100 protein-coding genes, 2 tRNA genes and 1 pseudogene (2 of these 103 only partly in view) are annotated in these 115,343 nt (G+C 63.0%); 61 read left to right on the top strand and 42 right to left on the bottom strand.

The window, feature by feature from the left end; translation table 11 throughout:
- From hutH to BQ8794_RS01485, 7 genes are all read left to right on the top strand, one after another.
- Positions 1-729, top strand: the 3' end of a protein-coding gene (gene hutH, locus BQ8794_RS01520; RefSeq protein ID WP_077372068.1) for a histidine ammonia-lyase. Its footprint begins 807 nt before the window's first position; only the last 729 of its 1,536 coding nucleotides appear in the window; the start codon falls outside the window, past its left edge; the stop codon is at positions 727-729.
- A 220-nt stretch (positions 730-949) separates the two neighbouring features.
- Entirely contained in the window at positions 950-1,768 is an 819-nt protein-coding gene (gene hutG / locus BQ8794_RS01510) for an N-formylglutamate deformylase (RefSeq protein WP_077372062.1), read from the top strand.
- A gap of 40 nt (positions 1,769-1,808) precedes the next feature.
- Positions 1,809-3,479 carry a urocanate hydratase gene (gene hutU, locus BQ8794_RS01505; protein ID WP_077372059.1) on the top strand — a complete coding sequence of 557 codons (1,671 nt, stop codon included), beginning with the start codon at positions 1,809-1,811 and terminating at the stop codon, positions 3,477-3,479.
- A gap of 8 nt (positions 3,480-3,487) precedes the next feature.
- Positions 3,488-4,075, top strand: coding sequence for a HutD/Ves family protein (locus BQ8794_RS01500; RefSeq protein WP_077372056.1), 588 nt, complete (start codon positions 3,488-3,490; stop codon positions 4,073-4,075).
- Between the two features lie 245 nt (positions 4,076-4,320).
- On the top strand, positions 4,321-12,879 hold the full coding sequence (locus tag BQ8794_RS01495) for a glycoside hydrolase family 94 protein (RefSeq protein WP_077372053.1): 8,559 nt from the start codon (positions 4,321-4,323) through the stop codon (positions 12,877-12,879).
- Between the two features lie 360 nt (positions 12,880-13,239).
- Entirely contained in the window at positions 13,240-15,012 is a 1,773-nt protein-coding gene (locus BQ8794_RS01490; RefSeq protein ID WP_077372051.1) for a glucan ABC transporter ATP-binding protein/ permease, read from the top strand.
- A 268-nt stretch (positions 15,013-15,280) separates the two neighbouring features.
- Positions 15,281-16,033 (top strand): heme ABC transporter permease, encoded by a 753-nt coding sequence (locus BQ8794_RS01485; RefSeq protein ID WP_077372049.1) that lies wholly within the window; start codon positions 15,281-15,283, stop codon positions 16,031-16,033.
- 40 nt (positions 16,034-16,073) lie between these two features.
- Here the strand turns inward: BQ8794_RS01485 and BQ8794_RS01480 are convergent, their stop codons facing one another.
- Entirely contained in the window at positions 16,074-17,132 is a 1,059-nt protein-coding gene (locus BQ8794_RS01480) for a D-TA family PLP-dependent enzyme (RefSeq protein WP_077372046.1), read from the bottom strand.
- 146 nt (positions 17,133-17,278) lie between these two features.
- On the opposite strand from BQ8794_RS01480, the gene BQ8794_RS01475 reads away from it, so the two are divergent.
- On the top strand, positions 17,279-17,965 hold the full coding sequence (locus BQ8794_RS01475; protein ID WP_077372043.1) for a D-lyxose/D-mannose family sugar isomerase: 687 nt from the start codon (positions 17,279-17,281) through the stop codon (positions 17,963-17,965).
- 15 nt (positions 17,966-17,980) lie between these two features.
- On the opposite strand, the gene BQ8794_RS01470 is transcribed toward BQ8794_RS01475, so the two are convergent.
- Genes BQ8794_RS01470 through BQ8794_RS01445 form a run of 6 tightly spaced genes read right to left on the bottom strand, consistent with a single transcriptional unit; the run spans position 17,981 to position 23,940 of the window.
- The gene (locus BQ8794_RS01470) at positions 17,981-18,847 is read right to left on the bottom strand and encodes an RDD family protein (RefSeq protein ID WP_077372040.1); all 867 of its coding nucleotides are present in this window, start codon (positions 18,845-18,847) and stop codon (positions 17,981-17,983) included.
- Positions 18,834-19,865, bottom strand: a complete 1,032-nt coding sequence (locus tag BQ8794_RS01465) for a stage II sporulation protein M (protein WP_077372038.1) — start codon at positions 19,863-19,865, stop codon at positions 18,834-18,836. Before BQ8794_RS01465 ends, BQ8794_RS01470 begins: the two co-directional genes overlap by 14 nt.
- Positions 19,862-21,172: a DUF58 domain-containing protein gene (locus tag BQ8794_RS01460; RefSeq protein WP_077372035.1), complete on the bottom strand. Its 1,311-nt coding sequence runs from the start codon at positions 21,170-21,172 to the stop codon at positions 19,862-19,864. Before BQ8794_RS01460 ends, BQ8794_RS01465 begins: the two co-directional genes overlap by 4 nt.
- Complete coding sequence (locus BQ8794_RS01455; protein WP_077372032.1) at positions 21,169-22,125, bottom strand: AAA family ATPase; 957 nt, start codon at positions 22,123-22,125, stop codon at positions 21,169-21,171. The genes BQ8794_RS01460 and BQ8794_RS01455 overlap by 4 nt, the downstream gene beginning before the upstream one ends.
- Positions 22,112-23,317, bottom strand: coding sequence for a DUF4350 domain-containing protein (locus BQ8794_RS01450; RefSeq protein WP_077372029.1), 1,206 nt, complete (start codon positions 23,315-23,317; stop codon positions 22,112-22,114). The genes BQ8794_RS01455 and BQ8794_RS01450 overlap by 14 nt, the downstream gene beginning before the upstream one ends.
- Positions 23,314-23,940: a DUF4129 domain-containing protein gene (locus BQ8794_RS01445; RefSeq protein ID WP_244554819.1), complete on the bottom strand. Its 627-nt coding sequence runs from the start codon at positions 23,938-23,940 to the stop codon at positions 23,314-23,316. Before BQ8794_RS01445 ends, BQ8794_RS01450 begins: the two co-directional genes overlap by 4 nt.
- A gap of 154 nt (positions 23,941-24,094) precedes the next feature.
- Here BQ8794_RS01445 and BQ8794_RS01440 point away from each other — a divergent pair, with 154 nt between their 5' ends.
- From BQ8794_RS01440 to BQ8794_RS01410, 7 genes and pseudogenes are all read left to right on the top strand, one after another.
- A complete protein-coding gene (locus tag BQ8794_RS01440) occupies positions 24,095-24,859 on the top strand; it encodes a glycerophosphoryl diester phosphodiesterase membrane domain-containing protein (RefSeq protein ID WP_077372026.1) in 765 nt (254 codons plus the stop codon).
- Complete coding sequence (locus BQ8794_RS01435; protein ID WP_244554826.1) at positions 24,751-25,188, top strand: Rossmann-fold NAD(P)-binding domain-containing protein; 438 nt, start codon at positions 24,751-24,753, stop codon at positions 25,186-25,188. The genes BQ8794_RS01440 and BQ8794_RS01435 overlap by 109 nt, the downstream gene beginning before the upstream one ends.
- Positions 25,189-25,513: 325 nt before the next feature.
- Positions 25,514-29,323, top strand: a complete 3,810-nt coding sequence (gene metH / locus BQ8794_RS01430; RefSeq protein ID WP_077372023.1) for a methionine synthase — start codon at positions 25,514-25,516, stop codon at positions 29,321-29,323.
- A 100-nt stretch (positions 29,324-29,423) separates the two neighbouring features.
- Complete coding sequence (locus tag BQ8794_RS01425) at positions 29,424-29,861, top strand: YybH family protein (RefSeq protein WP_167378584.1); 438 nt, start codon at positions 29,424-29,426, stop codon at positions 29,859-29,861.
- Between the two features lie 379 nt (positions 29,862-30,240).
- Positions 30,241-31,014: a class I SAM-dependent methyltransferase gene (locus BQ8794_RS01420; RefSeq protein ID WP_244554825.1), complete on the top strand. Its 774-nt coding sequence runs from the start codon at positions 30,241-30,243 to the stop codon at positions 31,012-31,014.
- Between the two features lie 365 nt (positions 31,015-31,379).
- Positions 31,380-33,992, top strand: a complete 2,613-nt coding sequence (locus tag BQ8794_RS01415; protein WP_077372465.1) for a bifunctional diguanylate cyclase/phosphodiesterase — start codon at positions 31,380-31,382, stop codon at positions 33,990-33,992.
- Between the two features lie 76 nt (positions 33,993-34,068).
- A pseudogene (locus BQ8794_RS01410) lies at positions 34,069-34,446 on the top strand (vitamin B12 dependent-methionine synthase activation domain-containing protein); the annotation flags it as partial.
- A gap of 213 nt (positions 34,447-34,659) precedes the next feature.
- On the opposite strand, the gene BQ8794_RS01405 reads toward BQ8794_RS01410, so the two are convergent.
- From BQ8794_RS01405 to BQ8794_RS01395, 3 genes are all read right to left on the bottom strand, one after another.
- Positions 34,660-34,974, bottom strand: coding sequence for a GYD domain-containing protein (locus BQ8794_RS01405; protein ID WP_077372017.1), 315 nt, complete (start codon positions 34,972-34,974; stop codon positions 34,660-34,662).
- A gap of 385 nt (positions 34,975-35,359) precedes the next feature.
- Positions 35,360-35,433, bottom strand: a tRNA-Gln gene (locus BQ8794_RS01400).
- A 98-nt stretch (positions 35,434-35,531) separates the two neighbouring features.
- Positions 35,532-36,464 carry a lysylphosphatidylglycerol synthase domain-containing protein gene (locus tag BQ8794_RS01395; protein WP_077372014.1) on the bottom strand — a complete coding sequence of 311 codons (933 nt, stop codon included), beginning with the start codon at positions 36,462-36,464 and terminating at the stop codon, positions 35,532-35,534.
- Between the two features lie 517 nt (positions 36,465-36,981).
- Between BQ8794_RS01395 and BQ8794_RS01390 the strand changes: the two genes are divergently transcribed.
- A complete protein-coding gene (locus tag BQ8794_RS01390; RefSeq protein ID WP_077372010.1) occupies positions 36,982-38,355 on the top strand; it encodes a Ppx/GppA phosphatase family protein in 1,374 nt (457 codons plus the stop codon).
- Between the two features lie 85 nt (positions 38,356-38,440).
- Positions 38,441-39,136, top strand: a complete 696-nt coding sequence (locus tag BQ8794_RS01385; RefSeq protein ID WP_077372007.1) for an RlmE family RNA methyltransferase — start codon at positions 38,441-38,443, stop codon at positions 39,134-39,136.
- A 116-nt stretch (positions 39,137-39,252) separates the two neighbouring features.
- On the opposite strand, the gene BQ8794_RS01380 is transcribed toward BQ8794_RS01385, so the two are convergent.
- Positions 39,253-40,674 carry an MFS transporter gene (locus tag BQ8794_RS01380; RefSeq protein ID WP_077372004.1) on the bottom strand — a complete coding sequence of 474 codons (1,422 nt, stop codon included), beginning with the start codon at positions 40,672-40,674 and terminating at the stop codon, positions 39,253-39,255.
- Positions 40,675-41,181: 507 nt separating this feature from the next.
- Here BQ8794_RS01380 and guaB point away from each other — a divergent pair.
- Positions 41,182-42,684, top strand: a complete 1,503-nt coding sequence (gene guaB, locus BQ8794_RS01370) for an IMP dehydrogenase (RefSeq protein ID WP_077372001.1) — start codon at positions 41,182-41,184, stop codon at positions 42,682-42,684.
- 25 nt (positions 42,685-42,709) lie between these two features.
- Entirely contained in the window at positions 42,710-43,252 is a 543-nt protein-coding gene (locus BQ8794_RS01365; RefSeq protein ID WP_167378583.1) for a hypothetical protein, read from the top strand.
- Between the two features lie 280 nt (positions 43,253-43,532).
- Here BQ8794_RS01365 and rnd read toward each other — a convergent pair whose 3' ends face one another.
- The 3 genes from rnd to BQ8794_RS01350 form a co-directional block, all read right to left on the bottom strand.
- The gene (gene rnd, locus BQ8794_RS01360; protein ID WP_077371994.1) at positions 43,533-44,684 is read right to left on the bottom strand and encodes a ribonuclease D; all 1,152 of its coding nucleotides are present in this window, start codon (positions 44,682-44,684) and stop codon (positions 43,533-43,535) included.
- A 97-nt stretch (positions 44,685-44,781) separates the two neighbouring features.
- The gene (locus tag BQ8794_RS01355) at positions 44,782-46,026 is read right to left on the bottom strand and encodes an MFS transporter (protein WP_077372462.1); all 1,245 of its coding nucleotides are present in this window, start codon (positions 46,024-46,026) and stop codon (positions 44,782-44,784) included.
- A 160-nt stretch (positions 46,027-46,186) separates the two neighbouring features.
- Positions 46,187-46,690: a DUF3280 domain-containing protein gene (locus BQ8794_RS01350; RefSeq protein WP_077372459.1), complete on the bottom strand. Its 504-nt coding sequence runs from the start codon at positions 46,688-46,690 to the stop codon at positions 46,187-46,189.
- Between the two features lie 250 nt (positions 46,691-46,940).
- On the opposite strand from BQ8794_RS01350, the gene BQ8794_RS01345 reads away from it, so the two are divergent.
- Both BQ8794_RS01345 and aspS read left to right on the top strand, forming a co-directional pair.
- Positions 46,941-47,735, top strand: a complete 795-nt coding sequence (locus tag BQ8794_RS01345) for a GNAT family N-acetyltransferase (protein ID WP_077371991.1) — start codon at positions 46,941-46,943, stop codon at positions 47,733-47,735.
- A 198-nt stretch (positions 47,736-47,933) separates the two neighbouring features.
- Positions 47,934-49,724 (top strand): aspartate--tRNA ligase, encoded by a 1,791-nt coding sequence (gene aspS, locus BQ8794_RS01340; protein ID WP_167378590.1) that lies wholly within the window; start codon positions 47,934-47,936, stop codon positions 49,722-49,724.
- A 241-nt stretch (positions 49,725-49,965) separates the two neighbouring features.
- On the opposite strand, the gene BQ8794_RS01330 is transcribed toward aspS, so the two are convergent.
- Positions 49,966-51,156 carry a hypothetical protein gene (locus BQ8794_RS01330; RefSeq protein WP_077371982.1) on the bottom strand — a complete coding sequence of 397 codons (1,191 nt, stop codon included), beginning with the start codon at positions 51,154-51,156 and terminating at the stop codon, positions 49,966-49,968.
- 257 nt (positions 51,157-51,413) lie between these two features.
- Between BQ8794_RS01330 and parC the strand changes: the two genes are divergently transcribed.
- Together parC and BQ8794_RS01320 are read left to right on the top strand one after the other, a co-directional pair.
- The gene (gene parC / locus BQ8794_RS01325; protein WP_077371979.1) at positions 51,414-53,666 is read left to right on the top strand and encodes a DNA topoisomerase IV subunit A; all 2,253 of its coding nucleotides are present in this window, start codon (positions 51,414-51,416) and stop codon (positions 53,664-53,666) included.
- A 288-nt stretch (positions 53,667-53,954) separates the two neighbouring features.
- The gene (locus BQ8794_RS01320) at positions 53,955-55,166 is read left to right on the top strand and encodes an AI-2E family transporter (RefSeq protein WP_077371976.1); all 1,212 of its coding nucleotides are present in this window, start codon (positions 53,955-53,957) and stop codon (positions 55,164-55,166) included.
- On the opposite strand, the gene BQ8794_RS01315 is transcribed toward BQ8794_RS01320, so the two are convergent.
- From BQ8794_RS01315 to BQ8794_RS01305, 3 genes are all read right to left on the bottom strand, one after another.
- Positions 55,154-56,050, bottom strand: a complete 897-nt coding sequence (locus BQ8794_RS01315) for a DMT family transporter (protein ID WP_077371973.1) — start codon at positions 56,048-56,050, stop codon at positions 55,154-55,156. The genes BQ8794_RS01320 and BQ8794_RS01315 overlap by 13 nt on opposite strands.
- A 123-nt stretch (positions 56,051-56,173) precedes the next feature.
- A complete protein-coding gene (locus tag BQ8794_RS01310) occupies positions 56,174-56,938 on the bottom strand; it encodes an arginyltransferase (protein WP_027154654.1) in 765 nt (254 codons plus the stop codon).
- A 137-nt stretch (positions 56,939-57,075) separates the two neighbouring features.
- Positions 57,076-57,546 carry an RDD family protein gene (locus tag BQ8794_RS01305; protein ID WP_077371970.1) on the bottom strand — a complete coding sequence of 157 codons (471 nt, stop codon included), beginning with the start codon at positions 57,544-57,546 and terminating at the stop codon, positions 57,076-57,078.
- Positions 57,547-57,765: 219 nt separating this feature from the next.
- On the opposite strand from BQ8794_RS01305, the gene sthA reads away from it, so the two are divergent.
- Positions 57,766-59,154, top strand: coding sequence for a Si-specific NAD(P)(+) transhydrogenase (gene sthA, locus BQ8794_RS01300; protein ID WP_077371967.1), 1,389 nt, complete (start codon positions 57,766-57,768; stop codon positions 59,152-59,154).
- A gap of 3 nt (positions 59,155-59,157) precedes the next feature.
- Here sthA and BQ8794_RS01295 read toward each other — a convergent pair whose 3' ends face one another.
- The 5 genes from BQ8794_RS01295 to BQ8794_RS01275 all read right to left on the bottom strand — a co-directional run bounded on the left by BQ8794_RS01295 (position 59,158) and on the right by BQ8794_RS01275 (position 64,376).
- Positions 59,158-60,264 carry a type 2 periplasmic-binding domain-containing protein gene (locus BQ8794_RS01295; protein WP_077371964.1) on the bottom strand — a complete coding sequence of 369 codons (1,107 nt, stop codon included), beginning with the start codon at positions 60,262-60,264 and terminating at the stop codon, positions 59,158-59,160.
- Positions 60,264-60,881, bottom strand: coding sequence for a 5-bromo-4-chloroindolyl phosphate hydrolysis family protein (locus tag BQ8794_RS01290; RefSeq protein ID WP_077371961.1), 618 nt, complete (start codon positions 60,879-60,881; stop codon positions 60,264-60,266). Before BQ8794_RS01290 ends, BQ8794_RS01295 begins: the two co-directional genes overlap by 1 nt.
- Before the next feature lie 8 nt (positions 60,882-60,889).
- The gene (locus BQ8794_RS01285; protein WP_077371958.1) at positions 60,890-62,461 is read right to left on the bottom strand and encodes a VWA domain-containing protein; all 1,572 of its coding nucleotides are present in this window, start codon (positions 62,459-62,461) and stop codon (positions 60,890-60,892) included.
- An 8-nt stretch (positions 62,462-62,469) separates the two neighbouring features.
- Positions 62,470-63,549 (bottom strand): toxic anion resistance protein, encoded by a 1,080-nt coding sequence (locus tag BQ8794_RS01280; RefSeq protein WP_077371955.1) that lies wholly within the window; start codon positions 63,547-63,549, stop codon positions 62,470-62,472.
- Positions 63,550-63,710: 161 nt separating this feature from the next.
- A complete protein-coding gene (locus BQ8794_RS01275) occupies positions 63,711-64,376 on the bottom strand; it encodes an alpha/beta hydrolase (protein ID WP_077372456.1) in 666 nt (221 codons plus the stop codon).
- A gap of 203 nt (positions 64,377-64,579) precedes the next feature.
- Here BQ8794_RS01275 and BQ8794_RS01270 point away from each other — a divergent pair, with 203 nt between their 5' ends.
- Complete coding sequence (locus BQ8794_RS01270; protein WP_077371952.1) at positions 64,580-65,788, top strand: OpgC family protein; 1,209 nt, start codon at positions 64,580-64,582, stop codon at positions 65,786-65,788.
- Positions 65,789-65,803: 15 nt separating this feature from the next.
- On the opposite strand, the gene BQ8794_RS01265 is transcribed toward BQ8794_RS01270, so the two are convergent.
- The gene (locus BQ8794_RS01265; RefSeq protein WP_077371948.1) at positions 65,804-66,886 is read right to left on the bottom strand and encodes a LacI family DNA-binding transcriptional regulator; all 1,083 of its coding nucleotides are present in this window, start codon (positions 66,884-66,886) and stop codon (positions 65,804-65,806) included.
- Between the two features lie 139 nt (positions 66,887-67,025).
- Here BQ8794_RS01265 and BQ8794_RS35400 point away from each other — a divergent pair, with 139 nt between their 5' ends.
- Positions 67,026-67,169, top strand: coding sequence for a hypothetical protein (locus BQ8794_RS35400; protein WP_077372453.1), 144 nt, complete (start codon positions 67,026-67,028; stop codon positions 67,167-67,169).
- 69 nt (positions 67,170-67,238) lie between these two features.
- On the top strand, positions 67,239-67,403 hold the full coding sequence (locus BQ8794_RS35395; protein WP_077371945.1) for a hypothetical protein: 165 nt from the start codon (positions 67,239-67,241) through the stop codon (positions 67,401-67,403).
- Between the two features lie 32 nt (positions 67,404-67,435).
- Here the strand turns inward: BQ8794_RS35395 and BQ8794_RS01250 are convergent, their stop codons facing one another.
- Positions 67,436-67,810, bottom strand: coding sequence for a DUF423 domain-containing protein (locus BQ8794_RS01250; RefSeq protein WP_077371942.1), 375 nt, complete (start codon positions 67,808-67,810; stop codon positions 67,436-67,438).
- Between the two features lie 34 nt (positions 67,811-67,844).
- Positions 67,845-69,104 carry a multidrug efflux MFS transporter gene (locus BQ8794_RS01245; RefSeq protein ID WP_077371940.1) on the bottom strand — a complete coding sequence of 420 codons (1,260 nt, stop codon included), beginning with the start codon at positions 69,102-69,104 and terminating at the stop codon, positions 67,845-67,847.
- Between the two features lie 149 nt (positions 69,105-69,253).
- Here BQ8794_RS01245 and BQ8794_RS01240 point away from each other — a divergent pair, with 149 nt between their 5' ends.
- Entirely contained in the window at positions 69,254-69,511 is a 258-nt protein-coding gene (locus BQ8794_RS01240) for a DUF982 domain-containing protein (protein WP_077371938.1), read from the top strand.
- Between the two features lie 231 nt (positions 69,512-69,742).
- Here BQ8794_RS01240 and BQ8794_RS01235 read toward each other — a convergent pair whose 3' ends face one another.
- Positions 69,743-69,901, bottom strand: coding sequence for a hypothetical protein (locus BQ8794_RS01235; protein WP_023798419.1), 159 nt, complete (start codon positions 69,899-69,901; stop codon positions 69,743-69,745).
- Between the two features lie 157 nt (positions 69,902-70,058).
- Positions 70,059-71,102, bottom strand: a complete 1,044-nt coding sequence (locus tag BQ8794_RS01230; RefSeq protein ID WP_077371935.1) for an aldo/keto reductase — start codon at positions 71,100-71,102, stop codon at positions 70,059-70,061.
- A 257-nt stretch (positions 71,103-71,359) separates the two neighbouring features.
- Here BQ8794_RS01230 and ppk2 point away from each other — a divergent pair, with 257 nt between their 5' ends.
- Entirely contained in the window at positions 71,360-72,280 is a 921-nt protein-coding gene (gene ppk2 / locus BQ8794_RS01225; protein WP_077371932.1) for a polyphosphate kinase 2, read from the top strand.
- A 266-nt stretch (positions 72,281-72,546) separates the two neighbouring features.
- Here ppk2 and BQ8794_RS01220 read toward each other — a convergent pair whose 3' ends face one another.
- On the bottom strand, positions 72,547-73,191 hold the full coding sequence (locus BQ8794_RS01220) for a dihydrofolate reductase family protein (RefSeq protein WP_077371929.1): 645 nt from the start codon (positions 73,189-73,191) through the stop codon (positions 72,547-72,549).
- 370 nt (positions 73,192-73,561) lie between these two features.
- Entirely contained in the window at positions 73,562-74,593 is a 1,032-nt protein-coding gene (gene hemB / locus BQ8794_RS01215) for a porphobilinogen synthase (RefSeq protein WP_077371927.1), read from the bottom strand.
- Between the two features lie 207 nt (positions 74,594-74,800).
- Between hemB and BQ8794_RS01210 the strand changes: the two genes are divergently transcribed.
- The 19 genes from BQ8794_RS01210 (at position 74,801) to BQ8794_RS01120 (ending at position 92,705) form a co-directional block, all read left to right on the top strand.
- Positions 74,801-75,844 carry an enoyl-CoA hydratase/isomerase family protein gene (locus BQ8794_RS01210; RefSeq protein WP_077371924.1) on the top strand — a complete coding sequence of 348 codons (1,044 nt, stop codon included), beginning with the start codon at positions 74,801-74,803 and terminating at the stop codon, positions 75,842-75,844.
- Positions 75,841-76,263, top strand: a complete 423-nt coding sequence (locus BQ8794_RS01205; RefSeq protein WP_077371921.1) for a DUF6163 family protein — start codon at positions 75,841-75,843, stop codon at positions 76,261-76,263. The genes BQ8794_RS01210 and BQ8794_RS01205 overlap by 4 nt, the downstream gene beginning before the upstream one ends.
- Positions 76,264-76,518: 255 nt before the next feature.
- The gene (gene ldtR / locus BQ8794_RS01200; protein ID WP_027154640.1) at positions 76,519-77,034 is read left to right on the top strand and encodes a transcriptional regulator LdtR; all 516 of its coding nucleotides are present in this window, start codon (positions 76,519-76,521) and stop codon (positions 77,032-77,034) included.
- A gap of 364 nt (positions 77,035-77,398) precedes the next feature.
- Positions 77,399-78,652: a L,D-transpeptidase family protein gene (locus tag BQ8794_RS01195; RefSeq protein ID WP_077371917.1), complete on the top strand. Its 1,254-nt coding sequence runs from the start codon at positions 77,399-77,401 to the stop codon at positions 78,650-78,652.
- 309 nt (positions 78,653-78,961) lie between these two features.
- Positions 78,962-80,275: a serine hydroxymethyltransferase gene (gene glyA / locus BQ8794_RS01190; protein WP_077371914.1), complete on the top strand. Its 1,314-nt coding sequence runs from the start codon at positions 78,962-78,964 to the stop codon at positions 80,273-80,275.
- Positions 80,276-80,360: 85 nt separating this feature from the next.
- Positions 80,361-80,945, top strand: a complete 585-nt coding sequence (locus BQ8794_RS01185; protein ID WP_077372450.1) for an invasion associated locus B family protein — start codon at positions 80,361-80,363, stop codon at positions 80,943-80,945.
- Positions 80,946-81,092: 147 nt separating this feature from the next.
- Positions 81,093-81,569 (top strand): transcriptional regulator NrdR, encoded by a 477-nt coding sequence (nrdR, locus tag BQ8794_RS01180; RefSeq protein ID WP_023798407.1) that lies wholly within the window; start codon positions 81,093-81,095, stop codon positions 81,567-81,569.
- A gap of 2 nt (positions 81,570-81,571) precedes the next feature.
- Positions 81,572-82,693 (top strand): bifunctional diaminohydroxyphosphoribosylaminopyrimidine deaminase/5-amino-6-(5-phosphoribosylamino)uracil reductase RibD, encoded by a 1,122-nt coding sequence (gene ribD, locus BQ8794_RS01175; RefSeq protein WP_077371911.1) that lies wholly within the window; start codon positions 81,572-81,574, stop codon positions 82,691-82,693.
- A gap of 117 nt (positions 82,694-82,810) precedes the next feature.
- The gene (locus BQ8794_RS01170) at positions 82,811-83,428 is read left to right on the top strand and encodes a riboflavin synthase (protein ID WP_077371909.1); all 618 of its coding nucleotides are present in this window, start codon (positions 82,811-82,813) and stop codon (positions 83,426-83,428) included.
- Positions 83,429-83,509: 81 nt separating this feature from the next.
- Complete coding sequence (locus BQ8794_RS01165; protein WP_077371906.1) at positions 83,510-83,770, top strand: CopG family ribbon-helix-helix protein; 261 nt, start codon at positions 83,510-83,512, stop codon at positions 83,768-83,770.
- Positions 83,770-84,045: a type II toxin-antitoxin system RelE/ParE family toxin gene (locus tag BQ8794_RS01160; protein WP_077371903.1), complete on the top strand. Its 276-nt coding sequence runs from the start codon at positions 83,770-83,772 to the stop codon at positions 84,043-84,045. The genes BQ8794_RS01165 and BQ8794_RS01160 overlap by 1 nt, the downstream gene beginning before the upstream one ends.
- 82 nt (positions 84,046-84,127) lie before the next feature.
- A complete protein-coding gene (gene ribH / locus BQ8794_RS01155; protein WP_077371900.1) occupies positions 84,128-84,622 on the top strand; it encodes a 6,7-dimethyl-8-ribityllumazine synthase in 495 nt (164 codons plus the stop codon).
- Positions 84,619-85,119 (top strand): transcription antitermination factor NusB, encoded by a 501-nt coding sequence (gene nusB, locus BQ8794_RS01150; protein ID WP_077371897.1) that lies wholly within the window; start codon positions 84,619-84,621, stop codon positions 85,117-85,119. Before ribH ends, nusB begins: the two co-directional genes overlap by 4 nt.
- A complete protein-coding gene (locus BQ8794_RS01145; protein ID WP_077371894.1) occupies positions 85,116-86,330 on the top strand; it encodes an MFS transporter in 1,215 nt (404 codons plus the stop codon). The genes nusB and BQ8794_RS01145 overlap by 4 nt, the downstream gene beginning before the upstream one ends.
- A gap of 145 nt (positions 86,331-86,475) precedes the next feature.
- Entirely contained in the window at positions 86,476-87,387 is a 912-nt protein-coding gene (gene osmF, locus BQ8794_RS01140) for a glycine betaine ABC transporter substrate-binding protein OsmF (protein WP_077371891.1), read from the top strand.
- 38 nt (positions 87,388-87,425) lie between these two features.
- A complete protein-coding gene (locus tag BQ8794_RS01135) occupies positions 87,426-88,592 on the top strand; it encodes an ABC transporter permease (protein ID WP_077371888.1) in 1,167 nt (388 codons plus the stop codon).
- Positions 88,589-89,527, top strand: a complete 939-nt coding sequence (locus BQ8794_RS01130) for an ABC transporter ATP-binding protein (protein ID WP_077371886.1) — start codon at positions 88,589-88,591, stop codon at positions 89,525-89,527. Before BQ8794_RS01135 ends, BQ8794_RS01130 begins: the two co-directional genes overlap by 4 nt.
- Positions 89,524-90,288 (top strand): ABC transporter permease, encoded by a 765-nt coding sequence (locus tag BQ8794_RS01125; protein WP_077371883.1) that lies wholly within the window; start codon positions 89,524-89,526, stop codon positions 90,286-90,288. The genes BQ8794_RS01130 and BQ8794_RS01125 overlap by 4 nt, the downstream gene beginning before the upstream one ends.
- Positions 90,289-90,563: 275 nt before the next feature.
- Positions 90,564-92,705, top strand: coding sequence for a sodium-translocating pyrophosphatase (locus tag BQ8794_RS01120; RefSeq protein WP_077371880.1), 2,142 nt, complete (start codon positions 90,564-90,566; stop codon positions 92,703-92,705).
- A 251-nt stretch (positions 92,706-92,956) separates the two neighbouring features.
- Here BQ8794_RS01120 and BQ8794_RS01115 read toward each other — a convergent pair whose 3' ends face one another.
- Positions 92,957-93,502 (bottom strand): outer membrane protein assembly factor BamE, encoded by a 546-nt coding sequence (locus BQ8794_RS01115; RefSeq protein ID WP_077371877.1) that lies wholly within the window; start codon positions 93,500-93,502, stop codon positions 92,957-92,959.
- Between the two features lie 115 nt (positions 93,503-93,617).
- On the opposite strand from BQ8794_RS01115, the gene BQ8794_RS01110 reads away from it, so the two are divergent.
- The 7 genes from BQ8794_RS01110 (at position 93,618) to BQ8794_RS01080 (ending at position 98,679) form a co-directional block, all read left to right on the top strand.
- Positions 93,618-94,160, top strand: coding sequence for a ubiquinol-cytochrome C chaperone family protein (locus tag BQ8794_RS01110; protein WP_077371874.1), 543 nt, complete (start codon positions 93,618-93,620; stop codon positions 94,158-94,160).
- A 43-nt stretch (positions 94,161-94,203) separates the two neighbouring features.
- Entirely contained in the window at positions 94,204-94,767 is a 564-nt protein-coding gene (locus BQ8794_RS01105) for a YceD family protein (protein WP_077371871.1), read from the top strand.
- A 131-nt stretch (positions 94,768-94,898) separates the two neighbouring features.
- On the top strand, positions 94,899-95,969 hold the full coding sequence (gene plsX, locus BQ8794_RS01100) for a phosphate acyltransferase PlsX (RefSeq protein WP_077371868.1): 1,071 nt from the start codon (positions 94,899-94,901) through the stop codon (positions 95,967-95,969).
- 9 nt (positions 95,970-95,978) lie between these two features.
- The gene (locus tag BQ8794_RS01095; RefSeq protein WP_077371865.1) at positions 95,979-96,950 is read left to right on the top strand and encodes a beta-ketoacyl-ACP synthase III; all 972 of its coding nucleotides are present in this window, start codon (positions 95,979-95,981) and stop codon (positions 96,948-96,950) included.
- Positions 96,951-97,056: 106 nt separating this feature from the next.
- Complete coding sequence (locus tag BQ8794_RS01090) at positions 97,057-97,380, top strand: integration host factor subunit alpha (protein ID WP_077371863.1); 324 nt, start codon at positions 97,057-97,059, stop codon at positions 97,378-97,380.
- 195 nt (positions 97,381-97,575) lie between these two features.
- Complete coding sequence (locus BQ8794_RS01085; protein ID WP_077371860.1) at positions 97,576-98,118, top strand: MerR family transcriptional regulator; 543 nt, start codon at positions 97,576-97,578, stop codon at positions 98,116-98,118.
- Positions 98,119-98,340: 222 nt separating this feature from the next.
- The gene (locus tag BQ8794_RS01080) at positions 98,341-98,679 is read left to right on the top strand and encodes a hypothetical protein (protein ID WP_077371857.1); all 339 of its coding nucleotides are present in this window, start codon (positions 98,341-98,343) and stop codon (positions 98,677-98,679) included.
- Between the two features lie 52 nt (positions 98,680-98,731).
- Here BQ8794_RS01080 and BQ8794_RS01075 read toward each other — a convergent pair whose 3' ends face one another.
- Positions 98,732-99,007: a hypothetical protein gene (locus BQ8794_RS01075; RefSeq protein ID WP_077371854.1), complete on the bottom strand. Its 276-nt coding sequence runs from the start codon at positions 99,005-99,007 to the stop codon at positions 98,732-98,734.
- 459 nt (positions 99,008-99,466) lie between these two features.
- Here BQ8794_RS01075 and BQ8794_RS01070 point away from each other — a divergent pair, with 459 nt between their 5' ends.
- Positions 99,467-99,754 (top strand): helix-turn-helix domain-containing protein, encoded by a 288-nt coding sequence (locus BQ8794_RS01070; protein ID WP_077371851.1) that lies wholly within the window; start codon positions 99,467-99,469, stop codon positions 99,752-99,754.
- Positions 99,755-99,931: 177 nt separating this feature from the next.
- A tRNA-Pro gene (locus BQ8794_RS01065) sits at positions 99,932-100,008 on the top strand.
- A 53-nt stretch (positions 100,009-100,061) separates the two neighbouring features.
- Here the strand turns inward: BQ8794_RS01065 and BQ8794_RS01060 are convergent.
- The 4 genes from BQ8794_RS01060 to BQ8794_RS01045 all read right to left on the bottom strand — a co-directional run bounded on the left by BQ8794_RS01060 (position 100,062) and on the right by BQ8794_RS01045 (position 104,648).
- A complete protein-coding gene (locus BQ8794_RS01060; RefSeq protein ID WP_077371848.1) occupies positions 100,062-101,315 on the bottom strand; it encodes an O-antigen ligase family protein in 1,254 nt (417 codons plus the stop codon).
- Positions 101,312-102,847, bottom strand: coding sequence for an undecaprenyl-phosphate glucose phosphotransferase (locus BQ8794_RS01055; RefSeq protein WP_077371846.1), 1,536 nt, complete (start codon positions 102,845-102,847; stop codon positions 101,312-101,314). The genes BQ8794_RS01060 and BQ8794_RS01055 overlap by 4 nt, the downstream gene beginning before the upstream one ends.
- Positions 102,848-102,948: 101 nt before the next feature.
- On the bottom strand, positions 102,949-104,079 hold the full coding sequence (locus tag BQ8794_RS01050) for a glycosyltransferase family 4 protein (protein ID WP_077371843.1): 1,131 nt from the start codon (positions 104,077-104,079) through the stop codon (positions 102,949-102,951).
- Between the two features lie 5 nt (positions 104,080-104,084).
- A complete protein-coding gene (locus tag BQ8794_RS01045) occupies positions 104,085-104,648 on the bottom strand; it encodes a polysaccharide biosynthesis/export family protein (protein ID WP_077371840.1) in 564 nt (187 codons plus the stop codon).
- Between the two features lie 251 nt (positions 104,649-104,899).
- Between BQ8794_RS01045 and BQ8794_RS01040 the strand changes: the two genes are divergently transcribed.
- The gene (locus BQ8794_RS01040; RefSeq protein WP_077371837.1) at positions 104,900-107,143 is read left to right on the top strand and encodes a GumC family protein; all 2,244 of its coding nucleotides are present in this window, start codon (positions 104,900-104,902) and stop codon (positions 107,141-107,143) included.
- Positions 107,144-107,231: 88 nt separating this feature from the next.
- Positions 107,232-107,489, top strand: coding sequence for a type II toxin-antitoxin system Phd/YefM family antitoxin (locus BQ8794_RS01035; protein ID WP_077371833.1), 258 nt, complete (start codon positions 107,232-107,234; stop codon positions 107,487-107,489).
- Positions 107,490-107,611: 122 nt separating this feature from the next.
- Here the strand turns inward: BQ8794_RS01035 and BQ8794_RS01030 are convergent, their stop codons facing one another.
- Positions 107,612-108,835, bottom strand: coding sequence for a GNAT family N-acetyltransferase (locus BQ8794_RS01030; RefSeq protein WP_077371830.1), 1,224 nt, complete (start codon positions 108,833-108,835; stop codon positions 107,612-107,614).
- A gap of 91 nt (positions 108,836-108,926) precedes the next feature.
- Between BQ8794_RS01030 and BQ8794_RS01025 the strand changes: the two genes are divergently transcribed.
- Positions 108,927-109,982 carry a polysaccharide deacetylase family protein gene (locus BQ8794_RS01025; RefSeq protein ID WP_077371826.1) on the top strand — a complete coding sequence of 352 codons (1,056 nt, stop codon included), beginning with the start codon at positions 108,927-108,929 and terminating at the stop codon, positions 109,980-109,982.
- Positions 109,983-110,686: 704 nt separating this feature from the next.
- Positions 110,687-111,109: a VOC family protein gene (locus tag BQ8794_RS01015; RefSeq protein WP_077371820.1), complete on the top strand. Its 423-nt coding sequence runs from the start codon at positions 110,687-110,689 to the stop codon at positions 111,107-111,109.
- Positions 111,110-111,386: 277 nt separating this feature from the next.
- Here BQ8794_RS01015 and BQ8794_RS01010 read toward each other — a convergent pair whose 3' ends face one another.
- The 5 genes from BQ8794_RS01010 to BQ8794_RS00990 all read right to left on the bottom strand — a co-directional run.
- Positions 111,387-111,776 (bottom strand): hypothetical protein, encoded by a 390-nt coding sequence (locus BQ8794_RS01010; RefSeq protein WP_077371817.1) that lies wholly within the window; start codon positions 111,774-111,776, stop codon positions 111,387-111,389.
- Positions 111,777-111,878: 102 nt separating this feature from the next.
- Entirely contained in the window at positions 111,879-112,505 is a 627-nt protein-coding gene (locus BQ8794_RS01005) for a class I SAM-dependent DNA methyltransferase (protein ID WP_077371814.1), read from the bottom strand.
- 429 nt (positions 112,506-112,934) lie between these two features.
- A complete protein-coding gene (locus tag BQ8794_RS01000) occupies positions 112,935-114,179 on the bottom strand; it encodes an adenylate/guanylate cyclase domain-containing protein (protein ID WP_244554817.1) in 1,245 nt (414 codons plus the stop codon).
- Positions 114,097-114,462, bottom strand: coding sequence for a response regulator (locus BQ8794_RS00995; protein ID WP_077371808.1), 366 nt, complete (start codon positions 114,460-114,462; stop codon positions 114,097-114,099). The genes BQ8794_RS01000 and BQ8794_RS00995 overlap by 83 nt, the downstream gene beginning before the upstream one ends.
- On the bottom strand, positions 114,459-115,343 hold the end of the coding sequence (locus tag BQ8794_RS00990; RefSeq protein ID WP_077371805.1) for a HAMP domain-containing histidine kinase. It continues 1,770 nt past the right edge of the window; the window shows 885 of its 2,655 coding nt (coding positions 1,771-2,655); its start codon lies beyond the right edge, outside the window; it ends in the stop codon at positions 114,459-114,461. The genes BQ8794_RS00995 and BQ8794_RS00990 overlap by 4 nt, the downstream gene beginning before the upstream one ends.

Raw genomic sequence — 115,343 nt, 5'->3', positions numbered from 1 at the left:
CGGGTCGGAGACGAACGCGTGCAGGACCCGTACTGCTTGCGCTGCCAGCCGCAGGTGATGGGTGCAGCGCTCAGCGTGCTGCGCCAGGCCGCCGACACGCTGGGCACCGAGGCCAACGGCGTCACCGACAATCCGCTGATCTTCGCCGAGGACGACACAGCACTTTCCGGCGGCAATTTTCACGCCGAGCCAGTGGCCTTCGCCGCCGACATGATCGCGCTCGCCGTCTGCGAGATCGGCTCGCTGTCGGAACGGCGCATCGCCATGCTTGTCGATCCGGCGCTGTCGGGCATGCCGGCCTTCCTGACGCCGAAGCCAGGCTTGAATTCCGGCTTCATGATCCCGCAAGTGACGGCGGCGGCACTCGTCTCGGAAAACAAGCAAAGGGCCTATCCGGCCAGCGTCGATTCGATCCCGACCTCGGCCAATCAGGAAGACCACGTCTCGATGGCGGCACATGGCGCGCGCCGGCTGATCGGCATGATCGAGAATGCGACGGCCGTCATCGGCATCGAATTGCTGGCCGCCGCGCAAGGCTGCGATTTCCATGCGCCGCTGGCATCGAGCGCGTCGCTCGAAGCGGTGCGCAGGCTGGTCAGGGCCGAAGTGCCGCATCTCGACAATGACCGGCATTTCCACCCCGACATGGAAAAGGCCATCGCCATGGTGCGCAGCGGCGCTGCCGTGAAGGCAGCGGGCGCTGTGGCGCTGCCGGGAATCGCGTCGTGAGGGCCCACACTTCGATAGGTCGCGATCCTTCGCGCCCCCCTCTGTCCTGCCGGACATCTCCCCCACGAGGAGGGAGATCGGCGGTCATCGAGGCTTTCGCCAATCTCCAACGCTGCAGGATTGAGCGAAGCGGTGAAGCTGCCGATCTCCCCCCTCGTGGGGGAGATGCCCGGCAGGGCAGAGGGGGGCGCCGTAGAGCGCCGGCGCAGGGAGACCATTCATGAACGCGCCCTCCTGGCTCACTATAACGCCCGGCACCGCCCCGCTGCTGGTCTCGATCCCGCATACCGGCATCGATCTCGCCGGTCTTGAGAACCGGCTGGTGTCGCCTTGGCTCGGCCGCCGCGACGCCGACTGGTGGATCGACAAGCTCTATGACTTTGCCGAAGACCTCGGCGCGACGGTGGTGCATACCGCGATCTCGCGCACCGTCATCGACGTCAATCGCGATCCGTCCGGCGCCTCGCTCTATCCCGGCCAGGCGACGACGGGCCTGTGCCCGACCGAGACCTTCGATGGCGATCCGCTCTATCGCGAGGGTGAGGAGCCTGGACCGTCAGAGGTCGATGAACGCCGCGAAAAATACTTTGTGCCTTACCATGCCGCCACGCAGGCCGAGATCGACAGGCTGCGCGCCTTGCACCCGAAGATCGTCCTCTATGACTGCCATTCGATCCGCTCGGTGCTGCCGCGGCTGTTCGAAGGCACTCTGCCGGTGTTCAACCTCGGCACCAATGACGGCAAAAGCGCCGATCCGGGCTTGCAGGCAATAGTCGGCCAGATCCTCGTCGAAACCGGCGAGAGTTTTGTCGTCAATGGCCGCTTCAAAGGCGGCTGGATCACGCGCCATTTCGGCCAGCCGCAAAACGGCGTTCATGCGCTGCAAATGGAACTGTCCAACCGCGGCTATATGCGCGAGCCCAAAAGCAAGGGTGCGCCGGACAATTGGCCAGTGCCTTACGACCCCGCATTCGCCGCGCCGATCCGCGCCACGCTGAAGCGCATCCTGGAAAGCGCGATTGCCTGGGCCGGGCGCTGACGCTTCGCCGCGCAGCTCATTCGAAAGGAAAAGTGACGCCATGACCGATCCTCGCCACAACATCCGCGAAGTCCGCAGCCCGCGCGGCAGCGAGCTCAACGCCCGCACATGGCTGACTGAAGCGCCGTTGCGCATGCTTATGAACAATCTCGATCCCGACGTCGCCGAAAACCCCAACGAACTGGTCGTCTATGGCGGCATCGGCCGGGCGGCGCGCACCTGGAACGACTTTGATCGCATCGTCGCCTCTCTGAAGACGCTTGGAGACGACGAGACGCTGCTGGTGCAGTCCGGCAAGCCGGTCGGCGTGTTCCGGACGCATACCGATGCGCCGCGCGTGCTGATCGCCAATTCCAACCTCGTGCCGCACTGGGCGACATGGGAGAAATTCAACGAGCTCGATAAGAAGGGCCTGATGATGTACGGCCAGATGACGGCCGGCTCGTGGATCTACATCGGCACCCAAGGCATCGTACAGGGCACCTACGAAACCTTCGTCGAGGCCGGCCGCCAGCATTACGGCGGCAACCTCAGGGGCAAATGGATCCTGACCGGCGGCCTCGGCGGCATGGGCGGCGCCCAGCCGCTGGCCGCGGTCATGGCCGGCGCCTGCTGCCTGGCGGTCGAATGCGATCCCGATCGCATCGATTTCAGGCTGCGCACCCGCTATGTCGACGAACGCGCCGACACGCTCGAGGAGGCGCTGGAAAGGATCGAGCGCTGGACCAGGGCCGGCGAGGCGAAATCGGTCGGCCTGGTCGGCAACACCGCCGACATCGTCCCGGAACTGGTGCGGCGTGGCGCGCGCCCCGACTTGGTCACCGACCAGACGTCGGCGCATGATCCGCTCAACGGCTATCTGCCCAAGGGCTGGTCGCTCGCCGAATGGCGCGAGAAGCGCACCAGCGACCCGAAGGCGGTCGAAAAGGCGGCGCGCGCGTCGATGCGCGAACATGTCGAGGCGATGGTGGCGTTCTGGAACGCCGGCGTGCCGACGCTCGACTATGGTAACAACATCCGCCAGGTGGCGAAGGAGGAAGGATTCGACAATGCCTTTGCCTTCCCGGGTTTCGTGCCGGCCTACATCCGGCCGCTGTTTTGTCGCGGGGTCGGTCCGTTTCGCTGGGCAGCCCTCTCAGGCGATCCCGAGGACATCTACAAGACCGACGCCAAGGTGCGCGAGCTGACGCCCGGCAACACCCATCTGCACAACTGGCTCGACATGGCGCGTGAGCGCATCGCCTTCCAGGGTCTTCCGGCGCGCATCTGCTGGGTTGGTCTCGGCGACCGCCACAGGCTCGGCCTCGCCTTCAACGAGATGGTGGCGAAAGGCGAGCTCAAGGCGCCGGTGGTCATCGGCCGCGATCATCTCGATTCAGGGTCGGTTGCCTCGCCGAACCGCGAGACGGAATCGATGAAGGACGGTTCGGATGCCGTGTCCGACTGGCCGCTGCTCAATGCGCTGCTCAACACCGCGTCCGGCGCAACCTGGGTATCGCTGCATCATGGCGGCGGCGTCGGCATGGGCTTTTCGCAACATGCCGGCATGGTCATCGTCGCCGACGGCACAAGCGAAGCGGCCAAACGCCTGGAGCGGGTGCTGTGGAACGACCCCGCAACCGGCGTCATGCGCCACGCCGATGCCGGCTATGACATCGCCATCGACTGCGCCAGGGAGCACCAGCTCAACCTGCCAGGCATCCTCGGCTGAACCGCGCCTTGCGCATTCTGCGGGCAGCCGAATACCGGTCTATGCCGTGGAAGAACGGCAGCGGGGTGACGACGGAAATCGCCGTCTCGCCCGCAGGTGCTGCGCTCGACGATTTCGACTGGCGCGTCTCCATGGCGCGGGTCGAAAGCGGTGGACCATTCTCCGAGTTTGCCGGAGTGGACCGAAGCTTGGCCGTGCTGGAAGGCGAGGGGATCATCCTTGATATGGCCGGCCGCCCGGCGGCTACGCTGACCAAAACTTCCGCCCCGCTTTCCTTTCCGGCCGATGTGCCGACGCAAGCGGCGCTGATCGCCGGTCCGATCACCGATCTCAACGTCATGACGCGGCGTGGACGGATGACCCATGCCGTCGATCGCTTGGTGATTTCAGCCCCAACGGACATCCAGTCGGCCGCTCATGCGACCCTCATCCTGTGTTTTGACGGCGAGATCACGGTGACCGGCGCGGCGCCTGTCCGCATCGGACCAAGCGACACGCTGTTGCTCGGACCGGACGCCCTGAAACGGCGCGTTGAGCCTGCGCGACCGGCGACGCTGTTCGTGATCCGCATCGATCGCGTTGCTGCAAACGATTAACGCCTGTTTCGAAACATGATCACAACGCCGGCCAAATATGCCGTAAGCTCAAGCCCAGATCACGAAAAAGCCTGAATCCTTCCGTCGATCAAGTCCCGGCGGGAGGGAGGTGGTTCGTCTGCAGGTCTTGGTGCGAAAATAAACTTTCGGCCCTTGTTTCGATGCAACCAATTCCATTTCAATCGGTTCTAGGGACATTGCCGTGGCGGTGACGCCGCTAACGCGTCCCCCATGCGGAATTTTCAATGAATATACAGACAGACCCCACCCAAATGGAAAAGACGAGCGCGAGCTTTCCGGCCATCACGGAAGAGCCGATACGCTCCAATTTCCTGCCGGAAGAGCGCCTGCGAACGCTGGGTGCAAGCCTCGCCAACGGTGACGTCAAGGATCTGTTCGGCCTGGAGCCGTTCGATTTCCAGCCACGCGTCCGCGACAGCGCCAGAAAGATCCTCGAAGTCTACCGTTCGACCAATGCCGCGCAGGCGAGAGGCGAGACGATCACGCCGGCGGCGCAATGGCTGCTCGACAACAATTATCTGGTCGAGGAAACCATCTTCCAGGTCAAGCGCGACCTGCCACGCCGCTTCTATCGTCAATTGCCGACCCTGAAACTGTCCGACGGCGGCAGCGTCCCGCGCGCCCTTGCGCTGGCCTGGACCTATGTCGCGCATTCGGACAGTTCGGTTTCGGCGGCCATGTTCAAGGCGATCGTCGAAGGCTTTCAGGCTGTCGAGCCGCTGAAGATCGGCGAGCTCTGGGCGCTGCCATCGCTGTTGCGCTTCGTTCTGATCGAAAATCTTCGCCGGATCGCGGTCCGGGTCAGTCGTACCCGGCAGATGCGCCAGATTGCCAACGAGGTTGCCGACGGCGTGCTGGCGATCGACGACAGCGCCGACCGCCAGGCGATCCTGTCGAACTACGTCGCCCATGCACAAGACACCACCTTTGCCACCCAATTGCTCTACCGCCTGCGCGACGGGTCGCAAAATGCCGGCAGGGCGCTGGAATGGCTGGAGGGCGAGCTTGAAAAGTCCGGCTCCGATGCCGAGGAAATCATCATCAGCGAGCATCGCACGCTGTCCGGTGGCAATGTAACTACCGGTAACATCATCCGCGGCCTCAGGCTCATCAACGATATCGACTGGACGGTTTGGTTCGAAGGTGTCAGCCGCATCGACACCTTGCTGCGCGAGCGCACCGATTTCGCCGCGCTCGATTTCTTCTCGCGCGACCAGTACCGGACCGCGATCGAGGAAATGGCGCGCCGCTCCGATCGTTCCGAATTCCGCGTTGCTGAAAAGGCGATCGAACTCGCCGGCCATGCCGCTGTCGCCGATACCACCGTCACCGGTCCAATCGCTCACACCGACGTCGGGTTCTTTCTGGTCGGCCCGCGCCGGCTGGAACTGGAGAAGGCGATCGGCTATCGGCCGACCGTCAGCGTCACGATCAAACGGGCGTTCGGCAAGACCGGATGGCTGGGCATCGTCGTGCCGGTGTTCGCGCTGACGGTCCTGCTTCTTGTCCTCTCCCGCGATGCCCTTGCCAGTCTCGGCCTGTCCATACCGTCGATCGTCCTGATGCTGGCGCTGTTTGCCGTGCCGGCCAGCGAAGGCGCGCTTGCCTTCTTCAACACCGTCGTATCGTTGTTCCTGAAGCCGACGCGCCTCGTCGGCTACGACTATAAGCGCGGCGTGCCGCCCGAGGCGCGCACGCTGGTGGTGGTGCCGTCGCTGATCGGCTCGCGCGACGACGTCGAGGAGAACATCCGCAACATCGAAGTGCACCACCTGGCCAACACGGCGGACGAAATCCATTTCGCTCTGCTTTCGGACTGGCCCGACAGCAAAACCGAAATCGATGCGGCCGATATCGAGATCCTCCAATATGCTCGCGACGAGATCGCACGGCTGAACGCCCGCTATCCCAGCGAAGGCGCGCCGCGTTTCTACGTCCTGCACCGCCGGCGGCTCTACAATGAATCCCAGGGCGCCTGGATGGGCTGGGAACGCAAGCGCGGCAAGCTCCACGAACTGAATCTTCTGCTGCGTGGTGACAGCGACACCACCTTTCTGCCGCTGGACGTGCCGTTGCCGGAAAACGTTATCCATGTGATGACGCTGGATGCCGACACGCGCACCACCCGCGATGCCGTCGCCAGTTTGGTTGGCAAGCTTTGCCATCCGCTCAACCGCCCGCATTACGATGCGGCAAAGCGCGTCGTCAGCGCCGGCTACACCATCCTGCAGCCGCGCATCACCGCTTCGCTGACCAGCGGCGACGACGCATCCTTCTTCCAGCGGGTCTTTTCTGCCAATCGCGGCCTCGATCCCTACGTATTTGCCGTCTCCGACATCTACCAGGACGTCTTCGGCGACGGCTCCTTCACCGGCAAGGGGCTCTATCACGTCGACGCCTTCGAGGCGGCGCTGAAGGGCCGCATCGAAGAAAACACCGTCCTCAGCCACGATCTGCTCGAAGGCGCGTTGGCGCGCGCGGCACTGGTCACCGACGTCGAACTGGTCGAGGACTATCCGACCCGCTATTCGGTCGACGCGTCGCGCCACCATCGCTGGGCGCGCGGCGACTGGCAGCTTCTGGGCTTCATTCTCAGTCCGCGCTCCGGCGTGCCGGCGCTGTCGCGCTGGAAGATGGTTGACAATCTGCGCCGGTCGCTGACGCCGATCTTCTGGGTGATGGCCGCGATCGCTGGCTGGACGCTGCTGCCCTTCACCCAGGCCGCGCAATGGCAGGCGCTGCTGATCCTCACACTTTTCATGGCGCCGACATTCGACATCGTCCACGCCATCCTGCCGAAAAGCGGCGACCAGACGCCGCGCGGTCATTTCTCGGCGCTGGCGCGCGACGTCGCCTTCGGCACCGCCCTGGTGGCTCTGAAGATCGTGCTGATGGCGCATCTGGCCTGGATGATGGGCGATGCCATCATTCGCACGCTCTACCGCCTGTTCGTCAGCCGGAAGAACCTGCTCGAATGGCGCACTGCCTCGCAGGCTCACAAGAACGGCGACAACGATCTCGGCTCCTATTACGGCATGATGTACGGCGCGGTGATCGTCGGCGTCGTCGGCCTCGCCATCCCTGTCGTGGCCGATTCCACCGGAGCTTTCGTCGCCTTCTTCTTCGCGCTGTTCTGGATTGGCTCGCCGGCCTTCGCCTTCTTTATCAGCCGCTCTGCCGAAACCGAGGACCGTCTGCGCATATCGGCGGCCGACATCCATGCGCTGCGCACGATTGCGCGGCGCACATGGCATTATTTCGAGACCTTCGTGACGGCCGAGCATCACAATCTGCCGCCTGACAATTTCCAGGAAAGTCCGGCGCCCGTCGTGGCGCCCCGCACCTCGCCGACCAATATCGGCGTCTATCTCCTGTCAGTGGTTTCGGCCCGCGATTTCGGCTGGATCAGCCTGTCCGACGCCACCACCCGCATCGACGCGACGATGTCGACTATCGAGAGCATGCCGCGTGAGCGCGGCCATCTCTTCAACTGGTATGACACGACGACGCTGAAGCCGCTCTATCCGCTGTACATTTCCGCCGTCGATAGCGGCAATCTCGCCGGCCATCTGGTGGCGGTGGCGGCAGCCTGTGCCGAATGGGCGGAAGCGCCTGCAGTCCACCTTCAGGGCGACTTCGAGGGTATCCTCGATACGGTGACGATCCTCGACGAAAGCCTGGCGGAGTTGCCTGACGACCGCCGCCAGTTGCGGCCGTTGCGCCAGCGACTTGCCGATCGCCTCGATGGCATGCGACGCGCGGTCGAATCGATCAAGGCACAACCCGAGATGGCGTCGATCCGCACCATCAACCTGGCCGTTCTGGCCGGCGAGATCCGCAAGCTCGCCATCGCGATCCATACTGAGGCCGCCTCGACGCAGAGCGACACCATCGCCGACTGGGCGGCGAGACTGGAAGCCACCTGCGAAGCGCATGTCCATGACGCGCATAGCGACGACAATGCCGTCGAGGCGCTGCGGGCCAAGCTTCTGTCGTTGCGCGAGCGCACGCGCCGCTTTGCCTTCGAAATGGATTTCTCCTTCCTCATGCGCAAGGAACGCAAGCTTCTGTCGATAGGCTACCGGGTCGAGGAGCATCAGCTCGACGAAAGCTGTTACGATCTGCTGGCTTCCGAGGCGCGGCTGACCAGCCTGTTCGCCATAGCCAAGGGCGATCTGCCGACGGAGCACTGGTTCCACCTCGGCCGGCCGATCGTCGAGATCGGGTTCAAGGGCGCTCTGATGTCCTGGTCCGGCTCGATGTTCGAGTATTTGATGCCGCCGCTGGTGATGAAGGAGCCGCAAGGCAGCATCCTCAACCAGACCAGCAAGCTCATCATCAAGCGCCAGATCCAGTACGGCCGCTCGAAGAACGTGCCCTGGGGCATTTCGGAAGCGGCCTACAACGCCCGCGATCGCGAACTGACCTACCAGTACACCAATTTCGGCGTGCCTGGGCTGGGCCTGAAGCGAGGTCTTGGCCAGAACACGGTGATTGCGCCTTATGCGACCGTGCTGGCGGCGCAGTTCACCCCGCGTGAATCGGTGCAGAACCTGGCCAGGCTGAGGCGGCTCGGCGCCCTTGGCCGGCACGGCTTCTACGATGCGGTCGATTTTACGCCGCAACGCGTGCCGGAGGGCACCGACCATGTCGTCGTGCTGAACTACATGGCCCACCATTCCGGTATGTCGATCGCCGCCGTCGCCGACGCCATCTTCGAAGGACGCCTGCGCGACCGCTTCCACAGCGATCCGGTGATCGAGTCGGCCGAGTTGCTGCTGCAGGAAAGAGCGCCGCGCGACATCCCGACCGCCACCGTCAGGACCGAGGCCGACGAACGGTCGAAGGACGAAACGGAAGCCGAGAGCCCCGATACGCGCATCGTGCTCAACCCGCTCAAGGCGCTGCGTTCGACCAGCGTCATGTCCAATGGCCGCTACTCGGTCATGGTTACCGCGACCGGCTCCGGCTATAGTCGCTGGGGCGAGCTTGCCGTCACGCGCTGGCAGCCGGATCCGACCGAGGATCGGCTTGGCTCCTACATCTTCCTGCGCGACTCCGGCACCGGCGACTGGTGGTCGGCCACCGCCGAGCCGAAGCGTGCCACCCACGAAGAGGTGCGGACGCTGTTTTCCGACGACAAGGCGAGCTTCGTCAAGTCAGTGGGATCACTGCGTTCGGAGGTCGAATGCATCGTCATTTCGGAGGGAAATGGCGAAGGCCGGCGGGTGACGCTCTACAATGACGGGCCGGTCGACCGGCATATCGAAGTGACCTCGTTCGCTGAACTGGTGCTGGGCTCCGAAGCATCCGACAACGCGCATCCGGCCTTCTCGAAAATGTTCGTGGAAACCGAAATCGCTGCGAATAACGCAGCGATCTTCGCCACCAGACGTAAGCGGGAAACGGACGAGCCTGATGTCGCCATGGTGCATTTCGTCACCGACCCGTCTGGGTCGACGCGCGACGCCGAGGCCGAAACCGACCGGCGCGCCTTCATAGGCCGCGGCCGCACCATTACCGAGGCCGCCGCCTTCGATCCCGGCGCCAAGCTTGGCGGCCATTCCGGCTTCACGCTGGATCCGGTCGCGGCGCTTCGCCGGCAGGTGCGGGTGCCGGCCAACAAGAAGATATCGCTGACCTTCTGGACTGCCGTCGGCGCCAACCGTGCCGAACTCGAAGATGCCATTGCGCGGCTTGATCATCCGGAAGCCTTCGCGCGCCAGGCGATGCTCGCCTGGACCCGCTCGCAGGTGCAGACCCGGCATCTCGGTCTCAGCCTTGCCGATGCCGCCAATGTGCAGAATCTGGCGCGCTATCTGATCTATCCGGATCCGTTCCTGCGGCTTCCGGCCGAATCGATCGCTTCCGGGCTCGGTAGGCAATCGGGCCTATGGCCGACCAGCATATCCGGCGACTTTCCGATTTTTCTGGTCAGGATCGGCGATGTCGCCGATCTCGAAATCGTGGCCCAGGCGCTCCGCTTCCAGGAATACATGCGCGCCCGCGGCATGATGATCGACTTTGTCGTCGTCAACGAGCAGGCTTCGTCCTACGTGCAGGACCTGCAACGGGCGGTCGAGACGCTGTGCGAAAACAGCCGCCTGCGCGGCAAGGAGCTAGGACCCCGCCAGCACATCTTCGCGGTGCGCCGCGACCTCATGGACGAGGCGACCTACAAGACGCTGCTGGCCACCGCCCGCGTCGTTCTGCACACGCGCAACGGCACCATCATCGATCAGATCGAGCGCGCCGAGGCCGCTGCGCTGCAAGCGCGGGACGCGTTGCAGCCGGCGGGTGCAGCAGCGCTTCGTGAACCGTCTCCGCCGGCGCCACAGACGTGGGCCCAACCCGCGTTCGACGGCAGTGCCGATGGCAGCGGGCTCAACCAGTGGAACGGTTTTGGCGGCTTCGAGGGCGACGGACGCCACTATGTCGTGCGCCTTGCTGGCCGGCGCACGACGCCGCAGCCCTGGATCAACGTCGTCTCCAACGCCTCGTTCGGTTTCCACGTTTCGGCTGAAGGCGCTGCCTTCACCTGGAGCCGAAACAGCCGCGATTATCAACTGACGCCGTGGGCGAACGACCCGGTCACCAACCGGCCAGGCGAGGGCATCTATATCTACGATCATGCCAGCGGCCGGGCGTTCTCGCCGCTGGCCGCCGTCGTCCGCGATCCCGCCATGACCTACGAAACATGGCACGGGCAGGGGTTTTCGACCTTCCGTTCGAAGCGCGGGCCGCTGTCGATGGACCTTACCCATGTGGTGGATTCCATCGATCCGGTGAAAATCTCCCGGTTGCGCATCCAGAATTCCGGTTCGGCGCCGGCGCGACTGCGCGTCTATGCCTATGCGGAATGGGTTCTTGGCAGCCATCGTTCGCGCACGGCGGCGACCATCGTTCCGTCCAGGGATGCCGCGACGGGCGCGTTGCTGGCGCAAAATCCCTACGGGCTCGACTTCGGCGAGCGGGTCGCCTTCCTGGCCGCCGACGGCGCGGCACACTCGGTGACGGCCGACCGCGGCGAGTTCATCGGACGAAACGGCACCAGCGAACTCCCGCAAGCCGTGCTCAGCGGCGCAGGCCTGTCGGGCCGCGTCGAGGCGGGCGACGATCCTTGTGCGGCAATTGCACGCGACGTCGACATCCCTGCCGGCGGCGACGTGACGCTGCTCTGGCTGCTCGGCGATGCGGCCTCTGCCGAGGAAGCCAGCGCGCTGGCACGGCATCATCGCAGCAAGGATTTCGATCAGCGGCTGACTGACAATGAACGCACCTGGCGAGGGTTTCTCGACACCATCCAGGTCGAGACGCCGGACAAGGCGCTCAACGCGATGGTCAACCACTGGCTGCCCTATCAGAGCCTTGCCTGCCGCATCCGCGCCCGCTCGGCGTTTTACCAGGCGAGCGGCGCCTTTGGCTTCCGCGACCAGTTGCAGGACACGCTGGCCCTGCTTGTCCATGATCCGCAACTGGCGCGCGCCCAAATCCTCAACGCGGCGCGGCGGCAATTCCCCGAAGGCGACGTGCAGCATTGGTGGCTGCCGCGAACCGAGGCAGGCGTCCGCACCATGATTTCCGACGACGTGGTCTGGCTCGCCCATGCCACGGCACACTACTTGCTGGTAACCGGCGATACCGCGATCCTCAGGGAACAACTGCCCTTCATCGAAGGGCCGCCGCTGGAAGAAGGCGAGCACGACGCCTTTTTCACCCCGGAAATATCGAAGAAGACCGCTTCACTCTACGATCATTGCGCGCGCGCACTTGACCTTGCCATCAAGCGCAGCAGCCCCGCCGGGCTGCCGCTGATCCTCGGCGGTGACTGGAACGACGGCATGAACCGTGTCGGCGAGCACGGTAAGGGCGAGAGCGTCTGGCTGGGTTGGTTCCTGCTGAAGACGCTGGGCGACTTTGCAGCTGTCGCCAAGGCGGAAGGCGACGCCAAGCGCGCGCAAGCCTGGACAAAACACGCCAGCGTGCTGAAGCGGGCGCTGGAAAGCACGGCCTGGGACGGTGAATGGTATCGTCGCGGCAGCTTCGACGACGGCACGCCGCTGGGGTCGCGCAGCTCGCAGGAATGCAAGATCGACTCGATTGCCCAGTCGTGGAGCGTGCTGTCGGGCGAGGGCGATCCGGCGCGATCGACGACGGCGATGCAGCAGGCGATGAAAATGCTCGTCGACGACGAGCTCAACATCGTCAAGCTTTTCACCCCGCCCTTTTCCAAGACGGAACAGAACCCAGGCTACATCAAGAGCTACCCGCCGGGTGTCCGTGAAAACGGCGGCCAGTATACCCACGCAGCGACATGGTTCGTCATTGCGCTCGCCGAAATGGGGCGCGTCGACGACGCCTACCGCTGCTTCTCGATGCTCAACCCGGTCAACCATGCGCTCGACGAGGCCACTGCCGAGCACTACCGCGTCGAGCCTTATGTCGTCGCGGCAGACGTCTACGCCGGGCAAGGCAAGGGCGGCCGCGGCGGCTGGACCTGGTATACCGGCTCGGCCGGCTGGCTTTATCGCGCGGCGGTCGAAGGCATCCTCGGCATCGAGCGCAGGGGCGAGCGCATCCAGTTCAGGCCGAAACTGCCCAGCCATTGGGATGGCTATGCGGCAATGCTCAAGGTGCTTGGGGCCGAACTCAGGGTTCAGGTTGTCCGCGACAAGAAGGCCAAAGCCGTCTCGCTCGAGGTAAATGGTAAAAAGACGAAGGCTGCGTCTTTCGAACCGAAAGCCGGCGACAAGGCCGATCTGGTCGTAAGGATACCGGCGTAGCTTCAAGGATTTGGAGCGTCTTGGTACATCTTGAGGATGTGCGTTATCTAAAGTTGCTTGAGCAATTCTATTGCGCATGAGATTTCCCAAAAGCCGATGCAGGCTTTTTGGATTCGTACATGGCCAGTTGCTGATTAAAATTTCGGCAGTGCTTCCAGACTGCCACGATTTTGCCGCAAGGCTGACATTTTACCTTTCTTCTCAAACCGTTAGGTGATCACGACAGATTTCGCAGCGTCGCCATCTTTTGTTCGCGAATTGGGAACTGAAGGGGTACGAGGGCATTGTTTCGCGACACGTCAACGAGTACGAGTCAGAAAATGATGCAGTGCACAATAACAATTTGCTGGAGTAGCTGAAGTGTCCCTTCTGCAAATCTACTGGAGAGCGCTCGGTTATCTCGCTGCCGACAGAAAACGCGTCGCGTTTATCTGTGGGGCGAATGTCGCGCTTGCGATTATCGCCATCCTTGAGCCGATCATGTTCGGACGGGTGATCGATGCCATTTCGGACGGCGGCTCGGTCTTTTCGACGCTCGGCCTGTGGGCTGGTATCGGCGTCTTCAACGTCGTCGCCTTCGTCCTGGTGGCGCGCGGCGCGGATCGTTTTGCCCACGCCAGGCGCAGCGAGGTCCTTTGCCAGTCGTTCGAGCGCGTGATCACCATGCCGCTTGCCTGGCATCATCAGCGCGGCACCTCCAATTCCCTGCATACGCTGCTGCGCGCGGTCGAGACCTTGTTCAGCCTCTGGCTCGAGTTCATGAGGCAGCATTTGTCGACGGTTGTCGCACTGGTTCTGCTGGTGCCGACGGCGCTCAGCATGGACATTCGCATGTCGATGGTCCTGCTGGCACTGGGCGCGCTCTACGTCGGAATCGGCCGGCTGGTGATGCGTCGTACCAAAGAAGGCCAGGCGTCCGTGGAGCGGCACTTTCACCAGGTGTTCGCGCATGTGAGCGACTCGGTCAGCAATGTCGCCGTGCTGCAGAGCTACAATCGCATCGGCCACGAGACCGACGCCTTGAAGCGCTATGTCAAGAATCTGCTTGATGCCCAGTATCCGGTGCTCGACTGGTGGGCATTGGCCAACGCTCTGCACCGTCTGTCGTCGACCATTTCGATGATGGTCGTGCTGTTGATCGGCTCCTATCTGGTCATGCATGGCCAATTGCGTATCGGTGACGTGATCGCGTTTACCGGCTTTGCCACGCTGCTGATCGCCCGGCTCGACCAGATGTCGGCCTTCGCCAACCAGATTTCGGAAGCCAGGGCCAAGCTCGAGGAATTTTATCGCCTTGAGGACTCCGCGGCCGACGCCGCCGAGCCGGACGGTTTGCGTGACCTGGTCAACGTCACTGGTCATGTGCGTTTCGAAAACGTCAACTTCGAATTCGCCAATTCGGGGCAGGGCGTGAACGATGTCTCGTTCGAGGTCCACGCCGGCCAGACCGTGGCCATCGTCGGTCCGACGGGCGCTGGCAAGACCACGCTGATCAATCTTTTGCAGCGGGTCTTTGCACCGTCCAGCGGCCGCATCCTGATCGATGGCATCGATACCCGCACGGTGACCCGCAAGTCGCTGCGCCACTCGATTGCCACCGTGTTCCAGGATGCGGGCCTGCTCAACCGCTCGATCGAGGACAACATCCGCGTCGGGCGCGCCGAGGCGACCTATGATGAGGTCCACGCCGCCGCCAATGCCGCTGCCGCGCAGGATTTCATCCTGTCGAAGAGCAACGGCTACGATACGGTCGTCGGCGAACGCGGCGGACAGCTTTCGGGCGGCGAGCGCCAGCGTATCGCAATCGCGCGCGCCGTGCTGAAGGATTCACCCATCCTGGTGCTCGACGAAGCGACCAGCGCGCTCGACGTCGAGACGGAAGACCGCGTCAAGGAAGCGATCGACGAATTGCGGCGCGGCCGCACCACCTTCATCATCGCGCACCGCCTGACCACTGTTCGCGATGCCGATCTGGTCGTCTTCATGGACAATGGCAAGGTGGTCGAAATGGGTGGCTTCGCCGAATTGTCGATGCGCAATGGCCGCTTCGCCAGCCTGCTGCGCGCCGGCGGCCTGCTCAACGACGAGGAAGTCCGCCGCCTCAGCCGCACCATCACGGACGCGGCCGCCTGAGTTGCCAGGCTCGCCCCTTGTGGGAGAAGGTGGCCGAGCGAAGCTCGGTCGGATGAGGGGTGTTCCAGCTTGGCGCAACCCTCCATCCAGAATCGAAATTCTGGCGCACGGCAGATAGGATCATCCACGCCTCACTCCTTCCAGCACCCCTCATCCGGCTCGGCGCTAACGCGCCGATCCACCTTCTCCCACAGGGGAGAAGGGAACGCGCACCTGCGACACCGCCACTCGATTGCCCCAGACGCGTCGCCGGTTTATGTAAAGCTGCATGAGTGACCTGACTTCACGCCTCAGCGGCTGGATGGATTTCGCCAACCCGACGCGGTTTGTCGGGTTGGCCGACAAGGTGGTGCCGTGGCTGGCAACCATCGCCACACTCCTCCTGGCCGCCGGGCTCTACATGAGCTTCACGGCGCCGGAGGATTTCCAGCAAGGCATCACCGTACGTATCATGTACATCCATGTGCCCTTCGCTTGGCTGGCCATGATGTGTTTCACGCTGATGGCGGTTTCCGCATTGGGCACGCTGGTATGGCGCCATCCGCTGGCCGACGTCGCGCTGAAATCGGCGGCACCCATCGGCGCCGTCTTTACAGCGCTCGCGCTGATCACCGGTTCGATCTGGGGCAAGCCGATGTGGGGCACCTGGTGGGTGTGGGATGCGCGGCTGACCTCGGTGTTCGTGCTGTTCCTGATGTATCTCGGCATCATCGCGCTGACGAGGGCCCTCGACGATGCGGCGCGCGCCGCCTGGGCCGCCGCAATCATCACCCTGGTCGGCTTCATCAACATCCCGATCATCAAATTCTCGGTCGACTGGTGGAACACGCTGCATCAGCCGGCTTCGGTGTTCCGGCTCGGCGGGCCGACCATCGATCCCAGCCTGTTGCGGCCGTTGCTGGTGATGGCTCTGGGTTTTACCGTGCTGTTCTTCGCGCTGCACCTGATGGCGATGCGCACGGAAATCCTGCGTCGCCGGGTGATTGCCATGCGGCGGGTTGCGGCACGGCAGGCTAGCTGAGTTCCGTCGCTGTCCCGCCAGCGTTCGAGAAATTGAGGCGCTACCCCATGCGGCCGCGCGCCGCCACCGGCAGCGTCTCGAGCACCCGTTCTCCGGTGATCAGATGCACCTCGTCGAAAAGATTGGTGACGACGCAGCAATGGTCGGGCACGATGCGCACGCGCTCGCCGATATGCAGCCTGGCGTCGCCGGAAAGCGTCACGTTGCCGTGCTCCTCGCTGAGGCTGGTGACGGTGGCGCCCGCAATGCCTAGCAACTCGCCGAAATCGGGCAGCCCCAGCGTGTCGCTGGACAACGCCTTGCTGCCAGCATCGAGAATGGCCCGTGTCGGCGTCGGATGGCTGACCACCGTCGACAGCACCGTCAGCGCGCAATCGTCGAGGCTTCCGACGCCCTTGGCGACCTGGTAGCGGTCGAGATAGATGTAGGTGCCGGGGCGGTACTCGGTGACGACGGAAGCCTCGCTCGAGCGCCACATATCCGGCGTGCCGCCGCTGGAGATGCGTCGGCAGGCAAGGCCGGATGCGGCGAGCGCGTTGCGCGCATCGGCGAGCCAAGTCTCGGCCTCGGCAGCGCGGCCTGCCGCCGGATAGGTCATCAGCCCGCCGAAGGCGAGCCCCTTGGCCTTGTCGATCCGTCTGGCCAGTGCGACAGCCTCGCTGGCCGACTGGACGCCGCAGCGGCCCATGCCGGTATCGCATTCCACCAGCACCTGTAGCGGCTGGCCTGGATCGTTGAAGGTGGCGGCGAGCCCGTTAAACGTCTCCATGCTGTCTGCCGTCACCGACAGCGTCACACGGCCGTGCAGTGCCTTGAGGCGCTCCAGCTTGGCGCGGCCAACAATGTTGTAAGGCAGAAAAATGTCGGTGAGCCCGGCATCGGCCATCACCTCGGCTTCACCGATCTTCTGGCAGGTGATGCCGACGGCACCGGCTGCGATCTGCTTCTTGGCCCAGTAGGGCAATTTGTGGGTCTTGATGTGCGGCCTGAGCTTCAGCCCGTGGCGGTCGGCGTGGGCCTGCGCCCGCGCGATGTTGGCTTCGGCGCGGTCGACATCGATCAGGATCGCCGGTGTATCGAGGTCGTCTACGCTCAGCATGGAATTTCACCTTGGGATTTGCCTGGACTTATGGCCTTGATCGGCCCGGATGTCATGAGGCCAGCACGCGGTTTACGTCGACACCGGATCGGTGTTCGGCTATTCGGTTTGGGGATCACCCAAGCCGACGGGAAGGAACCACAACCATGAAACGCTCCGCTATCAACGACATCATCCGCGACGCCGATGCCTTCATCCGTTCGTTCGGCTACATCATGCCGCCCTTCGCCTATTGGAGCCCGGAACAGATGAAGGCGCGCCGGCAGGATTCGTCGGCCATCTTCTCCTCGCGGCTCGGCTGGGACATCACCGATTACGGCCAGGGCAAGTTCGACGAGCTCGGCCTCTTCCTGTTCACCGTTCGCAACGGTCGCTACGAGGACATGAAGAAGGGCATGGGCATGCTCTATGCCGAGAAGATCATGATCTCGCGCAAGGATCAGCTGTCGCCGATGCATCGCCACAACATCAAGGCCGAAGACATCATCAACCGCGGCGGCGGCAAGCTGGTGCTGGAGCTGTTCATGCACGATCGCGACGGCGGCATCGATCCGAAGGCGGAAGTATCGGTGCCGGTCGACGGGACCATCCACCGGCTGCCGGCGGGCGGGCTCTTGAAGCTCGATCCGGGCGAGAGCGTCACGCTGCTGCCGGGCGTCTGGCACGCCTTCTGGGCCGAGGGCAAGGACGTGCTGATCGGCGAGGTTTCGACCGTCAACGACGATCTCACCGACAATGTCTTCCGCGAGCCGATCGGCCGCTTCGCGGACATCGACGAGGACGTCGCGCCGCTGCACCTCTTGGTGTCGGACTACGAGAAGTGGGTGGGGTAAGACGGCCTTTCGTTCCTAACGCTGATGCTTGTCTTCCTTTCGCTTGCCCAGCAGCAGCTTTCGCTCGAGATGGGCTCGCAGGTCGCCGTAATACGCGGTCAGGAACGGGCGGGCGTCATGCGCCTGCGGCGTTGAGCCGATCTTGCGTCCGATCGTCTCAGCCACCGCCCGCAGCGCGAAATAGTCGTCGCGGCGCAGCACCTCCTCCAGCTTGTGCAGTTCGGCGATGCCATAGGCATCGAGCTGGGCATGGCTGAACTGAAAAGTCCTGGCAACCGGATCTTTTCGTGCCGACAGATCCTCCATCAGCGTGCGCTTAGGCGCCTCGACGACCCAGGTTCCCGCCAGGAGGTCGCCAATCCGCAACCGGTCGCGATTGAACAGCGGGAACAAGGCGAACAGTAGCGCCCATACCAGCCCAAAAACTGTCGTCAGCGTATCGGCGACGCCCATCCCACTGCGTCCGGCGATAATCGACAGCGGCAGAAAGACCTCGATCTCGCGCATCAGATTGCGGGCGATGACCTGATCGACCGACAGGCCGGCTCCGTTGCGTGACGCCACCCTGACGCCGATGATCCGCTTTCCGGGGGTCGACGCGCGCCGGCCCGCCTCGAAGGCGATGAAGTAGACGTTTCGCAGAAAAAAGATCGCGATGATCCAGACGATGAAAAGCGGCTGCAATTTGTCGGTGCCGAAACCTGTTACCCCGAACAGCGCAACAATCGTGACCGTGATTGCAGCCGTGGCGATAAACACGACATCGAGCAGGAAAGCGGCAGCCCGTGTGCCGGCGTCGGCCAGCTTGATCTGGAGGTCGACACCTTCAGGCGTGATCAGCGAGCGCATTGTCGCCAGCGCGGCGCGTCTAGCGATCGCCATTGCGCACCACCTGGAACAGGTAGAAGTAGCCGATCCACAGTGCGAGCATGCCGCTGCCAATGGCATAGCGGGTGACGTCGCTGGTGATCGTCTGCCTGCCGATGCCCTCGAGCAGTCCGGCAAACAGCAGCATGATCGAAACGCCGACCATCGCGGTCGCCGCGATGCGTCCGGCATGGGCCGCTGCCGTCATGCGGGTCAATTCGCCGGGAAAGGCGATGCGCGTGCCGATCCGCATGCCGGCAGCGCCGGCCACTGCGATGGCGAACAATTCGGTGGTGCCGTGAATGGCCAGCCAGCCGCCAAGTTCCATGCCAAGCCCCTTTGCCCAATAGACCTGGAACAGCGCACCCAGCATGCAGCCGTTGAACAGCATCAGCAGCACCGTCGGCACGGCGAAAGCAAATCCAAGCGCGAAGGCGAGGATTGCGACCTGGACGTTGTGGGTGAAAAGATAAGCAGCAAAGCCCGAGAGAAAGCCGTTATCGCCGTCATAAAGCATGCTGCGCAGCAACTCGGCCGAAGCGTCGGGGCCACGGCCGGCAGCCAGGCCTGACGGGATGATCGCGTCGAACCAGCCCTTGTCGGACGCTACCAGCCAGGCGCCGGCGCCGATGCCGACAAACATCAGCGCCACTGACACCAGCGTCTCGCGCCACAATTCGCGGATGGCACCGGGCCAGTCATGCAGGAAGAAATCGCCAACACGCTGCCGTAGTCCGCGGCGTGCCCCATAGAGATAAAAATATCCCCGCAGCGACAGGGATTCGAGATAGGCGATCAGCGCACTGTCGAGGGATGTCGCTCTCGCCACCGAAAGCGAAGACAATGCCGACCGGTAGAGCAACGGAAGCGACAGCAGCTCTTCTTCCGACAGTGTTCGCGGGGCGCGTTTCTCGACGCGGGCGAGTAGCGCCTCGAACGCCTTCCAGTCGGCCTCGCGCTCCCGACGGAAGCTGGCCAACGACTGGCGTACGGCATCGCCGCGTCGAACATCGCCGGGTACTGGCGCAGTCACAACAAATCCTCGTGCTTGAACTGCAGGTAGCGCTCGACCAGCGCCGGCCCCAGCCTTTGATGGTCGGCTTCGATCACATGCGCGCCAAGCAGCCGCAACCGGCCGATGACGACCTGCCTTTCGCGCAAAAGCCCGCCGGCGACAACGGCGCGGGCGACATCCTCGCCGGATGAAGGCGGCATGTCGGCCAAGCTCTCCAATTCGACATCCCTGATCATCATGAACAGCACCAGATGCCGCTCGGTGAGCCGGCCGACGGTGCGCAGCATCAATTCCGCGCTGATCGGATCGACGAAGTCGGTGAAGATGATGACCAGAGAGCGCCGGTCGAGCCTCGCCGCAAGCGTGGTCAGCGCCAGGGTGAAATTGGTCTCCTCGTTGGAATAGTCGATCTCAACCGCCCGCTTCTGGATCATCGCGAAGCTGGCCGAGCCGCGCACCGCGCCGCTGGCGACGCGCGGCCGCGCATCGAAGCTGAACAGGCTGACCATGTCGCCGCCCTTGAGCGCAATGAACGCCGACAGCAAGGCTGCCGCCACCGCCCGGTCCACCTTCGGCAGGCCGTCGACCGGCTCGCACATCAGGCGTCCGCTGTCGATGGCCAGCACGATGTTGTTGTTCTCCTCGATACGGAACTCGCGCGCCAGAAGCCTGCCGTGGCGGGCGCTGCGCTTCCAGTCGATCATCCTCCGGCCCATGCCGGGCTGATAATCCTTGAGCGCCTCGAATTCCCGGCCCTGGCCGGCCCGGCGCTGCGCATGCCCGTCGGGCAGGGCGTTGCGCTGCAGCAGCGTGATCGCCTGGTCGCGGGCGCTGCGGACGTCGGGCAACACTGCCACCTTGCTTTCCATAGGCAGGACGATCTGGTTCCAGACCAGTCCGAACGGCCCGCGCCAGCGCAGCCACAGACGATCGAAGCTGGCGATGCCGCGCCGCAACGCCTGGAACCGCAGGTCGAGCGATCCGCCATCCTTTGTGGCAGCCAGGGGACCGCCGGTTCCGCCGATCGGCGCCAGGCGCTCATCATGACCGACGCGCGCCTCCAGGGTCCGCGTCCGGCCTGAAAAACGGGCGGCGACATGGACGGTGAACTGGCCGCCGACACCGACCTGCGGCGGCGCGTGGAGGCTGGCGGCCAGCGATTTCCGCGCGCGTCCCGCCGCGGCGTCCACCGCCAGGAAGGCGAGCAGCAGGCAGATCCACAGCAATCCGAGATACCACAGCGACGGCAGCGCCAGCGCGACCAGGAAGGCCGGCACCGCGCCCGCCGCTGCCGCCCACACCGCTCGGCCGCTGGGATAGATCAACGCGGCACTTCCGTCTGGTCGACCAAGTCGGAGACGATCTGCTCGACCAGCCGGCCATCGATCTGCGCGGCCGGCGACAAGATGACGCGATGGCGCAGCGCCGGCACCGCCAGCGCCTTGACGTCGTCGGGGATCACATAGGCGCGCCCGTCGAGCGCTGCCCGCGCCCGCGCCGCCCTGGCCAGCATGGCGCCCGCGCGTGGACTGGCGCCAACCTCCAAATCGGCGGTGTCGCGTGTGGCGCGCACCAGCGCCGCGATGTAGCCGACGACGTCGTCGACGAGGGTGACGGAGCCGACGGTTTCGAGTGCCTTCTCCAGCGTCTTGCGATCCGTTTGAGCCTTGATGCCGTATTGCGCGATGTCGTGCGAGGCGGAGCCGCCGCCGTGATGGATGATGATGGCCCGTTCCTCCTCGGGACCGGGATAGCTGACCCGATGCTTGAACAGGAAGCGGTCGAGCTGTGCTTCGGGCAGGGGATAGACACCCTGATGCTCGATCGGATTCTGGGTCGCGACCACCATGAAGTTGCGGCCTAGCGAATGCGTGGTGCCGTCGAAGGTGACCGCATGCTCCTGCATCGCCTCCAGAAGTGCTGCCTGTGTCTTGGGCGGCGTGCGGTTGATCTCGTCGGCAAGCAAGAGATCGCAGAAGATCGGACCGCGCGTCAGCGTGAACTGTCCAGTCTGGAAATTGTAGATGTTCGATCCGACGATATCGCCCGGCATCAGGTCCGGCGTGAACTGGATGCGCCCGTAGGCGACACCCAGAGCCTGCGCGAAGCAGCGCGCGGTCATTGTCTTGGCCGTGCCCGGAGGGCCTTCCAGCAGGATATGCCCGCCGGCGAACAGGGCGGTCAGCATCAGGTCGACCGTATCGTGCTGTCCGGTGATCGCCTTGGCCACTTCTTCCCTGATCCGTGTCGCCAGGGCCTTCACATCATCGACGTTCACCGAGCCTCCTTGCCGTCCAATCGTGCAGCCGCTCGGCTGCCTCGTGCATTTGCGTCAGGTTTTTCGCCTCGCCGGCGGCTTGCGCCCGCGCGGTGAATCCGCTGACTTCGTCCTTATCGCGAGAATCGAGCCAGTGGTCGAGCGCTTCGCCTTGCAGCCCCTGCGGCGCTCCCAGCAGTGCGCCGGCGCGCACCCGCATCAAGGCCGCGTAACGGCCTCCCAATTCCTCGAGCCGCCCGGCGCGCCGCAACAGCATCGCCGTCGTATCCACCAGCGCACCCTTGCCGAAGGCAATGGCGCGCTGGTCGGCGCGCGGCGGGCCGAAACGGCCAATGCCGTGCAGGAAAGCCAGCGCCGCCGCTGCCAGGATCGTCAGTGTCAGCGCCAGAAACGGCGGTTCGACCAGTAGCTTGGCAAGGTCGTATTTTCGCCCCGCGCCATGCAGCGTGAGATCGAACATGACCCGGCCCTTTTCGGGTTGCAGCAATGCAATCAGGTCGAGCGCGGCTGCCGCCTGGGCGGAATCCGCAAGCGCGGCGTTGTTGATCAGGTCGGGGTCGGTCAGGATATAAAAAGGCTTGTCGTCGAGTTCGGTGAGCACAGCCTTGTCGTTGCCGGCTGCTATGATTGGATGCTCGTCCGCCACCCACTGCAATTCGTCGGGGGCGGCAACGAGCCGGCCTTCGACGTTGAGTTGCCGCACCTTGCTTTGGCCGACGCCGATCTTTGTTTTGGCGATCCGGCCGAGCCATTGGTTCACCACGGGATCGGGCAATCGCCCGAATTTCATCTTCCATCCTTCGTGCTCCTCCAGCGGCAGGGTTTGCCATTTGGGCAGCACGAAAAGGGTATTCAGGACCTGCCGAAGTTCGAGGATGTGGTCGAGCGCGGCGGGATCGCTCTCGGGCGAAATGGTGACGATCAGCAGCATGTCGGTGCCGAGATCCTGATCGGTCCGCGCCATGGCCGGCGTCTCGCCGGTGAGCCGCAACCATTCCGCCAGGCCAGCATAGCCGACGCCGCTTTTCGACAGCGGCGTGGCGCCGCCATTGCCGGGTTGCCGGAAGTCGGGCGCATAGGTGGACAGCAGGAAGAAACCCGCTGCCGCAAGCAGGCTGGCGAAAATGCCCCAAAACAGCGTTCTTCGATTGAACGGTTCCTGTGCCGCTGGTTCGACCGTCGCAGCACTCATATCCAGGCATCCCGGAAGACGAACCGCTCATAGGCGCCGCGTGCTTGCCGCCAGCCTTCGGCGCCGACCGGCCTGCGCGCGAACAATGCGGCTTCGACGATGCGTGCGATCTCGGTAAACGCCGCGCGGGCCTTGGCGGGAACCGAAGCAGCAGCGGCGATGTCGCGCGCCGTGAGCGACGGGCGCAAAAAATCCGGCAGCCGGCCGGCAATATCGGCGACGCTGCGCCGAAGCAGGAGATGAACCGCTTCGTCATAGTCGCCTCGCGCGGCCAGCGCGTCGGCTTCCGACAGCAGGATCTGCGCGGCGCCGGCGTCGGGACGCCATGCTTCCTCCGCCTCGGTTTCGCGCCGCGCGCGCTGCCAGGGTAGGCGCCAGGCGATACCTTTCATCTCGAGGAAGACCAGGAGCAGGATGATCGCCGCACCTGATAGCACCGCCCCCCAGAACAGGTAGATCATGTAGGGACCGAGCGACGACAACAGGTCCAGCAGCGGCTTCAGCCAGTCAGGCGGCTGGGGCGGCACATAGGCCGGCAGGTCGAACTGGATCGACTTATCCGAGATCAACTGCTCATGCGCTCTTGCCAGCCATTCGGCTTCCGCTGTGCCTGGCTGTGCCACTGCCAACCGCTTCCCCTGCAACCTGTGGTTCCCAGTCGACACTGGCAATGCACAACGGCAATTGCAAGTGGGGCTAGACGTCGATCTCCAATGTTGGCACATTTGATGCGGGGATCACCAGCCGATATGCGGCGATTGAGCGAGGGGACGCATCATGGTTTCAACGACACTGGAACGACCGGACAAGTTTCGCATCGGCAGGGTTTTCAACGACAGCTTTGCTGTCATCAGCCGCAATATCGTTCTTTGCCTCGGGCTGGCAGTGCTGTTTTCAGGCTTGCCAACGTTGCTCTACCAGCTTTGGGTCTGGAATTGGGCGACCGGCACCGAGACAGGCGCTCCGGAGTTCTCGGTCCAACGAGCTATCGTTACAATCGTCGTCATGCTGGTTTCCATGGTCCTGGCAGCGATCTTGCAGGCGACGCTGGTGCGCGCGGCCATCGAGGATCTGAACGGCAAGCGGCCATCAATGGGCGACAGCCTCAAGATGGCAATCTCCCTCCTGCTGCCGGTGATAGGCATCGCATTGCTGGTCTCTCTTGGCGCGGGTTTGGGCTTCATGCTGCTCATCGTCCCCGGCATCATATTATGGCTCCGCTGGTCGGTCGCCGTGCCGGTTCTGGTTCAGGAACGGCGGGGGGTGTTCGGCAGCATGAAGCGCAGTCGCGAGCTGACCAAAGGGAGCCGCTGGGCGCTGTTCGGATTCTGGATTATCCTGATCATAGCCGTGATCGTCATCCAGCTTGTCTTGAGCCAACTCGTCATGGTCTTTGGCGTGACAACGGCTCTCATCCTGGATGCTCTGGTGACATCCGTCGTATCCGTGGTGACCTCGGTTGCCCCGGCGGTCAGCTATGTCGAGTTGCGGCAGGTCAAGGAAGGCACCAGCGTCGACGAACTGGCGGAGATCTTCTCCTGACGCGAGAGAAGGAAGCGACGTCCGCGTCGCCGCAGACCCGCATCGAGGGCGAGATCCAGCAGCTTGCACCCGATCATCCGGTGACCGAGCTGTGGCGGGTCATCATTGGCTTGGCTGAAGGCCGCCGCGATGCCAGCCAGATCACGCTGTTCGATTCCGTCGGCTTCGCCATCGAGGATTTTTCGGCGCTGCGCTATATCAGGGACCAGTTGCCATCGACCGGCCTCTGCCAGCAACTCGACATGCTGGCCGACCCCGACGCGCCGCGCGACCTGTTCGGGATGCTGCTCAGGGCGGCATCGGCGAAGACTGCGCAGGTGGCGTTGTAGCGCCGGCGGGCGGCACTCAAATTGTCGATGTCGCCGCCGCCCCGGTCACTTCTCCCCGTATAGTGACGGGGAGAAGGGCGCCATCGACAAGGATTTCGCCAACCTCCAGCGTTGCAGAAGGGTGCTGAAGTTGCGGCCAGCTTCCCTTCTCCCCGTCACTATACGGGGAGAAGGTGCCGGCAGGCGGATGAGGGGCAGCGCAAACGTCGAGCCATTGCCCTAGGCATTCCCCGCGGCGGGGGTGACAGCAGTAAGCAAACGGCGTATACTCACATAAAGATGTCTTTATGTCGCTTAAGCGCGACCGTCGCCCTGAGGACGAAATATGTCGCAAAACCCATCATCGTTGGACGACCTGTTCGGCCCCGTCGCGGCCAAGCCCGACGGTTCGGAAGTGCTTTCAGCGCTGACGGCGGCGGCGCGGCAACGCATCCTCATCCTCGATGGCGCCATGGGCACGCAGATCCAGGGCCTGGGCTTCGACGAGAACCACTTCCGTGGCGACAAATTCGCCGAGTGCGCCTGCCATCAGCAGGGCAACAACGACCTGCTGATCCTGACGCAGCCCAAGGCGATCGAGGAGGTTCACTATCAATACGCCATCGCCGGGGCGGACATCCTTGAAACCAACACCTTCTCCTCGACCTCCATCGCCCAGGCGGATTACGGCATGGAGGATGCGGTCTACGCTCTGAACCGCGACGGTGCACGGCTGGTGCGCAGGGCAGCGGCAAGGGCTGAGCAGGAGGACGGCAAGCGTCGTTTCGTCGCCGGTGCGCTGGGGCCGACCAACCGCACCGCCTCGATGTCGCCGGACGTCAACAATCCCGGTTACCGCGCCGTGACGTTCGACGAATTGCGTCTTGCCTATGGCGAGCAGCTGCGGGGTCTCATTGACGGCGGTGCCGACATCATCTTGATCGAGACCATTTTTGACACGCTGAACGCCAAGGCGGCAATCTTCGCCTGCAACGAGATCTTCATCGAGAAGGACGTGCATCTGCCGGTGATGATTTCCGGCACGATCACCGATCTGTCCGGCCGCACGCTGTCGGGCCAGACGCCGACGGCCTTCTGGCATTCGGTCCGCCACGCCAACCCGTTCACCATAGGTCTCAATTGCGCGCTGGGCGCCAAAGCCATGCGCGCGCATCTGGACGAAATATCCGGCGTCGCCGACACCTTTGTTTGCGCCTATCCAAATGCCGGCCTGCCCAATGAATTCGGCCAATATGACGAAAGCCCGGAGTTCATGGCCGCGCAGATCGAGGATTTCGCGCGCGACGGCCTGGTCAATATCGTCGGTGGCTGCTGCGGCTCGACGCCCGACCACATCCGCGCCATCGCACAGGCCGTGAAGAAATATCCGCCGCGCGCTGTTCCCGACATCGAGCCGAAGATGCGCCTTTCGGGGCTCGAGCCGTTCACGCTGACCGACGAGATTCCGTTCGTCAATGTCGGCGAGCGCACCAACGTCACCGGCTCGGCGAAATTCAGGAAGCTGATCACCGCGGGCGACTATACCGCCGCGCTCGAAATCGCCCGCGACCAGGTCGCCAACGGCGCGCAGATCATCGACATCAACATGGACGAAGGCCTGATCGATTCGAAGCAGGCAATGGTCTGTTATCTCAACCTGATCGCCGCCGAGCCGGACATCGCTCGTGTACCCGTGATGATCGACAGTTCCAAATGGGAGATCATCGAAGCCGGCCTGAAATGCGTGCAGGGCAAGCCGCTGGTCAACTCCATCTCGATGAAAGAGGGCGAGGAGGCTTTTCTGCACCATGCGAAGCTCGTCCGCGCGTATGGCGCGGCGGTGGTCGTCATGGCCTTCGACGAGGATGGTCAGGCCGACACCCAGGCGCGCAAGGTCGAAATCTGCACCCGCGCCTACAGACTGTTGACCGAGCAGGCCGGATTCCCGCCCGAGGACATCGTTTTCGACCCGAACATCTTTGCCATCGCCACCGGCATCGACGAGCACAACAATTACGGCGTCGACTTCATCGAAGCCGCCAGGCAGATCACCGCGACGCTTCCCCATGTCCACATATCGGGTGGGGTGTCGAACCTCTCCTTCTCGTTTCGCGGCAACGAGCCGGTGCGCGAGGCCATGCATGCCGTGTTCCTCTACCACGCCATCCAGGCCGGCATGGACATGGGCATCGTCAACGCCGGACAGCTTGCCGTCTATGACACCATCGATCCCGAACTGCGCGAAGCCTGCGAGGACGTCGTCAACAACCGTCAGCCGAAGGGCGGCGGCACCGCGACCGAACGCCTGCTGGAACTCGCCGAACGTTTTAGGGGCACGGCGGGCAAGGAAGCGCAGGAACGCGATCTCGCCTGGCGCGACTGGCCGGTCGAGCAGCGCATTTCGCACGCACTGGTCAACGGCATCACCGAATTCATCGACCAGGACACGGACGAGGCGCGGCGCGCCGCCGAGCGTCCGCTGCATGTCATCGAAGGTCCTCTGATGGCAGGCATGAATGTCGTCGGCGATCTGTTTGGCGCGGGAAAGATGTTCCTGCCGCAAGTGGTTAAATCCGCCCGCGTCATGAAACAGGCCGTCGCCGGCCTGCTGCCGCACATGGAGGCGGAGAAGCTGGCGAATGCCGCCAAAGGTGTCGACACCGGCGAGCGCCAGACCGCCGGCAAGATCCTGATGGCGACGGTGAAGGGCGATGTCCACGACATCGGCAAGAACATCGTCGGCGTGGTTCTGGCCTGCAACAATTACGAGATCATCGACCTCGGCGTCATGGTGCCGGCGGCAAAAATCCTGCAGACGGCGCGCGAGCTAAAGGTCGACATCATCGGCCTGTCCGGCCTGATCACGCCCTCGCTCGACGAGATGGCGCACATGGCCGCCGAGATGGAGCGCGAAGGTTTTGACATTCCGCTGTTGATCGGCGGTGCTACGACTAGCCGCGTGCATACCGCAGTAAAGATCCATCCGCGCTATATCAGAGGCCAGACGGTCTATGTCGCCGATGCCAGCCGCGCGGTCGGCGTGGTGTCGGCACTTCTGTCGAACGAGACCAGGGGCGGTTATGTCGACAAGGTTCGTGCCGAGTACAAGAAGGTTGCCGATGCGCATGCGCGCAGCGAAGCCGACAAGCAGCGCCTGCCGTTGGCCAAGGCGCGGGCCAACGCCCACCGGATCGACTGGTCGGCCTACGCGCCGCCAAAACCGTCCTTCCTTGGCTTGAAAACCTTCGAAGCCTGGGACCTGGCCGAACTCGCGCGTTATATTGACTGGACGCCGTTCTTCCAGACCTGGGAGCTGAAGGGTCGCTATCCCAAAATCCTCGACGACGAGGCGCAAGGGCCGGCGGCACGCCAGCTCTTCGACGACGCCCAGGCGATGCTGAAAATGATCATCGCGGAAAAATGGTTCGCGCCAAAGGGCGTCATCGGCTTCTGGCCGGCGAATTCCGTCGGCGACGACATCAGGCTGTTCACCGACGATGCCAGGTCGCAGGAGCTGGCGACCTTCTTCACGCTGCGCCAGCAGCTGACCAAGCGCGACGGCAAGGCGAACGTCGCGCTGTCGGATTTCGTCGCGCCTTTGGACAGCGGCAAGGCCGACTATCTCGGCGGCTTCATCGTCACCGCCGGCATCGAGGAAGCGGCGATCGCCGAGCGCTTCGAACGTGCCAATGACGACTACTCGTCGATCATGGTCAAGGCGCTTGCCGACCGTTTCGCCGAAGCCTTCGCCGAGCGCCTGCACGAACGCGTGCGCAAGGAGTTCTGGGCCTATGCCCCGGATGAGGATCTGGCGCCGGACGAGCTGATCGGCGAACCCTATCGCGGTATTCGCCCGGCGCCCGGCTATCCGGCGCAGCCCGACCACACCGAGAAAGCGACGCTGTTCCGCCTGCTCGACGGCGAGCGCAACGCCGGCGTCAGCCTGACCGAAAGCTTTGCGATGTGGCCGGGCTCCTCCGTGTCCGGCATCTACCTGTCGCATCCCGAAAGCTATTATTTCGGCGTGGCCAAGGTCGAGCGCGATCAGGTCGAGGACTATGCGAGCCGCAAGGCCATGCCGCTAGCCGAGGTCGAGCGCTGGCTCGGCCCTATACTCAACTATGTGCCGACCCCCTTCGCCGAAGCCGCGCAGTAAGCCAGCAGCTTTCCTGGCCATCGCGGCCGATGACCAGATGCATCGCTTCGAGAGCAACGGCCGCTCGGGGATAATGCCTCATGCAATGAAGGAGAGCCCTATGCAGACCCCGACTGCAGAAGAAACGGAAATCCGCAAAGGCCTGGATGACCTGGTGCAGGCATTGCGGTCCAAGAACATAGAAGCCCTGATGGCACACTATGCCGCGGCTACTGTCGTATTCGACATCAGGCCGCCGCTGCGGATCGAGAGCGCCGGTGCCTATCGAAAGAATTTCGAGGCGTGGTTTGCCACGGTTGACGGTCCGATCGATTATGAAGTGCACGAGCTGCTCGTCACAGTCAGAGACGACGTGGCGTTCTGCCATAGTCTGTGCCACGTCAGAAGCAAAAGAACCAACGGGGAGAAGGCCGACTATTGGGTGCGTGTGACGTCGGGTTTGCGGAAGATGAGCGACCGCTGGATGATCACGCACGAACACATATCCATGCCGATCGATCTCCGGACAATGCAGGCACAGCCGGAGTTTCAGTCGTAGCTGCGCGGACGTTTCGCACGACAACAAATTTCTTCCGGCGCTGCCCGTCGACCGACCTCGCCAAGAGGCTGCGCCGAAATCGCTGACCCGATCGATCGGGGCCGGTGAAGCGCGAGGCTTGCATAAAGGGCAAAGGTGGGTCGAATCGCAGCACCCTGCGCACACGCGGTTTCGGTTCAGCCCCGGTGGTGCGCCGTACCGCCTCGGATTGACGCGCGACACTTTAGCTGCAAGGTATATTAACGTTCTGTTTACCATATATTAGTCTTGGGGACTGGGGGGCAATTTGGAACCGTTTCTGGGGGCGAACCGCCTTAATTGGGATGATCGGGCCGAGCTGCATTCGACCGACACGACGGGCAGCTACCACATAGAAAATGTGTTGGCTGGCGGATCCAATCTCTATGAGCTGGAAACGCGCGAGGTCGGTGACATTGTCGGCAAGGATATCGTCCATTTGCAATGCCATATCGGGCTCGACACAATCAGCTTGAAGAATCTGGGCGCGGGCAGCGTGACCGGCCTCGACTTTTCACCGACGGCGATCGCAGCGGCGCGGGACTTCGCTGCAAAGGCAGGCACTGACGTGCGCTTCGTGGAGGCGCCACTGTTCGAGGCAGTCGAAGCGCTTGGCCGGACCTTTGACATCGCTTACGTTACCTGGGGTTCGGTAAACTGGCTTGACGACGTGTTCCGCTGGGCGCGGGTGGTTGCCGATCTCCTGCGGCCCGGCGGCCGGCTCTATCTCGCCGAGGGCCATCCGTTGATGTTCCAGTGTGACCGCAAGGCTGCGGCGCTGGAGTTCAAGCATGACTGGCGAACGCCAATAGCCCGACCACTCGCATGGAACGAGGAACTCACCTATACCGGCGACGACCGCATCTTGAAACATCCGCGCTACTATGAGTGGATTCATCCGGTCAGCGACGTGGTGAACGCGCTGATTTCAGCTGGGCTGACGCTGGATTTTCTCAATGAGCATGACACGGTTTCGTGGCAGCACTTTTCATTTGCCGTGAGGGCCGGCAAGGATATGTACGGCTTGCCAGAGAACTCTCCCAAGATTCCAATGGCCTATTCCATTGGCGCGACGAAGCGTAGCGTCGGCAAGATACCCTACCTGGTTACCGCCAAGGCAATTGAGGGCCACTAATGCATGTCGCGCAAAAGCGTGCCCTCGGGGCGTGACCCGAGGGTGCGCAGCGGTTTGCGATAACGACATGCATAAAGACAAAAACTTAAAGCGCGTCGCATGATTCCATTCAGCCGCGACGCGCTTTAAATCGTCAGCCGGAGCCGCAGGTCCGTGTCAGCCACTCCGGCCACCTCAGGCGGTTGGAAGGTGCAAAAATTTTAGGACCCGTGAAGGTCAAAATTAAACATTGATAGCTAATATACCTTGGTCGGGTTGGCCCAGAACCTGAATAGCATCTGAGGAATCGCCTATTGGCTCTTTTCCGCGCTAGGTTCGGCGGTATCAAGAAGGCCGTTTTTTCGTCGGCAAATATCCCGGCGGCAATGGCGGTGATCGTTATTGCCGTTGGTGCAGCGTTCGCGGACCACCAGAACAAAGTCGTCTCGGATCAAGCCGCCCGAGCGGATGTCCTGGCCAAGGTCAATGTTATCCGTGCCAAGCTTGAAGGCAACATCAACGGAAACCTTCATCTGGTGCAGGGACTGGTCGCGGCAGTCGTGACTGAGCCCTATATGGGACAGCAACGCTTCGCCTCGCTGGCGAGCAACCTGTTTGGCAGGGCCTCGCAATTGAAGAATATTGCCGGCGCGCCCGATCTGGTCATTTCTCTGATGTACCCGATCGAGGGCAACGACAAGGCGATAGGCCTCGATTACCGCAAGGACGAGCGGCAGCGTGTGGCCGCGCTAAGGGCGCGAGACGAGCGCGAGCTAGTTCTTGCCGGTCCCGTCGACTTGAGGCAGGGAGGGCAGGGCTTCGTCGGCCGTATTCCGGTCTTTGTACGCAGTGCGGGCAACACCGAAAGGTTCTGGGGCATCATTTCGGCCGTTGTCGACGTTCAGCGCCTTTATAAGGCGAGCGGCCTGCTTGACGATGATCTCGGGATTGACGTAGCGCTGATCGGTAAGGACGCTCTCGGTCCAGGCGGAGAGCAATTCTTCGGCAATGAGCGCGTCGCCAAAAGCAATCCGGTGACAGCCGACGTTCTGCTCCCGTCCGGTTCGTGGCGGATCGCAGCCATTCCCAAAAACGGCTGGCCTTCGACGCCCGACAACGCGTGGTTCTTGCGCGCCATCATGGCGGTGGCCGGGGCGTTGGTTGTGATCCCATTCCTGGTTACCGGTCGCCTGATTGGCGAGAGACAGCGCAACTATGCGGAACTGAGTCGATTGTCGAGACGCCTGGAACTCGCTCTGGAAGCGTCGGCTATCGGCGTTTGGGAACACGATCTCGCGATCAACGAACTTACCTGGGACGACCGCGTCAATGAAATATACGGCAAACCAGCTGGGGAGCGCCGCGGCTACCTGGACTGGGCGGGAGCAATCCACCCGGATGATTTGGCCGGCGCCAACGCCGATTTCGACCGCGCGACGGCCGGCGGCGGGCCATATTTGTCGGAATACCGGATTATTCGGCCGGATGGCGAGATTCGCCATGTCCGATCCAAGGCGATAATTTACCGGGCCGCAAACGACACCCCAAAAATGATTGGCGCCGAATGGGATGTGACAGCCGATGTCCTGCTAAACAAGGACCTGATTCGCGCAAAACAGCTTTCCGAGTCGAAAAATGCAGAACTCGAGTCGGCCAAGGCGCGCATAGAGCACATAGCGCTCCACGATTCGCTGACCGGTTTGCCCAACCGGCGTTACCTCGACCAGGTGCTGGAAGATTACGCGGCAAACGCCAGGCGGACCGGCGGGTATGCGGCACTGCTTCACATTGATCTGGATCGGTTCAAGCACATCAACGATACGCTTGGCCACGCCGCAGGCGACGCAATGCTTGTTCACGCCTCAACCGTCCTCCGATCCAAGGTCGATGGTGAGGGATTCGTCGCTCGGATCGGAGGAGACGAATTCATCGTCCTGTGCGTAGTGCATGACGATATCAAGCAACTGGCGCTGCTCGCTGACCGCGTCATCTGCCAGATGCGAGAACCGGTCTACTATCAGGGCCATCGATGCCGTTTTGGCGTGAGCGTGGGAATTGCAGTCGATAACGGAAAAGATGTCGAAGCCAAACACCTGCTGGTCAACGCTGACATCGCGCTTTACCGAGCAAAGAGTCGTGGGCGCAATCGATACGAGTTCTTCACCGAGGCGATGCAAAGCGAGATCGTCGACACAAAACGGATTGCCGACGAAATTCTCGGCGGCCTTGAGCGCAACGAGTTCATTCCCTTCTACCAGCCGCAATTTGACGCAAAAACGCTTGAAATTGTTGGGGTTGAGGCGCTGGCGCGATGGCGACATCCGGAGAAGGGCATTTTGGCGCCCGACGTCTTCCTAAGGATTGCGGAAGAATTGAATGTCGTCTCGATCATCGATCGAAACATATTAGAGCAATCGCTTTTGGATCTCGAAGGGTGGTCTGCTGCGAATCTTCACATTCCGCGGGTGTCAGTCAACGTTTCGGCACGCCGCCTTCAGGATGAGGAACTCATAAAGAATCTTAGGAAGCTAAATATCAAGAAGGGAACGGTTGCATTCGAGCTCGTCGAGTCAATTTTCCTCGACGAAAATGATGATTTTGTTACCTGGAATCTTGAGCAGATAAAGGAACTCGGCATTGACATCGAAATAGACGATTTTGGCACGGGCTACGCCTCTATAGTCAGCTTGCTCAAGCTGCAGCCTCGCCGGTTGAAGATAGATCGCCAACTGGTCATTCCAATTGTCAAGTCGCCGCAACGAAGGCAGGTCGTCTCGTCGATCATTGAAATCGGCAAATCCCTGGGTATCGAGGTCGTAGCGGAGGGTGTCGAGACGATGGAGCACGCACAGACACTCAAGAGCTTGGGCTGCGACATACTGCAGGGTTATGCCTTCGGGCAGGCGTTGGATGCCGACGGACTAAAGGCCTTTGTTCGATCTCGGCGTCTGCGCACGAAACGGATTTTGGATGAACCGCTCCGGTTGGGTAGAGTATAGGCGCATACGCCTCACGTCATAGAATAGCGCTACGCTTTGAGTCTTAGGATTTGGAGATTGGCCGATCACGGCAGAGGAGTTCTGGGGGCCTATGCACCCGATGAGACCCGGGCCCTGGACGAGTTGATCGGCGATCCCTATCTCGGCATCGGCCCGGCGCCGGCTATCGACGCAGCCCGATCACACCGAGAAGGCGACGCTGTTCCGCCTGCTCGACGGCGAGCGCAACGCCGGCGTCAGCCTGACTGAAAGCTTTGCGATGTGGCCGGGCTCCTCCGTGTCCGGCATCTACCTGTCGCATCCCGAAAGCTATTATTTCGGCGTGGCCAATGTCGAGCGCGACCAGGTCGAGGAATATACGCGCCGCAAGGCCATGCCGCTAGCCGAGGTCGAGCGCTGGCTCGGGCCGGTACTCAACTATGTGCCGGCGCAGGGGCTTAAGGCAGCCGCGTAAGCCCGCGCGTCATGCAGCCGTTTCCGGAAGAGTTGATGACGATGTGGAAGATCGGTCGCGATGTCGGCAACCGAGAAACAACCGTCCCGACTTGGTCGACCTCCGTGAGGGATGACCTGTTCGACTTATAGGAAGATGGCCAAATAGGGGGGCACGGAAGGCAGCACGGCGTATCAAATGAAACCGTGCTGCCATGTGTTTAATGGTGCCAAATCACCCGGCGGGCGTGTAAGCGCCGGCAGCCTTGTTGGCGGCCGCGAGCACGGCTTTCATATCAAGTTCTTCAAGAACGACGAGGTCGTTCACCGAGCCGCTTGCCCGCACTGCTAGGGTTAGGCCCATCCCAGCAGATTGGTCCGGAACCTCACCGTTGATGACGATGTCATAGATGCCGCGAGTAAACATCATGCTGGCCACTTTGCCGCCGACGCTTTCAAAAAGCGCCTTGATGGCAGCTTCCCGGTCTGAGCCCTGCATCAATCCTTTAGCAGCATGGGGTGCGTAGTTTGCCAATACAGTCACTTTCATGGGGCATTCCTCCAAATCTTATTGTTTCGTGAGGCTAAAAGTATTTGAACAACACGAGAATTATTTCTCTTTTCACTAATTACAGAGCCACGAGGAGGGTCTCTGCATCATCAATATGCGCTCAGGCTAATATAATGACAATCCCACTCGGGCAGATCTATACGCCGACACTGGGCCGAACGCTTACGGCAAGGCAAAAAACGGGTCGCTTACGCAGGCGGTACAGGACCTAATCGCGCTGCAGTGGGCAGCAATTAGAACTTATAGGCAAGCCGCGCGGACAACGCTGAAGTTCGTCTTCACGTGCTACAGGATAGGAAAATCCATGCAACACGCTCCCGTCGCGCGCGCTCTGCTAAGTGCCTGATTTAATCGATGAAATTAGTGGCTGGGGAACCTGGATTCGAACCAGGACTAACGGAGTCAGAGTCCGTGGGTCTACCGTTAACCTATTCCCCAGCAGGCGCGGCTGTTGAAAACCACGCGGCAGGGCGACAATGTCGCCGCGCGTGCCTTGTAGCCGCCGCCGGAAAATAGTCAAGCCTGCCGAAGGCATTTCAATTCCCACCCCGCCCAAGCTGCGAGTGCTCAAAATACAGCACCACGCCAAGCGCTATCACCAGCGGGATGATCAGGTAGAACAGCCGGAACACCAGCAGTGCTGCCAGCACGCCGACCGGGTCCATGTGCGAAAGTCCGGCGAGAAAGACGACCTCGAACACGCCGAGCCCGCCCGGCGCATGCGAGATCTGGGCGACCGAGAACGACACCAGGAAGACGCCGAGCACGACGAAATAGCCGGGGTTACCGGATACGGGCAGGGCGAAGAAGATGATCGCCGCCGCTGCCAAAAGCTCGATCGGGCCGATCAGCAATTGCCGCGCGACGATCGGCAAGGCCGGATAATGGACCTGGAAGCTGCCGATCTTCAGTGGCCTGAGATGCAGCCAGCTGCCGAAGACATAGGCTGCCACCAAGAGCAGCATGGCGAGGCCCGCGGCCTGCGAAAGCCGATGATGCGGCGTGCCGGAAAAACGGTCGACGATCTCCGGCGCGAGCACCAGAACGATGCCTGAAACCCACACCGTCGACAGCACGAATGTAATCCAGCAGATCGCCACCAGAATGCCGACGTCCTGTCCGGTCAGCCCCCTGGTTCCATAGGCGCGGTAGCGGATCACCGCGCCTGAAAATACCGAGCCGCCGATATTGTGCGACAGTGCATACGTGGTGAAGGAGCACAGGCTGACGAACAGCCACGACACTTTCTTGCCGATATGCAGGAGCGCGATGTGGTCGTAGCCGGCCAGCGACGCATAGGCGATGACCGAGCTCAACGCGGCGAGCACCCAGCCGCGGGCAGGGATGGCGACGATGCCGTCCCAGACGTCGTCGAGCGAAATGCCGCGCAGCTCGTGCAGCAGCAGCCATAGCGAGAAGGCGACCGCCGCAACGCCGACGACCGGCCAGAAATAGCGCCTCCAGTTCATGGCGTGACGATCATGCGTTGCAGCCCCGTTGCCCTTTCGGTTCGCGTCAGGAAAACTACCCGCGATTTCGAATGTTTCATCCCCGCCATTTCAGAAATGCCTTATCGAAGCCGGCTATTCAACTGCGAAGGCGCGCTGCTGCGGGAGAAGGAAAGGCTGACGATCCTTCGCGCCCCCCTCTGTCCTGCCGGACATCTCCCCCACAAGGAGGGAGATTGGCAGCTTTGGCGCTCCGCCCGTTTCTGCGACGGTAGGGATTGGCGAAAGCGGCGGTGACGGCCGATCTCCCCCCAAGTGGGGGAGATGCCAAGTTTTGGCAAAGAGGGCAGGACAGAGGGGGGGCGCTGTCCCGCCATCATCGGGCCGAGCGGAGCGGCGAGACAATGCCGCCGACAAAATTCGACCCCTGCGCTCTTGGTGATCCGGCCCGGCGCTGCTAGTCTGGTGGCAACTTAGAACACATGAAAGCGCCTGCTGCGTCCGGTCTCCGGTTCGCGCGGCGCCGGAAGGAACTGAAGTGGAAGACCACGACACCGGCGCCGGCGCGCCGGAAGTGGGCGTGTCCAGGGCTTCGCCGCCGCCTTCGGGCCAGGCAAGCCCACCCGCCGGCCGGCAGAATCGCCGTCCGGTGCAGCCTTGGTCCGGTCACGGACAGGCAGGCGACGCGTCCCAGCATCAGAATGGCCAGAAGGCCAAGACCAGGAAGCGGCGCAAACGCCGGCGCGGCCGCAAGGTTTTCGCGCGCGACGACGCTCGCCTCGCTGCGCCCGGAGTGGCGGCGGCTGCCGTCAGCGCTCCAGGCAGCCGCCCGGCCGAGGCGATCGTCGCGGCTTTGCCGTCGGTTGCGCCAGGCCGGCCGGAGCCGGGCGCTCGCCGCCCGCCGCTGCAGGAACTGCCGGTGTTTGCCGCACTCGATCTCGGGACCAACAATTGCCGGCTGCTGGTGGCGGTGCCGACGCGCCACGGCCAGTTCCGCGTCATCGACGCTTTCTCGCGCATCGTCAGGCTGGGCGAGGGCCTCACCGCCAATGGCCGGCTCGGGCAGCCGGCGATGGACCGTGCGGTCGAGGCGCTGAAGATCTGCGGCGACAAATTGCGCAACCGCAAGATCCGGAAGGCCCGGCTGATCGCCACCGAAGCCTGTCGCACGGCCGCGAACGGCGCCGAGTTCCTCGACCGCGTCGAGCGCGAGGCGGGGTTAAAACTCGAGATCATCGACCGCCAGACCGAGGCGCGGCTGGCGGTGTCGGGCTGCGGCTCGCTGGTCGACCGCGACACGCAAGGCGTCGTCCTGTTCGACATCGGCGGCGGCTCCTCGGAAATCGCGCTGATCGATCTCACCGGCCACCGCTCGCCGAGGCTCGCCAACCACATCGTCTCCTGGACATCGCTGCCGGTCGGCGTCGTCTCGCTGGCCGAGCGCTTCGGCGGCCGCGCCGTCACCCGTGAGATCTTTGCCGCTATGGTCGAGGATGTCGCTGTGCGCCTGCACGCCTTCGACGGGCGCGACCGGCTGAGCCACGTGCTCGCCAGCCCGAAATTCCACCTGCTCGGCACCTCGGGCACGGTGACGACGCTGGCCGGCGTCCACCTCGACCTGGACCGCTACGACCGCCGCCGCGTCGACGGGCTGTGGATGGACCGCGACAGCGTCGACCGCATGGTCGAAAAACTGGTCGGCTGGGATTTTCAGCAGCGCGTCGCCAATCCTTGCATCGGCGCCGATCGCGCCGATCTGGTGCTGGCCGGCTGCGCCATCCTGGAAGCGATCCGTGCGGTGTGGCCGTCGGAGCGGCTGCGCGTCGCCGACCGCGGCCTGCGCGAGGGCATATTGAGCGAATTGATGGCCGACGACGGTGTCTGGCGCAACAATGGGCGGGGCAGAGCATGATCCCGATCCCGAACCGAAGGGCCGCGTCCGCGAAAAGTGGCAACCGGTTTTCGCTGGAGTTCATGCTCAAACAAGAAGTCATGCAATGACCAAGAAACCGGAAAAACCAGGCTCTGCCGGCATTCGCGTGTTGAAGACGCGGATCAAGAAGAAAAGCGGCCTGAAGGAATCGTCGCGCCGCTGGCTGCAGCGCCACATCAACGACCCTTATGTCCAGCGCTCCAAGGCCGACGGCTACCGCTCGCGCGCCGCCTACAAGCTGATCGAGATCGACGACAAGCACCATCTGCTCAAGACCGGCATGAAAGTCATCGACCTTGGCGCGGCACCCGGCGGCTGGTGCCAGGTCGCCGCCGCGCGCACGAAATCGACGGCCGAACACCCGCATGTCGTCGGCATCGACTATCTGGAGATGGACGCGGTGCCCGGCGCGCCGGTGCTGTTGATGGATTTTCTCGACCCGCAGGCGCCGGAAAAGCTCGCCGAAACGCTCGGCGGCCAACCGGACATCGTTTTGTCCGACATGGCCGCACCCACCACCGGCCATCGCCGGACCGATCACATCCGCACCATGTATCTGTGCGAGGTGGCCGCCGATTTCGCCCTGTCGGTGCTGAAGCCGGGCGGCCATTTCCTCGCCAAGACTTTCCAGGGCGGCGCCGAGAACGAATTGCTCGCCAGGCTCAAGCAGAATTTCCGCTCGGTCCATCACGTCAAACCGCCGGCCTCGCGCGATGAGTCGGTAGAGCTTTATCTGCTGGCGAAGGATTTCAAGGGTTAGGCTGCCTTAGCTTTTTAACGCTCGAGGGACCGCACCCCCTCTGTCCGGCAGGACAGAGGGGGGTGGGAAGGATCGCCACGGTTCTCGTTCTGCGTTACTGCGTTCTCCACCACTCCTCAACCGCCCTGCGGACCAGACACCTCCAGCGTCTTCGGCGCCGTCAGCCCGCCATGTCCCGATACGGCGTTGCCGGCATCGGGCGCCAGCCGCATGAACGACAGCGATGCGGCGGCCGACACCGCCGCGACGATGAAGAACGCGATGTGGAAGTCGCTCAGCGTCAGCGGCCCGCCATCGATTGTCGTCGACACTTCCAGGATGCCGCCGGCCAGCGCCACGCCGAGCGCGATCGACAGTTGTTGGAACACTGCGGCGATCGGCGTTGCCCTGCTGGTGTCGGCGGTCGAAATCTCGGCATAGGCTAGCGCGTTGATGCCGGTGAAGAACATCGAGCGGATGAAGCCGCCGGCGAGCAAGGCGGCGAGGATCAGCAGATACGGCGTCTCGGGCGTGAGCAGGCCGTTGATGGCAATCGACGCTGCCGCGACCAACGAGCCGAAGATCAGTACGCGGCGGAAGCCGGCGACCCGGAAGATCAGCGCGGTGACGAATTTCATGCCGATGGCGCCGATCGCCGCCACGAAGGTGGTCATTCCCGACTGGAACGGCGTCAGCCCGAAGCCGATCTGGAACATCAGCGGCAAAAGGAAGGGCACGGCGCCGATGCCGATGCGAAACAGCCCGCCGCCGAGGACCGAGGCGCGGAACACCTGGTTCCGGAACAGCTCGAGCGCCAGCAGCGGATTTTTGGCGCGACGCGCATGCAGGAGGTAAAGCACGGCTGAAACCAGCCCGACAGCCACGGTGAGGAAGCCGGCAATCGGCGGCAAAGCCGGCAGGCTGACCACCGAGAGGCCGAAAACGATGCCCGATGCCGCCAGGCCGCTCAGCACGAAGCCGATGAAGTCGAGCGGCGGCGTCTGCGCCGGGCCGGTCTCCGGCAGGAAGCGCGTTGCCAGCCAGATGCCGATCAACCCGATCGGCACATTGATCAGGAAGATCCAGTGCCAGCTGAAATAGGTGGTGATGAAACCGCCGACCGGCGGCCCGACGAGCGGCCCGACCAATGCCGGAACGGTCAGCCACGACATCGCGGCGACGAGTTCGCTCTTCGGCGTGGCGCGCACCAGCACAAGCCTTCCCACCGGCGTCATCATGGCCCCGCCAATGCCTTGCAGGAAGCGTGAGACCACGAAGGCCGGCAGCGAATTGGACATCGCGCAAGCGACCGAACCGACTATGAACACGGCAATTGCGGCGCGAAACACGGTCTTGGCGCCAAAATGGTCGGCCATCCAGCCGCTGATTGGAATGAACACCGCCAGCGACACCAGATAGGCGGTCAGCGCCAGCTTGAGGGCCACCGGGCTGGTCTGGAGGTCGACGGCGATCGCCGGCAGCGACGTTGCGATAACGGTCGAATCCATGTTTTCCATGAAAAGGGCGACCGCCAGGATAAGCGGAATGGTGCGGTTCATGGAACGCGTCCGGATTCGAATGTTGCCGCCGATTGCCGGGCCCAGGGGGGCAAGCCGATACGCAGGGCGGTTACCACGGGTTGCGTTGGATGTCGCCTTAACTTGCTGTCACATTTGTGTTGCCGTCACAAAGCAAGACAGATGTGCCAATCACTTCAGCAAAAGCCCCCTGCCAATTCTCGACGTCGGCACCGCCCCTCATCGCTTTGCCGGGCACTTCTCCCCGTATAGTGACGGGGAGAAGAGGCTGGCCGCAACCTTGGCACGCTTTCTGCGACGCTGGAGGTTGGCGAAATCCTTTGCGAAGGAGTTCCTCTCCCCGTCGCTATACGGGGACAGGATGCCGGCAGGCAGGTGAGGCGGCGGCGTCGCCCTGTCGTGCACAAGCAATCGGCTTTTCAACGGCGACGGGACGTGTTACGAGCCAGCGCCAATCCTGAAAGGGAAGAAGACGAGTCGGCGCTGTCCATCCGGTCCAGCGCTTTTCATGCATTCCGAGGGCTGGCCATGGCAAAGATTATCGAGACGTCCACGGGCGCATTGGCGCTGACCTTTGACGACGTGCTGTTGCAGCCGGGTCATTCCGAGGTCATGCCCGGCGAAACCGATATCCGCACCCGCATTGCCGACGACATCGACCTCAACGTGCCGATCCTGTCCGCCGCCATGGATACCGTCACCGAGGCGCGTCTGGCCATCGCCATGGCCCAGGCCGGCGGCATCGGCGTCATCCACCGCAATTTCTCGCCGGCCGAACAGGCCGAGCAGGTGCGGCAAGTCAAGAAATTCGAATCCGGCATGGTGGTGAACCCCGTCACCATTGGCCCCGATGCGACGCTCGCCGACGCCTTGGGGCTGATGCGCACCTATAGCATCTCGGGCATTCCGGTGGTCGAGAATGGCGGCGCTGGCGGGCACACGGTCGGCCGGCTGGTCGGCATCCTGACCAACCGCGACGTGCGCTTCGCTTCCGACCCGGGCCAGAAAGTCTACGAGCTGATGACCCGTGAGAACCTGATCACGGTCAAGGAAAATGTCGATCAGGACGAGGCCAAGCGGCTCCTGCACCAGCACCGCATCGAAAAGCTGGTCGTGGTCGATAGCGGCGGCAATTGCGTCGGATTGATCACCGTCAAGGACATCGAGAAGTCGCAGCTCAACCCGCACGCCACCAAGGACGTGCAGGGGCGCCTGCGCGCGGCGGCCGCCACCAGCGTCGGCGATGACGGTTTTGAGCGCGCCGAGCGGCTCATCGATGCCGGCGTCGACCTTTTGGTAATCGACACCGCGCATGGTCACTCGCAACGCGTGCTCGATGCGGTGACGCGGGCCAAGAAACTGTCCAATTCGGTTCGCATCCTGGCCGGCAACGTCGCCACATCGGAAGGCACGCTGGCGCTGATCGATGCCGGCGCCGACGCCGTCAAGGTCGGCATCGGGCCGGGTTCCATCTGCACCACCCGCATCGTCGCCGGCGTCGGCATGCCGCAGCTTTCGGCGATCATGTCGGCGGTCGAGACGGCGCAGAAATCGGGCGTCTCGGTCATCGCCGACGGCGGCATCAAATATTCCGGCGATCTCGCCAAGGCCCTCGCCGCCGGCGCCAGTGCCGCCATGATCGGGTCGCTACTGGCCGGCACCGACGAGAGCCCGGGCGAAGTCTATCTGCACCAGGGCCGCTCGTTCAAAGCCTATCGCGGCATGGGGTCGGTCGGCGCCATGGCGCGCGGCTCCGCCGACCGCTATTTCCAGGCCGAGGTTCGCGACACGCTGAAACTGGTGCCGGAAGGCATCGAAGGGCAGGTGCCTTACAAAGGACCTGTGTCCGGCGTGCTGCACCAGCTTGCCGGCGGCTTGAAAGCCGCTATGGGTTATGTCGGCGGGCGCGACCTTGCCGATTTCCGCGATCGCGCCACCTTTGTACGCATATCCAACGCCGGACTTCGTGAAAGCCACGCCCATGACGTCACGATCACCCGCGAAAGCCCGAATTACCCCGGCGGAGCCTAACCAGCTCGCACGAAGCCTGGCGGCAATGATGCTGCGGCTGTCGCGCCACGCTGCCGCGCTTTGCTTTGTCTGCGCGGCGGTTTTCGTCACCATGACGGCGATGGAGTTCCTCTATTTCCGCCAACTGAGCGGCGGCCTGCCGTCGCTCGATTTGCGCTTTGCCGGGTTCACCCCGGACGAGGGCATGGCCTGGCTGACGGCACTCGGCCGTCGCGGCAGCGAGATCATCCTGGTCTGGCATTACCTGACCTTCGACCTGCTGTTCCCGGCGCTGCTGTCGCTGACATTGGTCAGCCTGATCCTTGCCGCCGGGCGGCGGCTGAAGAACTTCCGGGCTCTGTCCGCCCAACTCCAGTCGCTGTTCGCGCTCGTCCTGGTGCTGCCCTACACGCTTGCCGATTATGCGCAGAACATCTCCGTGGCCCGCATGCTCTCCGATTTCCTGTCGGCCAATCCGGACTCGCTGTCCTTCGCCTCGGCGCTGATCGTCACCAAATTCGCACTTCTGGCGATGCCGGTGACCGTCATCGCAGTTTTCCACCTGGCCGCTCAGAAACAGCGGGCGTAAGGACTTACAGCGCCGCACGTCGTCACCATGAGCGGCATAGAGCCGGTGTCGAGATCCTTCGCCCCCCCTCTGTCCTGCCGGACATCTCCCCCACGAGGGGGGAGATTCGCAGTTTTCAGCGCTCCGCTTACTCCTGCGACGTTGAAGATTGGCGAAAGGCGAGATGGCGGCCGATCTCCCCCAAGTGGGGCCCTTGAGGGGGAGATGGCCGGCAGGCCAGAGGGGGTCGCTGTCCCGCCGGCGTCCGAACGATTCTACTGTGTCGCTCGAAATGCAGACGCTACAAATCGAACAGCGCGATCTTGCGCTTGTCGAACTTGATGGCGAGCTCGCCGCGCACCAGTTTGAGCGCCGCCTCGCCGAACACGGCGCGTCGCCAGCCTTGCAAGGCCGGCACGTCGGCGTCTTCGCCCTCGGCGGCGATGCGGTCGATGTCGTCGCTTGAGGCCAGCACCTTCGAAGCGACGCCCTCCTTTTCGGCGACGATCCGCAACAGCACTTTCAGCAATTCAGCGGCGGCATTCGAGCCTTCGGGCGGCTGAAAACTCTTCGGCAGCTTCGGCATCTCTTCCCTGGGCAAGGCAAGCGCGCTGTTGACCGCGCCAAGCAGCGCCGTTGCCGTCGCCGAGCGTTCCCAGCCTTTCGGCGTGGTGCGCAGCTTGCCGAGTGCTGCCGCATCGCGCGGCGCCTGCTGCGCCACCTCGTAGATGGCGTCGTCCTTGAGCACCCGGCCGCGCGGCACGTCGCGTTCGCGCGCCTCACGCTCGCGCCATGCCGCCACCGCTTGCACGATCGCCAGCTCCTGCGGCTTGCGCAGCCGCATCTTCAGCCGCTTCCAGGCGTCCTCCGGATGTGGATCGTAGGTTTCGCGGGCGGTCAGCACGTCCATCTCCTCGTTCAGCCAGTGGGCGCGGTTTTCCCGCACCAGCTCGGCGCTGAGGTGCTGGTAGACCTCGATCAGATGGGTGACATCGGCAAGCGCGTAGTCGAGCTGTTTTTCGGAAAGCGGCCGGTGGCGCCAGTCGGTGAAACGTGAGGACTTGTCGAGCCGGGCGCCGGTGATTTTTTGGACGAGCTGGTCATAGGAGACGCTGTCGCCAAAGCCGCAAACCATCGCTGCCACCTGGGTGTCGAACACCGGATGCGGCACCAGATCGCCGAGATGAACGATGATTTCGATGTCTTGGCGCGCCGCATGGAAGACTTTGACGACCGCCTCGTTGGCCATCAGCCTGAAGAACGGCTTCAGGTCGATATCGGGTGACAGCGGATCGATCAACGCCGTCACCCCGGGTGCCGCCATCTGGATCAGGCAGAGGATCGGCCAAAAGGTCGTCTCGCGAATGAATTCGGTGTCGACGGTGACGAAATCCGACTTTTCGAACGCGGCGAGAGCGGTCTCGAGTTCTTTTTGGGTAGTGATGACGTGCATCAAATCGCTTTTGGCAAAGTGTAAGGTATCCTTCAATTTCAGCCGCGCGGGCTTTCGTCAAGCCGCTGTCGGGGTTTCAAGACCTGGCGGGCCGCCATCATTGCTTGGCAGGCCCGTCGGAATCATCGTTGCGCTTGGCCAGCCGGGCGAACACCGTCGATGTGCGCAAAAGGCCGATGAAACGGCTGCGATGGCCGGCCGGCACGCCCGATCGCACCTGCATCCGGTACAGGATGACGACGACGAAGATGGCGTAGACGGTGGCGGTGAACACGAACAGCGCGCTTGGCCCGAAATACTGCATCGCCGTCGAGGCGGCGAACGGCCCGCCAATGGCGCCGAAGGAATAGAACAGCATCAGCGCCGCGTTGATCAGCACGAACTCGCCCTTGTCGGCGCGGTCGTTCGAGTGCGCCGCCGACAGCGAATAGAGCGGCATGGCGAAGCAGCCGAAGATGAAGACGATCACGAAGTTGAGGGACGGGTCGCTGCGCGCCCAGAACACCAGCGCCAGCGACGCCAGAAGCGCGCAGCACGTCGTTATCAGCAGCACGGAACGCCGGTCCCAGCGGTCGGACAGATAGCCGAGCGGATACTGGATGATGGCGCCGCCGAAGATGCCGACGCTGACGAAGGTGACGACGTCGGTGACCGACATGCCGATCTGTTCGGCATAGACCGGCGACAATGTGCGAAAAGCGCTGTTGGTGACGCCGACGGCAATGCAGCCGAAGCAGCCGAGCGGCGAGATCCGCCAGACGCGGGCGAGGTCGAGCTTGACGTCTTCGGGCGGGGTCGGGTTGGAGCGATCGCCAAGCGACACCGGCACCAGCGAGAGCGTGATCATGATCGACATGACGGCGAAGATGGCGAAACCGCCGGCGCCGACGATCGGGATCAGGAACTGTGCGCCGGTGACCGAACCGATGTCGACCATCCGGTAGATGGCCAGCACCCGCGCGCGGTCCTTGTTGGCGGCCCCGGAATTGAGCCAGGCTTCCATGATGGTGAACAGGCCGGCGAAGCAGAAGCCGCCGGCGAGGCGCAACGCGCACCACATGACCGGATCGACGACCAGCACCAAAAGCAATGTTCCGGCCGAAGCGATCGCCGCCAGCGCGGAAAACGCGCGCACATGGCCGACGGCCTTCATGATGCGGGTGACGGCGAGGCAGCCGAGCAGGAAGCCGGCGAAATAGAACGTCCCCATCAGGCCGATGGTTGAGGCCGAAAACCCCTCCTGCGCCCCGCGCAGCGCGATCAAAGTGCTCTGCAGGCCGTTGCCGCCGAGCAGGATGCCGGCGGCAATAAGGAGCGGGATCAGCGGGCGCATGGAGGACATGAAGGAAGGCCTGTCGTTGATCCTTCTTGAACCATCGCCCACGCCAATGCCAGCGGCAATTCCCGGCGGTTAGCAGGCCAGCGCCGGCTATCAATGTCTCAGTTTGATTTTAGCTGGGAATCCTTCGCGCTCCCGATGGCGCACTCTGGTGGCTTGCTGCCTACCGAAGAATTCTGTTTGTCATCAGCCATTTGACGGAGCGGGGCCACGCGTAATTCGCACCCATGCGCAGATCGGTAAAACCCTGCGAAACAGGGTTCCCGGTTTCAGCGTCGAGGATGCGAATGAACATCGTATGCTCTGTTCGGCTGACGCGCGTTACGACGCCTAGCAAGGCAAGGGACGCGCCGTGCTCTTTGGCGATCTTGCTTTCACAGCCGCCGCAATTGCGCAATCCGTGCGGCGCCACCGCCTGCTTATCCCCGGCTGGCACATCAACCACTGTAAAACGTCCTGACTGGGAGAGCATGTCCTTCGCCATTTGTGCCGACTCGGACAGATAGCGCCTATCGTGTTCATCCGGCGGAATTATTCCTGCGCCAGCGCTCTTGTCTTCCAATTCGAATGGAAACACCTCGATGGACATCGGCTTTGTCTGTGCGTGTGCAAATGCGCAGGTGCCGACAAGCAGCATCACCAGGGCAGTCAATATGCGAATGCGCATGGTAGTCCTCCGGCCAATGTGACGACCATTGTACACGGCTTGACCACGCTGATCACGATCAAAGCGGAAGATACCGGTCGCCTCCGTCAGCCGCAGCGCGAAGGTCGCTTCGGAACAACGAGGCCTAAAATCCCGCCTGCGCCGCGCCATACCCTGAAGTGCCCCGGCAGGTTCCAGCAGGAAACAGCTTGGCTGTATATTCCGTCGTGCTTGCTATACTCCATCGGGCACGTCACGCAGGGGGCTTCCCATGTCAGGCTATTTCGGCACAGAGGTTCAGCAGCGTCTGCAAGCTCAAGCTGAGGCGAGTGTCGACTTCATCAATGCAACCCCCGGCGCGTGCCAAACCGGGCGCACTATGGGATGCGACGATCCCGACCGGTTCGGGTGGGAGCTGATCGACAAGATACTCAATCGCGACGGGATCTGCGGCTTTCGTATGATACCTGCAAGCAAGGCGGATGAGCTCAAGTCGCGATTGGCCAAGGGGGGCTTCCGTTTCGATTCCTGGGACGTATTCTCCGCCGACCGGGCAAGTGCCCTGGCGGCATCGGAGGCAATTATCGGCCGGGGATTGCCCGATGGACTTCTCGATCAAGACATGCCGGCCGAGCCGGATGGTGAGTATACGATCCGCATCCAGGCCTTCATGGCAGCGTCGGGCGTGGTGCCGTTTTCGGGGTCGCTGCTTGCCGGAACCCTGGGGCCGGCGACGACGGTAATAGTGGGTGACAAGGCGGGGATCGTCGTGGCAACCGCGCATGGCTACCTGGCTCACAATTCCCATAGCGCCTATCACCGATATGCATGGGGCGGGCTGGTTGCGGTCGCGCAATCGCAGAGGGGCCGAGGGCTTGGCAATTACATCAACGCTCGCATGGTCGTCAGTGTGTTTCGCGATCTGCATGCGACGCACATTTATGAGCTCGTATCGGCCTCGAACCTACCGTCCCGACGAGTGGTGGAATCATGTGGACTTCGTCGCGATCCCGCTGTTGTGTGCGGGGTTGCTACGCTTGGCGGTAGTGCGCCCTTCACCCGATGACCGCCATGGGCGGTTGATGTTGGATCACGGCTTGTTCCGAGCGATGACCGCTTAGGGTCGAAGCCGAACTGCGAATCAAGATGCTGCCCGGGCGTCGCCTGCCTTGACAAAGCCGGCCTCTCATGTGCTTTTCGCGCAAATTTTCGGGCCGGGCCATCATGCCTTGGCCGCAATCAACATCCGGACTTACCAATGACAATGCATCGTTACCGCAGCCATACCTGTGCCCAGTTGAGGAAGAGCGACGTCGGCTCTTCCGTTCGCCTGTCGGGCTGGGTGCATCGCGTGCGCGATCATGGCGGCCTGCTGTTCATCGATTTGCGCGACCACTATGGCCTGACCCAGATCGTCGCTGACCCGGATTCGCCGGCTTTCAAGATTGCCGAGACGGTGCGCGGCGAATGGGTCATCCGCGTCGACGGCGAGGTCAAGGCCCGTCTGGCGGAGACCGCGAACGCCAATTTGCCGACCGGCGAAATCGAGGTTTTCGCGCGCGAGATCGAAGTCCTGTCGGCGGCCAAGGAACTGCCACTGCCGGTGTTCGGCGAGCCGGACTATCCCGAGGACATCCGTCTCAAATACCGCTTCCTCGATCTGCGCCGCGACACGCTGCACAAGAACATCGTGGCGCGCACGAAGATCATCGCCGAGATGCGCAAGCGCATGGGCGAGGTCGGCTTCACCGAATTCTCGACCCCAATCCTGACCGCTTCGTCGCCCGAAGGGGCGCGCGATTTCCTGGTGCCGTCACGTATCCATCCCGGCACCTTCTACGCGCTGCCGCAGGCGCCGCAGATATACAAGCAATTGATCATGGTGTCGGGCTTCGACCGTTACTTCCAGATAGCGCCTTGCTTCCGCGACGAGGACCCGCGCGCCGACCGCCTGCCGGGCGAATTCTACCAGCTCGACTTGGAAATGAGCTTCGTTGAGCAGGACGACGTTCTGGCGACAATGGAGCCGGTGATGCGGGGCGTGTTCGAGACCTTTGCCGCCGGCAAGCCGGTGACGCAGGAGTTTCCGCGCATCGCCTATGACGTCGCCATGCGCAAATACGGCACCGACAAGCCCGACCTGCGCAACCCGATCGAGATGCAGGCGGTCTCCGACCATTTTCGCGAGTCCGGCTTCAAGGTGTTCGCCAACATCCTTGCCAACGACCCGAAGGCCGAGGTCTGGGCCATTCCGGCCAGGACCGGCGGATCACGCGCTTTCTGCGACCGGATGAATTCCTGGGCGCAAGGCGAGGGCCAGCCGGGTCTCGGCTACATCTTCTGGCGCAAGGAGGGCGAAAAGCTCGAAGGCGCTGGCCCGCTCGCCAAGAACATCGGCGAGGAGCGCACTGAGGCGATCCGCCTCCAACTCGGGCTTGCCGATGGCGACGCCGCCTTCTTCGTCGCCGGCGACCCGAAAAAATTCGTCTCGTTCGCGGGCGCGGCGCGCACCCGCGCCGGCGAGGAACTGAACCTGGTCGATCGCGACCGTTTCGAACTGTGCTGGATCATCGACTTTCCCTTCTTCGAATGGAACGAGGACGAGAAAAAGATCGATTTCGCCCACAACCCGTTCTCGATGCCGCAAGGCGGCATCGATGCGCTCAACGGCGACGATTTGCTCGGCATCAAGGCGTTTCAATATGACATGGTCTGCAATGGTTTCGAGATCGCTAGCGGCGGCATCCGCAACCATCTGCCGGAAACCATGGTCAAGGCATTCGAGACTGTCGGGCTCAATCGCGAGACGGTCGAGGAGCGCTTCGGCGGCCTCTACCGCGCCTTCCAGTATGGCGCACCGCCGCATGGCGGCATGGCGGCCGGCATCGACCGCGTCGTCATGCTGCTGGTCGGTGCCAGGAACCTGCGCGAAGTGACGATGTTCCCGATGAACCAGCAGGCCTATGATCTGTTGATGAGCGCGCCGTCGGAAGCCAGTCCGCAGCAGCTTCGCGAATTGTCGCTGCGCGTCGCCGTGACCAAGAAAGAGGGTTAAAAGCCTCCCGCAACCGACTCTAAACGCTGTCGTTTTGCGCTGTCCCTCATCCGCCTGCCGGCACCTTCTCCCGTATAGTGACGGGGAGAAGGACAGATGGCCGCGACGTTGGCGCCCATCTTGCAACGCTGGCAGTTGGCGAAATCATTTGTGACAGTGTCTTTCTCCCCGTCACTATACGGGGAGAGGCGCACGGCAGGCGGATGAGGGGCGGCGCTGACGCTCCCGGGCCCCGCTCCAATCAGTCTTCGTTCGCCTTGACCGTCACGCCAAGCGTCTTCGTCAGGTCCACCGGATTGGACATGGCGCCTGCCATGATCAGCGCGAACGGCACCGCTGCCGGCGGCTCGGCCAGGATCTCGATGCTCTGCGGATCATCAAGAAATTTGCCGACCGCAGCCGACACCTGCGCCGTCAATTCCGGATTGTTGAGCTGCGCCATGCCGAAAGGCACGACCGCCTTGGCCTGGTTGGCGACGTCCTTTCCGGACATGCCTTGCTGCTTGCCGACATAGTCCAGCACCTTGTTGGTCAGCGAATCGTCGTCAAAGCGGATCGAAGCGCTGTTGAACGAAAGCTGCTGCAAGACGCCAAGCATGGCCATGCCTTGCGCCGAATTGTCGGCGCCTTCGGGCTGCGCCGCCATCTTCTTCTGCATCTCCTGCAGCGACTTGATGACGTCAAGCGTGTAGCCGCCGAAACCGAAGGTCATGCCGAGCGTTCCGGCATTGTCGACGGAGATGTCGTATTTCGACAGCTCCATCTTGCCGTCCGCAGGCTGCCAGGTGCCCTCCATCGCAAGGTTTCCGGTGATGTTCTGGTAACCAAGCGCGTTGATCACCTCCTTGGACTTCGGGTCCTCGACCAGCGTCAGGTCGGCATTGAACTTTTCCGTGGTGCCGGAAAACGCCATCGCCTTGCCGTCGGCCGGCGGGGTGATTTCGATGGCGAGCCCGTCCATCGAGAAGGCGGTCTTGTCGGCAACCCTAACGGTCATGTTGTCGAGTTCGGCCGATTTGTACATCATCAGCGAGCCCAGCGGGCCTGTGGCGCCGTCGGCGGGAACCGTCATGTCGTGGATGACGAAGGGGCTGAAGTCGAGCGTGACGTCGTTTTCGCTGTGCTGGAACGCCGAAGTCGAGACGGTTTCGATCTCATAACCGCCATTGGCTTCGGTCACGCCTTCGAGTTTGATGTCGCCGATCTTGAGCGCTTCCTTTTCGGCCGCCGGTTTGAAGGCCACGCCTTGCAGCACCATGCTGGAGGCATCGCCCGTCACCCCGGTCCAGGAGATGTCGACGCCCTGGGCGGCGAGAGCCGCCTTCAGCCGGTCGGCGACCGCCGCGTCCTGCGCGAACGCAACGTTCAGCGGCAGCGCCAGCAGCAAGGTCGAAAAAGCGAGTTTGTTGAGTGTCGAGCGTCTGATCGTCATCGCGGTTCCCTGAGAGTTGTCCTGAGGATTGTCTTTTCAATTCGTTGCGCCGTCACCCTTCAGCGACGAACTGGACGGGAAAAAGGCGTACTCCCGCACAATGGTCGAAAACCACGGCGAAAGGCAAATCCGATCCATTGCCATAGAAGCGGGATGCAACCGAGTGATGTTGCTCGGCGTCCAGTTCGTGTTGCGGAAGAGGCTGCCCGATTCAAGCGCCTCTTGCCGCGAATCACCCGCTCGGCTAGTCCCAGCCTATGGGAAAAAGGCTTTTGCCGCCTGGCGATGGCGGTGGCGACAACATCGAGCCGATCGATCTGAAGAAAGCGCTGGAAGAGCGCTATCTCGCCTATGCGCTGTCGACCATCATGCACCGGGCGCTGCCGGATGTGCGCGACGGGCTGAAACCGGTCCATCGCCGCATCATGCATGCCATGCGGTTGCTCAGGCTCAACCCCGACCAGGGCTTCGCCAAATGCGCCCGCATCGTCGGCGAGGTGATGGGCAAGTTCCATCCGCATGGCGACCAGTCGATCTACGATGCGCTGGTGCGGCTGGCGCAGGATTTTTCGATGCGCTATCCCTTGGTCGACGGCCAGGGCAATTTCGGCAATATCGACGGCGATAACGCCGCCGCCATGCGCTACACCGAAGCGCGCATGACCGATGTGGCGACCGAGCTGCTGTCCGGCATCACCGAGGATGCGGTCGACTACCGGCCAACCTACAATGAGGAGGACGAGGAGCCGGTCGTGCTGCCCGGCGCCTTCCCCAACCTGCTTGCCAACGGCTCGTCCGGCATTGCCGTCGGCATGGCGACCTCGATCCCGCCGCACAATGCCGCCGAGCTCTGCGACGCCGCCCTGCATCTGATCGAGCACCCCGATGCGCCGGTGACGGCGTTGATGGATTTCGTCCAAGGCCCGGATTTCCCGACCGGCGGCATCATCGTCGACAGCCGCGCTTCGATCCTCGAAGCCTACGAGACCGGTCGCGGTGGTTTCCGCGTCAGGGCGAAATGGAGCCAGGAGGACCAGGGCAGGGGCACCTGGAGCATCGTCGTCACCGAAATCCCCTATGGCGTCCAGAAGGCGCGGCTGATCGAAAAGATCGCCGAGCTGCTGATGGCGCGTAAATTGCCGCTGCTCGAGGACATCCGCGACGAGAGTGCCGAGGATATCCGCGTCGTTCTGGTCCCGAAGAGCCGTTCGGTCGATCCCGGCATTTTGATGGAATCGCTGTTCAAGCTGACCGAGCTCGAAAGCCGCTTTCCGCTCAACATGAATGTCCTGTCGCGCGGCAAGATACCCAACGTCCTGTCGCTGAAAGGCGTGCTCAAGGAATGGCTGGAGCACCGCCGCGAGGTGCTGATCCGCCGCTCCAGGCATCGCCTCGGCGAGATCGAAAGGCGGCTGGAGATCCTCGCCGGCTATCTGATCGCCTATCTCAACATCGACGAGGTGATCAGGATCATCCGCGAGGAGGACGAGCCCAAGCAAGTGATGATGGCTCGCTGGTCGCTCACCGACAACCAGGCCGAAGCCATCCTCAACATGCGGCTGCGCGCCCTGCGCAAGCTCGAGGAATTCGAGATCCGCAAGGAATTCGACGGTCTCACCACCGAGAAGAAGCAGATCGAGGGGCTGCTCGCGTCCAATGCCAGGCAGTGGTCGACGATCAAGTGGGAAGTCTCCAGCATCCGCGAGAAATTCGGACCGGAGACCGCGCTCGGCAAGCGCCGCACCCAGTTCGCCGACGCGCCCGAACATGACCTGACCGACATCGCTCATGCCATGATCGAGCGCGAGCCGGTCACCGTGGTCGTTTCGGAAAAGGGCTGGCTCAGGGCGATGAAAGGCCACCTGACCGACCATTCGTTGCTGACCTTCAAGGAGGGCGACAGCATCAAGCTCGCCTTCCACGCCCAGACCACCGACAAGGTGCTGGTCTTCACCACCGGCGGCAAGTTCTACACGATCGGCGCCGACCGGCTGCCGGGCGGGCGCGGCCATGGCGAACCGATCCGCATCATCGTCGACATGGACAACGACCAGGACATCGTCACTGCCTTTGTCCATGATCCCAAGCGCAAGCTGCTGCTGGTGTCGCACGACGGTAACGGCTTCATCGTGCCGGAAGAGGAAGTCGTCGCCAACACCCGCAAGGGCAAGCAGGTGATGAACGTCAAGGCGCCCGACGAGGCCCAGCGCTGTGTGCCGGTCGCCGGCGACCATCTCGCCATTGTCGGCGAGAACCGCAAGATGCTGGTCTTCCCGCTCGCCGAGATCCCGGAGATGGGTCGCGGCAAGGGCGTTCGCCTGCAGAAGTACAAGGATGGTGGCGTCCTCGACCTCAAGACCGTTACGCTCGCAAGCGGCCTCTCCTGGCAGGATTCTGCCGACCGCACCTTCAGCAAATCACGTGAAGAGCTGGTCGAATGGATCGGCGCCCGAGCCTCGGCCGGACGCATGGTGCCGAAGGGATTCCCGAGGACGGGGAAATTCGGGTAGGGCTGCTAATCTCCCCACCTGAGGCCACTTGAGGGGGAGATGGCCGGCAGGCCAGAGGGGGGCGCCGCGCGTGAAGCTCCAGCCTCCTCTTTTCGTGTAAGGGGTCGCGTCTGAACGTTCCGACCCCCTCTGTCGCCTTCGGCGACATCTCCCCCTCAAGGGGCCTCAAGGGGGGAGATTAGCGCCTCCATCCAAACATTTGGAATGTCGTCACGATTGCTGCACTATCATGGTGCATAAGCATCGCTACATAAGGCGCGGACACATGCGTTTGGGAGAAATGGGCATTTGAAAGAAGCCAGGGTTCGGAAACCGGAAGGGCAGCAGCGCCTGTTCGGCCTGTCGACGCCGGTCAGATCCGCCGTCATTCCGCCGCTGTCGGCGGCGCGGTGGCTTCTGGTGCTGATCGTCGCCGCCGGGGTCTATTTCTTTCATGGTTTCCTGGTCCCGGTGCTGGCTGCTCTCGTCATCGCCTTTGCCAGCTGGCCGCTCTATCGGCGGTTGCTTGCTGCCGTCGGCGGCAACCGCACGGTCGCCGCGACATTGGCGATCCTGTTCATCCTGACCTTCCTGGTGGTGCCGATCGCGCTCGCCGGCTCCTACGCCAGCAATGAAGTCCGCGAATGGGTTGGCTGGGCGATCGAGACCAACCGCCATGGCGCGGTGACGCCGCACTGGATCGCCACGCTGCCTGTGGTCGGCGACTGGCTGAACGAGCAGTGGACGCGCAATCTCGGCCATCCCGGCGGCATCGGCGAACTGATCCAGCTGATCAGCGGCGCCAACATCGGCAGCATCTACCGCGGCGTGCTGGCCGCCGGCGGCAGCGCCTTCGGCCTTCTGCTGGCGCTGCTGTTCATGATGATCGCGCTGTTCTTTGCCTATCGCGACGGCGAGCATTTCGCCGGGCAGGTCGATCGTCTCGGCGAACGCATCCTGCCGACCAGGTGGGAGCGGATTTCACGCGTCGTGCCGGCGACGATTTCCTCGACGGTGACCGGCATGACCATTATCGCCATCGGCGAGGGGGTGGTGCTGGGCGTGGCCTACTGGCTGGCCGGCGTGCCTTCGCCGGTGACGCTCGGCGCCCTGACCGGCATCATGGCGCTGATCCCCGGCGGCGCACCGCTGTCCTTCACGCTTGTTTCGATCTATCTCGCCGCCAGCGGCTCGCCGATGGCCGGTTTGGCGCTGTTCATCTGGGGAAGCGTCGAACTGTTCATCGTCGACAAGACATTGCGGCCGAAGCTGGTCGGCGGCCCGATAAAGCTGCCGTTCCTGCCGACCTTTTTCGGCCTGATCGGTGGCGTCAAGACGATGGGCTTTCTTGGCCTGTTCATCGGTCCGGTGCTGATGGCGTTGCTGGTCGCGATTTGGCGCGAATGGCTGCGCGAGGTGGAATTGGCCGACGAGCTTGACCCCGTAGCACCGGCGAAACTCGAAGGGGCGCCGCCGCCGCAGATCGAAATCGTTGCCGAGAAGAAGTCTCAGGCCGGGTGACGGACGGCAAGGCTGGCGCGGCGCTTGCGCCCCTCATGCAGCTGCCATAGCGAATGGGCGACCAGCGTGACGATCAGGATCGCGCCGCCGATCAGGCTGTTGCGCGACGGCGTCTCGGCAAAGATCATCCACATCCAGACCGGCGCCAGCATTGTTTCGAGCAGATAGAACATCGCCACTTCCGGTCCCGAAATATATTTCGGTCCGTTGGCGAGGCAGAAGAACGAGATCGGCATGATGACGGCGCCGTTGAAGATGATCCACCATGGCGCGTTTACCTGGAATCCTTCACCCGAAACCATGAACACCGCGACGGCCAGGGGCAGGATCACGCCGATCAGCGAAGTGAACCCCATGTCCTTGCCGCTGGCCCGCGAGATGGTGATGGCCAGCGCAATGAAGAAAGCCGAGCACAGCGCCATGAGGTCGCCGAACAGGTGACCGGTGCCGACCGAATCGCCGACGATGATCGCGACGCCGACGATCATGGCCAGCATCGCCATCACGGTGACCAGTCGCGGCCGCTCCTTCAGGAACAGCCAGGACAGCAGTGCCGCGAACACGGTGTTGAAGGCCAGGATGAAGACCAGATTGGCGGTCGTGGTGTGATAGATGCTGGTGACGAAGGTGACCGAGGTCAGCCCGTAGCATAGGGCGACGACGAGCCCAGACCAGCCGGGGATGAGCTGCGGCGCGTTCCGGCTCAGCGAGCGCCACACAGCCCAGATGATCAGCGCCGCGACCAGGGTGGTGCCGGTGCGCAGCAGGAGGATCGTCCATGCGCCGCCGTCGGCGAGCCGGATCAGTGGAATGTCGATGGTCAGCGTCAGCCCGCCAATGGCGGTGATGAGAAGGCCTTTTTGATGATCGTTGTGGTACGACATGGCAATTCCGCAATGAATTTGGAGGCAGGCGCAAAATTGGCCCAGCTCTGGCGTTTCAGCCAAGCAGCCGAAAACCAGCATCCTCCTTGAAGCAGTTTTAAGGATGGTTGGGGAAGCAGCGGATCAGCGCGAAACCGCTTCGTGGTCGTAGCGTTCCCAGCCTTTCGGGCCGAGATGCTCCTGCGGCATGAAGCGCATCTTATAGTTCATCTTGCGCGAGCCGTTGACCCAGTAGCCGAGGTAGACATGGGGCAAGCCCATCGCCCTGGCGCGAGCGATGTGATCGAGGATCATGAAGGTGCCGAGCGAGCGGTCCTCGAAGTCCGGGTTAAAGTAGGAATAGACCATCGACAGGCCATCGGCCATCTTGTCGGTGAGGGCGACTGCGATCAACTCGCCCTGGCCCTTGCCGGTAATAAAGCTGTCGGGGCCGCGGCGCCGGTATTCGATGACCTTGGTGTCGACATGCGTATCCTCGACCATCATGGCATAGTCGAGCACCGTCATGTCGGACATGCCGCCGCGGCGATGGCGGGCATCGAGATAGCTGCGGAACAGCGAATACTGCTCGGTCGACGGTTGCGCGTCGTGCATCGCGCCGATGAGGTCTGAATTGTGCTGTATCACCCGCTTCATATTGCGGCTGGCAGTGAATTCCTGGGCCAGGATGCGCACCGAAACGCAGGCGCGGCAAGTCTCGCAGGCCGGCCGGTAGGCGATGTTTTGCGATCGCCGGAAGCCGCCTTGCGTCAACAGGTCGTTCATCTCCGATGCCTTGTCGCCGACCAGATGCGTGAACACCTTGCGCTCGAACTGGCCCTCAAGATACGGGCATGGCGACGGCGCGGTCAGGAAGAACTGCGGCGACTGGGTTGGATGCTGCGTCATCGACCCTTGGAAACACTCCTGCGAATCATCATACCTTTGGCGCGCACGGCGAAAAATTCAACAGGATTGTGAAAGCGTGGCTATAGGACGCCTTCACTTTGCACATAAATGCTCGCGGGGACTGGTGAAAAGCTGTTTCAGCGGTCACTGCGGCTGACCACCGTGCCGAGCAGCAGGTCGTGCAGCGTGCGCTTGCGGTCGGCAAACAGCGACACCAGAAGGACCAGCGGCGTCAGGATGACGTTGCCGGCCCAGAACAGAACCGAATGCACCACTGCCGTCAGCCCGTCGATGCGGGTGCCGTCCAGACGGTCGAGCCGGATCCCCATAATCTTCATGCCTGTCGTGGCCTGGTCGGTGCTGCCGAGCGTGTTCCAGATGTAGAGGATGGCGACGGCCGGCACGAGGACGGAAAACAGCATCCAGCCAAGGCCTAGCGTCAAAATCCCGAGGAGGAACACCAGGATCGCGAACGGAATGGTGAGCAGCGCGACGATGCAATAATCGATGATGAAGGCGAGAACACGCCGCGTGCGCACGCCATCATAGGCCCTGACATCATCGAGCCTGCTGGTGGTGATTTCGCCGTCGAGAACGCGCGCGTTCATGTCATTTCCTCGCAATCAGGCCCGGCATAGGATGCGGACCGCCTGATGTTGAAATGGTGAAGTCCTGCGGCGAAATCAAGATCGAGCCTTTTTTCGGCCTGCGACTGGAGGCAACGCCGAATGTAGCCGTGATCGGTTGAATTTGCGGCACGGATGACGTTAGTTTGCTGCAGCGCAACAAATACGGCAATGCGCCAAGGGGCGAGGGACAGGGCCAATATGGACTACGACATGCTGGTGATCGGCAGCGGGCCTTCTGGGCGCCGCGCTGCGGTGCAGTCGGCCAAGCTTGGCAAATCCGTGCTGGTGGCCGACAGGGGCCGGCGCCTTGGCGGCGTGTCCGTGCATACCGGCACCATTCCGTCGAAGACGCTGCGGGAAACCGTGCTCAACCTCTCGGGCTGGCGCGAGCGCGGCTTCTACGGGCGCGGCTACCGGGTCAAGCAGGATATTTCGGTCGGCGACTTGATCGAACGCCTCCACAAGACGCTCGATCACGAGGTCGAGGTGCTGCAGCACCAGTTCATGCGCAACACGGTCAAGAGCGCGCGCGCCACAGTCAAGTTTCTCGGTCCCAACAGAGCCAGCTTGACGACGGATACCGGCGACTACAGCGAAGTCGGTTTTGCGCATGCGCTGATCGCGGTCGGCACCCGCCCGCACCGGCCGCGCGACGTGCCTTTCGACAAGACCCGTGTCTTCGACAGCGACGAGATGTTGGAACTCGAGCGCCTGCCGCGGACGCTGACGGTGATCGGCGCCGGCGTCATCGGCGTCGAATACGCGACGATCTTTTCGGCGCTCGACGTGCCGGTGACGCTGGTCGAGCCGCGCGACTCCATCCTCGATTTCGTCGACCGCGAGATCGTCGACGATTTCATCCATCAGATGCGCGACCGCGGCATGACGATCCGGCTCGGCAGTGCGATCAAGGAGATCGCCTCGAAACCCGACTATGCCGAGGTGACGCTTGCCGACGGCCGCAGCATACGCTCGGAGATGGTGCTCTATGCGGCGGGGCGCACCGGCAATGTCGGCGCGCTCGGCCTCGATGTGGTCGGCATCGAGGCCGACTCCCGGGGCCGCATCAAGGTCGACCCGCAGAGCTTCCGGACCAGCGCGCCGAACATCTATGCCGCCGGTGACGTCATCGGCTTTCCGAGCCTCGCCTCGACCTCGATGGAACAGGGCAGGGTGGCCGCCTGCCATGCCTTCGGCGTGCCGTTGCCGCCGCCGCCGGAAACCTTTCCCTACGGCATCTACGCCGTGCCGGAAATCTCGACCGTCGGCCAGTCCGAGGAGCAGGTGCGCGAGGGCGGCGGCGCCTACGAGGTCGGCGTGGCGCGCTTCCGCGAAACCTCGCGCGGCCATATCATGGGCGTCAACACCGGCTTCCTGAAGCTTCTGTTCTCGATCGAAACGCGCCGGCTGCTCGGCGCGCATATCGTCGGCGAGGGCGCGACCGAACTGATCCATATCGGCCAGGCGGTGATCAATCTCGGTGGCACCGTCGATTTCTTCGTCAACAACACCTTCAACTATCCGACGCTGGCCGAAGCCTACAAAATCGCCGGGCTGGATGCCTGGAACCGGATGGGAAGAGGGTAACTGCTAACCTTCCATCTGGGCAAGCAGCGCAAGCATGACGTCGGCGGAGGGCATCGGCAGCACCGCCTCGATTTCGGCCGGCCGCACGCCTGCGATCGTGTCGCTGCCGGCGGCGACGGTGCCGAGCGGCCCGCGGAAACCGTGCTTCGACCAGGCCAGTTCCTGCAACTGCGGGCTGGTCAGCGCCTCGAGCAGTTGATCGACGGCAGGATCGATGACGATCAGCGGATGAGCAGAATAAACGGTCGGCCTGGGATAGAGGATTTCCGGCTTCGCGCCGGTGCCGGCCTGCACCCTTTGCCAGCGCGCAGGATCGGCAAGCGCCCATTCGACCAGCTGGTTTTCATAGCCCACCGCCATCGGCTCGGCGCCGAGCCCGCCGGCGATATACTGGTCGAACAGCTTTCCTGACGAGGACGACTTCAGCCCCATGCTGCGGAAGATCGCCTTCGCTTGGTCGCCGTGCTGGGCGAGCAGCTCCTGCGTCGCCACGTCGCCGCTCATCAGGCTGAGCACCAGCCCGGCGAACATAAAGCCGGAGTTGGAACGATTGGGGTCCGTGGAGACGATGCGGGCCCGGCCGTAGAGTTCGTCGACGCCCAGAGCCGACCACGTCTTGCCGGCGAGCACGGCGTCGAGCAGCGCCTTGAGATCGAGCTGGTTGTAGCCGCCCTTGGCGGCGACGCTCACCAGCCCGCTCTTTTTCAGGCCTTCGACTACCGGCCCCCATGTGTAGACCACGATCGGCGAGTTGAGCACGACCTGATCGTTTCGGATCGCCGCGCCGCTCTTGCGCGCCAGATCGACCATGATCGACGATGAAGGCCACAGAAATTGCGGCTTTTGCGACAGCAGTGCCGCTTCCCGCACCATCTCGACGGAACCGGCGACGCGTGCATCGAGCTCCAGGCCATAGCCACCGAGCGCGCGAACGACGTCGGGGTCGGCCAGGAACGCCTGCTTCTCGCCGCCGATGAAGCCGAACAGATGTGCCCTGTTGCCGAGATAGCCTCGGAACTCCGGGCGATCTTTGAGCGTCAGATAGCCGCCGGTTCCGGCAGCGGCGGCACCGAGCAGACCCAATCCGAAAGCGCGGCGCGAAATGGCCATCAGCGACCGATATCCTCTTTCAGCGACTCCTGAATGAGTCGCAGGTCGACGTCGAGCGTACCAAGCTCGGAGTCGGCCAGACTGTCCGCATAATGCACGAAAGCGTCCTGGAGCTTGGTGATCACCGCGCCGACGCTGGCCAGCCGCGCCTGGCTGGGTGCGCGCCGGTTTGCCAGCGTCGCATAGCCTTCCGCGACTTCCGCGGCTTGCGGCACATAGTAGGTCAGAAAACGCCGTACGGCCGGCGCGCTCTCGGGCTTGGCTTCGACCCTGGAGACCACGTCGGCGGCTATGTCGGACAGGTTTTTCACCTTGGCTTGCATGTCCTTGTCCGAGATCGAGCGGGCCGCCGCCGCGAGCCGGTCGGCCGCCGGCTGCGCCTGCGCCAGGAGCTCGCGGGCGAATGCCACCTTGCTGCCGCTGAGCGAGCGCAGATCGAGCCCTTCGAACAATTGACGCGGCGCCAGCACGAATACCAGCCCGGCAAAGACCAGCACGGAGATGATGGCCGACACCAGGAACGGGAAGTGGGTGAGGAAGCTCAAGCCCAGCAGCAACGCGGCCGATACCGCACCTGCCGCGATCCAGTTCCAGTCGTTGCCGAACAAGCCGCGCATGCCGTAGCCTAATTGTAGCCGCGGGCGGCGCGGAACGCGCCAGCAAGATCGCCGCTGCCATCGAAGACGCGTGCCGAAGTAGCCTTGGCGAGACTGTCGAGCTGGCTCTTGTCGGCATCGCCGAAGGTGATACCGAATACCGGCACGCGCACCGGCGCATTCCGCCACTGGTTGAGGAACATGTCGGCGCTGCCCTCGGTGCGGCCGTCCGTCATGATGACGATGGCCGGCAGATATTTCGACAGATCGGTCGTGGCTGTGATTTTCTGCAGCGCCTGCTCGGCGCAGGCATACATGTCGGTGCCGCCGCCGGCGTGCTGCTCCGCGACTGCCGCCAGCAGCCGGCTCTGGCCGGCCGGATCGCCGCTCGCTTCGAAATTGTCGCGAACGGCGCTGTCAAAGGGCAGCACAAAGATGTGGTCCGATGGCGTCCATTGCACCAGCACTTCGCTGGCCTTTTCGGGCGTGAACAGGAACTGCGCGGCCGCCTGCAGCTGCTTTTCGCCCTGGTCCTCCATGGAGCCGGAGAAGTCGAAGCAAAGCGCGGTCAGCGACGGCTTGCGCAAGGCCTGCTGGTAGAGATCGAGAGCTTTGCGGATCACCGCGGGCTCGGGCATGCGGATCGACGTCACCAATCTGCCCGGATCGAAGTTCCAGTCCGGTTCGGCCGTCGCCTGGATCGCCGGGCCGCCAAGCGGCAACCGCCTGCCGGTGTCGGCAATGCGTTTGCGCACGGCGTCCGACTGCAGATAGGCAAGCATATCGGTGAAGAATTTTTCGACATCCGCGCCGCGTCCGTGATCGATGAAGCCGAGCGGCGAGTCGCCGACGGCGACGCCGTCGGCCGGATAGACGGCATAGAGCGGCTCCTTGCCCATCTGCCTGAGCTTGTCGTTGGTCTCCTTCAGCGTCGCCTCGTAATTCCACATCGCATCGTAGACCGTGCCCTGGCGCACGGAATCGACATAGAGGTCGGCCAGCCAGCCGGACGAGCCGGACGAGCGCTCAACGCCTTGCAGCAAGGTGCCGACCGCCTCGCGCACATCAGGCTTGTCGAGATCACCGGGTTCGATCACTTCCCTGCCGCCAAGCGCGCTGGACAGCATGGCGAGATAGGCGCTGGCGCCGGAATTGGATTGCGTCGCCGATGTCATCAGGAATTTGAGCTTGCCGTCCTTCACCGCGGCAAGGATGTCCTTCATGAAGACTTGCCTGCCGACCCAGCCGAGTTCGGCCGCCTTGGATTTGCGTACGCCCAGAATGACCGGCATCTGCGCAATCGAGGTGAGGTTGCGCACCTTGCGGCCGGAATCGAACAGATCCACCCAGACGCTCGAAGCCGGCCAGACCGCATCCTGGTCGACTCCGCCAGGCTTTTGCAGGCCAAGCCCGATGTCGAGCGACCCTTCATAGGCGAATGTGCAAGATGCGCCCTGCTTGCTGCAGAACTCCTGGACGATCGGCTCCAATACGGTGTTTTCCGAACCGGAAACGATGGAAAATTTGACGTTGCTGGCGTTGCACGCCGCCAGCAACACCGAGAAAGCCAAGAGCAGAACGGACGTCAGCGTCTTCGGCATAAAGCTCTCTAGGCTTGAGTCAGCGCTCTCTTCAGATCGACGGTCATCTGGTCCATCTGTTTTTCGGCGTCGGCCCGTTTCTGGCGGCCCTCCTGCTGGACCTTGAGCACGCCTTGCACCGTATCGATGAGATCGCGGTTCGCTTGCGCCAGCGTTTCGACATCGACGATGCCGCGCTGCGACTGCTCCTCGATGGAGATGGCCTGGTCCTTCATCATCTTGGACGTCTGGCGGATCATCTCGTTGGTGGCATCTGTCACCGTCTTTTGCAGTTCGAGCGCCGACTTCTGGTTGGTCAGGCCGAGCAGGATGACCATCTTCTGCTTCCACGCCGGAACGGTCAGCGCCGAGGTCGCCTGCAGGTTCTCGATCAATGTCTCGTCGCCCGACTGGACGATGCGGATCTGCGGCAGTTGCTGGATGCCGAGCTGGCGCGCCTGCACCAGGTAGAAGATGCGCTTTTCCAGTCGGTCCAGCGCCTGGACGGTGTCCTGATAGGTCTGGGCCTCCAGCGTGCCGCCGACGTCACCGCCGGCTGCGTCCGCCGCCGCCTTCAGCTTGGGCAGTTCCTTGGCGCGGAAGTCTTCGACGAACTTCTTGCCGGCCTGCACATAGGCGTCGAGCTTGACGATCGATTCCTTGGTCTGCTCGTGCAGATCGTCGAGCACGGCGATGTCACGCCTCAGCGTATCCTTGTGGCGGTCGAGTTCCAGGCCGATACGGTCGATCTGTCCGGCAACGTCCTCGTATTTTTCCTTGAAGCGTTCAAGCCTCGCCTTGAAGGAGCCGAACAGGCCGCTCAGGAACCCCTGGTCTTTGAGCGAGGCCGGATCGAGGTTCTTGGCCTTCATGATGATATCGGTCAGGAGATTGCCGGTGTCGCCGAGATCGCGATTGCGCAACTGGCCGAGGATCTTGTCGGCATAGTCGCTGACCGCTTGCTGGGCGCGGTCGCCATAGACCGAGATCGCAGCACGATCGCGAACATCGATTGCGCTCTCTATTCTTGCCACATCGGATGGATTGGCCACGATTGCCGGCAGTTTCGAGGTATCGTCGAGCAGAGTGATGCTGTTCTTGTCGGCCATGCAGACCTTCCCCTCACGTGAACAGTATCTCGATAGACAGTCAGTTCGACAGAGATATGTCGGTGCTGTGGACAATGGAAGGGCCTTCAAGCGTCGCGTGCGCGAAATGGCGTCCGCCTGGAGGTCTTGATGCGGTTAGGGGTCGACGGCCGGAAAAGCGCTTAACCGGCCGGCGCAACGGTTGCGCCGGCCAGCCACTCCCTGACGATCGCCGCGTCGCGATCACCGAATTCATGGCCTGAGGGGACAATCCGCGCGTCGACCTCGGCGCCATGCTGGCTGAACAGGCTGACCAACGCCGGCGCGAACGGCGCGTAGGTCAGGTCCGCGGCGCCGGCGATGATCAGCACGCGCGCTTTGGACAGATCGGCCGGGGGCACCTCGTCGAGCACCGGCATCGGGCGCAGCATCGCTGCCAGCTCGATGAGGCCGGAATGCAGCAGCATCACGCTCGAAACCAGATTGGCGCCGTTCGAATAGCCGAGGAAAATCGTCCGGGCGAGATCGAGACCATGGCGCTTCGCGGCCGCGGTGATGAAGCCGGCGAAAGCGTCCGCCTCGGTGCGGATGCTCTCCTGTTCGAAGCGCGTCGGCGTGATCCGCGCGAACCAGCGGAAACCGTCCTCTTGGGCGACACGGCCACGCACCGTCACCAACACCGCATGCGGTGCGATTTGCCGCGCCAGCGCCACCAGCGTCGTCTCGTCGACGCCTGATCCGTGCAGCAGAAAAAGGCATTCGCCGCTCGCATCCACGGGCCGATAAAGGCGGTAGAAAAACGGCAGGTCGCGCCGCAAAAAGCCGTCTTCCGGAGGTTTTTCGGCCATATCGCATCCTTTTGATTTCGTGTGGTTTTTATTCATTTGCCGGCTTCAAAACGGAATATTTTCGGGCTCCCTCAAAGTTGATTGAACCGGGCGCATTTCAGTCCGTTTGTTTGCCGATATGCTCCTGCGGGAGGAATCGAAGCGGTGCGTCCGGCGGTCGCATCGATCGCGGCATGAACAACCAGCTTTGAGGCCTTTTATCGATGACCATGCCAATTTCACCGGATCGCGGCACGCGTATCCCGGATCGCGGCACGCGTGCCGCGGAACGCGATACGCGCATTGATGTGTTCCGCGCTCTCGCTCTGCTGATCATATTCGTCGATCATGTCCCGGGCACGGTTTTCGAAACCCTGACCTACAAGAATTTCGGCTTTTCGGATGCCGCCGAGGCCTTCGTGCTGATCTCCGGCATGTCCGTCGCGCTCGCCTACGGCTCAAAATTCCAGTCCGGAGACCGGCTCCTGGCGACACTGAAATTGTGGCGCCGCGCCGGAGTGCTCTATGTCGCACACATCGTCACGACGATGGCGGTGCTGGCCATCTTCTGCGCGGCGGCGATGTTCGCGAAGCGGCCGGACATGCTGACGCTGATCAACATCGAGCCGTTGATCAGGGACCCGCAACATGTGCTGATCGGCATCGTCACGCTTGGCCATCAGCTTGGCTACAACAACATCCTGCCGGTCTACGCGGTGCTGCTGCTGATGGCGCCAACCTTCCTGCTGTTCATCAGCTACCGGCCTTTCACGGCGCTCGCCCTGTCCGGAACTCTGTGGCTGGTTGCCGGGATCTACCAGATCGCCCCGCCGAATTACCCTGAGCCCGGCTTCTGGTTCCTCAATCCGCTGTCGTGGCAGTTCCTCTTCAACATCGGCCTGGCGAGCATGCTGCACATCAGGCGCGGCGGCGCCATTCCGGTCAATAGCTGGCTGTTTGGCGCGTCGGCGGTTTATGTCGCGACGGCGTTGGTCTGGGTGCACAGCCCGCTATGGGGGCACGTGTCGTGGCTGAACCTGCCGGTGGTGCTGACCGGCTTCGACAAGACGTTCCTGTCGTTGCCGAGGCTGCTGCACATCCTGGCGGTGAGCTATCTGATCGTGGCGTTTCCTTCTGTCTCCAACCTGTTCCGCACCAGCCGCGATCATCCGCTCGCCATATTGGGCAAGCGATCGCTGCCGGTTTTCATCGCCGGCACGGTGATCGCCATGGCGGCGCAGGTGATGAAGCTGATCAACCCGGGCGGATTTGCCTATGACAGCCTGCTGATCGCCGCCGGCATCGCCATGCAGTTCGCGCTCGCCTATTATCTCGAATGGCTGTCGGCTATTGGCGGCAACAGCAAGCCCGTCCGCAGCAAGGCACCGCCGGTCCATGCATCCTTCGGCGTGGGCATGGGGCAGCAGGCATGAATCGATGCGTCGGGCTCAGGCTGTCTTGGGCGGCGGCCCCGAAGATGCCCTGACGACAAGCTCGACGCCGAGCGTCTCGCGCCGCACCGTGCCGTCGAAATCGAGGATCGTTCGCGCCGCCCGGCGGCCGATCTCGGCGATTGGCTGCGCGACCGTGGTCAGCGGAGGATCGCAAAGTGCGGCGTCCGGCACGCCGTCGAAGCCGACGACGGAGACGTCGCCGGGAACCGCCATGCCACGCGCGGCCAACCATTCGATCGCGACCATGGCGATCCGGTCCGACATCGCCAGGATGGCGGTCGGCGGCTCTGCCGAGGCGAAGATCGTTTCGAGGCCGGCCCTTGTGCTGGCTTCGTCGTTTTCGGTCTCGTATACCGGTATCCCGGCGGTATCGACGCCGCACCGGGAAAACGCCTCGAAATAGCCGACGAGGCGATCGCGCGTGCCGGTGTAGAGGGCCGTCCGGACCTTCTCCGGCGAGACAAGGCCGGTGCTGCCGTCGGCGAAAGGCAGCGCCAGCACGGCAAAGCGCCGATGGCCAAGCTCGGCGAGATGCTGCGCCGCCAGGCGGGCGCCGGCGACATTGTCGACGCCGATTGCCGAAACGGTGTCGTCGTCGAAGCCGAGCTCAAGCGCGACAAAGGGGAGTTTGCGTTCGCGGGTCAGTTCGACAAGCCGTGAGCCGCCCTCGATGCAGAACAGGATGAAGCCGTCGACCAGCGCGCTCTGGATGTTCCAGGCAAGTTTTTCCTGGTTGCCGGCCGATACCAGCGCTATACCCGCGCCGGTGGCGTCGCAGGCCTCGGAAATGCCGGCCATCATCGCGCGGGCAAAGGGATCGTCGAAGAAATAGGACAGCGGCTCGGTCGTGGCGACGCCGATCGCGTTGACCTTGCCGGCGCGCAGCAGCCGGCCCTTCGGGTCGGGACCGGCATAGCCCATCGCCTCGGCCGCCGCCTTGACCCGTTCGCGGACTTCCTCGCGCACGATCTCGGGACGGCTGAACACGTTGGAGGCGGTGCCGTGCGAAACCCCGGCGGCCTTGGCGATGTCTGCCAGCCGGATCGGTCTTGTATTGCTTTCGCTCGATGATGCCATTTTTCTGCCTCCAAGCCTGCTATCTAGCAGCTTTGTTGGATCGATTCAAATTTTGGTTGACATCAGCGCGGTCCAGGCCTAGTTTTGAATCGATCCAATCGAGCGTCGTTCATTGGATCGATTCAGCAAGGAGCGAGCCATGCACCCCGTCAATTATCTGTTCGAAGACATCTATCGCAACGACTGGAGCATAATTTCGAAGCAGGTGACCCGGACGCGTCGCGGCAGCGCCGGCCCGTGGATCCGCGATCTGCGCTTTCTTGTGGAGCGCAAGCGGATCTGATCGGCAGCGCTTTTTTCATGCCTGTCGATTGGATCGATTCAAATCTCAAATCGAAGAGGAAACTAAGCCATGCACCCGATCAATCATCTGTTCGAAGAGATCTATCGCAACTATTGGGGCATCTCGCCGGCCATCGACAGGCCGGAGCGGCGGCGCCTGGCCAAGCCGGCGGCACGCAATCGCGACCTGCCGGTCCGGCCCGAGCGCCGGCATGAGTGGCCATCGTCTGACTGACCGTCGTTTGGCGGAAACCGAATCCGGCATCCTCAGGAGCGCGGGCGCCTCAGCGCCGAGGCCGCAACCGCCAGCCAGCCGGCGATGAGCAAGGTGCCGCCGATCGGCGCCGACATCGAAAAAAGCCGCGAGCCGAGGAAGTCGCGGGCAAGCAGATCGCCGCAGAACAAGACAATTCCGACGAGAAGAATAAGGCTTGCGGTACGCAGAATCCGATTTGCGCCAACGAGGCCGACGGCAAGGAAGACCGGTGCATGCATGAGCAGGAAGGACGCGACCGTGCCGACGAAAGCGCCGCCCAGATGTGCCGCCGCGGCAGAAAGCGCCACACCGGCCGCGCCGCACAGGCCGCCGACGAAAACGAGGATGCGGCCGATGCCGCTTGCTGGGTGGTCGGCTGTGCTCATGTCTTGGACTCCGTGAAGTGGCCCGCAAACCGTGTCAGGATTTGCCCGCCTGCACCAGCATGTCGCGTGCGCGGCGCGACTGGACCAGCCAGTTATACGCCGCTCCGCCCGCCATCAGCACCGACGTGCCGAGAAACACCGCGCGCATGCCGAAATGACCGCCGACGAAGCCGCCGAGCAGCGGCCCGGCGACCTGTCCGACATATTGCGCCGAGATCGACAGACCGAGCACATTGCCGCCGACGCCGTCCGGAACATTGTGGCGGATGACGCTGGTGATGCATGGCAGGAGGCCGCCAAGCGCCAGTCCCATCAGGAAACGCAGGCCGACGAGCTGCCAGCCCTGCGTGACGAAGGCTTGCGGGATCAGCAGCAGCGCCGAGACGGCAAGCGCCGCAATGATGACGTTCCAGTGGCCGACGCGGTCGGCGAGCTTGCCGAGACGCGAGGCCGACAGGATGGCGCCAAGTGCCGCCGCCGACATGACGACGCCGGACATCAGCGTGACCCGGCTTTGGTCCTCGATGATCTGTTGCACATAGACCGCGATGATCGGCTCGATCGACATGGTGGCGAAACTCAGCAGCGTGCCGGTCACCAGCATTGCGACGATCGGGCGCTTGTCCGGGATTTGCGACCAGCCGCCTTTCGGCTTCTCAGTCGATGCCGATTTGTCGGTCTCCGGGCGAGGGTTCTCCTTGATGAGAAAAGTCGTTGCCAGGAACGCCAGGAAAATGACGCCGCCGGCGACCAGGAAGGTGGCGCGGATGCCGATCAAAGGCGGCAGCGCACCGCCGAGCAAGGGACCGACGAGAGCGCCGCCGGTGATGCCGGCCGACAGCATGCCGAGCGCCCAGCCCGACCGCTCCTTCGGCGTCTGCATGGCGACGAGAATGGTCGAGCCCGAGGAATAGCCACCGGCGAAACCGATCAGCAGGCGTAGCAGCACCAATTGCCAGACGGTCTCCACCATGCCGGTCAGCGACATGCAGACGGCCATGCCGAAACTGGCGCGCACCAGCATCAGCTTGCGGCCGTAGCGGTCGCCAAGTCGTCCCCACAGCGGCGCGACCAGCGCGGCGGCGAAGAAGGTCGCGCCATAGGCGATGCCGGACCACTGCACAACAGCCGCGTGGCCCTCGGCGCCCAGCTGCTCGACGTAAAGCGGCAGGAAGGGCAACAGCAGGGTCATGGCGACAAGCGTGCTGAACGAGCCGGCAAAGCACACGGCGAGATTGCGGCGCCAATGGATATTGTGGGCGCCTTGGGTGGCAGGGGTGGAGTCTTGCGGCATGTCTGTCCTGTCCGGCAGTCTCTCGACGGCATCATTGCACAAGAACTGGCGCGGCCTGCCTGCCAGGGGATTAACCAGCGTCGCGGCGTGATTGCGGCGGCAACCACTTTCGCGCTCGCTTCGCGAGCGGCGATGGCGTAAGAGCGGCGATGGAAAACAACCGATTTGAAACACCCGTGACCGTCAAGGGCGCGGCGGGAACCACTCAGCTCTTGCGCACGGCCCGCGAGGCTTCCGACTACCTCCTCAACAACTGGCCCGGCAAGCGCAGTCCAAAGCATCGCGAAGCGCTGCAGGCCTGCCATGATGCGCTGGCCGGCGACAAACCGGCAATGATCGCAAGGCGTGCCTTCATCGCCGCCGCGCGCGAAGTGAATGTTTTCGTCAGCGACAAAGCGCCGGCCTGAAGACGCAGCGAAATCTGATCCGCCTCGCGGGCCGGGTGCGCTTTTACTAAGAGGCAATCGCTTCAGGTTTGCGCTGCCCCTCATTGCCCTGCCGGGCATTTCTCCCCGTATAGTGACGGGGAGAAAGCGGCCTGCACCAAGGGTTTTTGCCAATCTCCAGCGTTGCAGAAGCGAGCCAAGGTTGCGGCCAGTTGCCTTCTCGCCGTCACTATGAAGCGATTGCCCTGCAGTTTACTCTGCGGTTTCCGTTTCGGTCTCGGACGTGGTCTCGTCTTCGGGCTTCGAACGTTCCTTGGCTGCGACCTTGGCCGCTTGCTTTTCCGCCTTCTTGGCAGCCTTCTGCCGGTCGCGTTCCTTGCGTTCCTGGCCGTAATTCGGTGCTCGCGCCATATCTCTTCCTTTCACAATCCAAAGGGTTATTAGCCCTGCCTAGGAGCATTGGCCTACAAACACAACACCACAAAGGGCGATCGGCTCCATAGGCAGCCGGCAGGCCGGCTGAACACGGTTCCGCCGGCGGCGACCTTCGACTCGATCCGGATCGTTGTCAGATATCTTCCCGGTCAAGAACCAGATCGGCCGGACCAAACCGGTCTTTTGCCGTGAACTGCTGGTGCCAATAGGGGTAGAGAACCGGCGGGCGGCTCACAGCGTCGAGGCGTGCCCGCTCATCGCTGGTCAGCACCAGGCTGGCAGCGGCGATATTGTCCTTGAACTGCGCTTCGGTCCGTCCGCCGATCACCAGCGAACTGACCGCGGGCCGGCCGAGCAGCCAGGCAAGCGCCACCTGCGCCGCCGAAACGCCATGGTTGTTGCCGATATGGGCAAGCACGTCGACGATCCGCCACAGCCGGTCCTCGTCGCGGATCGGCGGTTCGGTCCAGCCGCTGAGCTGGCGGGCGGTGGCCTGGTCGCGGTGGTATTTGCCAGACAGCAGTCCACCGGCGAGCGGGCTCCATACCAGCACGCCAAGCCCCTGGTCGACCGAGATCGGCAGCAGTTCATATTCGGCCTCGCGCGCTTCCAGCGTGTAGTGGATCTGCTGGGTGACGAAGCGCGGCTGGTGCTGGCGGTCGCTGATCCCCAGCGCCTTCATCACTTGCCAGCCGGAATAGTTGGAGCAGCCGACATAGCGGACCTTGCCCTGGCTGACGAGCGTGTCGAGCGCGGCGATGGTCTCCTCGAGCGGCGTCGTGCCGTCCCATTCGTGCAGGAAATAGATGTCGATGACGTCGGTCCTGAGGCGCTTCAGGCTCTTCTCGCACTCGCGGATCAGATGATAGCGCGACAGGCCCTCGTCGTTGGGGCCGTCGCCGATCCGCATGCGCGCCTTGGAGGCGATCAGCACATCGCCCTTGCGTTTGCCGTCGAGCGCTTCGCCGATGATCTCTTCCGAAAGCCCGTTCGAATAGACATTGGCGGTGTCGATGAGATTGATGCCGGCATCGATGCAGAGGTCGATCATCCGGCGCGCCTCGTCGAGATCGGTCTTGCCGACCGCCGAAAATGCGCCGGCGCCGCCAAAAGTCATGGTGCCCATGGTCAGCGTCGAAACCTTCAGCCCGGAACGGCCGAGTGTGCGGTATTCCATGTCAGATCCTCGCAATTGCGTTGAGAAGGGGGTGCTTTGAAGGCTGCCCGGGGAACCTGGCATTTGTAGGATAATTCGAGCCGTTTGTCGTGCGTGCCGGGGAGGCTGATCGATCACATCTCACGGAGTTGGGCGACCGGCGCACAGGCCGGCTGCAATAAAACCGTCATTGCCGGCATATATGCAAATCGGCTCAATGTGTCCGATCTCGGCCGGCAGGCCGACGTCGACACGGGCGTGCACGCGGAGCAGCATAAATGACCGAAGCAAAACAGAATTCTCCCGCCAGGGACTGGCTGGAAGCGGAACTGGCCGACACGCTCGACGAAGACTACGAGCTGGAGATGTCGGAACCGGCGCTGTCGCTGGAAATCGCCAAGATCTACAAGAACGCGCATCCGCCCTCGATGGATCGCCTGCAATATTTTCGCGACCTGATCACGCTGCAATCCGAATTGATCAAGCTGCAGTCCTGGGTGGCTTACACCAGGAAGAAGCTGGTGGTGGTTTTCGAGGGCCGCGATTCGGCCGGCAAGGGCGGCGTCATCAAGCGCATCACCCAGCGGCTCAATCCGCGCATCTGCCGCGTCGTCGCACTTCCGGCGCCGACCGAGCGCGAGAAGTCGCAATGGTATTTCCAGCGCTACGTGCCGCATCTGCCGGCGGGCGGCGAGATCGTGCTGTTCGACCGCTCCTGGTACAACCGCTCCGGCGTCGAGCGTGTGATGGGCTTCGCCGAGCCGGACCAGGTCGAGGAGTTTTTTCGCGACGTGCCGGAGTTCGAGCGCATGCTGGTCCGCTCACGCATCACGCTGGTCAAATACTGGTTTTCCATCACCGACGAGGAGCAGCAGATGCGCTTTCAGATGCGCATCCATGATCCGATGAAGCAGTGGAAGCTGTCGCCGATGGACCTGCAGTCGCGCGTGCGCTGGGAACAGTACACCAAGGCCAAGGAAGAGACGTTCGCCCGCACCAACATCCCCGAAGCCCCCTGGTTCATCGTCGAGGGCAACGACAAGAAGCGGGCACGGCTGAACTGCATCGATCATCTCCTCAAGCAGATGCCTTATGAGGAAGTGCCGCACGAAGAGATCACGCTGCCCGACCGCGTCTTCAATCCCGAATACGAGCGCCAGGTGCTGCCGCGCGAGCTGTATGTGCCGGAGAAGTATTGAGGAGCGCTCCCTTCTCCCCGTCACTATACGGGGAGAAGGTGCCGGCAGGCGGATGAGGGGCTACGCCAACCTCGACAATTGAACCCCAAAGTCACTGCATGGGGACAAAAGTTATTCTGAGGTCATATTTCCGTCTGTGGTATTGTCCGGCAGCGAAATCTTTGATCGATTGTGCCGCCCCTCATTGCCCTGCCGGGCATTTCTCCATAGTGACGGGGAGAAAGGGGCCTGCACCGAGGCTTTCGCCAACAGAGCAACGAAACGTCCTAATCGCGGTCGATGGTGACATGCATGGCCTTCGGCGTTGCGACCTGCTCGCTGCAGCGGTAGCCGAGCTTGACCATGTCGATGCCGGCAAAAAGGTTCTCGCCTGAGCCGAGCAGCATCGGCGATATCGCTAGATGCATGTCGTCGATGAGCTTTTCCTGGAGATATTGCCGGATCGTGGCGACGCCGCCGCCGAGCCGGACATCCTTGCCGTCAGCCGCTGCCTTCGCCTTTTCCAGCGCCGAGTGAATGCCGTCGGTCACGAAATGGAAGGTCGTGCCGCCCTCCATGACGATAGCATCCCGCGGATGGTGGGTGAGCACGAAAACCGGCACATGGTAGGGCGGATTATCTCCCCACCAGCCCTTCCATGTGTCGTCGGGCCAAGGCCCGCGGATCGGCCCGAACATGTTGCGGCCCATGATCCACGCGCCGACGTTTTCGAAGCTGCGCGTTACGAACGCGTCGTCGGTATCCGTGGTCCCGTCATCTTCGCCTGACATGTTGCGGAAGGTTCGGGTGCCGAACATCCATGTGTGCAGGGCTTCCCCGCCGACGCCCAGCGGCTCTTTCAGGTCCTGGTCGGGACCGGCGCCGAAGCCGTCGATAGACAGGGTGAAAGCGTTGACGCGAAGCTTTGACATGAGGACCTCCCTCTAATCCAGTTGTGAAATGCAAGCAGTTTCTTTTAGCTAGACTGATTGCATTTTGCAAGTGGTATTTCAGGAGGTGGTCGGCGGCCGCTAGGGATTCAGCAAAAGAAGCTTTGCCGCCTGCCGGCACCTTCTCCCCGTATAGTGACGGGGCGAAGGGGCGGGCCGCAACCTCGGCTCGCTTTTGCAACGCTGGAGATTGGCGAAATCCTTTGCGAAGGCGTCTTTCTCCCCGTCACTATACGGGGAGAAATGCCCGGCAGGGCAATGAGGGGCAGCGCAAACCTGAAGCGATTGCGCGGCGGCCATGTCGCGCTTTGGACGAAGGAATGTTACCCGATCTAGGCCCTACAGATGCGCATCAGCCCTTCAGCATCGCCGCCACCTCGGGCGCGAAATAGGTGAGAATTCCGTCGCAGCCGGCGCGCTTGAAGGCGAGCAGCGATTCCAGCATCGCCTTGTCGCCGTCGATCCAGCCATTGGCGGCGGCCGCCTTGATCATCGAATATTCGCCCGACACCTGATAGGCGAAGGTGGGCATCCGGAATTCGTCCTTCAGCCTGCGGATGATGTCGAGATAGGGCAGGCCGGGCTTGACCATCAGCATGTCGGCGCCCTCCGCGAGGTCCTGTTCGGCCTCGCGCACGGCCTCGTCGGAATTGGCGTGGTCGAGATAATAGGTCTTCTTGTCGCCCTTGAGCAGGCCGGCGGTGCCGACCGCCTCGCGATAGGGCCCGTAGAAGGCGGAGGCGAATTTCGTCGCGTAGGACATGATCGCCACATCCTGAAAACCATTGGCGTCGAGCGCATCACGGATGGCGCCGATGCGGCCATCCATCATGTCGGAAGGGGCAATGATGTCGGCGCCGGCCGAAGCCTGGATGACGGCAGCCGCCGTGACCTGCTCCACGGTCTGGTCGTTGACGATGATGCCGTCACGCAAGATGCCGTCATGGCCGTGCGAGGTGAAGGGATCGAGCGCCGCATCGGTGATGATGCCGATCTCGGGCACCGCGTGCTTGATGGCGCGCGTGGCGCGGTTGATGACGTTTTCCGGATCGAGGATGTGCGAGCCGGTCTGGTCGCGCAGGCCAAGCTCGACATTGGGAAAGGTGGCGATCGCCGGGATGCCGAGCTTTGCCGCGCGCTCGGCCTCCTTGACGGCAATGTCGAGCGACAGGCGGAAGACACCAGGCATGGCGGCGATCGGTTCACGGATATTTTTCCCATCGACGACGAAGATCGGCCAGATCAGATCGTCGACGCAGAGCCGGTTCTCCTGCACGAGACGGCGCGACCAGTCGGCCTTGCGCATGCGGCGCAAACGGCGGCTGCCGGTGATCTCGTCGACGCTGCGCGCGCCGGCAGGCTTTGCTGGGGTGAATTTGTTCATCGCCAAAACTCCGGATTGGCGGCTTTTAACACGAGCCCCCGCCGCTGACCAATGCGGCACGATAGTGCCAGGCACAAGCTGGATACCGGCATACGAGTTCCGGCTGACCGTTGTTGCCGGACAGGATTGCGTCTTGGCATTGACGCGCCCATGCGCCACGCTTTAGCACTTCAGTCCCGGCGGCGCGGGGGAAGGGATTCTCAGGCGATGGATTTTGGCGGCGGCGACGAGATCCGCTTCGAACGACTGGGCAGCGCCGGCGTCGTCACGCTGACGCGGCCGCAGGCGCTCAATGCCGTCACCCATCGCATGGTCAAGGCGCTCGACAAGGCGCTGCGCGCCTGGGAGCGCGACGACGGCGTCGATGTTGTCGTCGTCAAGGGCGAGGGCAGGGCGTTTTCGGCCGGCGGCGACATCCTCCACATCTACGAGGCCGGCCGGGCGGGAAAGCCGCCGGTCGACTTCTTCGCCGACGAATACCGGCTGAACGCCCGCATCGCGCGGTTCGAAAAACCCTATGTCGCGCTGATCGACGGCATCGTCATGGGCGGCGGTGTCGGCATCTCCTTCCACGGCTCGCATCGGCTGCTGACCGAGAACGCCCAGTTTGCCATGCCGGAAGTCGGCATCGGCTTTTTCCCGGATGTCGGGGCCAGTCATCTGTTGCCGGGCCTCGGCGGCAGCTTCGGCATGTATCTGGCCCTGACCGGAAGCCGCATCCGCTATGGCGACGCTTTGTGGTCGGGCCTGGCGACGCATACGATCAAGGCGCAGGACCAGGCCGGTTTTCTCGACCGGCTGGTTGCGAGCGGCGACCCGGAATTGGCGCTGCGCGGCTTTTCCGTCCCAGCCCGGCGCGAAACGGACAGGCCGACACTGGAAGCCATCGCCCGCCACTTCGCGCAGCCGTCGCTGAGCGACATCATCGGCAGCCTGGAGCGCGCCGCACCCGCAGACGCGTTCGCGGCAAAGACGCTGGCGATGATCCGCACCCGCTCGCCGACCAGCCTGCATGTTGCCTGGCGCGAGATCAGCGCCGGGCTGACGCTGTCGATGGACGAGTGCATGCGGATGGAGTTCCGCATCCTCAACCGCATGCTTGCCGGCCACGATTTCTACGAAGGCATCCGCGCTGCCATCATCGACAAGGGCTCGACGCCGCAATGGCGGCCGGCAGGCATCGACGACGTCAGTGCTGCCGACGTCGATGCTTATTTCGCTCCGCTCGGCGAACGGGAACTCAAGCTGTGAGCGAGGTCACGTCGAGACGTGTCGTGCTCCAGCCCTCGACGGTCGAGGTCATCTTCGCCTGGTTTCAGCGCGTCATCTCAGCCTACTGTCTGTTGTTCGGGATTTTGTACTGGATCCGGCTGATCGGCTTCTATCCCGGCTCGTTGTGGCGCTTCGACCTGATGCCGGTGCATTGGCAGGTGGCGGCGGTGACGCTCGCCGTCTTCTTTCCCTTTGCCGCCGCTGGTCTGTGGATGCTGGCCTCCTGGGGGCCGGTGATCTGGTTCATCTGCGCGGCGACCGAGACCGTCATGCATGCCGGCTTTCCCGAGCTCTTCGGTCACCGGCCGCTGATCCTCGCCTCGCATGCGGCGGTGGCGCTGCTCTACATCGTCTTTCGCGTGATGATCTGGATGCAGAAGCGCCGGAGCCGGCAATAGAGCATCGGACAGATGCTCAACAAGAATAGCCGACGCGTCCGGTTGGACGGGCAAATTACCGCCCGGATTCTTTGGCTAAATCTTTAGGTTAATCATCCTTGTTCGGGTGACCCTTCGTTAAGCCTCTTTCGAAACCTATTACCGGTAAGCTCTTGTTAGCCCTAGCGTTTAAGTCGAATTTTATGAGTATTCGATAGTGTCGCGATCAAGGTGAAAAACAAAAAATCACCAGGCGACAAACGAGAGGCAAAGACAATGATCAATTCCCGTCCGGCGGCGAAGACCGCCAACGTATCCGATGACCGCCGCGAGGCAATCCGTTCGCTGTACATGGAATCGCTGCAGCTGGTGGAACGGCTGCACCGCCGCCTGCTTGACGTAATCAAGGACGAATTCGACCGCAACGGCCGTTCCGATATCAACGCCATCCAGGCGCTGCTGCTCTTCAACATCGGCAATTCGGAACTGACCGCCGGCGAGCTGCGCTCGCGCGGCTATTATCTCGGCTCGAACGTCTCCTACAATCTTAAGAAGCTGGTCGATCTCGGCTTCATCAACCACCAGCGCTCGCGTATCGACCGCCGTTCGGTGCGGGTCTCGCTGACGCCGAAGGGCAGTGAGGTGGCGGAAGTCGTCGCCGGCCTCTACGAGCGCCATGTCGGCTCGATCGAGCAGGTCGGCGGCATCAACACGGAAGAATTCAAGCAAATGAACCGCGCCCTGCAGCGCCTCGACCGCTTCTGGAACGACACCATCGCCTACCGGATGTAAGCATGTCCGTCGCATGAAGGGGAACCGCGCCACAGGCGCGGTCGGGGAGCGATCCAAAAGACCGGTGCCGAAAAGCATCGGTCTTTGCGTTTCGTGAGGCCAGCCGATCCAAATCGCGATGAGGGTCACGTTGCCGCCATATTCCCGGTGGAAGCGAGAATGCGGGTGATGTAGCGGCGCGAGCCAATCCGTCTCCCCGCCAACCGCCTCTGTGAAGGCGCGTCGCGCCCGGCGCGTTCTCGCACAGAAGCGATTGGGGCATGGTTGGCTAATTGTTAAGGGCGCCAACCTTAGAGTGGGCTGGGCCCAGCGTACGGGCGGATCGCCCGGTGAAAAAACTGTTACAGGACTATCTGGAGCGTACATGAGAACCAGTCGCCGTTTCTTCCTTTCCGGGGCCTCCGCGTTGGCCGCGACGATGGTTGCCGGTGGCGCCAGCGCGCAGGACGTGATCGCGGATATCCTGAAATCCTCGGGCCGCGGCAACTGGAACGACCAGTTCGACGCCCGCGCCAGCGAGGGCGGCAAGGTGGCCTCGACGCTGCCGATCGTCAGCCTGCAGACCGTTGCGTACACCGAGCAGGCTATCGCGCAGTATCAGAATATTGTCGCGCAGGGCGGCTGGGAGCGGGTCCCGGACACCAAGAAATTGCTACTCGGCGTCATCGATCCCGACGTGGTGCCATTGCGCAGGCGCTTGATGGTTTCGGGCGACCTGGCGCAGAGCGCCGGCCTTTCAGAGGCCTTCGATTCCTATGTCGATGCGGCGGTCAAGCGCTTCCAGGCGCGTCATGGCCTGCCTTCCGACGGGACCCTGGGCCAATATAGCTATGCGGCGATGAATGTCTCGGCGCAGGTCCGGCTTGGCCAGCTGCAGACCAATCTGCAGCGGCTGAACGAACGCGCCGGTACGCTGGGCAACCGCTATGTATTGGTCGATATCCCTGGCGCCCAGATCGAAGCGGTCGAGAACGACCGCGTCGTGCTGCGCCACACCGCCGTCGTCGGCAAGATCGATCGCCAGACGCCGATCGTCGATTCCAAGATCAACGAGATCATCGTCAATCCTTACTGGAACGCGCCGGTCTCGATCGTGCGCAAGGACATCATTCCGCTGATGCGGAAGGACCCCAACTATCTCAAGGACAGCAAGATCCGGCTGTTCGCACCGGATGGCAGCGAGGTCGATCCACTGACCGTCGACTGGTCGACCGACGACGCGGAGAAATACCGCTTTCGCCAGGATCCGGGCGCCGGCAATGCAATGGCCTCGGTCAAGATCAATTTCCCGAGCCCGGACGGCGTCTACATGCACGACACGCCGCAGCAAAGCCTGTTCGGCAAGATGATGCGCTTCGATTCCTCGGGCTGCGTGCGCGTCCAGAACGTGCGCGACCTCGTCACCTGGATCCTGCGCGACACGCCGGGCTGGAGCCGCCAGCATTTCGAGGCGTCGATCAAGAGCGGCGAGAACATCCCGGTGCAGGTCACCAATCCGGTGCCGGTCTTTTTCCTCTACATCTCGGCCTGGTCGACGGGGCCTGGCGTCGTGCAGTTCCGCGACGACATCTACGGGCTTGACGGAGCCAACGAGCTGCAGATCACCTCTGCGCTCTAAGCGCCTGATTTTTTAGCTGAAAAGGCCGCCATCGAGGCGGCCTTTTTTGACAGTGCGCCAGGCATGGCGCGTGGTGCGCAAGCACCGTTTGGCCGGGGTGGTAGCCGGTCAATGACTTGGAGGTGAAAGTCCTCTGCTGGCCCTGGTGGCGTCGCAAGCCTTGCTGAACGGCCGGCAGGCGAGGAAATAGGTGGCTCATTGGTCTCGCTGCCGCAATCCGGCCAGCAAATTTCGCGCCGCAAACGTGGCGGGGCGAAAGCAACTGTGTTAATGGCGCGGCAGACCCCCCGGACGACAAGGATCTCAAGCATGGCAACAACAGCGTCAGTGTCGAACAAATTCGAATCCTTCTTCGAAACCACGCTTGCCGATGCCGATCCGGAGATTTTCGGCGCGATCCGCAACGAACTCGGCCGCCAGCGCCACGAGATCGAGTTGATCGCTTCGGAAAACATCGTCTCCCGCGCCGTGCTGGAAGCGCAGGGGTCGATCATGACCAACAAATACGCCGAGGGCTATCCCGGCAAGCGCTACTATGGCGGCTGCCAGTTCGTCGACGTCGCCGAGGAACTGGCCATCGAGCGTGCGAAAAAGCTGTTCGGCTGCAACTTCGCCAACGTCCAGCCGAATTCCGGCAGCCAGATGAACCAGGCGGTCTTTTTGGCGCTGCTGCAGCCCGGCGACACCTTCATGGGGCTTGACCTGAATTCCGGTGGCCACCTGACGCACGGTTCGCCGGTCAACATGAGCGGCAAATGGTTCAAGGTCGTTTCCTACGGCGTCCGCAGGGACGATCACCTGCTCGACATGGACGCGATCGAGAAGACCGCCCACGAGACCAGGCCGAAGCTGATCCTGGCCGGCGGCACTGCCTATTCGCGCGTCTGGGACTGGAAGCGTTTTCGCGAGATCGCCGACTCGATCGGCGCCCATCTGATGGTCGACATGGCCCACATCGCCGGCCTGGTCGCCGGCGGCGTGCATCCGTCGCCGCTGCCATACGCCCATGTGGTCACCACCACCACGCATAAGTCGCTGCGTGGCCCGCGCGGCGGCATGATCCTGTGCAATGACGAGGACATCGCCAAGAAGATGAATTCGGCGGTGTTTCCAGGCCTGCAGGGTGGTCCGCTGATGCATGTCATCGCCGCCAAGGCGGTGGCCTTCGGCGAAGCGCTGAAGCCAAGCTTCAAGATCTATGCCGAGAGCGTTGCCGCCAACGCCAAGGCGCTGGCCTCCAGCCTGCAGGAAACCGGCCTCGACATCGTCTCCGGCGGCACCGACAACCATTTGATGCTGGTCGACCTGCGGCCGAAGAACGCCACCGGCAAGCGTGCCGAGGCAGCGCTTGGCCGCGCCAACATCACCTGCAACAAGAACGGCATCCCTTTCGATCCCGAAAAGCCGTTCGTCACCTCGGGCGTGCGCCTCGGAACGCCGGCCGGCACCACGCGCGGCTTCGGCCAGGCCGAGTTCCGCGAGATCGGCAAGCTGATCGCCGAGGTGCTGGACGGGCTCAAGGCCGCGAATTCCGATGAGGGCAATGCAGCCGTCGAAGCAGCCGTGAAGGCGAAGGTGGCCGCGTTGACGGATCGTTTTCCGCTCTATCCCTATCTCGGTTGAGCTCACGCAAAGTGTCGTCCCTTATCGGCCGGACGAGAAGCACTTTTTCAGCGGGGACGGAGTCCGGACAGGAGCCTTGACGATGATGCAGATTTTCGGTGTCGCTCGCTTTGGCGCGTTTGGCGTGCTGGTCACATTGACCACCTTGCCGTCCGCCGCCCTGGCACAGTCTGCGCCCACCCCAGCCGCACCAAAGACCGAAACCTTCGGCAACTGGTTCACCACTGTGGACGAGATCGATACCGGTGGGGATCTGCGCAAAACCTGCGTCGCCTCGACCGCCTTTCTCGACGCGAGCGGTACCAGCGGCACGCTCACGCTTGCCATCTCGAACGGTGATGCACTGCCGCCCAATGGCTATCCGACCCTTGTCATCGCCATGAAGAACAAGGACTTGCCGACTGGCGAGAACATTCCGGCGGTGTTCGGCGATGGCAACGGCAAGGTCAAGGCGACCGTCGATGCCATGGCTGGTGCCGGCGGAAAATGGATGTTGAACAACAAGCCCGAGATCAGCCTGGCGCTGCTGCGTGCCATGCGCCGCGCCAGCGCGCTCGATGTCATATTCGCCGACACGCCGGTCGCGACCGTATCGATGGACGGCTTCACCAAGGCCTATCGCAGCCTCGGCATGTCATGTGGGTTCCCGACTGCTGACGTCGCGCCGTAATCGGCCGGTATTGCCGTCTGGCATGATGCTGGCAATTTTGCCCGCGCCTCGCTATCTCTGAGGCGCGAGAGACCACCGATACTTTGCCATCGCGGCAAAAACCTCTAAGCCTTTCGCTCCACGAGAATCGCGAACACAAGGCTGCCCATGCGCTGTCCCTATTGCCAGTCCGAAGATACGCAGGTGAAGGATTCGCGCCCCGCCGAAGATGGCGCGGCGATCCGCAGGCGGCGCGTCTGCCCCGATTGCGGCGGCCGCTTCACCACCTTCGAACGCGTGCAGTTGCGCGATCTCGTGGTGGTGAAGAAATCCGGACGCAAGGTGCCGTTCGACCGCGACAAGCTGCTGCGCTCGGTCGAGATCGCCGTGCGCAAGCGCAATGTCGATCCCGAGCGCATCGACCGCGCGGTGACCGGCATCGTGCGCCAGCTCGAAAGCTCCGGCGAGACCGAGGTCGCCTCGGGCGAGGTCGGCCGCCTGGTGATGGAGGCGCTGAAGTCGCTCGACGACGTTGCCTATGTGCGCTTCGCCTCGGTCTATCGCAATTTCCGCGAGGCCAAGGATTTTCACGACGTGCTGGGTGAGCTCAAAGGTGACGAGCTCAAGGAAGAGGACGCCGGCTGAGCATGGCAAGGCGGAGCCAAGCCGAGCAAGAGGTTCTTGATCGCCGCTTCATGGCGGCAGCACTGAGGCTGTCCCGGAAAAACGCCGGGCGGACCTCGACCAACCCTTCCGTCGGCACACTGATCGTGCGCGACGACGGCACCGGGCCGATGATCGTCGGCACCGGCGTCACCGCTGTCGGCGGCCGGCCACATGCCGAGACCGAGGCGCTGGCGGAGGCCGGCGAGCTCGCACGCGGCGCCACCGCCTATGTCACATTGGAGCCCTGCGCCCACCATGGCCGCACCCCGCCTTGCGCCAGTGCACTGGTCAATGCCGGCGTCGCGCGCGTGGTTGGGGCTGCGAGCGACCCCGATCCGCGCGTGTCCGGTAACGGCTATGCGATCCTGCATGCCGCCGGTGTCGAAGTGGTCGAAAAGGTGCTCGTGGCAGAAGCCGCCGAGCAGATGGCCGGCTATCTCATTCGATCTCTGAAAAAACGTCCGGAAGTGATCCTGAAACTTGCGCTTTCCAGCGACGGCAAGATCGGCATGGAAGGCGCGGGGCAGGTCTCGATCACCGGCGACATCGCCCGGCGCGAAGTCTATCTGATGCGCGCCGAAGCCGACGGCGTACTGATCGGCATCGGCACGGCGCTGGAGGACGATCCGGCGCTGACGGTGCGGTTGCCTGGGCTGGAGAACCGCTCGCCGGCGCGCATCGTGCTCGACCGCCAGATCAGGCTGCCGGAGACGTCGAAACTGGTCGCCGGCGTCGACCGGGTTCCGCTCTATGTCGCCGCCTGTGCCGAAGGCGACCCGCACCGGCGGGCCGCGCTCGAACGCGCCGGCGTGCGCTTCATCGGCACCGAGACGTATGAAGGCGATATTGCGCTGCCGGAACTGCTTGAGGATCTGGCAGCGCTCGGCATGGCCAGCGTGCTGGTCGAGGGCGGCGCCAAGGTGGCCAAGGCCTTCCTCACCGAGGGGCTGGTCGACCGTATCGTGCTGTTCCAGGGGCAGGAGCCGATCGGCAAGCGCGGCATTGCATCGCCCATCGACGCCAACCATATCCCGGCAGGATTTCGCAAATTGCGCGACATGCGTTTCGGCGAAGACAGCTACGCCGAGTGGATAAGACCGTGATCCCAAAAAGTGAGAACCGCTTTTTGGACAAGACCATGGTCAAACTGAAAGACATGATCCCGAAAGTGGGAACCGGTTTTCGGAAAAGATCATGGTCAAACTGAAAGCCAGAGCCTGATGTTTACCGGGATTGTCACCGATGTCGGTACCGTCGCTGCCGTCAAGCCGCTGAGAGAGGGCGTCGGCTTGCGCATCGACACCGCCTATGACCCGCAGACGATCGCCATTGGGGCTTCGATTTCCTGCGGCGGCGTCTGCCTGACGGTGACGGCGCTGCCGGAAAGCGGCGCCAACGCGCGCTGGTTCGAGGTCGAGGCCTGGGAAGAGGCACTCAGGCTGACGACGGCGATGGGCTGGAAGTCCGGCACCAGGATCAATCTGGAGCGGCCGCTGAAGATCGGCGACGAACTCGGTGGCCACATCGTTTCAGGCCATGTCGACGGCATGGCCGAGATCGTGGCGCGCGAGGAGGAGGGCGATGCCGTGCGCTTCACGCTGGAAGCGCCGCGCGATCTGGCCAAATTCATCGCACCCAAGGGCTCCGTCGCGCTCGACGGCACCTCGCTCACCGTCAACAAGGTCGAAGGCACGCGCTTCGACGTGCTCTTGATCCATCACTCGCTGACCGTGACGACTTGGGGCGAACGCGATGTCGGCGACCGCGTCAATCTGGAGATCGACACCATGGCCCGCTACGCGGCGCGCTTGGCGGAGGCCGCGAAAGAGGGGCTTTGAGGCAACTATCGAAGAGCATTCCAGCCTCGACTTAATCACGATTAATCATTATGATTAGGTTCAATTAGGTGAGGCTTTCCAATGGACACCAAAGTGATTACCGCGCATGTCCCCCTGCCACTCGCAGAAAAGGTAGACCAACTCGCAGCCCGTCTTGAGCGTCCGCGGGGCTGGATCGTCAAGCAAGCCCTTTCCGCTTGGGTTGATATGGAGGAGGAGCGCCGGCGGCTCACGCTCGAAGCGCTGGCCGATGTGGATTCCGGGCATGTTGTCGACCACCAAGCCGTGCAGGCATGGGCCGATAGCCTTGACAAGGAAAAGCCGCTGCCGGCACCACGTTGATGGAATTGAAGTGGACCAGCAAGGCTCTATCCGATTTGGTGCGGCTTCGTGATTTTCTCGCGCTGGTGAACAGCCAGGCAGCCGCACGCGTGGTGCAATCTCTGACTGCCGCTCCCGTCCGGCTGACTGAACATCCGCGCATCGGTGAAAGACTGGAAGAGTTCGAACCACGCGAAGTTCGCCGCACTCTGGTAGGCAACTACGAAATGCGTTACGAGATCCAGAAATCGACCATCTATGTGCTCCGCCTGTGGCACACGCGAGAGGATCGATAGGGACTGTCGCGCATCTCCACCAATCTTCTGCTTGCGATCAAACCGGCTTCGGCCTAAGTCACCGGCGATCCCGGAGACATCTATGGCTGGCACATCCCAACACGGCAAAGCGTTCATTCGCCCGAAGAAGAAGGCCCACCTTCTTGTCATCGAGGCACGCTTCCATGACGACCTTGCCGACGCGCTGCTCGAAGGCGCGACAAGCGCGCTCGAGGAAGCAGGCGCGACATACGACGTCGTCACCGTTCCGGGCTCGCTCGAAATTCCCGCAGTGATTTCCTTCGCCCTCGACGGCGCCGCCGAAGGCGGGCCGAACTATGACGGCTTTGTCGCCCTCGGCACCATCGTGCGCGGCGACACCTATCATTTCGACATCGTCGCCAATGAATCGAGCCGTGCCCTGATGGACCTGTCCGTCCAGGAAGCGGTCTGCATCGGCAACGGCATCCTGACCACCGAAAACGACGAGCAGGCCTGGACGCGGGCCAGGCGTTCGGAAGGCGACAAGGGCGGCTTTGCGGCGCGTGCGGCGCTGACCATGATCGCCCTCAAGCAACAGTTGGGAGAGCGATCGTGAGCGAACCCGCATCGCCCGGCCAGCCCGCGGTGCGCCACGCCAACAAGCGCGGTGCTGCCCGTCTGGCCGCCGTGCAGGCGCTCTACCAGATGGATGTGGCCGGCAGCGGCGTCTTCGAGATCACCGCCGAATACGAGGCGTTCAGGCTCGGCAAGGAAGTCGACGGCGCGCTCTATCGCGAAGCCGACGCGCAATGGTTTCGCGCCATCCTGACCGGCGTCGTCGAGAACCAGAAGACCATCGATCCGATCATCCGCCAGGCGCTGACCGAGGACTGGCCGTTGTCCAGGCTCGATTCGACGCTGCGCGCCATATTACGCGCCGGCGTCTACGAGCTGATGAAGCGCGAGGACGTGCCGGTGGCTGTCATCGTCTCGGAATATGTCGATATCGCCAAGGCGTTCTACGAAGAAGACGAGCCGAAGCTGGTCAACGCGGTGCTCGATCGCGTGTCGCGCCGGGTGCGCGGCGAAGGGCGTGGCAAGGACGCTTCATGACGGCCATCCATATCGCTGAGGCCGGCAGGGAAGCGCGCCGCACGGCGCTCATCCTTGCCGCTTCGCAGGCGATCATCGGCTCGGCAGCACCCATCGCCATTTCCGTGGGTGGGTTGGCCGGGCACTATCTGCTCGGAACCGACAAGTCGCTGGCGACGGCGCCGATCACCGGCTTCAACGTCGGCGTGGCGCTCGGCGCCCTGCCGGCCGCAGCCATCATCCGCTGGCTCGGCCAGCGCGACGGCTTCATGACCGGCACGATCGTCACCGCGCTCGGCGGTCTGGTCGCCACGCTGGCGCTGTTCCAGGCCAGCTTTTGGCTGTTCGCCTTCGGCCTGCTGGTGATCGGCATCGGCGGCGCCTTTGTCCAGCAATTCCGCTTCGCCGCCGCCGACAACGCGCCGCCTGAATTCAAGGCGCGCGCCATCTCCTTCGTGCTGGCCGGCGGCATCGTCACCGCCATCCTTGGGCCGCAGATCGTCATCTTCACCCGCGAATTGTTTGCGCCGGTGATGTTTGCCGGCTCGTTTGCCTCCATCCTGGTGCTGGCGGCGGTTGGCGCTGCCATCCTGTCGTTGCTGCGCATCCCGGCCAAGGCGACGGGCAAAGCGGAAATCGCCGACAGCGACGCGCGGCCGCTCGCCGAGATCGTCACCAGGCCGCGTTTCGTTGCGGCGCTGTTTTGTGCCGTCGGCAGCTATGCGCTGATGAGCTTCGTCATGACCGGCGCGCCGCTCGCCATGGTCGGCTGCGGCCTGTCAACGGACGACGCCACGCTTGGCATTTCCTGGCATGTCATGGCGATGTTCGCGCCGAGCTTCTTTACCGGCTCGCTGATTTATCGCTTCGGCGCCGAACGGATCGTCGCAACCGGCCTTGTGCTGCTGATCGGCTGCGCCGTGGTGGCGCTGTCGGGCCTGGCCCTGTGGCAGTTCTGGACGGCGCTGATCCTGCTCGGCCTTGGCTGGAATTTCGGCTTCATCGGCGCCACCGCCATGGTCGCCGACAGCTACCGGCCATCCGAAAAGGCCAAGGTCCAGGGTTTTCACGATTTCGTCCTGTTCGGCTCCGTCGCCTTCGCCTCGCTGATGTCGGGCGCGGTCTACAACGCCTGGGGCTGGGAGATGCTGAACTGGATCATCTTCCCGGTGACAGTGCTGTGCTTCGTGGCGCTGGGCGTGCTGAAGATGACCGCGCGGCCGACCAGCTGACATGTGACAGCCGCGGATTCACCGGCATCCGAACAAAATTATTGCCCCCATCCCCCTTCTTATGAAACCGTGTGCCCCGACGGGGCATTGAAGCCATGCTCATATGCGGCAGCCGTAATCCGGTTCTCAGCAAGGGATTTTTGAAATGTTTTCAGTCAAGGTTCTGGCCGGCGCGGCACTGGCGCTCGGCATCGCCGCAGCCTCGGCGAACGCTCAGGTGGTCGTGTCGTCGAAGATCGACACCGAAGGCGGCGTGCTCGGTAACATCATCCAGCTGGTGCTGAACGCCAACAACATCCAGACCACCGACCGCATCCAGCTCGGCGGCACCCCTGTGGTGCGCAAGGCGATCACCGCCGGCGAGATCGACATCTATCCGGAATACACCGGCAATGCGGCCTTCTTCTTCGAAAAGGCCGACGATCCGGTGTGGAAGGATGCCGCCAAGGGCTATGAAACGGCCAAGAAGCTGGACTACGACGCCAACAAGATCGTCTGGCTGTCGCCGTCGCCGGCCAACAACACCTGGGCGATTGCGCTGCGCAAGGATGTCGCCGAGACCAACAAGCTGGCGACGCTGTCCGACTTCGGCAAATATGTCTCCGGCGGCGGCCAGGTGGTGCTGGCGGCCTCGGCCGAATTCGTCAATTCGGCTGCCGCGCTGCCGGCCTTCCAGACCACCTATGGCTTCACGCTTGAGCCGGACCAGCTGATCACGCTCTCCGGCGGCGATACGGCGGCGACCATCGCCGCTGCGGCGAACCAGACCAACGGCGCCAATGCCGCCATGGTCTACGGCACCGACGGCGGCATCGCGCCGTCCGGCCTGGTCGTGCTCGAAGACGACAAGGGCGTGCAGCCGGTCTACCAGCCGGCGCCGATCATCCGCGAGGCGGTGCTGAAGCAGCATCCCGAAATCGAGACGCTGCTGAAGCCGGTCTTCGCCAAGCTCGACCTCGTCACCCTGCAGGAACTGAACGGCCGCGTCCAGGTCGGCGGCGAGCCGGTCAAGGGCGTCGCCGAAGACTTTTTGAAGAAGAACGGGTTTTTGAAGTAGGCCGTTCCTGAAATCGTGACGCCGGTGCGAGGCGCGCCATGACCACCCGCTTCGACAAGCTCGGCGTGGTCATCGCCGCGATCGTTGCCTATGCCGCCTTCGCGGCGCCCTTTGCCACCTTGCGCGCCAATCGCATCGTGCCAGGCGAGGCGCGCTCGATTCTTGAAGCGCTGCCGCCGACGCTGGGGCCGCTGCTGCTTGCAGTCGTCGTCGTCGCGGCGGTCGTCGCCTTGCTGAAAACGCCACTCATCCTGCGCCTTGCCGCCAGCGTGGTCGCGCTTGCGGCACTGGCGCTGCTGATCGGCGTCGCCGGCGGCTTCCTGACGCCTGAGGGCAATAGCTTCGCCCGCATCTCGCCGGCTTCGGGTTTCTGGCTGCTCATCTTCGCCTTTACGCTTTTGCTCGCCGATGGGCTGACGAGGCTGAACCTGTCGCCATCGGCGCGGATCGCCGTGCTCGTCGTCACGGCAGCGGCGATCGGCATGCTGCTCGTCTCGGGCAGTTGGAACAGTCTGTCGATCCTCAAGGAATATGCCAACCGTGCCGACAGTTTTTGGGCCGAAGGCTCCAAGCATGTGACGCTGGCGCTGGGCTCGCTGGCGGCGGCGGTGATAGCAGGCCTGCCGCTTGGCATCCTCTGCCACCGCGTCGAAAAATTGCGGGCCGGCGTGCTCAACGTGCTGAACATCATCCAGACCATTCCCTCGATCGCGCTGTTCGGCCTGTTGATCGCGCCGCTCGGCTGGGTCGCCACGCACGTGCCCGGCGCGGCCTCCCTCGGCGTTCGCGGCATCGGCACCGCGCCCGCCTTCGTCGCCCTGTTCCTCTATTCGCTGCTGCCGGTGGTGGCCAACACCGTGGTCGGTCTTGCCGGCGTTCCGCGCGCCGCCAACGATGCCGCACGCGGCATGGGCATGACCGAGCGCCAGCGCCTGTTCAGCGTCGAGTTTCCACTGGCCTTCCCGGTGATCCTCACCGGCATCCGCATCGTGCTGGTCCAGAACATCGGCCTTGCCACCATTGCCGCGCTGATCGGCGGTGGCGGTTTTGGCGTGTTCGTGTTCCAGGGCGTCGGCCAGACGGCGATGGACCTGGTTCTGCTCGGCGCCGTGCCGACGGTGGCTCTGGCCTTTGCTGCCGCCATCATCCTCGACGCGGTGATCGAAATGACCTCCACCAGGCGACGCGAGGCACAACCGGCATGATCGAGATCGAAGGCATTAGCAAGCGCTATGACGCGACGACCGTCGTCGACGACGTGTCGATGGTGATCGAGCCGCGCACCATCGCCGTCATCGTCGGCACCTCCGGCTCCGGCAAGACGACGCTGCTGCGCATGATCAACCGGCTGGTCGAGCCGACCGCCGGTGTGATCAGGCTCGACGGTGCCGACAACCGCTCGCTGCCCGGCTACGAACTGCGCCGCAGCATCGGCTACGCCATCCAGGGCCATGGGCTGTTTCCGCATCGCACGGTGGCGCAGAACATCGCCACCGTGCCAGTGCTGCTCGGCTGGGACGCGGCCCGCATCAAGCGCCGCGTCGACGAGTTGATGACGCTCTACCAGCTCGATCCCCAAGCGTTCGGGCCACGCTATCCGCACGAGCTCTCCGGCGGCCAGCAACAGCGCGTCGGCGTCGCCAGGGCGCTTGCCGCGGAGCCGAACGTGCTGTTGATGGACGAGCCTTTCGGCGCGCTCGACCCGATCATCCGCAACAAGGCGCAGGAGGACCTTTTGGCGATCCAGAAGCGCTTCGGCACCACCATCATCCTCGTCACCCATGACATGGAAGAGGCAGTGCATATGGGCGACAAGATCGCGGTGATGGATGCCGGCAAGCTGGTGCAATATGCCAGGCCCGCCGAGATCCTGGCGAAGCCGGCCAGCGCCTTCGTCGAGACCCTGGTCGGCGCCAGCGAAAAACCGTTCAGGCTGCTGTCGCTCGGTCGGGTGCGCGACGCCGTGGAGACGGGCGCCGCCGAAGGCGAGGCGATCCCCGCCGACACCAGCCAGCGCGATGCCCTGGCCGAACTCCTCTGGTCGGGACGCCCGGCGCTGCCGGTGACAGGCGCCGACGGCAAGCCGCTCGGCCGCGTGACCGTGGACGGGCTGGTGAAACGCGCGGCGAGGCCGACATGAAAGAGGCCGGTGTAAAAGCCTGGCTTCCGTCGTTGCTCAGGCTTGCCCTGGTGGTGCTGCTCATTGCGTTCGTGACCAATCCGGGTTGGTTCGAGCCGCTGCTGAAGCCGCTGACCGAGAGCAACGCGCCGGCAATCTACAACCAGGGCAGCCTGTTGACGCTGACGCTGCTGCACCTGAGGACCGTGCTGATCGCGACGGTGGCGGCAACCATCGTTGCCGTGGCGCTCGCCATCCTGGTCACTCGGCCGGCGGGCGTCGAATTCCTGCCGCTGTCGCGCAGCCTGGTCAACATCGGCCAGACCTTTCCGCCGGTGGCGGTGCTGGCGCTGGCCGTGCCGGCCGTCGGCTTCGGCGAGAAGCCGACACTGATCGCGCTGTTTCTCTATGGCCTGCTGCCGATCTTCGAGAACGCGCTGACCGGGCTGACGACGCTGCCGGCCAATGTGGTCGAGGCGGCGCGCGGCGCCGGCATGACCGGTTGGCAAAGGCTGGTCAAGGTCGAGCTGCCGCTCAGCGCGCCGATCATTCTCGGCGGTATCCGGCTTTCGGTGGTCATCAGCCTCGCCACCGCGACGATCGGCTCGACCGTGGCGGCCAGGACGCTCGGCGAGGTGATCATCGCCGGTCTGTTGTCCAACAATCTCGCCTTCGTCCTGCAGGGCGGCCTGATCGTCGCCGCCCTTGCTGTGCTGATCTATGACGGGCTGTCGACGATCGAGCGCTACACGGCACGCCGCATGGGGCAGGAGACGGCGTAGTCGACAAAACTCAGATATCGCCTTCGCTCATCTCGGCAGAAATGGATTCCGACAGCGATTTCCATGACCCGGCCGGGGGACTGAAGTGAAAGAGCGGCTCTACCGAGAGGCTTTTGGGCGAAAGCCGGGCAAAAACCGAACAATATCTTGACGTTCGCACCCCTGTTTCGCATAAGCCGATGCGAGGGGAGCGGATTCCGCGCGCGGAATCCGCTCCCCGTCTCAACGGCCCAGGGAGGGGTTCTTTTGGGTCATCAATCGAGGAAAATCCGGCAATGACCATAATTTTAGCTGTCATCGCCTGCGGTCTGCTTTCAGTCCTTTACGCCATCTGGGCGACAAAATCGGTCCTCGCGGCCGATCAGGGCAATGCACGCATGCAGGAAATTTCCGCGGCCATCCGCGAAGGCGCCCAGGCCTATCTGGCGCGCCAGTACACCACCATCGCGATCGTCGGCGTCGTGGTCCTGCTGCTCGCCTGGTGGCTGCTTTCGATCACCGCCGCCATCGGCTTCCTGATCGGCGCCGTTCTGTCGGGCGCAGCCGGATTCATCGGCATGCACGTCTCGGTGCGCGCCAATGTCCGCACCGCGCAGGCGGCTTCCAACAGCCTCGCAGCCGGCCTCGAGATCGCCTTCAAGTCGGGCGCCATCACCGGCATGCTGGTCGCTGGCCTGGCCCTGCTCGGCGTCTCGATCTACTACCTGATCCTCACCCAATTCATGGGCCTCCAGCCTAACGACCGCGTCGTCATCGACTCGCTGGTTTCGCTCGGCTTCGGCGCCTCGCTGATCTCGATCTTCGCCCGACTCGGCGGCGGCATCTTCACCAAGGGCGCCGACGTCGGCGGCGATCTCGTCGGCAAGGTCGAAGCCGGCATTCCCGAAGACGATCCGCGCAACCCGGCCACCATCGCCGATAATGTCGGCGACAATGTCGGCGACTGCGCCGGCATGGCCGCCGACCTGTTCGAGACCTATGCGGTGACCGTGGTCGCCACCATGGTCCTCGCCGCCATCTTCTTCGGCGGCACCGCCGTTCTCAGCGCCACGATGCTCTATCCGCTGGCCATCTGCGGCGCCTGCATCCTGACCTCCATCGTCGGCACCTTCTTCGTCAAGCTCGGCTCCAACGGCTCGATCATGGGCGCGCTCTATAGGGGCCTGATCGTCACCGGCCTGCTGTCGATCGTCGGCCTCGGCATCGCCACCTCGGCAACGCTGGGCTGGGGCGAGATCGGCACGGTCGCCGGCATGGCCATCACGGGCACGAACCTGTTCATCTGCGGCCTGATCGGTCTCGCGGTGACCGGCCTCATCGTGGTGATCACCGAATATTATACCGGCACCGACAAGCGCCCGGTGAACTCCATCGCCCAGGCTTCGGTTACCGGTCACGGCACCAACGTCATCCAGGGCCTTGCGGTCTCGCTGGAATCAACGGCACTTCCGGCGATCGTCATCGTCGGCGGCATCATATCGACCTACCAGCTCGCCGGCCTCTACGGCACGGCGATCGCAGTCACCACGATGCTCGGCCTTGCCGGCATGATCGTTGCGCTCGACGCCTTCGGCCCGGTCACCGACAATGCCGGCGGTATTGCCGAAATGGCCGGCTTGCCCAAGGAAGTGCGCCAGTCGACCGATGCGCTCGACGCCGTCGGCAACACCACCAAGGCGGTGACCAAGGGTTACGCCATCGGTTCGGCCGGCCTCGGCGCGCTGGTGCTGTTTGCGGCCTACTCCAACGACCTGAAGTTCTTTGCCGCCAATGGCGACAAGTACCCTTACTTCCAGGGCATGGGCGAAGTCTCTTTCGACCTCTCCAACCCTTATGTCGTCGCCGGTCTGATCTTCGGCGGTCTGATTCCGTATCTGTTCGGCGGCATCGCCATGACGGCTGTCGGCCGTGCGGCGGGCGCCATCGTCGAGGAGGTGCGCAAGCAGTTCCGCGAGGATCCGGGCATCATGGCCGGCACCTCGAAGCCGAACTATGCGCGTGCCGTCGATCTTCTGACCAAGGCGGCGATCCGGGAAATGATCATTCCGTCGCTGCTGCCGGTGCTGGCACCGCTGGTCGTCTATTTCGGCGTGCTGCTGATTTCGGGCTCGAAGGCGTCCGCCTTTGCAGCACTTGGCGCCTCGCTGCTCGGCGTCATCGTCAACGGCCTGTTCGTCGCCATCTCGATGACCTCTGGCGGCGGCGCCTGGGACAATGCGAAGAAATCGTTCGAGGACGGCTTTACCGACAAGGACGGCGTCAAGCATCTCAAGGGCTCCGAGGCGCACAAGGCCTCGGTGACCGGCGACACGGTCGGCGATCCCTACAAGGACACCGCCGGTCCGGCAGTCAACCCGGCGATCAAGATCACCAACATCGTCGCCCTGCTGCTGCTGGCCGTGCTCGCGCACGGCTGAGGCCGCTCGGCCTTCCGGGGCCGAAATCCACAACCGAACCCGCGGGAGCGATCCCGCGGGTTGTTCAATTTTGGACATTCAGCGTCGGGGCAATGACGTCCGTGACGGGTCCAGGTTCGCGTTGAAATGGTCTGAGGAAAACAAAAACCCGCAGGATCGCTCCCGCGGGTTTTCGGTCGCCTGAGATGTTGCTGCTTCCCCCCAGAAGCAAAAGAGGGGAAGCAAAAGAGGGGAAGCAAAGAAAAGGAGGATCAGGTGCCGGGCGAGGCGCCGCCGCCGCCGCCGGGGAGGCCGGGCGCCAGCTTGCTGGCGCCGCCGATGATCTGGCTGAGGAAGTTCCGGTCCTTGCCGCCGGTCGGCGTGGTCCGCGAGATGAAGTCGAACACTTTGCCGTCCTTCAGGCCGTAATTGGCGATCTGGGTAACGCGCCCGTCCTCGCCGAAATAGACGGCCAGCACCTTCTGGTCGACCAGCCTCGGCTTGTCGAAGGCGACGTAACGCTTGCGCGTCTGTGAGATGTAGTAGAAGGCCTCGTTGTCGAAAGTCGCCTTGGTCGACGGGGTGCCGAGCGCCAGAAGCACCTGTTCGCGGCTCGAGCCGACCGGCACCAGATCGATCGCCTGCTGGTCGATGACGTAGCCCTGCGTCAGCGTCTCGCTCGGATTGAGATCACCGATCATTTTCGACGAGTTGCAGGCGGACAGCGCCGATGCAACCACCAGCAGCGAAACCGCGCCGGCGGACCTGGACAAAGCGGACCTGGACAGAAAAGTCGACTTGAATTTCAGCGCGCGCAACTACAACTCCATTAGCTGGCCGCAACTTGCGCTGGGCCGCAAAACCGGTAAACCAGCTTGCTCGCCGATGCAACAAGGCCAATTCAAACAAACGGTCCCCGGGAGACCACCCTCAATGTTCCAGCGCCTTTTTGGTCGCGAACGTCACGCCAACCGCGCTATCACCGAGGCGCTTTACGCACAAATCGTGGCAGCGGCGCGGCAAACTGTGTTTTATTCCGACTGGAACGTCCCGGACACGCCGCTTGGCCGCTTCGAGATGCTGTCGCTGCACATGTTCCTGTTCCAGCACCGACTGCGTGGCGAGGGCGGTGTTGCCGGGGAGGTGGCGCAGGTGCTGATCGACGAATTCTTCATGGATGTCGAGCATTCGCTGCGGGAACTCGGCGTCGGCGACGTCGGCGTGCCGAAGCGCATGAAGAAACTGGCGAAGATGTTCTATGGCCGCACCGCCGCCTATGACGATGCGCTGGAACGAAACGACCTTGACGCACTCGTCGCGGCCCTTGCCCGCAATGTCAGGCCCGATGCCGGCACCTGGCCGCAGGCGACGCATCTGGCCGGCTACGTCGTCGATGTCTCCAGTCGACTCGCGGAACAGCCGACCGAATCGATTGTTTCCGGCGCTGTGGCATTCCCCGTGGCCAAGCCTATTTAAGAAACAAGCCTATCTAAGAAAAATAAGCCTATCCAAGGAAAAGATGAAACACGCCGATTCCCAGAGCCCCGATCGCCAGAGCCCCGTGTGCTTCGTGGCCAACGTCGCCCGGCTGCCGCAAAAGGGACTGCCGGTGCTGATCGAGGCCGACGCCGCGCAACGCGCCGCGCTGGCAGGCGAGCACGAGTTGCTCTCGGTCGAGAACTACCGCGCCGAACTGCTGGTGGCGCCATGGAAGCGCAACGGCGTCAAGGTCAGCGGCCGCGTCGAGGCCGATATCACCCAGGCCTGCATCGTCACCCTGGACCCGATCGAGGCGCATATCGACGAGGCGGTCGACGCACTGTTCCTGCCGGAGCAGTCGAAGCTCGGGCGGCAGGGTTTCGAGGGCGGTGGCGAGATAATGCTCGATGCCGAAGGGCCGGACAGCCCGGAAACATTTTCCGGCAATTCAATCGATGTCGGGGCGCTCGCCGAACAGTTCTTTGGACTGGCGATCGATCCCTATCCGCGCAAGCAGGGCGTTTCGATGGAGGCTGCCGACGATGCCGGGACTGCGGAAAGCGAATTCCAGCAAAAGCTGCGTTCCCTGCTGGGGAAATCCTGAAAACCCGACCCAATCGGAGAAAGCCGGTTGTGCGGCAGCCCAAAAACGCTATTTTCGCCGAACCTTCGCGAGCCCCAAACCCGTTGCCAGCGCCAGGCGCTCGCTCGAGCAAACTGTGAGATGAACACCGCGTGATCAGGATTTCCATCGATGCCATGGGCGGCGATCACGGACCAAGCGTGGTCATCCCGGCGCTCATGACGGTCGCGACCCGGCGTCCCGACATCCGCTTCGTCATCTATGGTCGTGAGGAGGCAGTGCGCCCCGAACTCGCAAAGCTGCCCAAGCTGGCGGAAGTGAGCGAATTCATCCACTGCGAGGTAGCAGTCAGGATGGACGACAAGCCCAGCCAGGCGCTGCGCCATGGCCGCTGGAAGTCGTCGATGTGGAAAGCGGTCGAGGCGGTCAAGGCAGGCACCGCCGACGCCTGCATCTCGGCCGGCAACACCGGCGCGCTGATGGCGATGTCGAGATTCTGCCTCCGCACCATGGCGACCATCGACCGTCCGGCGATCGCGGCGCTCTGGCCGACATTGCGCGGCGAAAGCGTGGTGCTGGACGTCGGCGCCACCATCGGCGCGGATGCGCATCAACTGGTTGATTTCGCCATTCTGGGCACCGGCATGGCGCGCTCGGTTTTCGGCATCGAACGGCCGAGCGTCGGTCTGCTCAATGTCGGCGTCGAGGAGATCAAGGGCCAGGAAGAGGTCAAGGAGGCGGGCCGCATGTTGCGCGAGGCCAACATGGCCTCGATGAACTACCATGGTTTCGTCGAGGGCGACGACATCGGCAAGGGCACGGTCGACGTGGTCGTCACCGAAGGCTTTGCCGGCAACATCGCGCTGAAGACGGCGGAAGGCACGGTACGACAGATCGCCGGTTACCTGCGCGCCGCGATGGACCGCACGCTGATGGCCAGGATCGGCTATATATTCGCCAAAGGCGCCTTCGATCGCCTGCGCGAAAAGATGGATGTCGGCCGCTCCAACGGCGGGGTTTTCCTGGGTCTGAACGGCGTCGTGGTGAAAAGCCATGGCGGCGCCGATTCGGACGGCTTCGCGGCGGCGATCGAGCTTGGCTACGACATGGTGCGCAACAATCTGCTCGATCGCATCGAAGCCGATCTCGACCTGTTCCATGCGCGCAATCCGCATGCCCAGACATCCAGGAAATCCGACGTCGTTGCCGACGCAGAGGAATAGGAAAGAGCCTTGATCAGATCAGTCGTGCGCGGCACAGGCGCCGCGCTGCCCCGCCGCATCATGAAGAATGCCGATTTCGAAGGCATGGTCGAGACGTCAGACGAATGGATTGCCCAGCGCACCGGCATCCGCCAGCGCCATATCGCGGCCGACGACGAGACGACGGCTTCGCTCGGCGAGGCGGCGGCGCGCGCAGCCCTCGACAATGCCGGCCTGACGCCGGCCGATATCGACCTGATCGTGCTGGCGACCTCGACTCCCAACAACACCTTTCCGGCGACCGCCGTCGACATCCAGAACCGGCTCGGCATGCATCACGGCTTCGCCTTCGACATGCAGGCGGTGTGCTCGGGCTTCGTCTACGCGGTGACGACGGCCGACCTCTATATCCGCGGCGGCCTGGCCAAACGCGTGCTGGTGATCGGCTCCGAAACCTTTTCGCGCATCCTCGACTGGAGCGATCGCTCGACCTGCGTGCTGTTTGGCGACGGCGCCGGCGCGATGGTGCTGGAAGCAGGCGAGGGGGCGGGCGGCATTGAAGACCACGGCGTGCTGGCGGCCAGCCTGCGCTCCGACGGGGCCCACAAGGACAAGCTGTTCGTCGACGGTGGAGCGTCGACCACCGGAACGGTGGGCCATCTCAGGATGGAAGGCCGCGAAGTGTTCAAGCACGCGGTCGGCATGATCACCGACGTCATCGAGGCGACGTTCTCAGCTGCCGGGATCACCGCTGAAGATCTCGACTGGTTCGTGCCGCATCAGGCCAATAAGCGGATTATCGACGCTTCCGCCAGGAAGCTCGGGATAGCAGAACAGAAGGTGGTGGTGACCGTCGATTTGCACGGTAACACCTCGGCTGCTTCGGTGCCGCTGGCTCTGTCGGTGGCGGTCGCCGACGGCCGCATCAAGAAGGGTGATCTGGTGCTGATCGAGGCGATGGGCGGCGGCTTCACCTGGGGCGCGGTCCTGCTTCGCTGGTAAGTGCCGAACGGACAGGTTCGGTCCTTGACCTTGCCGGATCAATTACTTAGGCTCTATCTTTGCTTATATAGAGTTATGTTTTTTTGAGCTGATGGGGACGGTTCGCATGGGGGGAAAGACACTTACGCGCGCCGATCTTGCTGAAGCCGTTTATCGCAAGGTTGGCCTGTCGCGTACTGAATCGGCCGAGCTCGTCGAAGCGGTTCTGGACGAGATCTGCGAGGCGATCGTTCGCGGCGAGACGGTGAAATTGTCGTCGTTCGCGACGTTCCATGTCCGCTCCAAGAACGAGCGCATCGGGCGCAACCCCAAAACCGGCGAGGAAGTGCCGATCCTGCCGCGCCGCGTGATGACCTTCAAATCGTCGAATGTGCTGAAGAACCGCATTCTGCGCGCGCACCAGCTCAGCAAGGCCAAGGGCAGCAAATAGCGCCAGCGCTTCAAAGCCCGGTTGAAAACGGTCGCCTGCTTTGACGCCGGGCTTGAATATTGTTTCATAAACCGCTGAAATAAGGCTCGATTCGGCAGAACAAGCCGGATTGGAATGACTCTTTGTTGAGCATGATCCTGGCCGAAAACCGATTCCCACTTTTCGGGACCATGCTCCAGCGTGAGGATTTCGCCCATGGACAAGAGCCCCGACGCTTTCCGCACCATCAGTGAGGTCGCAGAAGATCTCGACCTGCCGCAGCATGTGCTGCGTTTTTGGGAAACGCGTTTCAACCAGATCAAGCCGATGAAGCGCGGCGGCGGCCGTCGCTACTACCGGCCGCAGGATGTCGAACTGATCAAGGGCATCCGCCACATGCTCTACGATCAGGGATACACGATCAAGGGTGTGCAGAAGTTGTTGCGCGAGAACGGCAATCATTTCCTGGTCGCCATCGGCAATGGCGACATGGCGGCCGTCGAGGCGATCTCGCAGCGCCGGCAGGCCGATGCGGTGCCGCTGACGCCGGCGGCCCAGCCGCGCGGCGCCGATGACGAGATGCTGGTCGGCGAGCCCAAGGTGAAACCCAGCCGGCGCTTTTTCGGCCTGGGCAAGACCGACGACGACGGCCCGGTGCAGCCGGGCACGTCGAAACTCTCGCGCGACAATCGCGCTTTGCTGCAGGAGGCGCTGTTCGACCTTCTGGAATGCAAGCGCCTGCTCGATCAGGTGCGCTAGCGCATGACCCCGAAAAATGCGCAAATTAAAAAAATGCTACAGCGTTCCTTGCGCCTCCGATAGGACGCGCCGCGCTGTAGTGCATGTTGGGATAACGACTGCATTCAAGCGGGTCGCATGAATCCCTTCTGATGCGACGCGCGCTGGGCCCCGATCGGTCGCGGCAAAACCGGAACCGGTTTTGCGATCGTGCGTTCCTTCCGCAAAAGAAGGAAGCCTGTCATGGTACCATTTTCGACCCTCTCCGACATCGATCTTGAAAAACAGGTCGCGGCTCTCTCCAGGGAACTGGCGGCGTTGAGGAAAGCCGTTTCCAGGCGCGGCAGCGCCTATTACGAGGACGGGCGTGACACCGCGTCGGACTATTACTCGGACCTCGCCGAGCGCTTCAGTGACGCTCTGCCCGCGATCAGGAGGCATGGCAGAGTGATAGAGAAGACAGCCCGCGATCATCCTGCGACAGCGGCCGCTGTCGGTCTGGTTGTGGTCGGGCTCGTCGCCAGCCTGTTCCTCAGCCGTCAGCAGAAAACGTCGCGAACGAGATCGAGATCGGCACGTTGAGACAAGAAAATGGCGGCGCGGACGGCCGCCATTTTCGTTGATAACAAGTCGATCAGCGCGCGAGCTTGAGCTTGTTCTTCGGGCTGACCTGTGCCGTCTGGCTGCATTTGCCGTAGACGGTGCCGTTGGAGTCGGTGGCGTCCGTGTAGGTACCCTTGCAGTCGAGCTGCAGCACCAGACAGTGACCCGCCCCCTTGCAAACCGCGCCGCCGCCGCTCGGATGCGTGCCGTTGGCGAAGGCCGAGCTCGGCACTGAAATCGAGCCGAAGGCCGAGACGACGATGGCAGCGGCGAGCGACAGGCGCTTGAAGTTCGAGATGTTGGTCATTTGAGCATTTCCTTCTCTGGATCGAGGATCGCCGTCAGGGCGTCCTTCCGGTTGGGACCGCCTTTGTGGCGTCCATACCGTGTTGGTGCGGCCCGGAGAGAAAAGGTTCACGCGTCGGTTCAAGAAAATTCGCAGCCCCCTGACGCGTTCTGCGTGCTCAGGCTCCCGCCGCTGAGATTCGATCCGCTCAAAACGGCTGACGCGCCAGCGACAGCCGCTTAACAAGGGAGCGGCTCAGAACCGTCGAACAATTCGGCGATCGGCCAGTCAAAGACCCCGATCGGGATGACGGTCCCGTGCCGGTGCCGCCGAGGCCTGTGCCGGGCTGCGCCGATCGGAATCACGATGCCGTGACGGCATTTTTGGCGCTTGGCAAATCACCGTTGAGAGGGCATTCTCTGCGCCGTCTCAGGCAACTTCTTGATTTGATCAAACTCTTTAAATCCACGGAGTTGCCAAATGCCCCAAATAGCAACAAGCGAAGCTTTTTCCGAAATGTCGGCGACCGAAGCTGCGCCCGACCACAGCGCCCTCAAGGCCATCCGAGAAACCAGGGGATACAGCATGGAAGAGCTGTCCCTGACGTGCGGACTGTCGGTCGATGAGATCGCGGACATCGAGAACGGCAGGAATGCCGATTTGTCGAAGCTTAGGCGAATAGCCTCTGCGCTCCGGCTTCCGGAAAACGCGCTGATCAATACGGGCGCGCTGACACAATCTGTGGAAAATCCAAGACCCGTCTCATAGCAGCGAAGCCAGAGGATCAAGCCAGACAAGCGGAGGTGTGTTCTGGATTTGAAGTTCCTGAATGCTGACGACGTCCAACAGGGCAGGAACTTCAAATCCACCATGCCGGCCATCGGCGCGACGGCTGCCGAATTCGGTTGACCCGAACCGGGTTATCACGATACATCGCGACCGGTCCGGAGTGTAGCGCAGCCCGGTAGCGCACTTGACTGGGGGTCAAGGGGTCGTCGGTTCGAATCCGGCCACTCCGACCATTTTCAAGACTTAGACTTGCCCCCAGAAAACCTAGGCTTGCCCCAGAAATCCATCATGCCGCCGGCGCAGGCAGGGCCGCCGGCCGCAACTGCCGCTGATGGCGGTATTCCAATGCGATCGCGCCCCAGATCAGCCCGAGCAGCAGATAGACGTGGCGCCAGTGATCGATGTCGATGAAGGTGCCCAGCGCGATATTGCCGATGAAGGCGACATAGGCGCACAGAAGGTAGGGCTGCCACGGCCGGTCGCGCAGGAGAATGCGGAAGCCGGCTGATATCGTCCAGCAGGTCAGCGTCAGGAACGAGACGAAGCCGAGCCAGCCATAGTCCATCAGCATTTTTAGCCAGATGTCGTGTGTGTCTTCGCCGAAAATCGTGCCGAAGACGAGCGGGCCGATGCCGAGCGGATGCTCAAGCGCCATCTGGAAACCGAAGATATAGCGGGCGAAACGGCCGAGGCGGGCAGTATCGTAGCTCTGTTCCAGCTGGGCGCGGCTGGAGAACATTTCCGAGACGCCCGGCAGCTGCAGGACGACGAGCACCGCAACGACCAGCAGCGAGATGGCGGCGATGGTCATGACGACGACACGCAGCCGGAATTTTCCGCTGGCGCTCTGCAGGAACAGGGCGCCGGTGAGCAGGATCGCCGAAACGCCGAACATGCCCCAGGCGCCGCGCGAGAACGAGAAGAAAATGCCGGCAGTGATGATCAGCAGCGGCATCGCCAGCAACGGCATGCGTGAGACCGGGCCGGTCAGCAGGAGGTGGAGCAGGTAGATGCCGGGCAGCACCAGGAACGGCCCGAACACGTTCGGATCCTGGAACGCGCCTGTGGCGCGGTCGTATTTTGTGAAGATCTCCGCCCCCGGGAAGGCATGGAAATAGCCTGCGATCCCAAGCAGCGACGTCAGCACCGCCGACATCACGTAGGCCCGGAAGATCACCCGGTAGAGATTTGGCTGGTCTGATGTCACCGAGGCGAAGAACACCGCGGTAAACGCAAGGAACAGCGACACGGCGAGATAGAGCGGGGTGCCGGCAATATCCGACATCTGAGTCATCGCGATCATGCCGCCGATGTTCATGACCACAAGCAGCACCAGCAGCGGCGCCGCCGCGCGCGATATGCGCAGGCCGAACAGGGTCCACACCGCCATCAGCCCGACTATGTAGAGGTCGTATGGCGCCGGCTCGGCGATGACGAAGCCGGACAGGAAGACGCCGAGAAAAACCGCGCTCGACGCAATCAGCGCGATCAGCTTGGCGTTGACCGCAGCCGGCGAGAGTTCATGCGCGACTGCGCTCAATAGGCATTTTCCGTATTGAGCAGCCGGATCGGCGTCAGGAACAGGATCCTCAGATCGAACAGCAGCGACCAGTTCTCGATATAATAGAGGTCGTACTCCGTCCGCATGCGGATCTTCTCGTTGGTGTCCATCTCGCCGCGCCAGCCGTTGATCTGCGCCCAGCCGGTGACGCCGGGCTTGACCTTGTGGCGTGCGAAATAGCCGTCGACCACCTCATTGTAGAGAAGGTTGTGCGACTGGGCGGCAATGGCGTGCGGGCGCGGGCCGACCAACGACAGCGAACCGAAAAGCGAATTGAAGAGCTGCGGCAACTCGTCGATCGAGGTCTTGCGGATGAAGCGGCCGACGCGGGTGACGCGCGGGTCGTTCCTGGTCACCGTCTGCTTGGCGGTCGGGTCCGCCTTGTCCGTGTACATCGAACGGAATTTGTAGACCTCGATGATCTCGTTGTTGAAGCCATGCCGCTTCTGGTGGAACAGCACCGGTCCCTTGCTGTCGAGCTTGATGGCGATCGCGGTCGCCAGCATGACCGGCGAGAACACGATGATGCCGATGATCGAGAAGACGATGTCGAAGGCGCGCTTGGCGACCGAATCCCAGTCGTTGATCGGCCTGTCGAAGATGTCGAGCATCGGCACCGAGCCGATGTAGGAATAGGCGCGCGGCCGGAATTGCAGCGCGTTCGAATGCGCCGAGAGCCGGATGTCGACAGGCAGCACCCACAGCTTCTTCAAAAGCTGCAGGACGCGCGATTCGGCGGTCAGCGGCAGCGACACGATCAGCATGTCGATACGGGCGATGCGGGCGAACTCGATGAGCTCGGAAACGGTGCCGAGTTTTGGGTAGCCGGCGACGATGGGCGGCGAGCGCTTGTCGCCGCGGTCGTCGAAGATGCCGCAGATGCGGATGTCGTTGTAGGGCTGCTTTTCGACGGAGCGGATCAGGACTTCCGCCGCCGTGCCGCCGCCGACGATGACGGCGCGGCGTTCCATGCGCCCGTCGCGCGCCCAGCGCCGGATCAGCTTCGACATCACCAGTCTCAGGCCGAAGATCAGCGTGAAGCCGACGACGAACCAGGTGCCGAAAACCAGGCGCGAATAGTCTTGCGACATCTTCATGGCGAATGCCGTCAGCGCCATCAAGGCGAAGGTGCCGGCCCAGACCATCAGCAGGCGGCCGAAATTGGCGAGCGGCCGCATAACCGAGACGATCTGGTAGCAGTCGGTAACGTCGAGCAGCACCACGGCGAGCGACGAAGCGGCGGCGATCGCCAGCGGATATTGCCAGGCGAGATGGTTGAAGAAGCCGACATAGTAAAAATAGATGCAGAGGCCCGACAGGAACAGCAGTGCCAATTCGACCATCCGCAAGACGCCGCTGACCATGATCGGCGACATGGTGTCGCGCCGGTATTGCGACGCGACCTGACGGGCGACGTCGTTCATCCCGCCGCGGCTATCATCACCGGCCGAGGCGTTGAAATTGCGCACCGCGTCTTTCGAAAAGCCGCGTGTGGGATCGGAGTCGCTCATGATGCATCCGCAAAGCTTCACTCAAGTGAATAGCGAAAGAGAGCTAAGAAACCCTTGAAACGACAAATTGGAGAGACTTTGAAGTCAGCGCCCTTTTGGGGCTACCGCTTGAGCGCGGCGAAATAGGCCGTCTCGATCGCGGCGGCCATCACATCGGCGCCGAATCGCGCCTTGAGGTCGGCGGTATCGGGCATCAGCCTGCTATAGGCATTGGGGTCGGCCAGCGCCGCGTTCATCTTGTCGGCGAGTTCGCGCGGATCGGGCCGGATCAGGGCAGGGGAACCGGCGCCAAAGATTTCCGGGATGCCGCCGACGCCGGTGGCGATCATCGATTTGCCGGCGGCGAGCGTCTCCAGCACGATGTAGGGCATGGCTTCCGCGCGCGAGGGCAAGACAACCAGTTCGGCCAGCGCGAAGGCTTCGCGCGCCGGCATCGGCGGCAGGAAACGCATATGGCCTTCGAGCCCGAGCCGCTTCACTTGCGCATGGTAGCGCGGCAGGTCGTCGCCGTCGCCGACCATCACCGCCTTCACCGGGCGGCCGAGCCGCGCTTCGGCAAGAACCAGCGCATCGATGAATATGTCCGGTCCCTTGAGGTCGCGCATCATGCCGATATAGAGGGCATCGGCCGCATTCGGCTCGGTTCGCACCGGCTCGAACTCGGCGGCGCTCAGGCCGTTGTAGACAAGGTTGTTCGGGATTGGCGGTTCGCCGACCTTCCTGCGATAGGTCTGCCTTTCATAGTCGGAGACAAACAGAAGATAGTCGGTGAAGCGCGCCATGAACCGCTCGAGCGCGAAGAACAGCTTCCCCGTCGCGGTGGTCTCGTCGTAGTGAAGAGAGCCGCCGTGAGGCGAATAAAGGCGGGCTACGCGAGACCTTGATACCCGCAACAATGAGCCGAACAGGCGGGCATAGGCGCCACCCTTGGCGCCGTGCCCGTGGACCACGTCCGGCCGCAATTCCTTGATGATCCCAAATGTGCGCCAGGCCGAGGCGAGGTCGCCCGGTCCGACATGACGTTGCATCGGTGTGCGATGGACGCCGAGCGCCATTGTGCCTTTCATCTGTTCGAACAAATGTTCCTCGAAGTCGCCGCCCGTCGTCGAATCGCAGACGACGCCGACCGCATGCCCGGCGGCGACCTGCGCCTCGGTCAGGTCGCGCACGTGGCGAAAAATCCCTCCGACAGGTGAACGAAAGCAGTGGACGATCCTGAGTGTGTCCGCCACGTGGTCTAGAACAGGCGTTCGCGAACATAGACCGTATCGCCGGGCAGAAGCGGGTCGGAGGTGGCAACGCGACCGGTCATGACCTTGCCGTTGATGTCGCGGGTGATGTCGACGCTTTCCTGGTTGGCGCGCGGGCTGAAACCGCCGGCGATGGCAATCGCCTTTTGAACGGTCAGGCCGGGAACATAGGAGTACTGGCCCGCAGCACCGACTTCGCCCATGATGAAGATCGGCCGGTAGCGGTCGATCTCGACCGAGACGTCCGGATCACGGAGATAACCCTGGCGCAATTTGTCGGCGATCTCGCCTTCGAGTTGCTGTGCGGTGTGGCCGCGCGCCGGTACGGCGCCGACGAGCGGGATGGAAAGATAGCCGGATTGGTCGACGCTGTAGACGTTGGTCAATCCTTCCTGCTCGAACACGGTGACGCGGACCCGGTCGCCGGCGCCGAGGCGATAGGGATGATCGAGCATCTTGTGAAAGGCGGCCGGCGCCGGCCGGTAGCTGGAGCAACCGGCAAGCAATGACACGGCGAGCAGCGCACGGAACAGGGGAGCAGTGCTTTTCATGACCGGACATGTACCTTCGACTGGCCGCCGCTGCACCGCGGCAAACGCTGGAGATCGAGGCCCGTTATCATCCGGTTAGGGTTAATGGCCGGTAAAGGCGGGCGGCCCAACCGACGGCAACCGACAAGAGACGGCCCGGTTTCGAAGCTTTGTTGCCGAGTAAAACCTAACCGGTGCTTACCGCAATATTAACGGCTGAGTTACCATATTTGTTTACGGTGTATGCTGACCAAAATACCGGAGCAGGATACATGTCCGTTCAATCCGCGGCCGCAGATGTCGACGTCGATCTCAGGCAGCTCTTCGCCAGCCTTGCGAGGAATTGGCTGCGCATTCTTGCCGTCGCGCTAGTCGTAACCGGCCTGGCGTTCGCGCTCACCTGGCTCGCCACGCCGCATTACCGGGCCGAAACCCGGCTTTTGATCGAAACGCGCGAATCGGTCTACACGCGCCCCGACGGCACCAATGACAACGACAAGCCGATTCTCGACGAGGAAGGCGTGACCAGCCAGGTCGAGGTCATTTCCTCGACCGACATCCTCAAGCAGGTGGCATCGAAGCTGAACCTGTCGCGGCTGCCCGAGTTCGACGAGACGGCGGATATGCCGGCGTTGAGCCGTCTGCTTGTCGTCGCCGGCCTGAAAAGCGACCCCAACGAGATTCCGCCGGAAGAACGCGTGCTGACGAAGATGCGCGAGAAGCTCAACGTCTATCGCGTTGAAAAATCTCGCGTTATCGTCATCGAATTCTCCTCGGAAGATCCCCGGCTCGCCGCCGACATTCCGAACGCCATCGCCGACGCCTACATCTCCGTCCAGGGCAATGCCAACATCGAATCGAATTCCGCCGCAACCGACTGGCTGGCGCCGGAGATCGCCGACCTGTCGAAGCGGGTGAAGGATGCCGAGGCCAAGGTGGCAAGCTACCGCGCCCAGTCCGATCTTTTGATGGGCGGCAACAATTCGGTGCTCGCCACGCAACAGCTTTCCGAACTGTCCAGCGAATTGTCGCGGGTGCGGGCCAATCGCGCCTCGGCGGCAGCGACCGCCGACAGCGTGCGCAGGGCGCTGCAGAATGGCGGCTCGCTCGATGCGGTACCGGAGGTGCTGTCGTCCGGACTCATCCAGCGCCTGCGCGAGCGGCAGGTCGAGCTCAAGACCAACATCGCTGACCTTTCCACCTCCTTGCTCGACAATCATCCGCGCATAAGGGCGCTGAGGTCGCAGCTTGCCGATCTCGACCGCCAGATCCGCAGCGAGGCGGAAAAGATCATGACAGGGCTGATGACGCAGGCGCAGACCGCCCAGGCCCGCGAAAACCAGCTTGTCGCCGACGTCAACACGCTGAAGGCCGCATCGGCGCGCGCCGGCGACCAGCAGGTCGAACTGGACGCGCTGCAGCGCGAAGCGACCGCCCAGCGCCAGCTGCTCGAATCCTACCTGACCCGTTATCGTGAGGCGTCCTCGCGCAAGGACAGCAACTATCTGCCGGTCGACGCCCGTGTCTTTTCCCGCGCGGTGGCGCCGTCCGAGCCCTATTTTCCAAAAATCCTGCCGATCGCCGGTGCGGCCCTCGTCGGCTCGCTGCTGGTCATGGCGATCGTGACGCTTCTGCAAGAACTGTTTTCGGGCCGCGCCATGCGGCCGGCCGCCGGCGCCCGCTTCGAGCGGATCGAACAGGTCGCGATGCCGGTTGCCCACGAAACATCCGATCACGAACCGCCCGATCACGAGCCGCCCAATCAGGAACCGGCCGATATCGAAGACCCTAGGGATCGGACGGCGCAAGCCCAGGCAGAGCCGCAAGCGGCTGCCGCGGCGCCAGCAACGGCCCCAGCAACCGGCCCGGCAACTGGCCCAGCAACTGGCGACGACGTCGGGCCGGCGCCCCGCAGCCTTGGCGAGGTCGAAATCGACAAGGCGGTGGAGAAACTGATCACAAGCGGTGCGGCACGCGCGATATTCGTGTCGCCGGAAGGCGACGAGGCGGCCGCCTCGGCGGTGCTGGTGGCGCGTGAGGTTTCCGACGCCGGCCTGCGCGTGCTCCTGCTCGATCTCACCGCTTCGGGCGCCGCCTCGCGGCCGACGCTGGACAGCAGGCTTTTCCCGGGCATCACCGATCTGCTCGCCTCCGAAGCACAGTTCAGCGACGTGATCCATGTCGATCTCTATTCGGACTGCCACGTCATTCCCGTCGGCAACGCCGATCCGGTCCGCGCCATGCGCGCCGCCGACCGGCTGCCGATCATCATGCAGTCGCTGACCACCGCCTACGATCTGGTCGTGGTCGAATGCGGACCCACCGACGCGCAAGGCATCAGCCGGCTTGTCGGCGAGGGCACCGAGGTCTTCCTTTCGATGCTGGAGCCGAACGACGAGGTGGCGCAGGCCGCGGTCGAGCTGATCGAGAGCGGCTATCCCGACCTGACGCTGGTGACGCCGGTCGGCCATCAGACGCCAGGGACGCCGCTACCGGGACGTCGCTCCGCCGCCTGAGACGGTTCGTTGGTTCCATGTCGATTCCGATTGAGGACGTCATGCATTACACGCATAATTCATCACATCTGGATCAGATGGCAGGAAAATGATCAAAGTCAGCGCGGCCGAGTTTCAGCGTAATATTGGACGTTATCAGGACATGGCGCTCACCCAGCCCGTGGTGGTCACCCGCAATGGTCGGGAGCGCACCGTGATGATCTCGACTGAGGAATATCATCGTCTCAAGCGCCGCGACCGACAGGTACTGAGCCTCGACGACTTCGATGATGCCGATATCGCTGCCCTTGAGGCGACCAGCGCCCCGGAATCGTCCAAAGCTTTCGATCACGAGCTAGACCAGTAGCTGCGTCGCGCTTCCCGTCCCGGGACTGGTCATTCGCTATAGCTATCTCTGAGCATCGGCGCGGCCAAAAGGGAGGCGTCAAGGATCGGCCTTCGTCCTTACGACGACCACGGAGGGGAATGTTAACTGTCGTCCTCTGCTGGCACAGCCTGTCCGGCCGCCTTGCGGCGCAGCATCCTGGTCAGCGTCCAGATCGTCGGGCTGTTCTTGACTAAGGCTTTCAGGCGCGCGCTTTGCCGCAGGACAAACACCAGCGCGCGGCCCTTTATCGTCAGCGGAATCAGGACCTCGAAATGCCGGGTCTCGATATCGCACCACAGCCGCTTGTAGGGTTCGTCGCCGACCGAGAAATCATAGACATCGAACCCGCTCTCGCAGGCTTCCTCGATGTTGTCGAAGAACAGGAAGTCGCCGGGGCTGGCATGGGCAAGGTCGTCGTCGGCGATCGCTCCGAACTCGCAGATCAGGCGTTTTCCCGAGCGGCTCGATCCGGTGACGGCGCGAAGCTTGCCGGCGACTTCGAGCCCATGCAGCACGAAGGACGGCTTGTCGTCGCAAAGCGCTTCGACGAACAACGCGCGGAAGAAAGCACGAACCTGTGGCTCGCCGAAGACGTTGGCGATGCCCATCTTGCGGAAGCGGAACTCCTTCATCTCGAAAAACGCATCGAGCAGTCTGTTCACCTCGTCGGCTGTCCGGGCTTCGATGCGGCGGTGGCTGCCGACTGCCTCTAGCTTGCGCGCCTGCGAGCGGTGCCTCTTGCGCCTGCGCTTGCCGCTCGCGCGGGCGAGCAGTGCATCAAAACCTCCCGCCAGGTCGACGGCCAGCGAGAGGTTGGGGCTGGGAAAATGCGGGAGGGATAGCAGCGGATTGGCAATGCCGTCGAGATCGGGCAGCAGCCGTTCCAGCGCGACGAGGTCGATATCCGGCCGCGCCCTGGCGATCGCCGCCAGCATCGAGCGGATTGCCGCAGCATCCGCCTTGGTCAGCCAGGACGGGTCGGCGCAGGCGAAATTGCCGTTGGCATGGCGGCCGGCCATGAAACGGGCGACGCGGAACCGACCGCTGCTAGTGACTTCCAGCGCCAACGAAAAAACCGGCCGGCCGTCAGCGCTCAGCGTCACCAAGACGGTGTCCGCTTCGGCATGCCTGGTCCAGTTCACGATCCAGGCCGGGCTCTGCGCCGGCGCGAACAGCGCCGAACCGCAGAACTCGGCATAGGCCGCAAGTGCCGCACCGTCGGCGACCGAGACCGACAGGCCGGCATGATCCGCAGGCAACGCGCGCGGCGTCGCCTCCATTGCTTCGAGCCGATTGCCGTCAAATGACGCGGTGGCGTCAACCATACCTCAATCCTTTAGGGCGTATTCACCGCGATTGGGCGCGCGCATAGGCGCATTCCGTGCTTGGACGAGCCTAGGCGCAAAAGGTGAATGAATGATCGACGGGGGCGAGGCGATCCGGAAACTGGCGCTCAACGTCGTGCGCTATACCGGTCTTGCCCCGCTGGCCAGGCCGTTTGTCGGCGGCATCGGCGCCATCCTGATGCTGCATCGGGTCACCGCCACGCCGGAAAAGCCTGATAGCGTCAACCGGCATCTCACCATCGCGCCCGAGTTCCTCGACGCTGTCATCGCCGACATGAAGGCGCACTTCTATGCATTCGTCACCCTGGACGAGGCGATCGAGCGCATCAAGGCGGGCGGCAAGGGTGGCCAGTTCGCGGCGATGACCGCCGACGACGCCTATCGCGATAACATGACCGAGGCGCTGCCGGTGCTGGAAAAGCACGGCGCGCCGATCACCATCTATGTCGCGCCGGGGCTGATAAACGGCGCCGCCGATCTATGGTGGGAGGTGGTCGAGGACATCGTCAGCGCGCGCAACCGGCTGGTTTTGACGACACCGAACGGTCCGGTGACGATCGACTGCTCGAACCCGGGCAAGAAAATCCAGGCCTTTGCGCGCCTGCACGATTATCTGACGCTGGAGATCCGCGAGGAGGACCAGCGCGCGGTGCTGCGCGACCTGGCGCGGTCGAACGGTATCGAGTTGGGCGCGCGCCAGAGCTTGTTGATGAACTGGGACGAGATCCGCGCCATGGCAGGGCATCCGCTGGTGACGATCGGCGCGCACACCGTCAATCATCGCAACCTGAAGCGGCTTTCCGAAGCCAATGCGCGGCACGAGGTCGACGACGTCAGGGGCATATTGCAGGCCGAACTCGGCGAGGCGCCGCGCCATTTCGCCTATCCCTATGGCTATGCCAGCGCCGTTGGCGAACGCGAAGTCGGCATTGCCCGCCATGCCGGCTATGCCTCGGCGGTGACGACACGCCATGGCGTGCTGCGCGCCGAGCATGCCGGTTTCCTGCATGCGCTGCCGCGCATTTCGGTCAACGGTCGCTATCAGAGCGTTGCCCATATCCGCACCATGCTGTCGGGCGTGACGACGCCGCTGGCCAATGCCGGCAAGATGCTTGTCACCATCTAGTGGTCTGACACTCCGGTGGACGGCAGGAACCGACCCCTTGCGGTTGTCCCTGATGGGAGGTCAAGGGCGCGTCGTGACCCGAACGAGACCTTGGCGCATCCCCAGCCTCCATGCGCTGGTAATAAAACCGGACAACTCACGTGCTACCTAATCCGGACAACTCATCTGCTTAGACACTGGCTTAACAAGCCGAGGCCGACTGATGCCGCCGTCGCCCAAGCGTCAGGCCGATGCCGGCCAGCAATCCCGCCTGTCGTGACTGTCGCGCCGCAACTTGGCTCACAAGCACCAGATTTGGGCCGAAGCCAGGATTGCCAACAACATGAACCGCCGCAATGGCGACGAGCGTTGCGGTGTAGGACATGTCCTTCGAAACCTTTGGCCACGTCGGAAGTTCCGCACTACCCGGAAGCTATTTAGGTCCGCATTCCACACCGATCGCGACGTAGAACGCTCGGTGGCTTACGGCGAACCCGGATGCTTTGGCCGGCTTGGTCGCGCCACTTCCGGTCGTTCATGACGAATCTCCGAACCGGAAGTTCGCGCTAGGCCCGGAATCGACCCCATAGCTGCCGTTCCCGCGATACAAAGAGCTGTTGCAAGCTGGCATCAGCTGGAGCCGACGCTGAGCCGTTGCGGAACTCGTCGCAGAACCATAATCTTGGGCACTGATGTGAGCCCGTGATACTGCGCGAGGTCCCGCAATGGCTTACGAGGCCGCCAAAAGACCGTTGTTCCGAAAACTCGACAACTATCTACTGCATGTGAGCGATCTTGACGAAGCCATATCCTTTTATCGGGATCGGCTCGGCCATGCCCTCATCTGGCGGGACGCGGAAGCTGCCGGCTTCGCGTTGCCTGAAGCAGATGCAGAACTAGTAGTTCATCTTCGTATTGGTCCAGAGACTGATATTCTGGTTGATGATGTGGACGCGGCATTTCGAGAATTTTTGGCAGCGGGCGGAACGGCAGTGCAACCGCCGTTCGACATCGCGATCGGACGATGCGCCCGTGTATGTGACCCTTTCGGCAACGTGCTTGTAATATTGGATCAATCGAAGGGAACGTTCACGACGGACGCGGAGCAGAATGTTATCGGCGTAGAGCCCGCGGGTAATCCAACCTGAACGTCGACATTCCACCGATATTGTTGAAAAAGTCCGCGACCGAGGCCGTGAGCCCGCTCGGATAGAATTCTGTTCCACAAATTGGCCAACTGTGAATCCTGATTCCTGAGAAGCGCGCGGCAAGAAACGCCGTTCTACTTCAGGTGCGTGCTCCACGGGCGACAGACTTTTTCAACACAATCCACCCAATCCTGACCTTCCGCGTCCCACTGATGCCTCTGCCGTTCGGAAAGGACTCGCGCCGTTCCCTTATCGACCAGGGCGTATTGCATGGCGGCTATTTCCCGAGGACTTCCAGCGTGTCAGCGACGAAGCTCCAGCCGTCCCGCGTGACCACGAATTCCTGCGCGCTCTCGTCGACGGTCAGGTAGCCCTTCTTGACGAGCGCACCCGCGACCCAGACGTCCGGCCGGAAATAGGTCCCGTGCATCTCGATACCGCGCAGCGGGATGCGTCCGCCGGAGAAGACGAGGTAGGCCATGAACAGCGCCCGCGTGCGCGGCGTGTCCCTCTTCGAGTCATTGTTGTCTTGACCCCAGTTGCCGTAGTCGGCGAGGTCCTCGTAGGGGAATTGGTTGAAACTCTTCGCCGAAGAGGGCTTGCCGTCGATGGCGACCGCCAGCGCGTCGATGATCCTCTTCGCAGTGTCCTTCTCGATGTCCAGCATGCCTTGCCACCCGTTGTCGCTGTCGCCGCCGCCGGCGAGTCTCGATGTAGCACAGCATGGAGGCATCCCGAATGCTGACCTTCTCCGCAAGGTCTGTGTGCGTCACGCGCGCCTCGCCCGAACGCTCAGCCACCGATCGTCGGGCTTTCCGATGCACCGACGGACCTCGCTGACGATCCAGCCGGCGTCTGTGAGTGCGGACCGCAGGGCAGACTCGCGCCAGTAAGTCTCGACGTAGCGCCGAGGCGCTGCAGCGCTGCCGTGTGTGGACACATCCTCGCCATCGCCCTCTCTGACCGAGGCGTGCAGTCGGCCACCGGGCCGGGTCGCCTCGGCAAGCCGTCCAAGCACCGTGCCGAAATCCTCGCGCGCGACGTGAATCAGGCAGGCACAGGCCCAGATCCCGTCGTACGGCGTGCCGGGACGCTGCGGGTCGGCCAGGTCTTCGGTCAGCGGGTCCAACAGGTCGGCCTCGAAGCCACTCTCGCGAAGCAGTTCGACGAAACCCTTCGAAATGTCGGTGCGCCGGACGCTGATCCCCCGCTTCTCAAGCTCGAGTGCATCTCGCCCGCCACCGCTTCCGATCTCCAGCACCCTGCCCGAGCCACCCAGCTCGGTCACGAACGCATCGATCTCGGTCGCGACCCATTCGGGCATCGCCGCGGTCTCGCCAGCGTACTCCGCCGCGACCGCATCATAGGACCGCACGGTATCCCGGTCGGTGCTCATCCTGGCGCTCCTCCTTCAAGACAAGAGGCCCGATGAGCGAGAGGCCCATCAGCCCGTTGCGCCCCTTACACTTTCGGCAGTTGGTGACATCGCGGGCGATTTGCTTCCCAGCTTTAGCAGGAATAGCAGCTTTGCGCCTAATGACAGTGATTCCCACAGCCACGTCCATTCACCAAAAGCGACATTTCTATTGCAGAGGGCGCGGGCAGCCTATGTGAAGGGTTTCGGTAGCCGGCCCCGGCGCCAAGCCAACACGTGGATGGCCGGCATCGGAAACCCATCAAATAGGCTGCCATCGGGTTGCTACTGGCAGAACGCACACTTTCCTCCCCCGTTGCGGGCGGTTTCGAGATCGGTCGTGGCTGGAATGCTTTGTGCCGACGGTTCGACGGGTCGTATCGCCCGGAAGAGACCGGAGTGCGTCTAAAGCTAGCCTGGCCGACCGAACCACCGCACGATTTCATAGGCAGGCATTGGGCGGCGAAAACCCTTCAGCGTCAGATCGCCAACAAGAACGGATTCGACCAGCGACTCGACAGCGCCGAGGACCCGTTGGCTAACGAGAATCTGGCGGGACTTGGCGGCCTCGCACAATCGGGCGGCATGGTTCGACACGGTGCCAATGACGGCATAGTCCGAGCGTCGATCAAAACCGATGCGCCCGATGGTTGCGTGGCCCCTGGCAATGCCGATCCCAAAGCCAAGCAAATAGTCCCGCTTGCGCCATCGCTCTGAGTGCCCGTCAATCGCGTCGCGCATCGCAGCGGCCATTGAGACAGCTCTCTCGCTGTGGTCGGCGCATGGCAGTGGATCGTTGAAAACCACGACGATACCGTCGCCCACGAACCGCTCGAGAGTCCCCTCGTGGCGGACAATTTGTTCACCAAGACAGGAATGATACTCGGCAAGAACTGTCATGACTTCTTCGGGTTCGGCGGTCTCCGCAAAGGCTGTAAAGCCGCGCAAATCGCAAAAGACAACGGTCACCTCGCGACGGTGGCTCTGCAAGAGCGCATCTCCATTGCCCGCCGCAACGATGAGGTCGGCGACCTGTTCGGGCAGGAACCGCCTAAGCCGCGCCATTCGCTCGAGCTCCGTCATCTGCTCAGCCACGGTTTGCTCGAGCGAGCGATTCCAGTCGGAAAGTTGCGCGGCTTGGTCCTCAAGGCGTTTGGCTTGGCTCGCGACAGTGTCGTGAAGCGCCTTCTGGCGCAGCATCGAGCGCACCCGCGCTAACAGCGCCCTGTGCTCGAAGGGCTTAGTCAGATAGTCGTCGCCACCGGCGTCCAGCCCCTCGACCACGTCGCGCGTGTCGGCTTTCGCGGTGACCAGAATAACGGGGATCGATCGCAGCGATTGATCGTGCTTGAGCATGCGTACCACACTGATGCCGTCGAGCTTCGGCATCATGATGTCGAGCAGGATCAGATCCGGCGTGAGTTCGCGGGCTTTCGCAAGCCCCTCTTCACCATCGGCGGCGGTTGCAACTTCGTAGCCATTCGCCTCGAGGCGCATGCGCAGGATCTCGAGGTTTTCCGGAGTATCGTCGACCGCGAGAATGCGAGGCGGATCGTGCACGGCGCTGCCTCCCTCAAGAAAGGAACCCGCGAATCTCGGAAAGCAGCTGGCGCGGACTGAATGGCTTGGCAATGTAACCATCGCACCCAGCAGCAAGGGCTTTCGCCTCGTCGCCCGACAGTGCGTAGGAGGTGACGGCGATAATCGGAATGTGCCGGAGCGCCGGGTCGGCCTTGATGCGGCGGGCCGCTTCGTACCCGTCGATCACCGGGAGCTGAATGTCCATAAGGATCAGGTCTGGCCTATGCGCTACGGCTGCAGCGATGCCGGCGGCGCCGTCCGCCGCCTCGATCAGTTCGTATTCGGTGGTGGCAATGAGATCGCGGATGATCTGGCGGTTGTCCTCGGTGTCTTCCACCATCAGGATTCGTTTGCTCATGCGGCCCTCGCGTCCTCATTCACCCGGATTGGTACCTTCAGACGGAATGTCGACCCTGACCCGATCACGGACTCGACGTCTATGGTTCCGCCATGCATTTCGACGATGCGCTTCGAGATCGCCAGGCCAAGACCTGTCCCACCCTTCTGCCTGGTGCTGCTGTTGTCGACCTGCTGGAATTCTTCGAAGATGAGAGCCTGGTCCTTGGACGCAATGCCGGGACCGGTGTCTCGGACGGTGATCTCGAAGTGCCCGTCGACCGCATCGGCAAGAATGTCGACCGCACCCGTTTCGGTGAACTTGACGGCATTGCCTGCAAGATTGAGCAGGACCTGCGTCAAACGGCGTTCGTCCCCGCGGCCGAATGGAAGGTTCTCGGCAACAGTCGTTGAAAGCTCAAGACCCTTCGCTCGTGCCAGCGGCTCGACAGCCGTAACGGTCGATCGAACAATCTGCGCGACGGAGTAGTCCTCGATCGCCAGCGTGAGCTGGCCGGCTTCGATCTTGGAAAGGTCGAGTACGTCGTTGATGAGCCCGAGGAGGTGACGACCGTTTGCCTGCACGCGCGCGACGGTCGTCTTTGCCTTGTCCGGGAGTTCGCCGTAGATGCCGTCGACCAGCAGTTCTGTGAAGCCCAAGACCGAATTGAGCGGTGTCCTGAGCTCGTGGCTCATATTCGCGAGGAACTGGGACTTGTGGCGGCTAGCTGCCTCCAGCTCCCGGCCTTTCTCCTCGATTTCACGGAACAGCTTGGCATTCTGGATCGCGAGCACCGATTGGGCTGCGAAGGTCTCCAGCAGGTGGACAACTTGCTCATGGAAGGCACCTGGCTTGTAGCGCCTGACGACCAGTGCACCGACGATCTTGTTGGGCCTCAGCAG

The sequence above is a fragment of the Mesorhizobium prunaredense genome, from assembly GCF_900156895.1.
In the GTDB taxonomy this organism is placed as follows: Bacteria; Pseudomonadota; Alphaproteobacteria; order Rhizobiales; family Rhizobiaceae; genus Mesorhizobium; species Mesorhizobium prunaredense.
The sequence above is the reverse complement of the archived record's forward strand: the minus strand, read 5'-3'. Positions and strand labels throughout refer to the sequence as shown.

Coding starts and splice junctions, on each gene's coding strand:
- BQ8794_RS01315 (WP_077371973.1), bottom strand. CDS start 56,050: ATGTCGTACCACAACGATCATCAAAAAGGCCTTCTCATCACCGCCATT.
- BQ8794_RS01070 (WP_077371851.1), top strand. CDS start 99,467: ATGCCCCAAATAGCAACAAGCGAAGCTTTTTCCGAAATGTCGGCGACC.
- BQ8794_RS01330 (WP_077371982.1), bottom strand. CDS start 51,156: ATGACGATCAGACGCTCGACACTCAACAAACTCGCTTTTTCGACCTTG.
- ribH (WP_077371900.1), top strand. CDS start 84,128: ATGGCTGGCACATCCCAACACGGCAAAGCGTTCATTCGCCCGAAGAAG.
- BQ8794_RS01280 (WP_077371955.1), bottom strand. CDS start 63,549: ATGGCCGACAAGAACAGCATCACTCTGCTCGACGATACCTCGAAACTG.
- BQ8794_RS01295 (WP_077371964.1), bottom strand. CDS start 60,264: ATGGCCATTTCGCGCCGCGCTTTCGGATTGGGTCTGCTCGGTGCCGCC.
- ppk2 (WP_077371932.1), top strand. CDS start 71,360: ATGACCGAAGCAAAACAGAATTCTCCCGCCAGGGACTGGCTGGAAGCG.
- BQ8794_RS01365 (WP_167378583.1), top strand. CDS start 42,710: ATGATGCTGCGGCTGTCGCGCCACGCTGCCGCGCTTTGCTTTGTCTGC.
- BQ8794_RS01125 (WP_077371883.1), top strand. CDS start 89,524: ATGAAAGAGGCCGGTGTAAAAGCCTGGCTTCCGTCGTTGCTCAGGCTT.
- BQ8794_RS01290 (WP_077371961.1), bottom strand. CDS start 60,881: ATGCGCGGCTTGTTCGGCAACGACTGGAACTGGATCGCGGCAGGTGCG.
- BQ8794_RS01170 (WP_077371909.1), top strand. CDS start 82,811: ATGTTTACCGGGATTGTCACCGATGTCGGTACCGTCGCTGCCGTCAAG.
- BQ8794_RS01185 (WP_077372450.1), top strand. CDS start 80,361: ATGCAGATTTTCGGTGTCGCTCGCTTTGGCGCGTTTGGCGTGCTGGTC.
- BQ8794_RS01045 (WP_077371840.1), bottom strand. CDS start 104,648: ATGAAAAGCACTGCTCCCCTGTTCCGTGCGCTGCTCGCCGTGTCATTG.
- BQ8794_RS01480 (WP_077372046.1), bottom strand. CDS start 17,132: ATGCTGAGCGTAGACGACCTCGATACACCGGCGATCCTGATCGATGTC.
- BQ8794_RS01240 (WP_077371938.1), top strand. CDS start 69,254: ATGGAAAACAACCGATTTGAAACACCCGTGACCGTCAAGGGCGCGGCG.
- BQ8794_RS01245 (WP_077371940.1), bottom strand. CDS start 69,104: ATGCCGCAAGACTCCACCCCTGCCACCCAAGGCGCCCACAATATCCAT.
- BQ8794_RS01145 (WP_077371894.1), top strand. CDS start 85,116: ATGACGGCCATCCATATCGCTGAGGCCGGCAGGGAAGCGCGCCGCACG.
- BQ8794_RS01160 (WP_077371903.1), top strand. CDS start 83,770: ATGGAATTGAAGTGGACCAGCAAGGCTCTATCCGATTTGGTGCGGCTT.
- BQ8794_RS01220 (WP_077371929.1), bottom strand. CDS start 73,191: ATGTCAAAGCTTCGCGTCAACGCTTTCACCCTGTCTATCGACGGCTTC.
- BQ8794_RS00995 (WP_077371808.1), bottom strand. CDS start 114,462: ATGAGCAAACGAATCCTGATGGTGGAAGACACCGAGGACAACCGCCAG.
- BQ8794_RS01010 (WP_077371817.1), bottom strand. CDS start 111,776: ATGCTGGACATCGAGAAGGACACTGCGAAGAGGATCATCGACGCGCTG.
- BQ8794_RS01355 (WP_077372462.1), bottom strand. CDS start 46,026: ATGTCCTCCATGCGCCCGCTGATCCCGCTCCTTATTGCCGCCGGCATC.
- BQ8794_RS01120 (WP_077371880.1), top strand. CDS start 90,564: ATGACCATAATTTTAGCTGTCATCGCCTGCGGTCTGCTTTCAGTCCTT.
- BQ8794_RS01015 (WP_077371820.1), top strand. CDS start 110,687: ATGGCTTACGAGGCCGCCAAAAGACCGTTGTTCCGAAAACTCGACAAC.
- hutU (WP_077372059.1), top strand. CDS start 1,809: ATGACCGATCCTCGCCACAACATCCGCGAAGTCCGCAGCCCGCGCGGC.
- BQ8794_RS01090 (WP_077371863.1), top strand. CDS start 97,057: ATGGGGGGAAAGACACTTACGCGCGCCGATCTTGCTGAAGCCGTTTAT.
- BQ8794_RS01270 (WP_077371952.1), top strand. CDS start 64,580: ATGACCATGCCAATTTCACCGGATCGCGGCACGCGTATCCCGGATCGC.
- BQ8794_RS01040 (WP_077371837.1), top strand. CDS start 104,900: ATGTCCGTTCAATCCGCGGCCGCAGATGTCGACGTCGATCTCAGGCAG.
- guaB (WP_077372001.1), top strand. CDS start 41,182: ATGGCAAAGATTATCGAGACGTCCACGGGCGCATTGGCGCTGACCTTT.
- BQ8794_RS01485 (WP_077372049.1), top strand. CDS start 15,281: ATGAGTGACCTGACTTCACGCCTCAGCGGCTGGATGGATTTCGCCAAC.
- BQ8794_RS01110 (WP_077371874.1), top strand. CDS start 93,618: ATGTTCCAGCGCCTTTTTGGTCGCGAACGTCACGCCAACCGCGCTATC.
- BQ8794_RS01450 (WP_077372029.1), bottom strand. CDS start 23,317: ATGAGTGCTGCGACGGTCGAACCAGCGGCACAGGAACCGTTCAATCGA.
- BQ8794_RS01305 (WP_077371970.1), bottom strand. CDS start 57,546: ATGAACGCGCGCGTTCTCGACGGCGAAATCACCACCAGCAGGCTCGAT.
- BQ8794_RS01105 (WP_077371871.1), top strand. CDS start 94,204: ATGAAACACGCCGATTCCCAGAGCCCCGATCGCCAGAGCCCCGTGTGC.
- BQ8794_RS01395 (WP_077372014.1), bottom strand. CDS start 36,464: ATGAACTGGAGGCGCTATTTCTGGCCGGTCGTCGGCGTTGCGGCGGTC.
- hemB (WP_077371927.1), bottom strand. CDS start 74,593: ATGAACAAATTCACCCCAGCAAAGCCTGCCGGCGCGCGCAGCGTCGAC.
- rnd (WP_077371994.1), bottom strand. CDS start 44,684: ATGCACGTCATCACTACCCAAAAAGAACTCGAGACCGCTCTCGCCGCG.
- BQ8794_RS01005 (WP_077371814.1), bottom strand. CDS start 112,505: ATGAGCACCGACCGGGATACCGTGCGGTCCTATGATGCGGTCGCGGCG.
- BQ8794_RS01475 (WP_077372043.1), top strand. CDS start 17,279: ATGAAACGCTCCGCTATCAACGACATCATCCGCGACGCCGATGCCTTC.
- BQ8794_RS01135 (WP_077371888.1), top strand. CDS start 87,426: ATGACCACCCGCTTCGACAAGCTCGGCGTGGTCATCGCCGCGATCGTT.
- BQ8794_RS01345 (WP_077371991.1), top strand. CDS start 46,941: ATGTCAGGCTATTTCGGCACAGAGGTTCAGCAGCGTCTGCAAGCTCAA.
- BQ8794_RS01470 (WP_077372040.1), bottom strand. CDS start 18,847: ATGGCGATCGCTAGACGCGCCGCGCTGGCGACAATGCGCTCGCTGATC.
- ribD (WP_077371911.1), top strand. CDS start 81,572: ATGGCAAGGCGGAGCCAAGCCGAGCAAGAGGTTCTTGATCGCCGCTTC.
- aspS (WP_167378590.1), top strand. CDS start 47,934: ATGCATCGTTACCGCAGCCATACCTGTGCCCAGTTGAGGAAGAGCGAC.
- BQ8794_RS01085 (WP_077371860.1), top strand. CDS start 97,576: ATGGACAAGAGCCCCGACGCTTTCCGCACCATCAGTGAGGTCGCAGAA.
- BQ8794_RS35395 (WP_077371945.1), top strand. CDS start 67,239: ATGCACCCGATCAATCATCTGTTCGAAGAGATCTATCGCAACTATTGG.
- hutG (WP_077372062.1), top strand. CDS start 950: ATGAACGCGCCCTCCTGGCTCACTATAACGCCCGGCACCGCCCCGCTG.
- BQ8794_RS01350 (WP_077372459.1), bottom strand. CDS start 46,690: ATGCGCATTCGCATATTGACTGCCCTGGTGATGCTGCTTGTCGGCACC.
- BQ8794_RS01275 (WP_077372456.1), bottom strand. CDS start 64,376: ATGGCCGAAAAACCTCCGGAAGACGGCTTTTTGCGGCGCGACCTGCCG.
- parC (WP_077371979.1), top strand. CDS start 51,414: ATGGGAAAAAGGCTTTTGCCGCCTGGCGATGGCGGTGGCGACAACATC.
- BQ8794_RS01030 (WP_077371830.1), bottom strand. CDS start 108,835: ATGGTTGACGCCACCGCGTCATTTGACGGCAATCGGCTCGAAGCAATG.
- ldtR (WP_027154640.1), top strand. CDS start 76,519: ATGATCAATTCCCGTCCGGCGGCGAAGACCGCCAACGTATCCGATGAC.
- sthA (WP_077371967.1), top strand. CDS start 57,766: ATGGACTACGACATGCTGGTGATCGGCAGCGGGCCTTCTGGGCGCCGC.
- BQ8794_RS01235 (WP_023798419.1), bottom strand. CDS start 69,901: ATGGCGCGAGCACCGAATTACGGCCAGGAACGCAAGGAACGCGACCGG.
- BQ8794_RS01055 (WP_077371846.1), bottom strand. CDS start 102,847: ATGAGCGACTCCGATCCCACACGCGGCTTTTCGAAAGACGCGGTGCGC.
- BQ8794_RS01440 (WP_077372026.1), top strand. CDS start 24,095: ATGGTTTCAACGACACTGGAACGACCGGACAAGTTTCGCATCGGCAGG.
- BQ8794_RS01405 (WP_077372017.1), bottom strand. CDS start 34,974: ATGAAAGTGACTGTATTGGCAAACTACGCACCCCATGCTGCTAAAGGA.
- BQ8794_RS01075 (WP_077371854.1), bottom strand. CDS start 99,007: ATGACCAACATCTCGAACTTCAAGCGCCTGTCGCTCGCCGCTGCCATC.
- BQ8794_RS01035 (WP_077371833.1), top strand. CDS start 107,232: ATGATCAAAGTCAGCGCGGCCGAGTTTCAGCGTAATATTGGACGTTAT.
- osmF (WP_077371891.1), top strand. CDS start 86,476: ATGTTTTCAGTCAAGGTTCTGGCCGGCGCGGCACTGGCGCTCGGCATC.
- BQ8794_RS01210 (WP_077371924.1), top strand. CDS start 74,801: ATGGATTTTGGCGGCGGCGACGAGATCCGCTTCGAACGACTGGGCAGC.
- BQ8794_RS01130 (WP_077371886.1), top strand. CDS start 88,589: ATGATCGAGATCGAAGGCATTAGCAAGCGCTATGACGCGACGACCGTC.
- BQ8794_RS01285 (WP_077371958.1), bottom strand. CDS start 62,461: ATGCCGAAGACGCTGACGTCCGTTCTGCTCTTGGCTTTCTCGGTGTTG.
- nrdR (WP_023798407.1), top strand. CDS start 81,093: ATGCGCTGTCCCTATTGCCAGTCCGAAGATACGCAGGTGAAGGATTCG.
- BQ8794_RS01025 (WP_077371826.1), top strand. CDS start 108,927: ATGATCGACGGGGGCGAGGCGATCCGGAAACTGGCGCTCAACGTCGTG.
- BQ8794_RS01230 (WP_077371935.1), bottom strand. CDS start 71,102: ATGGAATACCGCACACTCGGCCGTTCCGGGCTGAAGGTTTCGACGCTG.
- glyA (WP_077371914.1), top strand. CDS start 78,962: ATGGCAACAACAGCGTCAGTGTCGAACAAATTCGAATCCTTCTTCGAA.
- BQ8794_RS01165 (WP_077371906.1), top strand. CDS start 83,510: ATGGACACCAAAGTGATTACCGCGCATGTCCCCCTGCCACTCGCAGAA.
- BQ8794_RS01250 (WP_077371942.1), bottom strand. CDS start 67,810: ATGAGCACAGCCGACCACCCAGCAAGCGGCATCGGCCGCATCCTCGTT.
- BQ8794_RS35400 (WP_077372453.1), top strand. CDS start 67,026: ATGCACCCCGTCAATTATCTGTTCGAAGACATCTATCGCAACGACTGG.
- BQ8794_RS01385 (WP_077372007.1), top strand. CDS start 38,441: ATGACCAAGAAACCGGAAAAACCAGGCTCTGCCGGCATTCGCGTGTTG.
- BQ8794_RS01380 (WP_077372004.1), bottom strand. CDS start 40,674: ATGAACCGCACCATTCCGCTTATCCTGGCGGTCGCCCTTTTCATGGAA.
- metH (WP_077372023.1), top strand. CDS start 25,514: ATGTCGCAAAACCCATCATCGTTGGACGACCTGTTCGGCCCCGTCGCG.
- BQ8794_RS01265 (WP_077371948.1), bottom strand. CDS start 66,886: ATGGCATCATCGAGCGAAAGCAATACAAGACCGATCCGGCTGGCAGAC.
- BQ8794_RS01425 (WP_167378584.1), top strand. CDS start 29,424: ATGCAGACCCCGACTGCAGAAGAAACGGAAATCCGCAAAGGCCTGGAT.
- BQ8794_RS01495 (WP_077372053.1), top strand. CDS start 4,321: ATGAATATACAGACAGACCCCACCCAAATGGAAAAGACGAGCGCGAGC.
- BQ8794_RS01310 (WP_027154654.1), bottom strand. CDS start 56,938: ATGACGCAGCATCCAACCCAGTCGCCGCAGTTCTTCCTGACCGCGCCG.
- BQ8794_RS01195 (WP_077371917.1), top strand. CDS start 77,399: ATGAGAACCAGTCGCCGTTTCTTCCTTTCCGGGGCCTCCGCGTTGGCC.
- BQ8794_RS01415 (WP_077372465.1), top strand. CDS start 31,380: ATGGCGGTGATCGTTATTGCCGTTGGTGCAGCGTTCGCGGACCACCAG.
- BQ8794_RS01080 (WP_077371857.1), top strand. CDS start 98,341: ATGGTACCATTTTCGACCCTCTCCGACATCGATCTTGAAAAACAGGTC.